Below are 106,922 nucleotides of genomic sequence, written 5' to 3' on the forward strand. Positions count from 1 at the left end.
CGCGCCGATCTGCGGCTCGGGGTATGGCATCCAGAGCCCGTGCCCGTGCTGACTCGTCTCGATCAGCTCGATCCCGAAGAGCGAGATCGACAACAGCTCTCCCCACCACGCCCGCGCCATCGTCTCCGAGGCCCAGGTCATCTGCCCGGCATTCACCATCTCGATGCCGAGCGAGAAGTCGTTGCATCCGGACCGGCCCTGCCAGGTGGATTTTCCCGCATGCCAGGCGGCGCGGTTCGCTGGCACCTGCTGGGTGATCTGCCCGTCGCGTTCCACCACGAAATGCACCGACACCTTGGCGTCGTTCCGGGCGAGGTAGGAGGCGGCGGCACCGGGGGCAAGACGGCTGGCGGTGTCGTGCAGCACCACGATCTCGGGGGCGATCTCGCCGCCCATCCATTGCGCCTCCTGGAAGGGCACGCCCATCAGGCGGTGGTTCTCGATCCGCATCACGTTCTGGCCCCCATGGCTGAAACTCCGGGCGGTCATTGCCCAAGCCGACGGGGCCACAATGGCCGGAGGCGCGACGCGAAAACGCCCGCAAGGATTTGCGGGCGTCAGAAGAGGCGCATCTGCCGGGGATCGGACGGAGGATCGGTCTTACTGCGCTTCAGCCAGGATCTGACCGTCACATCCGTCGCATGCAGTCTGCGGGCGATCTCGGCCACAGGCAAGCCCTGCGACCGGAGCACTGCGGCGATCCACGGCTTGGCCGTCGGCACCCGCCGGGGTAGCAGCTCCTCCGCCAGTGCCAGTGCCTTGTCGCGGCCGACCAAGGCGGCGACCCGGTTGCGCCCCTGCGGCGAGGCGGCGATGTAGATCTCCGCGCCCCCGAAGGTCATGAGGAACTCTACCGCAAGATCGAGGCCGAGGACGCGGACATAGGGCGCGACATGCGCCGGGGGCGAAGGGCTGGGCGCGGCAGTCATGCGATACCACCCGCCACCAGCTCGCGCTGCGACAGCGTCACGGTGAAGAGATCCGCCGGCAGGCCGCTGCCCTCGAGCCTCACCCAGAGGGCCCGGCCGCTGAAGGGCGGCGCCGGATCTCCGAGGCCGATCTCGAGCCGGCCGGACCCGTCCGTGAACAGCCCCTTGAAGACGCCTTCATCGGCGTCGAAATCCAGTTCGCAGCACTCGTCGATGACATGGGAGATCAGCGTGTCCCGCGTCGCCAGATCGAGCGCCCGGCGCAGCTCCTGTTCCCGGGTCATGCGCGCCCCCGCTTGCGGCCGAGCCGGATATCGGGGCTGCCGGTCGAGACGACGGTCACGACGCGTCCCGCTTCGATCCGGTAGTTCCAGCCCTCGATCGTCGTGCCGCAGGCGCCCATCTCCACCGCGCGGTCGACCTTGCGGCCGATCTCGTCCCGGATGCCTTCGACGTCCATGCCGAGCACCCGCTCGAGATAGCGCAGCAGCGCATGATCGGTGATGATGGCGCGAGGCTTCTTCATGCGGCCCTCCGGCAGAGGGCCGCATGATGGTCAGGCATCGGGCGGCACGAAGCCCCGCGGCACGTAGTCGAGCAGCGTCTCGGCGGCAGGGTAGAGCCGGTCGGATATGAGCTCGAGCAGCATCGGAAGCTCGGCATCGCCCGCGAGGATCGCGTGGCGATCTGCGAGGATGGCCTGCAGCCCCCGCAGCGCGAGAGCGGCAGAATAGGCCGCGTCGCGCGGGTCTGAGGAAGAAGAGCACATGTCAGTGGTCCTCTTCGAAGGGGACACCGGCTTCCACAAGCGTCCTGATGATCAGTTCCGACGAGAACGCCTGCGCGGAGTTCAGGATGCCTTGCAGATCCGGGCTGATGCTGGAGAACTTTATGGACAGCAACATCAAGAGCGTCTGGATCGTATCGCCATATCGCGCGTCCAGATCTTCCGCCAGTTTCACTGCCCATTCTGGATTGTACGATTCCATCCCTCAGGCCCCCGCGAAGAGCGAAAGCTGACGGGCATCGCCGCCGTTCAGGGGCGAGCCCTGCGGGGCCTCGGGGATCGCGCCGATCCGCAGCAGGTCGCGGATCGTCTCGATCAGCCGCTTCTGGGTGTAGGAGGTGTTCTGCACCAGCATCGCCCAGGTCCAGCCATTCGCCACCGCATCGCGGACCCTGCCGCGGATCGGCCTGGCCGACACGTAGTCCGACAGGAAGCCCTGCAACTGCGTCACCGCCTCCCGGCTCTCGCCCAGCAGCCGGTCGTGGTAATGCGTGGCCAGCACCAGCTTGATCTCGTCCAGCAGCCGGTTCAGCGGCGCGCGCGCCTCCTCCTTCACCCGGCTCGGGCTGATCGTGGCGAGCCACATCAGGAAGTCCGCATAGGCAATGCAAAGCATCTCGCGCTGCTTCCCGTCCTCGGCAACCGTGGTGATGAACACCACGGTTCCCCGGTAGTTTGGGGCTGTCAGCTTGGCGTGCTGGCTCTTCCAGTCCAGCCCCATGATCTCGCAGATCGGACGCGCGGGAATGAAGGCTTCCCCGTCGCGCCAGAGCCACGCGACCTCGCGGCCGTTGAGTTTCAGATAGTCGATCAGATCGCCCTGAAAGGGCAGCGGGATGACATTGGTCATCTGGTTCTCCGTTGGTTACGCGGGGACGAAGCCCCCGGGTGTTAGAACGACTGCCAACGGACAGCCTCCCCGCGCCTTTAGGCCGAAGCCTTGGACATGCGCACAGGGCACCCGGAGAGGAAATCGCTTCAAGGGAAGCGCCGTCTCGGGGCGTAACCGCCGTTGGTAGCTCGGTCAGGGCGGGTTCTAAACCGCTGGCTGACGGGGCCACGATGCGGCGGTTCGCCGGAATTGTCAAATGTGGGATCATCTCCGCCCCCCGTCGCGATAGGGCACGCCGGCGCGCTGGCACATCGCCTTCAGCGCGTCGAGGATGTCGGCGATCTGGCGATGATCGGTCATCGCGTCGATGTCGATCGGCACCGATCCCCAGACGCTGCCAAAGCGCGAGCGGATGAAGGCGTTGAGGCCGCGCGGCCCCGGCTGCCGCACGACGCCCCGCTCGGCCATCAGCCGCCAGAGCACATGGGCATAGCGGACATCGGCTCGGCGCGCGGGGGGCCGACCCCGACCGCCGCGGGCGGGGGTGCCGAACGGCTTGAAGCCCCGGCTCTTGAGCGCCTCGACCACCGCCTGCAGCTCGGCCTCGCTCATGTCGCGCAGTGAGGCCTTGCCGGTGACGGCCAGCTGCAGGTCGTGGCGGGTATCGGCGTCGAGCCCGAGCTCGCGGCAGCCGACATGGATCATCCGTTGCAGGGATCGATCGGTCACTGGTGCCTCCCAAACATGCGCTGGACCTCTGCCTGCACCGCGTGGCGATGCACCGGGCAGTCCGGCGCGAAGAAAAGGCCGCCGCAGGCGAGCAATATCTCGTGCGCCAGGCTGGATTGATGGTCGGTCCCCGGACAGATGCAGCCCTTCGCGTGAGCGTCCGGCGTGTCGGGAACGACGATGGCGAGCGACAGGGTCATGAGAGCAGCGCCTCCAGCTCGCGAGCGATCTCGTGCAGATCGTGACCGACAGGCTCCCCTTCGCCGTCGCCAGGCATGGGGTGCACCCACACTGCGCGATCGCGGCAGCCGGGGCCGTTGCTGGCAACGATCAGGCTGGAGTCCCTGTCCAGCACCTTGGCCAGCGCCTCTTCGATGATCTCGACGCGCTGCCAGATCGGCATGTCAGCAGTCAGCGTCATTGGAGCCTGCGAAGTAGCTGGGGCGGCGCGCAAACTCGGCCGCGATGAAGTCTTCTGCGAAGAGCGGAAACTTGGCCTCCATCCGGCGCCGAAGGTTGCGCTGGCGCACCCGAGCCTTGGCCGATTGGCTCCAGCGCCTGATCGGCCGCTGTTCGATGCATTCCCATCCGACGGAATACCCGCTTCCCGGAACGAAGCTCTCCATGATCTCGGCCGGGACCGGGTGAGGCGTTTCGCACAAAACCGCGGCCAGTACCTTCGGCCCCGGCGGGGGCTCGTAGGGGTTTCTCCATGCCAGGGTGCAGCGCCATTTTGCGGATCGCTGGGTCATTTCTTCACCACCAGGGACAGCGGGGATTGGGACGGTTTGGGCGGGTCTTCGTTGAAGAGGCGCGCGAGGCGCGCCTGCTCGCCCTGCGCGATGGCCGAGAACATCTCGGGCTCATCCTCGGCGCAGCGCGCGGCCTCGGCGAAGAGCCGGCTCACGTCCGAGTGCCAGCGGTCGCGCGCGGACAGCAGCCTGTTCGACGCCTCCCGCAACAACCGCTGGAACTCGAGCGGGCTCATCATCGCCCACCCAGTGCCAGGCCTGCCGCAAAGAGCAGGATGATCGATGCCGCGAGCCCGGCGGCCGAGAGGATCAGGGCGGCCCGCGCGCCGGTGCTTTCCTTGGTGAGCGACCAGCTGACCGCAACGGCCAGGACGAAGGTCGGGATGAACAGAAAGAGGGCCGCGGCCAGCAATACCCACCCCATCGTCAAGCCCTCGCCAGATCGATGGTGACGGGCTCCCAGGGCGCATCCGAGGCGCTGCGGCGGTAGAAGCGCACGTAGCTCTTCGAGCCGACCACCCGCATCGCGTCGCGGATCGCCTGCATCGCCTGCTTCCAGCGCGGGTCGGAGATCTCCAGCCGCAGCAGATGATAGAGCGCCGCCCGGTTGATCTGGCCTTCCTTGTCGGTGTTGAAGGCGCGGGTGATGACGGCTCGAAGCTCTTCGGCCGCACCTGCGCTCCACTCGGTCAGGCATTCGTCGACGAGCGTCTTCGCGACCTGCAGCTCGGGGCCGAAGACGACGTGGTCCGCGACCTGGACGGTGACCTTGTAGAGCCCGTCATAGCTCATCAGCGTCTTGTTGCCCTTCCGGCCGCCGACGGTGGCGCCGTAGCGCTCCGCGATCAGGTCTTCGAAGGCCCCGAGGTTCTCGAAGAAGTGCCCCAGGAAACGCGACAGCTGCTCGGAGAGCGCCACCGCATGGCCGATCTCCTGCCGCACCAGCTCGTCCTCCATGACGTGCTGGGGCTTGACGATGCCCACCGGCAGCTTGGCGCCGTCGGGGCCTAGGATGTGCTCGACGCCGTCCAGGACCGTTCGGCCGGACGGGATCTGCGCGGGCGGGTAATGGGTCATTGCAAGGCTCCTTTCAGGAGGGGGATCATGTCCTCCGGCGCGTCGGCGCCGGGTCTCACTTCTGGGCGCGGGGGCAGGAGCGGCAGGCCTTGAACATGCGCACCCTTTCGCTGTTTTCGTTCGAGAACGACCGGCTCCGCGCCATCCAGTCGCGGCAGGCGGCCGTGGATATGATGCCGAGCGCGGGACACCGGACCGTGCTGTTCATGAAGACGCCGCGAACCACCTCCTCGACCGCCGACATGTCCCCGGCGTACTTGGCGCGCAGGACGGTCGACACGAGGGCGGGCGAGCGGTTCATCAGCGCGGCAACCTTGGTCTGGCTGCTGGTCGCGCACTCCTTGGCCAGCACCATGACCCAGTCGGGGATGTCGTCGCCCCACGACGCCCGGGCGATCTCGGTGGGAGTAGCGCCGGTCACAGCGAGGCCTCCGCCGGATAGACCGCTCCGGTATTCGGGTCATAGACCTGCCGGACCCGCTGCACCTGCGGCGCCCGAGGCCCTGACGCACGGATCAGCCGGTAGCGCGCGATGCGGGCCTGCGAAGGATCGGCCTTGCTCAGCACCCGCAGATATCCCGCCGCCAGCAGCCGCTTGCAGTAGTCCTTCGCCGTGGCCTCGGGAATGTCGATCGAGGCGTTCTGCATCAGGTCCCGGTAGTCGAAATCCCGCAGGCCGCACATCGCGAGCCAGAGCTGGGCGGTCACCTCGCCCTGGCTGACGCGGCTGCCATCCGCACGGACGCGCGGCGCGTGATGCCCGACATCCCTGATCAGCTTCCAGGTGCCGGCATGCCCAACGGGCGGCTCGGTGAACTCCAGATGCCCGGCCTCGGTCAGGGCCTTGAGGTAGCGGGTGACCGTCGACCGGTTCAGCTTCGTGCGCTGCACCAGCTCGGCCACGGTGATCCGGTCGGGAACCTTCTTCAGCGCCAGCCACATCGCCTGGCGGCCGTCTCCGTTCTGGTCGGCGGGGCGCCGGCCCATGCTTTTCGCGAGCGCGGCCATCAGTGGATCCTCCGGGGCGCCGGCGCCCGGCCGTCCATCCAGCGGATATGCGGGATGTCCTTCTCCCCGATCTCGGTCTTGCCCTCGATCCGGGCGTAGTCCTTGACCTGGTTCAGGTTCGAGACGATCCGCCGGGCGACCGCCTGAGACTCGACCAGTGTCTTTTCCAGGACCGCCTGCGACAGCGTCAGCTCGGGGCATTTGAGCCTGGCGAACACGCTGGTCTCCCGCAGGTCCGCGGGCTGTGCCTGTTCCCAGGCGAGGATGCGGTTATGCACCCGCTCCCACCGCACCAGCGACTGCGGCAGCGACTCCTCGCCGATCAGGATCACCGATGCGCCGTGAGAGCTCTCATAGATATCGTGGACCAGCTTCATCATGCTGTCGGTGCAGAGGATGTGCGCCTCGTCCAGGAGCAGCGGGCGGGCCGATTTCAGCAGTTCCTCCCCGATCTTCTCGACGCTGTCTGCCACCGTGCGGCCGGAGGGGATGCCGAGGTTCTTGCAGATCTTCTCGACCAGGGTTTTCCGGGTCCAGACCGACTTGACCTCGACCCAGCAGGCCCGGGTCGCCTGGGTGTTGTAGAGGGCCGCCTGGGACTTCCCGTAGCCGGAAAATCCGTGAAAGCAGGCCATCCCCGGCATGCCTTCGTCCCGCCCGGTCACCCTGCGGATCAGCGCCCCGAGCAACATGACGTTGCGCAGCGGTGCCACGTTCTTCACCAGGTTGATTTCGTCTCTTCCGTCCAACATGCTCTTCTCCCCTCGTCACGATCCGCCGCCGTGGGCCAGCCCGACCCCGGCGGCGCCTTTATCCGATGGCCTGCGCGCCGTGCCGGTCGAACAGGTCCCGCTGCGCGAGATAGACCGGGTGGGTATGCAGACGGCCCCAGAACTCGGCGTCCTCCGCCGGGATCGCCTCGCCGGCCGCCATCCGGTTCTCGATGTCGAGCAGGCGCCAGAAGCGCGCGACCTCCGGATCCTGCTGCACCGGTTCGGGCTTTGGCGCGAAGTCGACCTGCAGCACCGTCAGCTCCTCGTCCCGCGACGTGTCGGGCACCGGCAATGCCGCCTGGATCAGGCCGCCGCCCTTCTTGCGCAGTTCGATCTGATTGAGCCGGTCGAGCTGAACCACGACAGCCTCGAGCGGCGATGGCTGCGGCTTCGGCAGGGCATCAAGCCGCTTTGCGATCTGGCCGATCGAAAGGGGGCGCAGATCGGACAGCCGCGCGCGGGCCTCTTTGAGGCGGCGGCTGTTTTCCCTGGCAAGGGCACGGGCGGAAGCGATGTCCTTGAAGTGCGACTTCTGGCGGCAGGCGGCGAATCCGAGATATTCCCCGGTCATGCTGTAGAGGTACGCCCCCTCGTGCAGATCCTCGGGATTGAAGCGCGCGGTCACCGTCTGACCCGCGATCTCGCTCATCCATTCCGACCAGTAGCTGTTTTTGTAGAGCGTGATCTGGCCGTTGTTCTGGTGCAACTTGCGCACATACATCGCCATCAGGCACAGCCGCAGCTGCTCTTCCTTGGCCTGCCGGATCGGCGTGCGCTGGTAGCTTTCGGCGAAGGTTTCGTCGAAGCTGCGGCCCTGGGCGGTATGCGACCGGCGGCCGGGGCGGGCGTTGTGCTCGTGGATCCCTTCCTCGACGACATCGACGAAGTAGTTGAGGTCGATGGCCTTCGACATGTAGTTCTCGGGCTTGGCATCGATGTGGTTGCCGACATAGGCCCCGGCGAAACGGGGATCCAAGGCGATGTCCTCGGCAAAGTCCTTGAAGGCCCGCTCGATCGGCTTTGCCTGCCCGTGCGCGACGGTTGCAAAGCTCATGCCGATTCCCAGCATGCCGAGGACGCCGATAGGCTCTTCCTCAGCCAACTTGAAACGGAAGCGGTGCTGCGCGCCGCCCGTCATGTCCTTGTTGGCGAACTCCATCCCGTTGTCGAAAAGGCAATGCTGCGGGATGCCGTAGTCCTTCAGCATCTTCATGAAGGCCTGCATCACAGCGACCTTGTTGGGATTGAGGTCGATGGCCCAGGACAGGATCTTCCCCGAATAGATGTCCTGGAAGACGATCAGCTGGGGGCGCACCGGGTTCTTCACCCCTGGCCACCAGACGAACACATCGATCTTGTGGCAGTCGGCGTTCACCATCTGCAGGGCGGCCATCGTGCTGCGGTCGCGGATTTGGGGCGGGAAGCGCCGACGCAGGCCCGAAAGTCCTTCGCGGGCAAACACCTGGTCAAGCATCGGCACGTTGGCATCGAGCCACCGACGGGCGGTGCGTTCGGTTAGGCCTTCCAGGCCGCTGCCCTTGCAGATCTTCATGGCATCGCGCCAGCAATGGCTGAAGCCTGGTCCTTCGAGCCGCAGGTAGAGCCCTTTGAGCAGGGTATAGAACTCGTCGGAGGCCTGCGCTTTCGCCCGCTTCGGCGCTGCGGCCCGGTGCCGGGGGGCGAGGTAGGGCAGCCGGTCGGCGGCGTCCACGCTCTCGACCATCCCGAACCAGTTCCAGATCGTGCGGGATGCGATCTGCGCCTGCCGCGCCACCGTCTCGACGGCGAGGTTCTTGCCGAGCGGCGGCTCCAGCGCCTCGACCTGCTGGAGGATGGCAAGCCGGCTCCGGGCGGAGGCCTTCGGCTTCTCGGGAAGTCCCTCGAACCAGGCCCAGGCCTCGCCGCGCTCCATGGGGGCCGGTGCCTCGTCCCGGGGCGCCGCAGCCGCCTTCAGCAGCGCAGTCTGCGCGCGCAGGGGCAGCAGGCGCCAGCTGTACTCCCACCCGCCGCCACGGCCGGCTCGCCGACGGGCGAGGTGGGGATCGGTCCGCCAGGCCAGCCGCTTGCACAGCGCATCGACGCCTTGCCGGGTCGAGGGCAGATCGGGCAGGCCGCTCTCGGCCAGCTCCTGGGGGCTCCACCATTGCTGATCGGGGGTGAGGCGGGTCATTCTGCGGCCACCGCCTCTTCCGCGGCTGCCGTCTCGTCCGCCGCCTCGGACCAGTTGTTGAGCGCGGCGCCAGAGTTCTGCGCGTGCCAGATTTCCCGCGCGAATTCGAAGAGGAACCGCTTGCGGGCCGCAGCTCCGGCCCGCGTCCAGGCATCCGACAGGTCGCGGAACTGCGTGTCGACGGGGTCCTTCACCGGGGCTTCAACGCCGGCTTCAACGCGCAGGCTCTTCCGCGCGGCGGCGGCGGACTTGGCATTGCCAGAGGCGAGACGCAGCACCACCGCGGACCGTTCCTCGGGGTCCGCGATCTTCGCCAGCGCCTTCAGGTCTTCCATCGTCACCCGGCCCGGCGCGCTGTCCAGTTGGGCAGCTTCTTCGGGCGTCAGCCGCTCGCCTGCCTGCAATGCGCGCTTAATCGTAGGTTCCGAAACCCCGAAGGCATCGGCGATGGTTCTGGTCAGGGTCAAATTGATCCCGACCAGATTCCCGGTGTGCTGGTTGCCCTTGAAGGTGCCCGGCGCGCGGTCGGGATGCATCGCGTAATAGTCCCGTTTCCAGCTCGCGACGAAGACGGCCGTCTGCAGCGGCGTCATCCGCGCAACGCCCAGGTTGTTGCTCGCCTCCATGGCGCGGGCCTCGTCGGCCCTGCACTCCAGGACCAGGGCCGCGATATCTGCCAGCCCCAGCCGGCGCGACACCTCCAACCGATGCGCGCCGTCGATCAGCACGTAGCGGCCCTGCACCTTTCGGACATGGATCGGCGTGGTGATGCCGGTGTCCTGCGCCATCAGCATCAGGTTCTCGATCGCTTGTTCCCGGACCTCGCGCAGTCGGCCTTCGACTGCGATCTGATCGAGAGGAAGCCGGATCACGTTGCCGCCGTTGAGGAATTTCATGCGACGGCTCCCTTGATGGTGCGGATCGCCAAGCGGGCCTCGGTGATCAGCGACGTCGCCTTGACCAAGACCTCATCAGCCGTGTCGGAAATGATCTCGAGCCGCGCGCTGTCCTTTTCGGACATAATCTGCTCAATGCTCGCGTCGTCGAGATGCGCCTCGGCGCAGAGGCGTTCGACCATCTTGAAAAGGGTCTGAAGATCCCAATCGATGCGGGCGAGGAGTTGATCGATCTGCAGCGGCTGGGGTTTAGTCATGTCGAGGTCGGCTCCTTCGTCATCCGGTAGTAAAATCGGCGGGCGCCGTTCACGATCTGCGCCTGGCAGTCGATCTCGGCGCCGTGCTGGCGCAGCTCCGCGATGCAGGCGTTCACCGCCATCACCCGCGCCCGCCGCACGATGTCGCGCGTCGTATGGGGCCGGCCGTCCTTCAGCAGGGTCAGCACCCGCTGCAGCCGGGGCGAGGCGAGCGGTGCCGCGTTCATCTGAGGCCCGCACGTCCCGAGGAGTGCGCGGCCTTCCGCATCGCCGGCAGGCCGGGCGCCCGCTCGCCCCAGGCCACGGCCTCGCCCCGGCTGCAGATCGGGCAGAGCCGGTCGTGAATACCCTCGCTGGCGAAGACCCGGTCGCACTTGAGGCAGGGCCGGTCCTGTGGCGCCCGGGTGGTCGAGAGGCGGGCTGCAAAGGCCTCTGCCGTCTCCCGCCGGACGAAGACCGGGCTGACCCGCTCTCCGCCGCTCGTCACCGTCCAGCCGAGCGGCCGCTCGGTCACGCGGAACTGCTGCTGATCCGTCATCGATCCCTCCGGTTCAGGAAGTTGAGGAGCGCCGCCAGATCGCCGGTGGCGCGAAGCGCCTTCAGCTCGGCGAGGATGCCGTCGACGGCGCTCACATAGCCGTCGGTCGCCTGGTCCCGGGCCTCGCCGGGCTGCGTGGGATCGGACATCAGGTGATCCGCCGCGATGGCCTCGGTCACCAGCTGGTTGATGCGCGCAAGGCGCTTGGCGGGGCTCATTGCAGCACCCCCGCGGCCACGACGAGCGCGATGCCGGTCAGCCCGAGGCAGAAGGCCCCGAGCAGATCGCCGATCCAGCATTCCTCGATCCGGGCGTTGAGCCGGACGAGCCAGCGCCAGCCGGCGCGCAGGACCTTGCGCCGGCTGGCCGGCTCACGCGCCGCATGCCGAGTGGTGGCAGCCTGCTCGTCGGCGCGGAGAGCGGGTTTCGCGAGGAACATCATGCGAACCTCCCGGCTATGCCGAGCGGGTTCCGCATGCTAAACTGGCGGCTCCAAGGGGTGTTCACAGCGCCCCTCGGAGCCTTCATCCCTGAATGACCACAACATCCAAGGACGATACGATTGCCGAACAACGGAGACTTCACACGCGACCTCCAGGCACTGGAGGCGCGCTTGACGCAGAAGATCATGGCCGAAACCAGCAAGGTGAACGTCGGCCTGATCAGGTACATCGGCGCGCGGTCTTGCGTGATCAAGGCGATGCTCGACGAACTGGACGACGCGCAGGTCGAGCGCATCAAGGCGCGTTCGGAAGCGATCGCAGGCAATGAGGAGGTCAAGGGATACGTGCGGGAGTTCTTCAGGCCATCGGACGAAGGCTGACCCCTGTCCGCGGGAAAGCTGGCGCGTGCGAGGGTCATTTGCGGCCTCGCACCGCTGGTCCCGAGATAGTGGCTGCCAGAAGAACCAATTCGCCGACAAATGCATTGCCATCTTCCGGCAGTCGCCAGACGCCACGGTCCTGGCACTCTTTCAGCCATGCCAGCACTTCGCGCCACGGATTGGCGGCGAAGTAGATCCGGCATTCGAGATTGAACTTCTCCTCGGCAGTCATGAACCTGCTGTGCAGCTCCGGCTCGGGCGGTGCGACTGCCTCGACATCGATGGGGCTCACGTGGAGCTCCGGGCAGATGAACAGCGCCACGCTGCGGCGCAGGCGGGGAAGAAGGACGCGGCCTGAGGCAACGAAGGTCGAGGTATCCGCGGTCATTGCGCACCCCGCCCGAACAGCAGCCAGTCTGCGCTGACGCCGAACCGCTCCGTCAGTGCCCGAAGGAAGTTGCGCGACGGCTCGCTCCGCCCGGCCTCTATGTTGCCGATATATCCTTGGCTGACGCCGAGTGCCGTGGCCAAGGCCCGCTGTGACAGCTCCCGCGATCTCCTGAAGGCGCGCAGGCGATCGGCGGTCGTTTCCCCATCCGGTGTTTCGGCCTTCGATCGCAGTTCCGCGGAGGGCATCTGTCCGTCCGTCACCTCGGCCTTCAGCCGTTCCGCGGAGGGCACCTGTCCCTCGGGAAACGCAGCCTCGACCGCGCGACGCAGACTGGCAAACGCATTGCGCGTGCCGGCAGTCTCGGCAGCTACCCCGCTGCGCAGCAGCGCCCCACCCGGACCAAAATACGGATCCAGATAGGAGCTGGGTGCCAGCTCCGGGCAGATGAACAGCGCCACACTGCGACGCAGGCGGGACAGGCGCATCATGCGGCCTTCTCCTTGGTTTTCTGAGGACGGGGGATGTCGCGCGGCCAGTCCAAGTCGGCGGGCCAGTGGTCCGAGAACCATTGCATCAGGCGCGCGGCGGTCGCCGTACGGCAGTCGCCACCCTCCTTCAGGCCCTTGAAGAAGTCTCCCTTGCCGAAGGCGCGCATCGAGATGGCGAAATGCGTCACGCCATCATGCTGGGCGAGCGTGTCGGCGAGGAGAATAAAGGTGGTTCTCTGATCCATGCACAATTCATAGCCAATTTGAGCCATCAAGATCAAGCCCAATGTGGCTAACTATTGTCGAGTTAGCCAGAATCGGCTAACCGTGCGTCGATGGATGAGGTTCTGGCAGCCATAGATGCCGCACTGGCGGAGAAGGGGCTCTCCGACGCGGCGGCGTCGAAGCTGGCCGTTGGCAACTACTCCCTGATCAAAAACATGCGGTTAGCCCGGGCTAAAAACCCTGAAGACCGGCGGTACAACTACTTCGCCTTGGCCCGCTTGGCGGAGGTGCTGGACCTTGAATGCTACTTTGGTCCTCGTCGACCAGATGAGCCGGTTCAGGCGGCATCACAGACCGAGTTCGCGTTGGTTCCACTGCATCGGGCATCTCTTGCCGCAGGCGCCGGAAGCGAGAACGAATCCGAGCGGGTGATCGCCCATCTCGCGTTCCGTAAGGACTGGCTCAGGCAGCTCCATGTTTCACCTGCCAATGCCGTAATTGCACGGACAGCCGGCGACAGCATGGCGCCGACGATCCACGATCAGGACATGCTGTTAGTTGATCGGGCCCGGGCTCAGCCACCGATTAAAGTGCGAGATCCGCAGGACAAGCGGCCGGCGCCAATCTATGCCCTCCTCGACGACGGCGCCGCGCGCGTGAAGCGCATCGAGCTTGCCTCGCCGGGAAACCTAGCACTTCTATCAGACAATCCAAGTTATCCGCCCGAGTTCAGACCAACCCGATCGGTTTCGATCATCGGTCGGGTGGTTTGGTGGGGGCACACGAATCGGGAGTGAATTTCTATGACTTTTAGGCACTTAGCGTGGGTTACCGTTTTGTTGGTTGGCTGCACCTCGTCCGACGACTTTGAGACCAAGCCGTTTGACCGCGAGGTGGTGGTGAGCGAGAACTACCAGCAGGTGTTTTCGCGGATGAACCGCACCTACTGGCGATGCCAGGGAGAAGGGGGCGGCATTCAGGTCAACAGCCAACTTTATCCTGACCTCGGATATGGCGAAATCGTGCAGTACGCCTCAATGATCGTCCAGGCGCCGCAGGTGCTTATCCGGGTCGAGAAGGTGCCCCAAGGTGCGCGGGTTCGGATTAAGCTCGCAAACATTGGTGCTCAGGGCTTCATGGCAGACGGATTTGCCCGTTGGGCGGAGGGTGACACCCGCTGTGCTCCTTGGCGGCAGCCGTCTTCGAGCGACACCTGACAGTCACCCGCTTGCGGAACCGCTTCGCGGCAGGTTTCCGGCTCATCATGATAAGGGCGTAGAGACAGTCCTCCGTGACGGCCGTCATGGTCTGCTGCCGGCCAAGGGTGTCCACTAGACGGGACACCCTTTCGTCGCCATCAGCGGATAGAGGCCGCTTCGGAGACCAGTGCGGCGTGCGGATTTCCGCGATTTTCGCCTCGAATACCGTCGGCATTGCCGACACGCCTCGGGGGAATACCGTAACTGAAGTTTAGGGTATTCGGGTTGAGGATCTGTCGCTCGTCATCGTCCAGGCTCTCGACGAGCTGCGGCGCGAGGCCCACGCACTCGGTGCCGACGCCGTCGTGGGCGTGGACCTCGACTATTCCGAGATCTCCGGGGGCGGGAAGAGCATGCTGTTCCTGGTCGCCAGCGGCACGGCGGTGACCCTCCACGATGGCAAGACGCCCGCCTAGAGCCCCAAAACCAGTTGCATGTTCGCTGCCGCCGCCGCCGCCCCGGATACGGGTCGAAGTCGCGTCAATTCAATGCCTTGCACGGAACATGCAAATCCCAGACGAACATGCGGCCCCATTTGCATGTTCCGCCAGTCCGCCGACGGCACCCGAGTAGCGCTGAAGGGCCGTTCAAGCCTTGTTTTACTGGCGTTTAACCGCACCTTCATGGCCGGCGCCAGCGAGCCTCCACATGCCCTGGTCAAGCGTCAGAGCGGCCGGTCTGCGCCTCACTGCAAGACATGGCGCCCCGGCTTCCCTTGATGCCCAAACTCCCCGCAAGCCCCTGATTTTCAGGCGTCATTCGGTTTCTTCCGGCTTCATCGGGGTTCTTCCGGCTTCCTGCAAATCTCTCTGTCACACAACAGCTGTAGCGGCGCCCGGAGATGTCGTCGGCCAGCATCGCGAAGTAATCCGCGACGGTCAGGTCGTTCTCTTCATCCGTCCAGGGCCCGTTCGACATTGCGCCAGGCTATGGGCGCGAAGTCTGTTTGTCATCAGAGACTTCCGGCAGTGAATTCGCTGCTGTGGCTGGCCCCATGCACCAGCGCCAAGGCATGCTGATCGGCCGCCACGGAGCCGTCCTTCTGACCGCCCTGCGCCTTCGTGTCCGTCTCCGTCAGCGGATTATCTCACGAACAGGACGAACCCATGAACCCAGCAACCCATTGGAATTTCGAGGATGTTTCGCGCCGTCCCGTCGCCGTCGAGGGGCGTTCAAAGAGAGACGCAGGCCATTCGGAGACCCGTTCTGCGGCAAGCGCTCAGTCTCCGAAGGGCGGATGGCGCAGCCAACACCCTTTGAAACAAAAGAAAAAAGGCCCCAATCGGGGCCCTTGGACGGATTCTGTATCTGAATGTGGCGGACAGAGAGTGCGCCATCACATCGACAGATGTAAGACAAAACAATGGGTTGATGCCCCAACGCGCCGCAATCGGTGCAGCAGACCGTGCAGCAAATATGGACGAGGCGAGACCGCCTCTGCGGGCCATCGCACCCCATGGTTCCCCCTATGACAGGGGCGACGCCGACGCCTATTACGGCCGCCGATTCCGCCCGCACAAATGGCTGGATGACATGGGCGTCGAGGAGGCCACCGATCTGTCCGTTGAGGAGATCGAGGCCTATACCGCCGGCTTCGACGACAACCCCAGCGGCCGGAAGCCTTGGGGGGACGCGGATTGATGGACCGTTCCGAACCCCCTGGCCACATCGAAGATCCTGACCACACCCCCGACGCCGATTGGGAGGCCTATCGCTGGACCCGGTTCGACCTCGCCATGACGATCGGTTCCTGCCTCGCCGCGCTGGCGCTGATGTGCTGGGTGGGTCGATGACATGGTGCTGGCTCCCCGAAACTGCCTCTCCCTCTGTGCAGGCGGCGGCGGACTTGACATGGGTCTTGGCCTTGCCGAGCCGGGCGCTGCCACCGCCTGCTTTGTCGAGATCGACGACTATCCGCGCCAATCCCTTATCGCCGCCCAGCGCGCCGGCTACCTCCATCCCGCCCCGATCTGGGACGATCTCAAGCTGTTCAGCGGACGGCCATGGCGAGGCCACATCGACACCCTGCTCGCCGGCTATCCCTGCCAGCCGTTTTCCCACGCGGGACAGCGTCGGGGCGCCGACGATCCGCGACACCTCTGGCCCCACATCGCCCGCATCATCGACGAGCTTGGCCCCGGCCTCCGCTGGGTCTTCCTCGAAAACGTCGCCGGCCACATCAGCCTTGGCGGTGAAACCGTGCTGCGAGAGGTTCGAGACCTGGGCTTCGCGGTTGCGGCTGGCCTCTTCACGTCGGCTGAAACAGGCGCGGCGCATGAGCGCCCTCGCCTCTTCATCGTGGCCTACCGCGCTGGCGTCCGATCAGGACATTCACGGGACGGCGACGGCGAGCGAACTTGCGAGACGCAGCCCCGGCCTGAGCGCAATAGCAGGTTCGTGGCAGACCCCGCGGGTATCGGTCGGCCCCTATACACGGGACCACGGCAACCCGGAGGCGGAGCGCCTGACGTTGCAGGGGCAGGCGATCCAGTGGGCGACGCCGGCGGCGGGCCTGATGAATTACGACGAGCCCCCGGAGACCTTCGCGGCCCGAGGTCAGGCACTGATGCAGCGCGGATTGCCGCGGCAGGGCATCAATCTCGGACAGCAGGCGCAGACATGGCCGACGCCGGCGGCCCGGGACTGGAAGGGCGAGAATGGTGCCGACCACCTGACGAACGGGACCGGCCGGCTGCATCTGGACCAGCTGCCCAACTTCGTCGCCCACTGCTTCACGCCCCCGGTCCAGCGGAAATGGAGATCTGGCGTCGCACCCTCGATCTGGCGCCCGATCTCGCGCCAGCTCTTTCGCTGGGCGATGTCGTCGGTGTCGCCGACGTTGCGGCGCAGATGGTTGCGGCTGGCCGCATGGAGGCGGCGGCGGCTGAACGCCTGGTTCGTCGAATGGCTGATGGGATGGCCGCCCGGTCACGCGCTCTGCGCCTGCTCGGCAACGGAGTTCACCCGCTGGCAGCAGGATATGCGTGGCGCACTCTCGCGGCTGCCCACGGCCTCCGGCCCGTGGATCTGGGAGCCGCCGGTGGAGCGGGTCGCCCCGGTCCAGATGACCCTTTTTGAGGAGACGCTATGAAGTCGATCGCCCCTTACCCGCTGGCATGGCCGGATCATGTCCCGCGCAGCGCCAAGCCCTCGGCGTCACTGTTCAAGACCGGCTTGCCGGCCGCCATCGCCAATGTCGAGAAGAGCCTTGCCGCCTTCGCCGCGGATAGCGGCCAGCGGCTCGCCGACATGGTCATCACCTCGAACGCCGCCCTGGGCCGGCAGCGCCCCGCAGATCCCGGCATCGCGGTCTGGTTCACCTGGGATGGCGAGTTGCGCTGCATCGCCGTCGATCGCTACGCCAAGATCGAGGACAACCTGCAGGCCGTGCATCATGTCATCGAGGCGCGCAGGACCGAGTTGCGGCACGCCGGCATCGAGATGGCCAGGGCCTCGTTCCGGGGCTTCGCCGCTGCGTTGCCGCCGCCCGCGGATGCCACGCCCGCGTGGTGGACGGTGCTGGGCGTGTCGGCCGGTGCCACCTCCGACGAGATTCAGGAGGCATGGCGGGCGAAGGTCCGCGTCACCCCCGAGGCGGATCGCGGGCCGCTCAACATCGCCCGCGATCAGGGCTTCGCCGCCCGAGGCAGCAAATGATGAAACTGCCCTACCACGCCAAGACGAACTGCGGATGGGATGCCGTGGTCACCTGCATCGACGCGCCGGGCAATTGTCCGATAGTTGGGGATATCATTAAGCCAGACGGTTCGCGCTGGCCGGTTTCCTGGGTGGCAGATGGCCGTTGGATTGACGACGACAAAGCCAGCCCCTTCGACCTGATCGACTTCCCGCCGGTTGACCCCGCGCCCGATCCCGCCGTCAACACGGATAGCGAAGACCGCATTATCGTCATCAACGGTCAGCAGTTCAGGGTGCCGTATGAGGTAGCCGAGCTGATCGACGGCCTCAAAGACGCCGCCCCGCAGGAGACAGCGTGGAAGCCGTATCGCTTTGTCCGCGAAGAACCGTGCGGCTGTTCGCATTTCGCCGAATCCGCGAACTGCATCACAGGCGTTGTCACCTGCCTCTACTGTGGGAAGGTTGTGGCGCGGATAGTGGATAACATCGGCCCGCCCCCCCCCGCCGCTGCGCCCACGGACAACACGGCGCTGGTGGAGGCGCTTCTTGCCGACCATCGGACCACCTGTCGCATCGCCCGTCTTGACCCCGCGACCACCACGACGACCGCAAGCCGTGCTGCCGCCGCCCTCGCCAGCCGCCCCGCCGAGGCGACCAGCAGCGAACCGGTGGGGGCGGATATGCCGGAACGCATCTTCGCCTACCCTGACAAGGAATGGACCTTTCACAGGGGGGTTGGGCGCGGGGTAGAATACATCCGGCCCGCCGAGCGGGACGCGCTGGTCGAGCGCCTGACCGCCGAGCGGGATGCGCTGGTAGTGGCGCTGCAACCGTTCGCCAAGTGCGCTGATGAGTTGGATATTGAAACGAAAGAGCTTGGCCGGGAGTGGGCGGATGACGAATGGGCGAAGTTCCGGCTCCTGGTATCCGATTATCGGCGCGCCCGTGCCGCCCTCGCCAAGCTGGACGAGGAGGCGAACCATGGGTGACATGGGAGATTACTTCAACGACCTGAAAAACGACCGCAAGGAGCGCCGCGCGCGCCTTGGTGTCCCCTGTCCTCGATGTAAGGAGGTGAGGCCGAAAGCGCACCCCTCGATCCTGCTCCCCAACCAGCGCTGCAAGGTGGATGGATACCGCGACCCCCGCCACGACGACAGGCAGGAGGGCAAATGATGCTCGATGAATGCGTTCGGCGATCTCCAATGCAGGAGCGGCACGATGGCTGAGAACAGCACGATCGAATGGACCGACGCGACGTGGAACCCCATCACCGGCTGCACGCTGGTGAGCGAGGGCTGCCGGCACTGCTATGCGGCAGAGCTGGCGACGACGCGCCTTCGGCACCACCCGAGCCGGGCCGGGCTGGCGCGGCGGAATGCGGCAGGCGAGGCGAAGTTCACCGGCGAGGTCCGGTTCAACGAGCAGTGGCTGGATCAGCCTCTGCGCTGGCGCCGGCCGCGGCGCGTTTTCGTCTGCGCGCACGGCGACCTCTTCCACGAGTCCGTGCCCGACGAATGGATCGACCGGGTTTTCGCGGTCATGGCGCTTTGCCCGCAGCACACGTTTCAGGTGCTGACCAAGCGCCCGGAGAGGATGCGGGAGTATCTGTCATACTCCGCGCGATGGGCAACCGTCCTGCCGACGGAGCTTCTGGCGAAAGGAACCGAGGCGGCGCATCGTGATCACTGGCCGCTCCCAAACGTCTGGCTCGGCACGTCGATCGAGGATCAGGCCACAGCAGACGCGCGTATCCCGCACCTGCTGGCCACCCCGGCAGCGGTGCGGTTCCTGAGCGCGGAGCCTCTGCTCGGGCCTGTCGATTTGCGGACCTGGATCGGGTCGCGGCCTTATGTTGGCGCCTCCACCTTTGGCGCCGCAGACGGCTTCCGGCGGTGCGATCTTTCGGGAAATACCGGCCTACTTGACTGGGTCATCGTCGGCGGCGAGAGCGGCCGCCACGCGCGCCCGATGCATCCTGACTGGGCGCGGTCCCTGCGCGACCAGTGCGTCGCGGCGGGCGTCCCGTTCTTCTTCAAGCAGTGGGGCGAGTGGGGGCCGGGGTCTGTCATGACGTCGACCGGCGAACAGGTGTTTCGCACCTTCCCCGACTTCCAGACCTGGATCAACAAGGCGCCGACTTGGGTCAACGGCGGGGTCTGCCTTGATGCGGCTGGCCGTCACTGCACACGCGGGGCCGATTTCATGCGCGCGCGGGACGAAGGCACGTTCCCCGTTACCGTCCTTCACCGCATCGGCAAGGCCCGGGCCGGCCGCCACCTCGACAGCCGCCCTTGGGATCAGATGCCGGGGGTGGTCGGATGCTGATCGCCCCGCTGGTCCACGTTGAGGCAATTGACCGGCTGACCCTGAATAGGTTGTTGGTCGAGTGGAACCACAAGATGGGGCCGCTAGAGCGACCGAAGTTTGCCTTGGAGGCGAACTACGCGCTGTATCATAATGGCGTTTCGGTGGCCGTCATCGCGACCAGTGAGACGGTGCGAGAGGTGGTCGGTCAAACCGGGCTTAGGCGCGACGAGTGCATCGAGTTGGCCCGCCTCTGCGCCTGCCGTCCTCACATTTGCCGCGTCATGCTGCGGGTCTGGCGCGAATTCATCTTTCCGCCCCTCGCAGCGGTGCATCGTCGGCAGGTAGCCGTCAGTTACCAAGACGCTGATTTGCACAACGGCCAAACCTACCGATTTGACGGCTGGACGATGATCGGGCGCGGTGGCGGCGGTGGCCGCGATGCGCGATCCGGTCGGCTCGGGCGGGATCTGCGTATTTGGGCTTGGGCGATAGACGGCCGCACCTGGGATCAGATGCCGGGGACGCAGCCATGACCATCCGCGAAATCGACGTTCTGAGGGAGGCCGCCGAGATCAAGCAGGTGCTGGCCCGGCTCGGCTGGCGCTACGTATACGGCGGGCCATACCCGGAAAACCCAACCCTGCACTTCGTTCAAGACAACCAGCGTCTCCACATCAGCCTGAGCGTAGAGGCGCCTTCTCAGCGGGAAAAAGATGCCTGACCGCATCCAACTCCGCCGCACCAAGGGCTGGCGCATGCCGCCCAACACCGTGAAGGTGGACCGCTCGACGCGATGGGGAAACCCCTATCAGGCCGGTGCCGATGGCGACGGCAGCCGGGACTATCTGGTCGGGCTCTACCGCGACTACCTCGCCCGCCCCGAGCAAGCCGCACTCGTCGATGCGATCCGGCGCGAGCTGCGCGGCAAGAACCTCGCCTGCTGGTGCCCCCACGGCCCCTGTCATGGCGACGTGCTGCTGGAGATCGCAAATGGCTGACCGGCTGCGATGCTGCATCCCGTTCTGCCGGCGAACCCACCACAACCGCGAGGGGTTCGGCGAGTGGATCTGCCAGAAGCATTGGTCAGCGGTCCCCAAGGCCATGCGCCGGGCCTATGCCAGCGCCAAGCGGCGCCGGAAGCCAGGCGAAGCGATCAGCCGCATCTGGGCGCGCTGCCGGCGCGCCGCAGCCGATCAGGCGATGATGTGGCCGAGATGATGGCAGAGGGGAAAACCTGTGGCTGAACAGATCCCGGGAACCCTCTCCGTCGAACAGGCCGCCATCCTCGACCTGCTCGACCGGCTCACCGCGACGCAGCTGGAACTGGACCAGGTCAAGCTGCAGGCCAGCGCCATGGAGGCCCGGCTGACCCGCCTGGAACTGCAGGCCCGCGGAGATCGGCGGCGAGACTCCGCGCGGCGGGCATGTCAGCATGGTAAATCCGCGGCGGGCGCCAACTCTCGCTGCTCGACCGCGACCGAGGTGCAGAAGTGACCGACGCCTTGACCACTACCTACGCCGAGATTTGCCGGTCACAGCTGCGCCCCAGCAGCATCAAGCGGTTGCTCAGGCATGTCGGCAAAACCCCGGCGGAGATGCGTCTCGTTTCGACGCTGCCGCTCCTCGCCGTGCTGGACAGCAACGGCAGCCACGACGCCCTGCAGGTTCTGGATTGCACCGCGGGCCATGGCCACATTCGACGGCTGATCGCATCCGATTTCGTCGAGCGGGCGCTTCCGCATTTTCTCGCCATGCGACCAGAGGACGGCCGCCCGGCCGCCGCGATCCGCGTGGCGCGCGATCGAGACGCCACCGACGAAGATCGGGATCTCGCGCTGGCCGCCCTGGAAGAAGCCGAAGATGACATCATGCCCGTCCGTCTGGTCGCCTCGAAGGACAATGCCCCGGCCACCGCCGCGGTCTCTGTGGTCGATGCAGCCAGATCGGCCGTCATGGCCGACGCGCTGGATGCCTCCGCAGATGCGGCCTGGGCCATCTCCTGGACCGCGCCGGCCGAGGTGCGCCGTGTGAAATGGCAGGCCGAACGCACCGCGCAGGCCGGCCGCCTGCGCCAATACCTGATCCACGGCGAGGCAGCGCAGCACCTGCCTTGGGAGGCGTGACGGCGCCGCAGGGTCACCGCCCACCCGCCGGAGCGGATGGGCGGTCCTGACATCAGACGTCCGTGAACGTGCCGCCTGCGGCGACGAAGGCGCCGCCCCGTCCCTTGTTCGCCAGCCCGTTGTTCCAGTCGCTGGCGGGGCCGGAGAAGAAGCACAGCGGCCTCTTGCCATTGCCGCCCTTGCCCCAGGCGCCGAGCAGCTGCGGGCTCGCGAAGACCGCGCGCTTCGCCGGATCGCTGAAGTCGATATAGCTGTCGTCGAAATAGATGTAGTCGGTCTCGCCCGGCAGTTGGCCGGAGTCGTTGGTCTGTCCCAGCACCCCGATGTTGTGGGTGGTCGAATATTTCAGCGGGGTGTTGTTGACATAGGCGCTGGTGCTGATCCGGCTGACGTCATTGACGTAGAGATGCTTGGCCCCCGTCGCGCCGTCCCAAGCCGACAGGACCAGCATCTCGCCCTTGGCGGTGTTGAAGTCTCCGGCCCCGGCTTGGGTGATCAGCATGGCGACGGCACCCGCAGCATCGGTCATCTGGATCTTGAGACCGTTCATGTTCGAGAATTCCATCTGGATGTGACGGGTGCCCGCGGTATTCGTCACGAACATCTCCCGGAAGGTGCCATCCCCGCCCGTCAGCTTGATCTTGCCGGCGAAGGCGCCGGCGACGCCATCTTCAGCACCCAGCATGCCGCCGAAGCGCTGGATCCGCGGGGTCGCGAAGACGCCCGAACCGGGCGCAGTCTCCACCCGCGCATGCGCGACCCGGGAGAAGGCCAGGGGCGCCGGCGGCTCGACCTCCTCCGGCACCGAGACCGCGGTGGTCGTGTGCGTCGCGGAGTCGGAGGCATTGGTCGCGGTGACCGCGCAGGCGATCGAGGCGCCCCCGTCCGTGGTGCGGTTGGTTACATAGGTCTTCGCGGTCGCCCCAGCGATGGGCGACCCGTTCCTCAGCCACTGATAGGTGTAGTTGGGCGCGGGATAGCCGGTGCAGTAGCCGACACCGGCCGACAGGGTCATCTCGCCGTCGATCATTTCGCCCGGATCGAGCGCGGCACCCGCAGGCGCCCAGACCGGGTAGTCCCAATCGGGATAGATCCGCTTGTGGACAGCGGGGTTCACGACGAAGACGGGGGCCGCAGCCGCTCCCGTGCCGGTGGGGGTGCGCTTGCCTCGGTCCTGGCCCGAGGTGATCGGCGTGTTGTAGGGGTGGCTCTCCGACCAGGCCCCTTCGCCGGCCGCATTGACCAGACGGATCGCGCACCAGTGCGGGGCACCGCGCAACAGCCCGCCCTTGGAGCCCGCGGCGGGCACGTCGATTTCTTCGACATGCTGGACCCCGTCGAGACTGTAGCGCACGTCCACGCGCGTGACGGGCAGCGTCGAATACTGGTAGGCGGACACATCCCAGCCGATGGCGCCATCTGCAGGCGTCGAGAAGAGATCGTCGTTGTAGCTGCCCGAGGTGCCGATCTGCATCAGCTGCATCGGGCGCCCGGTCCATTGCTCATGGCCGGTGATGTTCAGCACCGCCTCATACAGGTCGCGCCAGTCGTCGCCCAGCGGGTAGACGCTGCCGAGGTCGGGGATGAACACATCGGCCTGCGCGAGATAGGCGAGGCTTGCGGCGCGGTCGTTGGTGGTGTCGAAGGGGCCATCAAGGATCGCCTCGATCCCGTCGATCCCGCCCGGGCCGGCCTGCAGCAGCATCACCGGCATGTGTTCCCACGCCGTGATGTTCAGACCGATGGTGGTGTAGCGGGTGAGCGACGAACTGATGACGGTGGGGACCACAAACGGTTGATCCACATGCTCGGGCAGGAAGGTCTGCGCGGAGACGGTATCTCCGAACACGGCCTGGCCGACATTGGCCTCCTTCGCCCAGAACCCGGTATGGACCATGTTCGTCGCGGTGGTGCGGGCGATTTCCAGCAGGTCCGCATCGCCCAAAAGAAACGCGGCGGCATAGAGCCACGGGCTGAGCCCGCCTGACTGGCCTGCACCCTCGCCCACCTTCGCGTCGTCGTTCCAGCCGCGTTCGCGCAACCCTTTCAGGTGGATGCCGAACCTGATGATCGTGTCGACGATCATCTGCCGTTCAGCCGGCGTCGTTGTGACATCATGGGCCAGCGCAATGAACTTGGCATGCCAGTGCGCGAGGCCCGCCGAGTAATTGTCGCTGCCGATCGACAACTCGGTGCGGAACCGCCGCCGCGCCTCGCCGCCGCGTCCCCAGACCGAGATATGCTCCGGGATTCGGCTGAAGACAGCGGCCTTCTGATCGGTGATGCTCGCGGGCAGCGCCACAGAGCGCAGCACCGACATATTGACGTCCGAGCGCCGGACCAGGGTCTTGTCGAGACCGGATGCGGACGGCGGATAGGCGTCGGCCGGGGGGACCGCATCGAGGACATGGACGCGGATGTATTTGCCGATGGTCTGCCACTGGTTGGGGTCGGTGACGCCGGCGAGACGGATCGACTTGACGATGCTCTCGCCCACGGTCAGCGGATAGGGCACCCCCGTGTAGTCCGGGTCCGGATTGAGCGTCATGTCTGCAGGCGTGTGCGCCACCGACAGGCCAGGGCCAGTGTTGACGCCGAGATACCCGTCGAAGGCCTGTTTGCCGCCAATCGTGGCGATCGCCGGGTTGACCATCGCGCCATTGCCGATATGCCCGTCCCCGTTGAGATCGCCGGACGGCGCGGTGCCGCCCGCGACCCACGAAACGGAGCCCTGCGGCACCACCCACCAATCATCGCCCCCGGTCACAAATTGCCCGACCAGCGCGGGCGCGCTCAACGGGAAGACGCCGTCGTCATCCACATAGTTGCGCAAGACGCTGGCGGCGGGACCGGTGCCCGCAGGAATGACTGGCCCCAGCAGGTTCGAGGTTGCCGTGACCGGCCCACCCGCATTGGTGGCGATAACGCGGGCGGTGATGTTGGCGCCGAGATCCGCGCCGGTCACCGTGTAGGTGAGCGCCTTGGCTCCGGGGATCGCTGCACCATTGCGCAGCCACTGAACATCCAGGGTGGCGCCGCCGGAATAGGTGCCCTCGTCGAGATTGAGGGTGTCGCCGACGCGGGCGACACCGCTGATGGTCGGGGGGGAGACGACGGTGGGCGGCGAGGTGCCGATCGCGGCGGAGAGGGTCGCGGTCGCGGTGGCGACGCCATGGTCGTTGCTGGCTTCGAGGCGGACCGAGATCGTGGCGCCGTGATCGGCGCTGACCAGCGTGTAGGTCGACGCCTGGGCACCGGCGATCGCTGCACCATTGCGCAGCCACTGATAGCCGACGCTGATGGGCGCGGCGCCAATCAGCGCCCCCGGCGTCGCGGTGAGGGTGGAGCCGACGATCGGCGTCCCCGTAACCGTCGAAGGCGTGGTGAAGACGGGGGTGACAGGGGTCGTGATGGTGATGGGAGAGGTCGTGGCAACGGCCGAGTCGATCGCGTTCGACGCGCGCACCCGCAGGCTGATCTGCTTGGCAACATCGGCCGCGACCAGAACAAGGCTTTCGCCAACCGCGCCCGGGATCTCGGTCGCATCCCGCAGCCACTGGAACGTGAACTCGAAGGGCGGGGTGCCGCCCCAGTTGCCCGGCACATGGGTGAGGGTGTCGCCGATGAAGGGTTCCGGCAGTTCGGAGGTGATCGAGGGGGCGACCCGGAGGACGGGGGCCGACTGAGGACCGAGCAGATCGCCCAGATCCACGGTTTCCATGTCGGGCACGGTGAGCGACAGCGGCGCGACTCGCCCGTTGATCTCGACGGACCCGGTGTAGGAGCCGGAGAACAGGCTGAACTCGACGCGCCCCTCACCATCTGCGGTGACCAGAACGTCGGCGGGGGCGATGACGGTGGGTTCCGCGGGATCGCCGGCAACCCCCTGCGTCCATTGGAGACGCAGTTTCGCATCGGGGACAGCGGCACCATCGGGGGTCCGGAAGATCCCCTTGATCTGGCAGATAGGCATCAGTGCATTCCTTCTGGGGAGGACCGGAGGATCTGGTCGATGGAAGCGATCTTGTCGTTGGCGCACAGCCTGCCGGCCTTTTCGGCCAGGGCGGCGCGCAGGAGGGCGCCCTGAGTGACCGGCGCGGGGCCGGTCCAGCCGCTGCAGGGCGTCAGCATGTCGGCGGGGACCGCAACAGGCCCGGCGGCCGGATCAGGGCCACAGGCGGCGGGCAGCAGGCAGCAGGCGAGGATCAAGCGGCGCATCGGCCCCCTCCGTCTCTTGGATGTCCCGGTCGAAGGCCGCCGCATCGCTGACGATCCGCTCCAGCCGCTCGATATGGGCGCGGTGGACTTGGGCCGCGGCCTCGAACGCCTCGACACGCGCCTCCGTCTCCCGCAGGGCGACCGTCAGGGCGCCCGCCCGCCGCTGCTGCCAGAGCCCGAAGCCCAGCAGCAGAAGCATGCTGGTCAGAACGGCGCCGACCGCCAGCAAGCGCGCCTTGGCGAGCAGCGCCACGAACATCAGGCCGCCCCCATCTGCTTCAGCCAGCCGGGGACGTAGAACCCGGGGCAGGCCTTGGCCGCGTATTGGTTGTGGCCGCTCACCCGCTCGATGCGGGTGAGGCGCTTGAGGCGCGCGATCTGTTCGAGCAGCGCCTTCGCCTGGGTGTCGGTGAAATGGTCGCCGAAACTGTCCTCGGCCGAAGACGCGCCGCCGCCGATAAGGCAGATCCCGAGCGTGCCGTTGTTGTGGCCGACGACATGGGCGCCGATCTCGGTCAGCCCGCGCCCGGCGGCGACGGTGCCGTCGCGGTCGATGACCAGATGATAGCCGATGTCGCGCCAGCCGTTGTCCTCGACATGCCAGCGGCGGATCTCGGCCACCTTTTCCGAGGTCCGCGCCTTCGCCATCCAGCTGCGCGTCGTTGCGGAGCAATGGACGATGATTTCCTTCACCGGGTAGCGTTTGGAGCCCTGAAAGATCACGTCAATCCTCCTTGACGATGGGGGGGAGAACGCGGTCGATGACGCGATCGGCGACGCGGTCGGATCGCGCCTCGACCAGCCCGGCGACCCGGAGGGCCATCCGAGTGATGCGGCGGGAGAAGAAGCCGGTGATCGCCATGATCGCCTGCACCGGGGCGTTGGGCAGCCAGATCGGGATGGCGATGGCGGCGAGGTGGGAGGCGAGGAACGCGCCCAGCATCACGAGCCACAGCTCGCGCTGGTCCTGTTCCGGGTCGGACCGCATGGCGAAGGCGGCCCCGGCCAGCGCCAGGAACATCCCGCCGATCCACTGATGTGGGGCAAAGGTGATGCCGAGCCCCGCCAAGGCGAGGGTCAGCCAGTCTTTCGCAAAGTCGGCGGCCTGATCCCGCATGGTGGCTCCTCGTTTCTGCCGGAGGCAGGGAACGGAGCGCACTTCCTATGCGTTCACGGGAACAGGTCTACCAGATGTCGCCCCGCCCCGCTAGTTGTAGATGGCGGGGGCGAGGCCTTCACGCAGGCGTCTATCCAGCTTCTGGTTCAGGCTGACGCCGCCCTCGTTCCGTTCGGAGGATCGCTGTCTCGCCTGCACCGACTGCCGGATCGTGTCGGAGGTGATCGGGTATTCGGGCCAGCGGGCATTGAAATCGCGGATCGCATCCAGAACCCCGTCCGGGATCGCGTCGCCCGCCCGGATCGCGTCGCCGGCGCGCCGGTGCAGCCGCTTCCTCTCCTCGATGACCTCGGCCTCCTTGTTCTTGAGACGCGAGTTGATGTCGTAGCGTTCGGCGATGCGCGCGGGGGTGAAGCCGTTGGCCTGCAGGAGCAAGCCCCAGGGGCTGACATCCTCGACGATCAGGTCGCCGTTCCGGGTGGTGACGCCTTCGGCGGCATAGCGCCCGGCCCTGATGACGTCGCGGGCGAATTTCGGAACCAGCGCCTCGATGCCCCGCGCATAGTCGCCATCGGCAACATTCTGGGCGCCGCGGCCCATGCTGAACAGGATCCCGACCGTTGGACCAAGGGCTTCGTTGACATAGTGCTGCACCATGTCCTGCCCCTCAAGATCGCGGTCCGGGGGGCGGAACCAGAGGTTCGGCATGCCGATCCGCTCGGACAGGGCGATCCCGGTGACCTGCCCGGGAACCCCGTTCAGTGCGGCCCCCATGGCGAAGTTCCATGCCGCCGCGCCGGGGGTGTCCTTCTCGGCGAGCAGGGCGTCCTGCAGCCATTCCTCCAGGTCATCGGAGTCGCCGGGGAAGAACAGCGCCAGCAGCCCCATGACCAGGCCATAGCCCCAGGTGCCTGTGATGCCGGCATGCGCCATCATCGACAGGGTGACGCCCACCAGCTGCACCCGGGCTTCCCGCCTCTCCTCGGCACTGGCTCCATGCAGCGATTGGTGGGCGTCGCGGAACAGCCGGTAGAGCGAGTTGACGGTGAACTGCCTGAACTGAAGGAACAGCTTCGGCCAATCCCCCTGCATCATCCTCGGACGATCGCTGTTCTGATAGCTGAAATGGATGCGCCAGGTCAGATCTGCGGCGCGGTCGATGGCGAGATCATGGGGAACACCCTCGCCACGCGCGAGCCGGTAGGCGGCGAGATAGGTGATCTCGCGGTTGAACCTCTCGGCATGATGGAAACCCCAGCCGATCCGGCGCATCCATTTCTCACGCCAGGGATTGAACTCCACCCCCGATTCCGCGACCGCGGCGAGATCATGGGCCTGCGTCTTGTCGATGACGCCGCGCCGGTAGCCCTCCGCCATCGCCGCCTTTTCCGCGTCGCCGATGTCGGCGTTCTCGACGCTCCATTGATCCTTCCAGGAGGCCCCACGGCCGCGCCCGAAGTCCTTCGCGGCTTGGCCAAGCGCACCGACGATGTCGCCCAGAGAGGTGCGCGCGAAGGCCGCCCGCATCATCGCGGGACCGATCACCGTGGTCTGCGTGAGGTTGACGATGGCCGCGGCCGGCGAGACCCCCAGATACCAGACGAAAGCCAGAGAGGATGCGGCAGCCGACCAGCCGGAGCCGGTCGGGTTCATCGTCCACTCCTTCCGCCTGTTCATCTCGTTGACCAGCGCGACCATGCGATTGCGGTCCGCGGAGACCGCGGCTTCGTCGAAGGCATCCTCGACGGCATCCTCGAGGTCGATGCCATGCTTGAGGCGCGCCAGCTGGTGGGCGCCGTGGAACATGTGGTGAGAGAAGGCGCGCAGGGCGTCCCTGTTCCAGCCTTCGCGCCCCTTGCGGTGGATCTTGGAGGTGCGGATCGACTGGTCGGGCAGCGTTTCCAGCCAGCGTTGCCAGATCATGTCCATGACCTCGGCCGACACATCCGCCCCGGCCAGCATCGTTTCGATGTCGGCGACGAAGGTCGGATCGACCTGATCGCGCAGCCCCCCGCGCTTCGCCAGAAGGCCATGCTCCACCCGCCCGGGGTGGGAGGCCTCCATTTCCTTGACATGGGCGGCCTGCTTCGCCTCGGTCTCGAAGCGCGAGAAGCTGATGACCTTGCCCTCGGTGTCCCGCACCGTCACGAAATAGTCGCCGAAGCGCGCCAGCGGGAAATACGGGCCCTTGAGCCGGTTGCTCTCGAACTGTCGGCGCAACTCCTTCATCCGTGCCCCGGAGCCCCAGCCGCCCCGCAGCTTCACCTTGTCCAGTCTCTCCTTCGCCTCGGCCTCGGCCGCGGCCCTCTCCTCGGCTTCAAGGCCCTCGTCGGCGATCCTGCGCATCTCGCGGCGATACTCCTTCTCCGCGCGCTTCATCGCAATCTTCGTCGCCTTCTCGATGTTCTCGACGATGGCGCGCTCGAAGTCGTTGCCCAGCCGGTCGTATTCCCGCATCACCTCGCCGTAGAGGGCACGATGCGCCTCGGGCAGGGCCTGATACATCTCCGAGATGCGGGCGTAGGCGCGGCGGCGGCGGGCGGCATACTCGACCTGATCCTTGGCCCAGAGCGGGGCGTCATCGCCGTAGCGGCTGATCGCATCCCGCGCCCGGTCCAGCCACGCGCTGTTCCAGGTATCGGGTCCGGTGGGATCGACGCCGGCCTGGGTGGAGCGATGCATGAGGTCCATCAGCGCCGCATTCGCGGCGGGATCCTTGGCGGCGAGATCATACCATTTCTCCGCGACGCCGGCGGAGCGGGAATGCCACTGGTTGCGCAGCGCATCCATCTCGTCCTTCACCCGCAGATAGCGGCGCGCCCCGTTCAGATGCTTCCCCATCTCCGCGAACAGTGGTCGCCCCGGCACCAGCGCGAGAAGCGACAGGTTCTCCGCCGCCATCCGGTCGGTGATGATCGAGGAGACCCAGCGGCTCACCGACTGCCGGTCGATCCGGCCCAGCGTCCCGCGGAACCGGTCCCGCGACGGGATCAGCCCCGCCCGTAGCTCGCTGGATCCCGAAGCATCGCCCGTATGATTTCCGCCGCCTCGGCGTCGTCCTTCATCAAGGACTCGAACTCGGACGGCGTCAGCGGATTTATAATTCGCGAGGTATCGGGCCTCGGACTCGGTGAGGGAGTCGAAGCCGTGGCCTGTGGCGGCGATGAAGTCTGGTTCGAGGTCGCCATGCCGCTCGCGCAATCTGGAAAGGGTTTCCGGGGACAACGTCAATGTGGCGCTATACTGCTTCCCGGTCAAGGCGACAGCCCCGATGACCCTTCCGCCGCCGGCTTCGATATGGGCGGCCAGCGTGGCGAAGGTGCCGCCTTGCGTCAGTGTATCGTCCAGCAGCAGGTAGTCCCGGCCAGGTTCCACCGGGCCATTGAAGACGGGTTGCGCGAAGATGCGGTCCAGGCCGCCCAGCGCGGTGCGGTGCGGGGCATTGGTCTGGCCGATCCCCGTCGCGGGCTCAAGGCCCAGCCGGGCGGCCAGAACCTCGGCCGCCGCCCGCGGGATCTTGTTGCGCCCCGTCGCTTCTTCGGCCACGACCGGGACGATCAGGGGCTTTGCATCGCCCAGGGCGGCCCTGACCTGCGCGACCAGATCGTCGGTCACCTTGTCGACGGCCAGGCGCGTCGCGGCGGCAAGATCGCCAGCCTTGGCGGCGGCATAGTCTGGGTGCGAGGAGACCGAGGCGAGTTCGCCGGCGATGATGACCCGGGGGATGGACACCCGCCCGCGCATCTCGGCGCCCATGTCGGCACCCGCGGCGCGCCGGCTGCCGCCCGGCCCCTGCGGCCCGCGTCCCCCGATCTCGCCCCGCGCGATTTGCTCCATCGTCATCGCCGCGGAGACGAAGCCCCGGCCGCGCAGCAGGTTTGCCACGGCCTCGACAAAGGCGCGGATGCGCGCCAGCGCCCGGCCCGCCGGTCCGGTGGCCTCACGGCCCTGCGCCCAGAGCCGATAGAGCTCGGCAACAGCTTCCTCGGCCTGCTTGGCGTCGGTGAGATCGGGATAGCGGGTCCGCACCCAGTCCATGATCTCGGCATCGGCGCGGGCGGCACGTTCCAGCGCCGCCCATTCTTCCGGCCGGAACAGCCCGAGCGGACGGTTCCAGAGCCGTTCGCTGCGCAGCGCATGGATGATTTCGTGGCGCATGACCCCGCGGGCGTCATCCCCGGCGGCAACGTCGATGCGCCCGCCGCCGGCGGTTCTGAAGGTGCCCTTCACCTCGACGCCCGACGCGCCCAGCAGCAGGCGAACCGCGCGGACGGTCACCTTCTGGTCGAGCCCGTGCGCTTTGAGATCGGCGTTGAGATCGCGGGTGATCCCGGCGAGATCGGCCTCGGCGAGTTCGTCGCCTCCCGGGGTGGCGACGACGGGCCGGTCGCGCATCTCCGCGGCGGCTTCCGCCGCCTCATCGCCGCGCCTCATCTTCGACCCTTCGGAGATCTCCGGAGCCTCGAAGGCGCGTTCGTCATAGAGCGGGACGCCGCTTTCGCTCCTGACCTCCATGTAGGGGACGTCGCCTTGTTCGGTGGACACGAACCAGCCGGTGGCGAGCCAGCGATGGCCGGTGACCACCCGCTCCTCCCCATCGACATAGATCAGGGTGTCCAGTGGCGCGCCGGCGCGGAGCCAGCCCGGTGCCGGCACCGGGTTCGCCTCCATGTCGGCGAGGATGGCGTCGCGCTGCGCCTGCTTCTTCGCGAGGTCCCCGGCCTGCTGGAACGGTTCGTCCTGCGCGCGCTCCAGCCGCGCCAGCATCGCCCCGTTCTCGTCGATCAGCCTTTCGCTGTCGGAAACCGCGTCGGCGATCCGGCGGATGGCCGCCTCGATCGACGGCAGGGTCATCTTGCCGACCCGTCGCTCCGACTTGCGGATGATGTCGATCGACACGTCTTCGACGCGATAGGAATAGCTCGGCTTCTCCAGGCGGATGGCGAAGCCGTTCACCTCGACTGGAACGATCTCCGTGGAGCCTTTGCCCATGCGGGTGGCGGCTTTCGCCAAGAATTCCGCGATGGCGACCTCCGCCGGAGCGCGTTCATCGAACCTCTTGCCGTCTACGGTGGCGGAGAAGGTGCCTGCCGCCCGGATCCCGGCGACATGGGCGGCATCGTTGCGCAGCGGCGGCAGCGTCTTTTCGAGCGCCTCGGTCTGGGCGGTGATCTGGCGGATGCGGCGGGTGGCATCGGCGATGCCGGCGACATGGATGCGTTCGCGCGCCTGCAGCCTCTCCACCGCCTTGTTGAGCTTGGAGACCAGCATGAGGCGGGGGTCACCGGCGGCTTCGGACAAGGTGTCGGAGAGCGAGCCACCATCCATTGCCTCGGCATCGTCGGTGGCGTCGCCCTCGATGACCCGCACCCCCTCCTTTGCCCTGAGAAAGGCCTTGATAAAGCGTTCCTTGATCGCCAGAACCTGCCAGCGCCGGCCATCAAGCCCCTCGGTCAGATAGCGGTATTCCTCCACCGTGTTCCAGGTGTTGCCCTGCCGCTCGCCCCGGCCGTTGCGCTGTTCGAGATCGCCCGGCATCCATGGCGCATCGAGGTGGTGCATCGCCCGCAGGTATTTCTGCATGTTGACGCCGACACCCAGGGTCTTGGTCTGGCCGATCACGACGCGGATCTTCAAGGCGTTCATCGCGTCGGCGATGGCCTTCTTCTCCTCGGCGCTGACCCCGCCGGCGACGATGGCGATTTCCTCGCGCCTAACTCCCTTGGCAACCAGTTTCGCGACAATGTCGTCGGCAAGATTGAACTTCCGCTTCTTCGTGCGGGTCTTGTTGCCGTCCGCATCGGTGCGCGTGGACACGGTTTCCGAGGAGTAGCCCTCGTCCATGAACAGCACCTGGGTCGCCATCGGCTGGTCCAGGTAGATCTGCGCGATCCTCCTGACCGCCCGGTTCGCTTTGGACAGCGGGTGGTCCTCGGCGTCGGGCTCCTGCAGGCGCGTATCCATCGAGGCGCGGTTGGGGACGTTGTTGAAGACGATGGGGGAGTCCGGCCCACCGCCGCGCATGATCTCCCGCCGCTGCTTCCCGTTCGCCTGCTTGAAGGCGCGGGCGTAATAGATCACCTCGTCGAGGATGCGACGCTGGTCCCCGCCCATCGGCCCGATGTCGTTGATGATCTTCTTGTAGGGGCGGCCCTGCGGCTTTTCGGTGCGGCCGTTTTCGAGGAAGTCGCGATCAGCGTCGGTCAGATCCTTGCTGCGCATCGTCTTGCCGTCCGCCGTGGCGCGCGGCTTGAACTCCGGCATGTCGGAGGCGAAGACGATGTCCATGAACTGGCCGGCGAGCTGGCGCAGTTCGCTGACGTTGATGAAGGCGGCCAGCCGTTCGACATTCTCGAACTCGCCGGTCGAGGTGAGTTCGACGTCGCTGATCGTGTCCGCGAACGCCTTGAAGAAGCCGTCCCAGGTATCGACCTTGGCCGCCCGCATCACGTCGTCCATGGCGTAGAACATCTGGTGGTAGATTTCCGCCAGGGTGTTCGTGATCGGGGTGCCGGTGAAGACGTGGACCCCGGTGCCATTGCGCTGCGATTTCACATAGGAGGTGAGGAAGCGCAGGGCCAACGACTTGTTGGAGGTGCCGAGGTTGAGCCCCTTGACCTGCATGCGCGTGGCCAGCGGCGGCTTCTTGAACTCGTGGGATTCGTCGACAAGGATCATGTCGACGCCCAGTTTCTCGAAGCTGATGGCACCCTCGCGGCTCGCGCGCTGCGCCTGCTTCTCGATCTGGTTCAGCAGGTTCTTCCGGGCCTTGACCATCTCCTTCGCGGTGACGCCCAGCCGCATCTTCTTGATCTTCTCGGGATCGTCCATGTCCTCGACGCTGAGGCTGAACCCGTCATCGGCCGCGGCGGCGATGGCTTCACGCTCGTAGGCCGCGATTTCCTCCTCGGCCATCACCATCAGCGTGTCGTGGGTCAGCGCCAGCCGATCCAGCAGCGAGTGGGGGATCACGATCAGATCCCAGTCGTCGGTTGCGATGCGCGCGAGTTCGGTGTCGATCGTCGCGGGGGAGAGGTTGTTGATGTAGAGGATCTTCGCGCCGGGATAGGTGTCCTGCGCTTCCGCGGCGACGGCGGCGGAGTTGGCGTTGTGAGCGATCAGCAGCGGCTTCCTCGCCAGCCCGAACCGCCGGCTTTCAACCGCGATCCCGGTCATCGTGATCGTCTTGCCGGTGCCCACCTCATGGCCATAGATGCCGCGCTGGTTCAGGATGCCCCGCCAGATCGCGTTGGCCTGATGCTGGCGCAGATTGAACGGCTCATCCCCTCGCGTCAGGGCCATGCCCGGGAATTCGAGGAAGCTGCCGTCGATCTGCGGCGTCGCCGTGTTGTTCATCGCCTCGTTGTAGGCGCGCTCCGCCTCGACGCGGCGCTCGGGCTCGGACCAGAGCCATGCCCCGAATTTCTGACGGAGATCCGCGGCCTTCTGGTTCGCGGTCTCCGTTGCCCTGGTATCCTTGTAGGTGCCGTCCTGGTCCTCATAGGTGACGGTGATGGTCTGGGTGTTCAGCGTCGCCTCGAAGAACCGGGCCAGCGAAAGCCCGGTGCCTCGCCGACCCGGGAGAGGCGCGCCGGTGATGTCGGAGGCGCCGGGCATATGTGCGACGCGGTCGGAGAATTCGACGCGCCATCCGGTCATCGCCCGGGTCAGCTTCACATCGTTCTCGTCGGGGTTGGCCAGCCCGAGGGTTTCGATGATGAAGGCGCGGTTGATCCCGGCATCGACCCAGTCGGCGCCGAACCGCGCCTCGATCTGGAAATAGGGCACATCCGGCGGCTGCACCGCTTCGAGCGCGGCGACAGAAGCTGCCATGTCCTCGCCGCCGTCCAGCGCCTCGCGCGCCGCCGCCAGCTTCACCCTGACGTTGCCGGCGAGATAGCGGTCGCTGGTCTCGTAGCCGCCGCCCGGCGTCCGGTAGATCGCCTTGCTGTCGAGCAGATCGGCGATGACCGTCTCCGCCGGCTGCTTCGCCAGCTCCGCGACGCGCTCGATGTCGAGAATGGCACTCTCGTTCCGCGCGATCACGAAGGCTTCGCGGATCGACGGGTTGTCCAGCTTCTGTGCAGCCCGGACCACCGCCTTGGTCATGATCGCGGCGGGCGTTCCATCGCCGTTTTCGAGTGCTGCGACGAGGCCTGCGTTCGGATCGCGCAGCTTCTTCAGGACGGATAGGGCGAAGCTGTCGCCGATCGGACCATGCGCCTTGACGAAGCCGTCATAGGCCAGCTTCAGCGTCTTGCGTTTCGCCTCCGCATCGGCGGCGCCGGCCCGGTCGGCTTCCATCACGGCGTCGGCGGCGCGCCGCACCTCGATCAGTCGCCCGATCTCGGCCATCCGCTTCGCGGTCTCCGTCGCGCTCTTGGTGGCGATCTTGGCGACATCCTCGAGCCGGGCCATGTTGTCGCCCTGGACCTGATAGAGATTGCCGTCATCGCCGCGGGTGATGGAGAGGATGCGATCCCGGGTGGTCGTGGCGACGAAGCGGGGTTCCTTTCCGCGCCGCGCCGGCTGATAGGCATCGGCCGGCAGCGCCGATGCGATGGCCTTGAGACGCGCGGCGAGATCCGCCGGCCGGTTCACGATCATGCCGGCCTTGCCATAGGTGGTGCCGTGGCCGGTGGTCAGTTCGCCCAGCACATGCGAGGGGTTGTCCAGGAAATACTGGTTGACGTGGATCTCCTGCCCCGCGGGCGAGGTCCACGGCACCGATTGGACCCACCTCTCGCCTTCGGCGCTCGCCTTCGGTTCCGCGCGCTTGCGCAGGATGATGATGTCGGTGACGACGCGGGTGCCCGCATATTTCTCGAACGCGCCGCTCGGCAGCCGGTAGGCGGCGACCAGCTCCGCATTCTTGGCGAGGTGGTTGCGGATCACCCGGTTCTTCTGGCCGTCCATGGAGAAGGCCGAGGTGATGCCGACGACAAGCCCGCCCGCGCGCACCTGATCCAGCGCCTTGAGGAAGAAATAGTCGTGCAGGCTCGGGGTCAGCCGGTCGTAGCGGCGATCCGGCACCTTGATGTTGGCGAAGGGCCAGTTGCCGATGACCAGATCGTAGAAGCCATCGGCGACGCGGCTCTTTTCATAGCCCATGACGCGGATGTTGGCCCGCGGATAGAGCAGCTTCGCGATGCCGCCGGTGGTCTTCTCCAACTCGATCCCGGTGAGTTGCGAGTTCTGTTCCAGATCCCGCGGCATCATGCCGAAGAAGTTGCCGACACCCATGGCGGGTTCGAGGACGCGGCCGCCCTTGAAGCCCATCGCGCGGACCGCATCCCAGATCGCCTCGACGGTCGGCGGGTCGGTGTAGTGGGCGTTGATGATCGACTCTTGCGCGCTGGCCCAGGCATCCTTGCCCAGATGCTCGCGCAGCCAGGCGTCTTCCTCCTTCCAGCCCTCCTTGGGGCGCGGATAGGCCCATGAGCCTTGAAACAGTTCCTGGCCGAAGCTGCCCCAGCCGATGAAGCCGGCCATGGCATCCATTTCCTCGGGGCTCGGCTCGCGGCCGGCATCGGAGACCGCCTCGAATACCTCCATCGCCCGGCGGTTCTTGGCGAACCGCGCTTTCGGGCCGCCCGCGAACAGCGAATCCGGGTCGGTGATGTGATAGTTCAGGCGCCCGGGGGCAGAGGGCTGGTCGCTTCCGGGTCGAACATCGCCCAGTCCTTCACCGCTTCCTGCCGCGCGTCGGACGGGTTCATCCCGCTTTTCAGGTAGTCCCGCTCCGCGTCCAGCATCCTTTCGACGAGAACGTGCGCGAGGGCGGTCACCGCGCCCCACTCCTTCATCGCCTGATGGAGCCCCGGGTTCTGCGCCTCCCAGGTCTCGATCATCCACTTCTCCAGTGGCGTCCCCGGCCCGATGTTGTGCGGATGGTCCATCAGGGTCCGGCTCTCCACCTTCGCCCACTTCGCCAGTGCCTGCGCCGCTGCCTTCTCCATCGGGGGTCGTTCCAGCTTGAGGTTGCGTCGCAACGGTATCAGGTTCCGCCGGCTCGGGCGAGACGGGGAATTCCCCGGCCGGCGTGTCCAGCGCCTCAAGGTTCTGGATCGCGGCGCGCACCGCCGCGGTGTCATCCATGCCGTCGATGGAGATCTCGTTGTCCTCCATCATGTCCCGCGCACCATTATACCAGGACCGCAGGTAGGGGCGCAGCTTGGTGGGGGTGGTGTCGAGATCGGCGGCGACGGCCCGGGCGAAGTCGGCGAAGCGCCGGGCGCCCGCCTCGATGTGGAACACGGCGAGTTCGGCACCGATGGCGAGGATTTCGGGGTCGATGCCCGAATTGATCTGGCTGCCCAGCTTGGCCTTCAGCCGCTCGCGCAACTCGGCGGCGCGATCCGCGGATACCAGCTTGTTCGAGGCGCCATAGGCCGGCGCCGGTTCGGCTGCGGCCGGCGCGGCCGGCGCGGGCGCGGGCTGATCGGGCGCGGCGGCAGCCGGCACACCGCGCTGCGCGGCACCCTCGGCATAGCCTGCGCGCCAGTCATCGGCGATGGGATCGCCTTCCAGCCATGCCGGCGGCTCGCGCATCGCACCGGCACGGCCAGCTTTCCGGCCGGCCTCGATCGCGTCGCGGCGCTTCTGTTCACGCCGGTCATCCAGCACCGGCGGCGCGGCCGGCGCGGGCGCGGGTGCGGCAGGCTTCGGACGGGCCGGCGCGGGCGCGGGCCGGGCAGGTTTGCCGGCCTCCGCAGCGATGCGGTCCTCCTCGACATAGGCGGCTTGCAACACGGCGTCGGCATGCTTGCGGGCGAAGATGAACCCGCCTTCCTTCTCGTCCCATTTCAGGCTGACGCCCGGCACCTGCGGCGGCCGATCCTTCGGGAGACCGCGCAGCACCGCGGCCTTGGCCCGCACGTTCTCCACCTCGACACCCTCATAGGGATAGGTCGGGGCTTCGCTCGTGGCCGCGGCCTTGCTCGGGCCGCCGCCCGCCAGCCAGGTCTTGAAGCCGGGCACATCCATGGCGGTGATGCCGCCCAGCCGCCGGCGCCCCTTCCCATCGGAGAACCCGCCCAGGTAGGCGATCTCCGCTTCGGACGCGGAGGCGAAGCCCAGCATCACCTTGTGTTCGTCGAAGGCGCCGGTTTCGGCATCCTTCTGGTCGATGATCCAGACCTTATCGCTGGCCTCGTCCGGTCCCATGTAGAAGTCGACGTGGTCGCCATCGGCGCCAGTCGTGCCGCGGATGTAGCCGTAGTCCGCAGGCATGGTGACCTCCCATGCCGCACCATCCGCCCCGACACCGCTGCGCGTCCCGCCCTTCGGGTTTTCGATGGAGAGGTCGAACCCTTTCCAGCGGGCATGCCCCTTGCGGTAGTTGCCGGCCTCCTTCTGCGCCTCGGTCGGGGCTGGATCCGCGGCCTTTGCGGCCTCGGCGACCGCGGACTCACCGCCCCCGGTCAGTGGACCTGCAGGCTCGCCGGTGCCAGCTGCGTCAACCAGACCATCTTGAGGATCGGCGCCACCGGGTCGGTTCCCTGGATCGTCCGCTCCGATCGCAGCGCCTTGCGCGCCAGCCGCGCTTCCTCCGGGGTTATCATCCCCGCGGCGAGCAGCGCCTTGATCGACTGCCGCGCCGTCATCCACATTGGCAGATCGAGCATTTCCTTCCCCCATATCGACCGGTGCGACCCGATCCATTTCCCGCATCGCCCCGCGCGTCGCAGACGCGATTGCATCCCGGTCCAGCCCCTCTGTGTCGATCCGCCTGTCCTGATCGGATGCACCGCGGCCGGCCCGCACGATGACGCGGCCCGGGCGGATCAGAACCTCCCGGCCATCCAACAGCATGTCGTCGGAACTCTTGCCCCCCTCGGCGATGGCGAGGAAGCGACCCCATTCCTTCCGGCGCTTCTCCCGCGACGCCGTCTCGGCCTCGGAAACCTCGCGCCCCCCCAGCATGTCGGGCTGCATCCGCTGCTCGGGCGGAGTCGTGATCGGGGCGACCGGGTTGCGGGCCGCCTTGGCCGGTGCCGCGGGCGGCGCGGGCATGTCCTCCGGAGGCGGCACCTTCGCCGCGAGCCGGGCGCGCAGATCCAGCATGGTCTTCGACGGCTTCTTCGCCCGGCGGATCGCTTCATCGACGGTGGCGAGGCGCGAAGCGGCCTGCTCGGGCGACAGCGCGTCGATGTCGGCGGCTGGATCGCGCGGCGTCTCCGCTCGCCCCTTCGGTGCGGCCTGCTGCGCCAAAGCGCCCGGCGCCGGCACCTGCGGCGCAGGGCCAGGCGCGTCGGCGCCCGGTGCGGGCTTCGCCTTCTTCGCCGCCTCCGCGGCGGCATCGGCACGGCGCGCCGCATTCAGGGAGATGTCGAAGGCCTCCGGGGTCAGATCGACCTCGCGCCCCTCGATCCTGACGATGGCGCTGCCGCCGTCCTCACGCTGGAAGACGCCGTCGACGATCGAGCCTTTCTCGTCCATCAGCCGCACCGCCGCCCCGGGCTTCATGTCGGGGAAGGCCGGAACCGGTTCCACCTCGGGAACGGGGGTCAGATCGGGGGCAACGGTTGCGGCGCGGCCGATCGGGCCGGCCGGAGCGGCATCGGGCGGCAGCGGCGCCGCACCGATGTCGAAGACGTCGGACCCCGCTTCCTGGGGAGGGGCGGAAGCGGGGTCCATCCCGCCGGCGGTCCCGGCGCCTGCAGGATTCGGTGAGGGGCGCTCGCGCAGCGTCGGATCGCTGACCGGGCCAGCGCCGAAAATCGTGCCGCCGCGGTTCGGCGCGGGAAGGGCGAGCCGCGCCGGGGGCGCCTCGGCATCCCGCTGGCGCCCCTGAGCCGCCCCGACAACCGCGCCTGGCCCGGCACCGCCCATGGCGCCGAGGGCGAAGTCGGCGAAGGTGCCTTCGGTCAGAGAGGCGTCGTCTCCGGTGACGGTCTGCGCGCCGGCGCGCGCCGCCATCGACTCCGCCACCTCCTGGGCACCCTCCTCGATCCCCGAAAGACCGCCGATTCCCAAGGCGCGGGCGGCAACCCCGCGCGATGCCAGCGCGGAGACGGGCTTGTTCAGGATGCGCTCGGTGACGGCGCCGCCGATGGCGGCCGGAACCGCCTGAGCCACCCCGCCGGCGGCTTCGGCCATGGTGGTGACCCGCGAGATCGCATCTTCGACGGAGGCGCCCGACGCGATGGCGTCGCGGAAGACCGCGGAGCCTTGTTCCAGTGCGGCGCGGCCCTCGGAGGTGCCCGCAAGCGCCTCGACATGCTCGCGGCCGGCATCCATGCCTTCCCCGGCGCCCATGGCGGCGCCCGCGGCCATAGCCGCAGCCGGGCTCTTGGTGGCCAGCGCCACCGCAACCATGGGCAGGAAGGAACCGGTGGCCTGGGCGGCATGCAGGGCGACCCCGCGCAGCGAGGGGTCTTCGCCCAGCGTCCAGGTGGAGGGCTTGGTAATGTCGCCGTCGATGCCGGTCCCGGCCAGCGCGGCCTTACCCCGATCCGAGACACCTTCGGCCAAGGCGTCGCCGCCGCTCTGCACCCATTCCCCGGCCCGCTTCGCCAGCTCACGCGCCTTGGTCTGATGCGGCAGCAGCTGGCCGCCCGATCCGACGAGTTCGGCCCCCAGCCCGAGTCCCTTGATCGCCGCGCCGGCGCCCTGCAGGGCGCCCCCGGCGACCTGACGGCCCAGATCCCCGACAAGGCTCCCCTCGTCGGTCGCCGGAGGCGCCTCGGATGCGGCGCGCGGGTAGAGTTCGTCGGCGAGATCATAGGCCCGGTTCAGCACCGGCGCCGGAAGGACATCCTCCAGCGTCTCGCCCGCATCCAGCCGCCCCCGCAGCGCCGCGGCTGCGCGTTCAGCATCGACGCCGGCCTCCTCGATCGCCATGAGGACGTTGGCGGGGATTTGCGCCGACGAGGCCAAGGCCTCCACGCGCTGCCGCCTGATCGCCGGGTCGGAGGCTTCAGGAATAGAACCCGCGGGGCCGAAGCCGAACGGAGTGGTGGCCATAGCAAAACCTCACGGGTCTGGACTATGGCTGACACATCCTATGGCAGCCCGTTTCCCCATGAATACCTGATCCGGTGGGGACGCGGCAACAATCAGTTCGGCCGGTAGAGGACCGGGGGGGGCGCGGTTGTGGAGGCGCCACCCCCGCCCGTCAGTGCCTCGCGCACCGCGCCGACACTCCGCTGCGCTTGACCGATGGCTTCCTCCATCGACACGGTCGGCCGCCCGTCGAGTCCCTTGCTGTTTTCGACGATGTCCTGGGCGAGGGACAGGATCTGCTTCTCCTCTGCCGCCCGGGCGCCCTCGGCCTTGTCGCGCGCGCCCATCGCCGCGGAGGCAGCGGCCGACTGGCGTTCATAGTAGATCTCGAAGGCCCGCGACGGTTCCAGCAGGCCAAGCCCCAGTTTCAGCACATCGTCGGCGCCCTGATAGACCTGCTCATAGGTCTGGCCGGTCTTCGTGTTGCGGAACACGAGACGCGCCGCCGCTGGGTTTCCGGCCTTGTCATAGGTCCAGCCGGATTGATCTTCGACCAGCTCGACGCCATCGGGGAAGTATCCGGCGCGGTTGTAGGCGCGGATCACATGCTCGCCGAAGCGTTCGACATCGCCCAGCGTTGCCGCCGCCGCCGCCGCCGCCCAGTCTTTCATGCCCTCGCGCGCCTCGACGGTGTCCATGAACTCCATGAACTTCTGGGCACGGTCGAAATCCCCGCGGCTCAACATCCCCTCGATGATCTTGGGGGCCGAGACGGTCATGTAGTGGTCGAGGGCGAAGGCGCCGGCGCGCTCGTATTGGGCCGGGCCGGCCTTGCCGCCCGGGGCCACACCGGCGGCCTTGATGCCGGCCTGCGCCGCCTCCGCGACCGGCGCAGGGGCGGCGTTGACCTGTTCCACCGCATCCGCGGCCACCTTCTTCACCGTGGCGGGCGCGGCGGCCGGAACCTTCGACCGCAAAGGGGCATGCGCGGGCGGCGCGGGCGGCGTCGCCGGGGCGACGGGCTGCGGTGCGATCCCCAGTGCTTCGCGGGCGATCTCGCGCTGGCGGGCGGGCAGATCGGGGTTGGTGGCCCAGCCGCGCCGCATCCGTTCCTCCTCGGCCGCGATCCGCGCCTCGAATTCGGCGCGGCGCGGATCTGCCTGGGACGGCGCCGCTGCCTCCGGCTTGGGGAGGTATCGCACCCCGGCCGGCCCCTGCAGGCCCAGTTCGTCCGCGATGGCCCGGCTGGGCGCGGGCGCAACCGGGGTGCCGTCAGGCAGATAGCGGATGCCGCCATTGTAGCCGCTGGGGCGCGGTGCCGCCTGGGGCAGCTTTTCCGCGGCGGCGCGGGTGGGTCCGGGCCGGGGCTGGGCCGGACGGAGCGACTCCGCGGGCATCGTGCGCTGCATCACCTGGGCCGCGGCATCCATCTGCGGCCGCGGAACGACGATGCTGGGGTCGATGCCCAGTTCCTGCGCGACCCCGCGGGCTGGCGAGACGGCCGGTTCCCCCCCCTGCGTCGAGGTGGTGGTTTCGCCTGCGCCCGTGCCGCCGCCGGCCTCCGCTGCCGCGTCGGCGAAGAGGTCGCGGTAGAAATCGTCATCTTCACGGGCGCGGGTCCAGTCGGCGTCGTCGCGGTCATAGGCCCGCATCTGGCGATCATGGCGTTCCTGCGCCCGCGCCGCCTCGGCCTCGGTCAGCTTGTCCAGGCGCGCCTGACGCTCCTTGTCGTCCTTCCGGTCCTGCCATGCATGCTTGATCTCGCGGCCCCTGAAAAAGCCGTCCGCGAACCCCGAGATGCCGTAGGCGACACTGGCCATGTCAGTTCTCCATGAAACGCCAGCGCGGCAGCTGGCAGCGTAGCACCGCAGAGCCGCGGAAGGCGCAGGGTTGACGATCGGTGATGCGAGTCACCTTGGGCTCGCCGGTCTTCTCCGTCCACAGAATGGCGCCGCCGATCAGCCGATCGGCCTCGACGAACTCGCAGAAGGTCGCGAAATCCGCGAATTCGGTCTCGATGAACGAGAACGGCGCGCGCCGCGGCGTGGCCTCGCTTTCCGGTTCAAACCAGACCTGAATGATGCAACCCGCCATATCTCGCTCCTATCCCTGCACCCCAAGCGGGCGCGTCGGCATCCCGCCTTTTGCCTCGAACGCGGCGATGGCCTTGTCCAGCGCGGCATCCGAGACATGCCGGAAGCCCTGCCATTCCGCCCGCAGCGCCGCCCGCTTCGCCGCCGGACTTCCAGCGCCGGCCAGACGCCGGCTGGCAAGGTGATCTGCCATCGCGTTCTGCGTGTCCGCATCGAACCGGGTGTCGGGCGACAAGCCCATCTCGGTCGCCGCGGAACGCAGCGTGGTTCCGACAATCTGGTGGCGACCCATGGGTGTGGCGACATGGCCGACATTTCCCTTCACCCACTGGCCATAGGCACCGGATGGGGAGGCGAAGTCGTAGAGTTCGCCCAGAGTCATCTGGGAGACCTTGACCCCGTCGAAAGCGCCTCCGTTCTGGGAGTGGCCGTAGAGGGTGTCGTAGTTTCCAGCCCCCTCGGTCGCGTCGATCAGCCCGAAAAGGGTGCCGTCGCCCGAGGCACCGCCGCCGCTCGCGGCCGTGCCCGTGCCGGTGCTGCCGCCGCCCGCCGCACCGCTGGCTCCACGGTTTTCGAGCGCCGAGATCCAGCGATCCATCTGCGCCGCAGCCTGCTGTCGCTCCTGCCTCGCATCCTTCATCATCTTGCCCTGCGCGAGACCCTGCGCGAGCCCGGCCAGCCCCATTGCGGTCATGCCGCCACCCCCATGGGTTTCGGCTTCGTCTTGCCCGCCTTCTTCTGGGTGAGGGCATCGACCTTCTTGGCCAGCTGCTGGACCGCGCCCATGGTGACGCCCATGGCGGTGATCGGGTCGATGGTGGTGCCGTCGCCGACGCCGGTGGCTGCGGCGAAGTCCTCGGCATAGGGGCCGACATGCTCGCCCTCGTCGGCGACGCCCGCCTTGTAGCGCCATTTCTCCACCGGCATCTTCTCGACCGCGGCCAGGGCATCGAAGGGGCGTTTATCCTCCTTCACCTTTTCCGAGGACATGAAGGCGCCCGCCATCATCCCCAGCGACCCGAACATCTGCATCTGGCTCTGCGCCGCCATCTGGGAGGACTGCAGCTCCTGCTGATACTGGGTGTTCAGCAGGCTTCCGGCCTGGTTGTAGCCCTGCATCGCGCCGTTGGCGCCGGCGCTGACCGCGCCATTGGAGAGCCCCATGGAGGTGGCCGGGTTGACGGCCAGACCCGCCCCCATGTTGATCGCGTTCGCCATTTTGGCGTCGGCTTCGGCTTCGACGGTGCGGCGGGACATATTCGCGGCGCCCGCCGAGGCAAGCGCGGTGTCGGTGGCGCCCTTCTGGGTCTCCGCGGCGTAGCGCCCGGAGGTCGGATCGACCCCCATCGCCATCATCGACCGGCTGCGCTGCCCGGCGGCCAACGCGCTCTGGTTCTGCACATCGGCGACGGCCTGATCGGCGACGCTCTGCTTGCGTTCCGCCGAGTCCCAGCCTTGCGCCTCGGCGATGTATTGGTCCTGCAGGGGCTGGAAAACGGTCTGCTCGCGCTCCCGATCCTCAAGGGCCCAGCTGTTGGTGATCTCGGCCTGCGACTTCATGAAGTCGAGGAATTCGGCGCCGGTTCTCGCCGAGATCATCGCGGCCTGACCGATCTGCGGATCTGCCTCGGGTGCGTCGTAGCTGTTGCCCATCAGTGGCCTCCTTCCAGCCAGGTGCATTCTTCGCGCCTCATCCCGAACAGGATGGCATCCTCGCCGGTGAAATATCCGCCGCGGAGGCGCGCCTCGAACTGAAATCCGGCGCGCAGCGCCGCGATCTGCGCGGGATGGTTGCTCACCGCGGTCAGCGTCGTCATCCGGCGGCACCCGCGATGCAGGAACACATAGGCGCCCACCAGCTTGAGGATGCCGCGATCCGCCCAGCGCCGCGATCCGTTCGAGGCGGTATCGAGGGTGCAGGCGCCGTTCATGAAGCAGCTGGCCGTGATCACCGCGACGATCTGGCCGTCGTCGTCCACGACTCCCATCGGGACCGCGTCGGGCGGCAGCCGGCCGGGGGCGAGCCCAAGGCGTTCCTCCGCCCAGGCGCGCAGCGGCGCGACGAGATCGGCTCCCATGATGAGGTCGAGCGGCATGGACATGCTCCGGGCGTCAAATGGCGGCACGTCCTATCCCGCGGCGGCAGAATAGCAGGTCGGCGCCGCGCTCGCTAGCGCAGCCTCGCCAGCACACCGGAGAGGACAAGCAGAACGATCGTGATGATGCACAGCAGGAAGGCCGGGATATTCCCGACGACGGCCGATGCCGCCGCCCAGGCGCCCAGCGTGACGAACCCGAGATCGGCGAGCCCATCCGAGGGCGATGCGTCGGCTTCACGGACCTGGGCCGCCTCCCAGATGCCGTAGACGATGAAGACGGTGAGGATGGCGATCGCGTCGCCTGCGATTGCGGCCAGTATCGCGGCGGGGGCCATGCCGAAGATGACGGCATGGGCGCATTGGTTGCCCGCCCACGCCTCCGCATCATCGGGATAGGCGGAAGGCGTCTTGAACAAGTGCAGGAACAGGCCGATCAGCTTCTTCATCCCAACGCTCCTGTGATCTGGGAAATTGCGGTGTCCAGCCCGGCGGTGGCTGCGTCGATCTCCGCGCGGGTCGCCGCCGCCGCGATGGCGGCTGCAGCGGCGAAGCAGGCGGCCTCGACCGGCCCGCCCATCTGCCGCCATAGCGCATTCAGGTTGAGAACGACTTGAGCCACCTCCGCCAGCGTCGGTGCCGTGCCCCCGGTTTCGATGGGGCCAACCTCCGAGACCAGCATCGGATAGTCGGCGGGATCGGGGGTTCCGCTCGCGGAGGCGGCGACGAAGGCCTGCGCCTCCATGAGCTTGACCATGTAGTAGAGGCTCTGGAACTTCATGTCGGTCAGGGTGGTCAGTCGCGTCTCCTCGCGCTTGGCGGCGACACGATCCAGCGCCATCCGCCGCATCGCCGGGGTGGCCGCGGTTTCAGGGGCGAGCGCGCCGGCGACGACGCGCCAGCGGAACGGGTCGGACAGATCGGTCTCGTCGGGCACCTCGATATGATCGCCCGGCGGCGGGGTGACGTGGGGGGCGAGCCGCATGACACCCGTGATCGCGCCATTGGCGTCGTAGTAGATCAGCATCAGCCGCCCCCCCAGCTTCCCATCGAATAGAACAGGTATTGGATCGTGCGGATGCTGTTGCTGCCGTTGGAATGATAGACCGGCGTTCCGGCGGAGAAGAAGGAGACGATCCGCTCGTAGGAGAAGTCGATCCAGGCGCCCTCGGCGATGTAGATCCGTCCGGTCCCCATCGAGTTGCCGTCGCCGGTGAACAGCACCCACAACCCCGCGCCCAGATCGGGGAAGGTGATCTCGACGCCATTCTTGAAGATCTGCCCTGAAGCCGTGGGCATCAGGGGCACCACATCGGCCGGGATGTCCGTCTTTTCGGCCAGGGAGTATTCGACCCGGCCCGGCCGGCCGGACGCACCGGAGGCCCGCGCATCGAAGCTGCTTGGTGCCGCCCCCGCGGCGCCGCCCGCCCCGATGGTCACCACCAGTTTCGGCGCCACCATGCCCTCGATGTCGATGTCGCCGCTCGACGTGGTGGTCGCCGCCCCGCCCCCGGTTCCGGCGGTGGTCACGGTAATCAACTTGTCGTTGTCCGAGGTGGTGTAGCCGGAGTCCTGCACGACAGTCGATGCGCCGCCGGCACCGCGTCCGAAGGCGCCGTAATAGCTGGCTTCGCCGGCTTGGCGATTGCTGGCCGCAGAGTCATAGCTGGTTCCGGCCCCATCGCCCCCCTGCGAGATCAGGGTCTTGATAAGGGTGTTGCCGTCATAGACCTGCACCATGGTCGGCTCGCCGTCGCCGCCAGGCGTCGCTACCCTGCTGCTCGATGATCCCTGCGCTGTCGCGGTGAACTCGGCGCCCACCCCCGCGCCACCGCCGCCGCCGCCCGTGGCGCGGATCTTCAGGACATAGGCCCCCGGCGTCAGCATCACCTCCTGCGTGGTGTCGACCGTTTGGTATGGCGCTGGCAGCCCGCCGCGCAGGATGTGCCGCGCATTCTGGAGGACAAGCCCGTCGCCCGGCGTGATGGTCAGCGCCTGCACCGTGTTCTTGACCGGCACCGTCCGGGAGGCGGCGAACGAGAAATGGGCGGCACCATCGACGTCATAGCGGCCCATGTAGACGCCATCGGCGGGATCGTCCGGCCCCACCTTCGTCATCGAGAAGGCGGCGGTGGTCGCGCTCATCTCCAGAAGGGTGGTGACCTCGATATAGTCCGAGGTCAGCTTGCCCGACCCGATGATGGAGGCGTCCATCGAATAGGCCTGGATGTGCTGGCCGGTGACGGTGCCGTTCAGCAGGATCTCGGTGGCGTCGATGCGGGCCACCGAGACCGGGCCATCCGGCCCGTCAGAGGCCACCAGTTCGAGAAGCGCGCCCTCGCTGCCGGCCTGGACGCGGAAGCTGAGGGTCGCCGCCATGTTGCCCTCGATCGTGGCGATGGCATTGGCGGTTTGCGTCACCGAGGCGCTGAGGTCGCCATAATCGGCCTCGACCATCTCGACGCGGGTGGCGAGTGCTTCATCGCCGTCCACACGCGCCGCGGCTTCTTCGGAGACCCGCGCGTCGATGGCGGCCTCGACGATGCCGCCGGCGGTTTCCTCGGCGGTCGCCGGCCGGATCGCGATCCGATGAAGTTCGAGAGTCTTCGCGGCCTTCGTGAATGCGGCGTGGTTGACGAACGCGAACAGGGCGTTCGAGGCGAAGGCGCCGGCGAAGGCCTCGGGCATCGCGAAGATGCCGGAGGCGGTCATGTTGTCGCCCAGCCGGAGCGTCCCCAGCATCATTTCGGACAGGGGTTTCTCCGCGGAGAAGGCCTCTGAGGCATCGTTGATCCAGTCGACGCGCACCCCGGCGCCGGCCAGTGACCCGGAGACAAGGGTGAACTCGATTTCAACCAGATAGGCGGAGGCGCCGGCCATGCCCGTCCATTGGGTGTCGGTGCTTTCGGTGGAGACGCCTTCGTCGGCCCCGGCGGGGGTGATGAAGGACCACGTCTTGCCGGTGGAGAACACCTTGTTGTCGGTCTTGGTCAGCTGGGCTTGCCCCCCCAACCGCTGCCAGTAGCCCGGCTCCTCACGATCAAGAAACGGATCGGTGATCGCCGAGATCGCCCGGGACGTGATCGAGGCCGCCGCGGTGGCGGAGATGCCGGCCATCGCCGCGAAGTTGCCGGCATCGTCGACGGCCTGCGAGACCTGTTCCAGCGCCGTATTGGCGTTCGAGGCGGCGGTTTCGGCATCGGTGACGGCTTGCGCGGCGGCCAGTGCCTCGCGCGCGGCGTCATCGGCCTTGGTCGACGCGGTGTTGGCGAAGCCGGAAGCCGCATCGGCGAAGTCGGAGGCGGCGCCCGAGGCGGAGGCGGCGTCATCTGCGCTTCGTGCCGCCGCGTCCGCCGAGATACCCGCGGCGGCGGAGTGGCCCTCGGCGTCGGTGACCGCCTGTGAAACCTGCTCGATGACGCTGTTCGCGGCGTTCGAGGCCGCGGTTTCCGCAGCTGTCGCCCATTCCCCTGCGGCCGCGGCCTCGCGGGCGGCATCGTCTGCCTTGACAGATGCGGTGTTCGCGAACCCCGCCGCGGCCTCGACAGCATCTTCGGCTGCGGTTTCCGAGGTGATGTCCTGCCATTCGAGATCGGTCCACCAGGCATATTCCGTCGCCGGCCCGGTGGTCCCGTTCATCTGCAGCCAGAGGTTCCAGTCGGTGCAGTCTTCGGTGAAGGTCCGTTCTGCCTCCACTTCGACCCAAGCACCGCCCGCCGCCGGGGCTGTCGCTATCGGGGTGAAGCTGCTGGTGCCGGTGCTGAGGCGGGTGTAGCGGATGCCGATCCGCGCATCGCTGGCGGCGGCGTTGTAGACCCAGCCCCTGACCCGGAAGGTGCGGCCCACCAGGTTCTCATGCCACATCTCGTTGGCGCCGGTGGTGCCGATCCGATAGCCTTGCGTGTCCCTGACCCCAAGGCGCAGCGCCTTCGTTCGTCCGAGCGGATGCGGGGCTGGCACATCGGTGACCTGCGATGTGGTGGAGTAGCCGTCGCGCAGGCCATCCTCGAAGGTGGATCGTGGGGCGAAGTTGCCCCGTGCCGCCTCTCCGGCCTGCAGCGACATGCGCGCGACGACGCTCTGCGTGGATCCCGCGGTGGTGGCGAACCCTTCCGCCGTCTCCACGGCCTCCGCGACCTGATCGAAAAGGCTGGTGGCGCCCCCAAGCGCGGTTTGCGCGTCGATCATGTGCTGTTCTGCCGCCAGCGCATATTGGCCGGCGTCATCGGCCCTGGTCGACGCGGTGTTGGCGAAGCCCGAGGCGGCATCGGCAAAGCCGGAGGCGGCGCCCGAGGCGTCCTGTGCGTCCTGCGCACTGTTGGCCGCCGCCTGCGCCGAGATGCCGGCAGCCGCGGAGTGGCCTTCCGCATCGGTGATCGCCTGTGAAACCTGCTCGATGACGGTGTTGGCGGCGTTGTTGGCGGCAGTCGTGGCCTCCGTGGCGGCCGTCTGTGCCGCCAGTGCTTCCCGGGCCGCATCGTCGGCCTTGGTCGACGCGATGGAGGCGCTGCCGGCCGAGGCGTCGGCAGCATCCCCGGCCGCATTGGCGCTGTTGGCCGCGGCGTCTGCCGAGATTCCGGCGGTGGCGGCATGCCCCTCGGCCGTCTCGACGGCTTCCGCGACCTGACCAAGGGCGGTGGTCGCGGCGCCAGCAGCGGTTTCGGCCAGGGTGACCTGCTCGGATGCGGCAAGCGCGTGTTGACCTGCCTCATCGGCCTTTGCCGCCGCGAAGTCGGCGTGGCCGGATGCCGCATTTGCGAACCCGCTGGCAGCGTCTGCCATCTGCGCGGCGGCGCCCGCGGACGTGCTGGCGTCCGTGGCATAGCCTTGAGCCGCCAGAACCGCCTGGGCGGTGTCATCGTAGGCGATCTGCAGCCCGTCGATCTGCCCTTGGAGGTTGTCGACGCTGGCCGACAGCGACGCACTGATTTGGGCGGCATCGCCGCTGATCCGGTCGACGTCTTCCCGCAACTCATCCGCCCGCGCGGTGAGATCGGTGTTGATCTGGGCTGCCTCCGCCGACACGGCTGCGATGTCACCGCGCAGTTCCGAGGCCTCGGCTTCCAGATCGTCGCGGACCGCCGAGGCGGCGGCGCCGGCGGCGGCGGCATCGGCAAGGGCCTGCTCGATCTGCTGCTGCATCGGTCCAGCGACACTTTCGACGACGCCTTCCACGATCTCGGTGACGCCATCGGTGTCGATGGGGGGCGGGGTGGCGGCCACGGCGGCCTGCAGTTCCGAATGCCTGACCGCGCGCTTCGACCGGTCCCCGCGCTCGCCCGCGAGGATTTCGACGGTCTCGCGGAGCCGCCGCTGCTGCATGGTTTCCGGTGCGACGGCCATGGCTACCTCAGCAGCTCCTCGATCGTCGCGGCGAAGGAGATGCCGCTGATTGTGGCGTCACCTTCAACCTCGACCTCCCAGCGGGTGGCCTTGCCGGCCGGCAGCCGCCCGGGGGTGTCGATCGCGTCGCTGCTGTGGTGCAGGGTGCCGTCCGCATAGAAGCGGGTGACGGTGGCGCCGTCGCGTTCGGTGTCGATCTTGAAGGCGCCGAAACCCTCGCGATGGACGTGGTGGTAGAGGCGGCTGCGCCAGAGATAGGGACGCTTCGCACCCGCCTCCCACAACCGGACCTCGGCGCCCTGCAGCATGAAGACCGCGCCGGTCTGGATTTCGAGATGCAGATCCTCGGCGCTGATGTCGGCGCGCTCGTAGAAGGGCTGCGTTCCGGTCGTGTCGATCGCACCGATCCGGCGCGCCGCCCCATCGAGGTGCGAGAACAGGTATCGGCCGCGATAGGAGGTGGCGATGAAGGTGGACGGTTCCAGAGCCGTCCATTGGTCCGCGGTGAACAGTTCCCGCGAGATGACCTGCGCGCCGGAAAGCGAGATCGAGACGATGCCCTCCGGCGATGGATAGAGCGCCGAATAGCCCATATCCACGATTCCGCGGCGCGCGACGCAGGGCAGGTTCGACTCCACCTTCTCCTGCATCATCGACTCGGGATGGGTGCCCTGGATGATGTAGGGGGTGCCGGTGGTCAGCACGACAAGCGCGGAACCCAGCGCGACCAGCCCGACGACAGGATAGGCGACGGTGAGGACGTATTTCGATGGCCAGGCATGCGGGATGTAGGGCTCGCAGAACAGCACCTCCTTCCCGTCGAAGGCCGCCATCATGCCGTTCGGCATCGGGATGATCCCGCGCATCCCGGCCGGCGGCGCGTCATAGTCGGTGCTAGGCACCGGCTCTTGGATCGGCTCGTCCAGCGGCAGATGGGTGTGGGACAGATCGAAGGCGGAGAACTCGGCGACGAAATGCAGCGCGGTCTCCCCGCTGCTGCCGGTCTGGGAGCGATAGAGGCGGATCAGGGTGATCCCGCGCCCGGCGGGCGGGGTGACGAAGCCCTGCAGGAAGACCTGCAGAGGCGAGTGCCATAGCACCGGCTCCGTCAGAGGCGACGGGGGCGACTCCTCGCCCCACTGGGTGACATAGGTGTAGGCGAACAGCGTCTCCTCGGCGATGGCTACATCCACGGTGCCGAGGATTTCGACCGTGGGCGCGTCGGTCGGGGGCAGCAGGGCCAGCGGGTAGGTCTGGCCGTCGACCCGCATCTTCGGGGCGCCGTCGCCGGTGATGTAGAGCCGCGAGGTGGCCACGGGCCCGGGCGTGGCATCGACATCGGCGTCGAAGCCTAGCCAGGCGCTGTCGTGACGGATGATCCGCTGCACCGGCCCGGGAAACTGGTGGACGGTGACCGGCTCGCGCAACGCCCGGATCGCGCCGTCTTCCAGCACGATGTCACGCGCGGCTTGCGCGTAGTTCTCGGGCAGAAGCCTTGGGTGGAGGCGCGGCATCTCGCCTTTGAAGTTGGCGATCTGGACGCGCATCAGAGCCACCTCGGTTTCGTCCGCACCGGGGCGCGCTGCTGGCCTCTGATCTTGCTGGAAAAGGCGCCCCGCATCGCCTCGTCGAAGACGGCGCGGAAGGCGGTTGCGGCCTTGGCGTCGGTCCAGAGCTGGCCGGGGATCGACAGGATCCGGCTCAGCGCCCCGGCCGCGATGGTCTCCCCATGCTGGGTCAGCAGGAAGTCGGGGGCGCGGTTGTTGGCGTCGTCGAGCGGATCGTCCGGGTCTCCGCCGAAGGACTGCCCGTGGCGCGGCTTCAGGAACAGCGACAGCCGCAGGACGCCCGGCTCGAAGGGGTAGACCGACACGGTGTCGGGGGTCACCTGGGTCAGGTATTTCGCCTGCCCGGTCATCGGGGTCTGGGCGACGCCGTCATGGGCCAGATCGGTGATCTGGGTGGGGTCCAGCGGTCGGCCGTCCAGCGTCGCATCCTCGATCTCATGGATGGCGCTGCCGGGCGGGGCAACAATCGCCTGCCCCTGCTCGTTCAGCGCGGCCTCCACCATATGCCGCCAGCAGCGCGTCCGCTCGCAGAACTCGATGGCGGCGAGGCGGGTTTGGAACAGGGCAACCGGATCGGGGCAGCCCGGGGCGCGGGGCAGGATGTAGGCGAGGAAGGGCGTCAGCTTGATCGTGGTGACCATCTGCGCACCTCAGCGCGACCCCAGCGACATCGCCGCTTCGCCGGTGTTGATCGCGCCAAGCGCCGCGGTGAAGGAACTGTAGTGGGCGGTGGCCCGCGCCGCCGCATTGGCCTCGCCGGAGTCCTTCGACAGCGCCCGGTAGAGGACATAGTCGACCAGCGGGTTGCGGTAGAGGTCGGGGAGATCGACGAAGGAGTCGTAGGCCTCGACGTCGAGCATGGCGCTGCCGGTCGGCCCGGACAGCTCCAGCGGGACGACACCCACGGCGGCCTCGATGCGGCCCTCACCGTTGTTGCCGGGGACGACGTAGAATTGCCGGGGCGTCGTCATGTCATGGACGACATGCAGCACGGCGCGGGCGAAGGGCATCACCGATTTGTCCTGCCAGCCCGGGATCTGGGCATCCAGCACGGACCGGTCGATGGGCCGGATCGCGGCGCCGCCCCGTTCCTCCTGGCCCTGAACGATGTTGCGGATCACCCGGGAGAGGATCGAATACTCGGCGGGCAGTTCCTGCCGGGTGCCCGCGACGAGACTGAGGATGACGATGCGGCTGTTCGCGTTGGGCTTGATCGCGACAACCTCGCGGATCCCGTCCTGCAGGTAGGCGAACAGTTCGGCCGCGAGCCAGTGGACGGCCCCGCTGTCCTGCAGGATCGTTGAGGCGCGGCGCATCACGTCTTTTGCCCGGAAGGCCATCAGGTTCTCCTATCGGCGCTTGCCGAACAGGCGGCGCCAGAACGACGGGCGCCGCGGGGTGCGATCGTGCTTCCAGTAGTCGCCGGGGGCGCCGGGCGTCTTCCGGCGCCCCCGGCGCGCCATCAGGCGCGCTCCGCCCGCGTCGCCTCGATCTGTGCGATCAGCGTCTCGGCCTTGGCCCGGGCGTTCGGCTCACGGCCGACCTCCTTGGCGAAGAGATCGCGCAGCTGGTCCAGCGACATGTCTACCAGCGCCAGCGGGGTTTCCGTCGCGGGTGCGGGCGCGGGCGTGGGCGCGGGCGTGGGCTCGATCACGGTGGCGGTGGCCGCGGGTTCGACGCCGCCGGGTGCCGGGACCGGAGCGGGCGACACCTGCGGGGCCGGCGCGGGCGAGACCGGGGGGACGCCGATCGAGGTGGCGGCGGTGGTGCCGGCGAGGCGGAAGCCCTCGGCGACCCGCAGGAACTGCTGGGCGTGGTCGGCCGAGGCGATGGCGCAGACATGCCGGCCGGTGCCGTCATCGGCGAAATGGTAGGCGGTGCCGTCGCCGACGCGATGATGGCTGCCACCCGGGCGCTTCTGCAGCGCCTCGATGATGAGAATGTTGGACATCAGGTCTCCCCTTTCGGTTTCGCAATTGCCCGCCCCGGCGGTGGGCCGGAGCGGGCGCTTTCAACCGTCCCTCGGACCGCGTCAGGAGACGACGCGGATGCGGCAGTGCAGCTTCTTGGTGGCGCCCGCGACGATGTCGGCCGACGTCTTCAGCCCGACCGAAACCGGGGTGTCGCCGTTCTGCGCCAGCGCGGCCAGCGCGGTCAGCGCGGTGGTCGCCGGGGCGCCGGCGGCACCGGCGTTGACCAGTTCGGAACCCGAGGTGCGCGCGGCGTCCAGCGAGCCGGGGCTGCCGGACATCAGGCCGATGGTCAGGTTGACGGCGCCCAGGTTCTCGGATGCGCAGTCGAAGCCGACGATCCGGCCGTAGGGGAAGATCGGGAACAGGTCGAGGATGTCGGCGGCGGCCACGGTCTCGGCAAACACATGCGTGAACATGTATTCGATCACTTCGCCCTTGCGGTGCGGGTTCGGCACGGGGGTGCGCGAGTTCCCCTTGAAATACGCGCTCTGCTTGATCGCCATGTCTCTTACCTTTGTGCGATGCGGAAAGGGTCAGGGGGCCGTGCGGCCCCCCGATGGATCAGACGATCGCGTTGGGATCGCGGCAGTAGGTATCCAGCGCGCAGCAGCCGAAGTCGCGGCCGTTGAACCGGGTCTTCTTCATGCCCATGATCACGCCGCAGTAGATTTCGACCTGGTTGTCGGCATCCACCAGCTTCTCCACCCACGTCATCCGTGCGCCGTTGCCGGCGCTGCCGTAGGCGACGACACCGGCCTGCCGGCCCAGCAGCAGCCCGCGCGCCGCGGGCAGGTTGCCGCCGACGCCATAGTCGCCGAAGCGGCGCACCGATTCATGCTCATGAAGGACGAGGTTCGAGATCATGCCCAGACCGCCCTTGCAGATCGGGGACTTCCGACCCTCCGAGGTCGCCAGCGACTGCTGGATCTTCGACCAGGAGAGATCGCCGGTCTCCACCCGCATGTCGTAGGCCTGGAACTTCGTCATCAGCACGATGAAGTGCTTGGACCCCTCGACCGTCACCGGGCTCATGCGGATGACGTCGGGGTTGGTCGCGTTCATCATCGTCGGCTTCACCGCGACGCGCTCAAGGAAAGCCACGTTCATCTTGTCGGCGGCGGTGAGCGTCGCCTTCGAGGTGGCGGCACCGGCGTAGAGCAGGTGGTCGGCATCCGGCGCGTGGATCGGGTTGCCGGCGAAGGGCTTGTTGAAGACGGCGTCCTGGTTGATCGCGCTGAAGTTGGCGTCGCCCGAGAGGTAGACGAAATAGCCCTCGTCGATCCACTGCGCCACATATTCCGAGGTGCGGTCCCGGGCGATGCGGCGGAGGTCGTGCAGGAGGCGCTTGCGGCTCATGCGGCCGGCGGCGGAGGCGCCTTTCCGGGCCTGGTCGATCTTCACCTCGTCGGTGTAGAAGGTCAGCGCCTCGGCCGAACCCTCGACGCGGTCATCGCCCAGCGTCATGCCGCCGCGCAGACGCATCGACAGGTCGAACTGGACGGTGTCGCCCGCCTCGTCTTCCAGATCGACCTTGCGCTCGATGATGTTGTTCTCGCCGGTCCCGACGAAGCGCGACCAGTAGCTCTGCTTTTCGGTGTCGGTGGCCAGCGAGGTGGCCCAGCGACGAACCGCTTTGGGGTCATTGACGCCGATCACGGTCTGCATCGGACTCTCCTTCGGTCAATACGGTGTTGACCCAGGCACGTCCTATGCTTGGCGTTGGGCATTCCTACCACATCTTGGGGTATCGGAGCAACGGTCTAGGGATCGCAGCGCGAGACCCGGGTAATGGGCATCTCGCGCGGCGCTTCGATGATGATGGTGGCGGCGCGCTGTCCGATCTGAACGAACTTCAGGACGATGTCATCGCCGATGCGGATTTCCGGCGTGGAGCCGTCATTGGTGGGGACGACTCGGGTTTTCCACGACATCGGCGATGGTCCTTTTCGGGCGTCAGAGTTTGAGGAAGCGTTCGATCTGGTCGGGGGGCAGCCGTGCGAGCGCGGCTTCCATTTCCAGCGGGTTCTTGATGCGGTCGATGGCCGCGAACGCGCTGTCCTCCAGCTCGGCATTGCCGTCCGAATTGAAGCCCGCGAGGGTCGGCGGGGCATCCGGCCGCGGGTCGCGCCGCTGCTCGATCTTGGGACCGGTCTGGCGCTTCGCGGTCACGGTGGCGGCCGAGGGCAGCGCCTGACCGGTCAGCGCCTGATGCCGGGTGGCATAGATGCTGTAGGCCAGCTGGATCTGCTGGTCGCGGGTGAGGCTGACATTGGCGGTGTTGCCGGTGACCTCGCGGAGCGTGGCATCCCAGCTGTCGCGATGGGTGTCGGTCCACAACTCGGGGGCCAGTTCCTGGAAGGCGCCGAGGCGGGCGTTCCAGTGGTCGACCATCTTCTTGTTGTGCTCGTCCATCTGGCGCTGCGCCATCTCGATGGCATGCTGCGCCTTCGCCTGTTCGGCGCTGAGGGCGGCCTGCTGCGCCTGCATTTCGGCGCGGGTCAGGCTGCCATCGTCATAGCGGTCGTAGAGCGCGACCAACTCCTCGTCGATCTTCGTGATGCGCGCCTCGACGGCGGAGAGATCGGGCACCGGGGGTTCGCGGGAGGGTTCTTCCGGCTCCGCCTCCGCCCCGGTCGCGGTTGCCTCCACCGCAGCGGCAGCGGCAGCGGCGGCGGCAGCCGCAGCCGGGGGCGCGGCACCGACTGCGGGCTCTGCGGGCTCTGCGGGCTCGGCAGCAGCGGCTGCGGCGGCTGCGGGAGGTGCGATCACGGGATCATCCCCGGTCGACAGTGCCGCGATCTCGGCATCGGTGAAACCGACATCCTTGAGCGCGGCGGCGTCGAGCTGGTCGGGAGGGAGGTGGTCGTTGTCGGACTGATTGAGGCGCATGTCAGGCTCCTTGGCTCACTGGCGGGACGGTCGCGGGCGGTGCCGCGGTGGGAACGGGCGGCATGGCGCCTTGGGCAGCCATGTCGGGGGGGAGACCGGCGGCGAGCCGGGCATCCCCGAGGATCTGGTCGGCTGCGGCGGCGACTGCCGGGGCGCCGGCGATCTGCAGCGCCGCCTCCATGGCCGCGGTCATCTGCGCGATCAGGTCGGTGGCGGTCGCGGCCTCGGCCTTCGAGGCTTCGGCGGTGATCTTCCGCGCCTTGGCTTCCACTTCGGCCAGCGCCGCCATGGCCTGCCGCTTCTGCATCTCGGCGGCCTGGGCCTTCTGTTCCGCCATCTGCATCTGTTCGGGCGTCGGATTGTTCGGGTCCGCGTCGGGGTCTTCGACGCCGGTGATCTGGCGGATGCGCTTCACCAGTTCGTCGCGCTTCGGCACATCCATGGCCTCGACGATGAGGTCGAGCATCTGGACGACGATCTGCGGGGCCGTCGCGGCGAGGCGTCCACCGAGGTCCAGCAGGGCTTCGGCCTGCGCCTGGCGCACGGTGAGGCGCCATTCCTCCTCGCCCAGCACGAAATCCGCCTTGAAGGCGGCGATGGCGTTCTCGGGGGCGCCGTCGTTGATCGGGACGAAGGCGGGATTGCCGCGGGCGTCGGTGATCCTGATCTCGTCGGCCTCGGTGTAGAACTGCTCGCAGAGGATGATGGTCTTCTCGCCATGGATTTGGCGGGAGCGGCGGAGGTTGTCGAAGAACGTGGAGGTGGCCAGCGCGCCCTGATCCTGGCGCGCGATGATCGCCTTGCCCGACTTCGCGTTGGTGGATCGGCCCATGTTCTCGTCGGTGACACCGCCGATGGACTGGATCATCTGGGCGTCGCGGCTCATCAGGTCGATGTGTGCGGCGGCGATGTTGGTGTCGCTCTGAACCACGGGTGCGGGCTGGCCCGACTTGTATTCGATGACCGCGTCGGGCCGGCCGGCCTCGTCCCGCAGCGTCTCGATGTCGTCGACCGCGCCCTCCTGGACGGTGACCCGGGTGGTGGAGAGGTGATGCAGGGCCTTGGCGGCGCGCCGGTTCAGATCGCGCTGGATGTCGCGCACCCCGCGGATCAGCCCGTAGGGCATGCCGTCGCGGGCGCGGCGGTATCCCCAGATCGGCGTGAAGGGGTAGCGGTTGTGCCGATAGGGACTGCGGCGGATGTCGAGCAGGCCCGCATCGGTGAACAGGGCGACATGCACGATCTGGCGGGGCTGGATCGACAGCGAGGCGAGCCCGGCGTTGAGTTCGCCGACATGGCCCGGGCTCCACGGGTCGAACAACTCGCCGGCGAACTGGCCGCCGCGGATGACGGCGGCATCGCCGACGACGCGCTTGAACCAGCACTCGATCACGCGGACCCGGTCCCGGCTCGCGGACCCAGAGGTGAGGGTGTGACCGCGCGACGCGCCGAAACCGAAATGCTCGGCCTCCGCATGGTCCATGGGCTCGTCGCCGAGTTCGTCGAGCATGAACAGGCCGGCCGAGGCCTGCGAGATGCTGCGTTCCACCAGCCCGCGCCGATCCGGCCACATCCCGTGGGCGATGTCGGCGTCCAGCCATTTCGACCGCATCAGGTAGCGGGCGTCCTGCATGTCATAGGCGGTCGAGGTGGAGTCCCAGAGCATCGAGCGCCACGACTCCGACCGCAGCATCACCGGGCCGGGGGTGTCGGGGCCGGCCTGACCGCCTTCCAGCCAGCCCAGCCCCGCCTTCACGGCCGAGGCGAATGCGTCGGAGGTGACATGATCGAAGCCGTTGGCATCGCTGACATGCTTCAGCAGCTGCGTCTTGCGTTCCGCCGCCTGTGTCCCCGCCTTCTTGCGGCTGAGGACGCGGTAGTCCATCGGGGCGCGCCGCTGGGTGCCCAGCACCCAGTTGACGGAGGTCTGGATCATATTGAAGACCAGCGGGGCTTGTCCGCGGGCGGCGAGGATCTGCAATTCCTCGTCGGTGAACTGGATGTGGTCGTAGAAATCCTCGTCAAGCGCCATTTCGAGCCGGTTTTCGGCCTGGCGGTCCAGCTCGCGGATATAGTGGCCCATGAGATTGACGTGGATGCGCTCGGCCTGCTCGCTGTCGAGGAACGAGGCCTTGGCCCGGCGGGCGGCTTCGGGGCTGCGGGCATCGGCGGGAAGATAGGTGTCCCCGGCAACCCCCTTCCGGCGCCCCGAATAGATCAGGGAGCCGGAAATCTCGTGGCGGGCGCGCTTTTCAGGATCAAACATCGGTGCTGATCTCCGTCTCGATCGTGCGGCCGGAGGCGCGATCCGTCATTGTGACCTCCCCGATGGGCAGAGACTTGCCGAAAATCTCCGGTGGATCGGGTGGCATATGGAACACGTCGCGGATTCCGTCGTTGATGGCGTCGAGGATTGCGACGTGGTCTCGCGCGTGGTGGGCGCTACCAGGAAGGAGCCCCGCCCCCAGCCATTCGTTGATCCTCAGGCCCGCATAGACGGGGTCTCCGACGCTGCGATCCTCCGGCATGGCGAAACGCCAGAGGTCGGACATGAGGATGACTACTGGCGTGGTGCGGCCGCGGGCAATTGGCCGGCCGGGATGCAGCAGGACCAGACATGGTTCGTAGCTGGCCCGGCCGGTTCGCCACCAACTCCCGATCAGGATGATGTTCTTGGTGATCCGCTCGAAGGCGCGGAGGCGGAGATCGAGGGGGGGGAAATCGGTCATGCGGTCAGTCCTGTGGCGCGGCGGCGCGGGCGTTCGGTCAAGCCATTCGCCGCCCGGGCTTTGGCCTCGGCGGCGGCGTTGGTGCGGGAGTAGCCTTGGGGGTGCTGGCGGATCGCGTCGGCGGCGTGGCTATGCTCGTCGTGGCGCGGATGATCGTGCCAGACCTGCAGCCTTGTGTTCCACTCGCGGGAGTAGTTTTCGATGTGGGCGATGCCCTCCTTGCAGGCCTCTTCATCGAAGCGGAAGCGGGGGAAAGCCTGTCGCGTCAGGTCGATGCCGTGCTGGATGTTCTGGACTCGCGGCACCACCTGCCACGTCCATGACGGCCGCATCTCGCGCAGGATCATCACCGGCGAGGCGAGGGCGAAATCGCTGGGCCGGTGCTGGTTCTGCTGACGCTTCTGGTCGGCGTCGTGGGGGAGATAGTGGCGGCCCCAGATGAACCGCTGGCTCTCCATCCACTCGATGAAATGGAGGTAGCCGGCCCCTGCGGCTTCATGGAAGCCTATCCAGTGGTCCCAGCCGTCGACGTCCTGATGCAGCCAGATCGCGGTGTCGTCGGCCGCACCCAGATCCCAGAACGAATTGACGGGGACGTGGCGCAGGACGGGCAGCTTGCAGATCCTGCCCTCGCGCCGGGCGATCAGCATGGCGGTGGCGTAGTATTTGCCCTCGGTCGAGGCCTGCCAGCATTCGGTGGGGGTGGACGGATACTCCCGCCACATCAGGTCGGGGGTGGTTGCGAAGTCGGTGTCGCGTTTCGCGATATACCAGGCGCGCTGGTGCAGGTCGATCTCGCAATCCATCGCCCCTTCGACGGTGTCGAAGTAGAGGTGTTCCTTCGCGCTGATCTTGATCCTGGCGGTCTGCTCGGGCCGCAGCCGGTATTCCGGCGCCTTCCACCATGGGAAAAAATGGAAGCGATATTCGAGGTTGGTCAGCGGTTCAGCGGCTTCGGTCGCGGCGCGACGTTCGGCGCGGGTGCAGATGTCGTAGAAGCTGCCGCTCTGGCCCTCGGCGGTGGACTCGATGAAGACAATCCCGGTTGCGGGGACACCCTGCAGCGAGCCGGTGGTGATCTCGACGGCCTTGTCCGGGTATTTCGCCGCGATCTTGCCCATCTCCGAGATGTGCAGGAAATGCGGGGTGCCGCCCCGGGCCGACGAGGTCACCTCGATGGATGAGCCATTGGCGAACACCATCTGCGTCTGGGTCCGCTCCACGGTGGGGACCAGCGCGCGGACGAACGGGGGGAGGTTGTCGTAGGCGAAGCACACCTTCTTCCGGTAGAGCTTGGTGGCCGCATCCTTGGTGTGAGCGATGACGACGACTTCCTGGTCCCGGTTGAACAGAGCCTGATCGAGGCCGAGGATTTCGATCAGGGTGGAGAAGCCCAGCTGGCGGGCCTTCGGGATCACATTGCGGTAGTGCAGATCGTCGAGGAGTTCGCGCTGCGCCGCATTGGGCCGGAAGGGGGCCGCGATTTCGGGCTCGTCATCGGCGGCGTCATCGCCCTTGGTGGTGATCTTGTAGAGCCGGCCGGAATAGATGCGCCAGCGCCATGAAGCCAGCGCCCGCAGCAGATCGGCATCGGTCTGTGGGTCGAAGTCCTCGTCGACCTCTTCGGGGGTGGGGATGGGGCGCACCTGGCTCAACTCGTGCCCCCGGTGCGGCGCAGGGGCGCCTTCGACCCGCGGTCGACCAGCTGCTTGAACGCATCGGCGAAGGCGTTGGCGAGGCCTTCGTCGCGCTTGCTGAAGGCGCCGGTATGCTCGGCGAGCGCCATCAGGGCCTTGATCTTGTCGTGCAGCTTGATCTTGGTCTTACGGACGTAGATCGGGGCTTCTCCCGGTCCCTCGACGACGGTCTCGGTGCTGACCTCGGCGAGCGCGTCCAGATCGTCCAGCGGTGTGGAGGTGAGGTCGATGGCGGGCTGGCCATTGCCGTCGATGCTGATGAACTGGCGCATCGAGGCGAAACCGATCTTGGCCAGTTCCGCGATGACGCGATCCGCGTCGATTTCGGTTCTCTCCGCCCGGGAGGCCTTGCCGGCCTCGATCTGGGCGAGGACGCGCGGATCGCGCATCAGCTTGGACGCGGTCACGGCTGCGGACTCGGGCGCATATCCTGCGCGGATCGCGGCGGCGGTCTGGTTGAGGTCGAGCAGATACTCCCGGCAGAATGCTTTCTGCCGGTCGGTCATCGGGCGCGACTGATCCTTTGCGCTTGACCGCGGCATCCTGCCATGTCCCTCGCGGCGGTGTATCCGCCATTGCTGCTCAATATGCAGCACCAGAGGGCATTCGCGCAACAGGTGTAGAGGGGCCCAAGCGCCGCCCCCACCAGATGTTGCATGTTATGATTCATTAGCCTGCGACGCCGCCCTCAGATGGGGGGCGAATTGCCGTAGGGCGCGAAAATCCGAGCCGGCTCAAGGCGGATGTCTCCTGCGCTGTTATGGCAGACATACACCGGCTGGGGCGTAGTGAAATGCTCGCTGGACAGCTTGACGAGGCCGGTCCAGTTGATCTTGTCGAAGGTCTTCTTCCTAAGCTCGATCTCGGCAGCCAAGGCGTCGATACGCTCCTGCGGCCAGTAGGGGGTGGCAGCGAGCGCAACGGCGAGGTCATCGAAACTGCCGTATTTGTCCTCGGTGGGTTTGGTGGTCATCTTGTTTCTCCTGATGTGCGAGTCGGCCCCGCGCTGCTGTGGGTCATGCTGGCGCACGGGATGCCGGCCCCGCAAGGCCGGTCACCAGTGGGTCAGCCCGGGGTGTCGGTGCCACGTTCTTCGAGGTAGACCCGATGGGCATCGCGGTCGATTTCGGCCAGCGATAGCCCTGCCAGATCGCAGGCGTGGCGCACATCGGTCAGGAGGTCTTGGATGACGGAGCGGGGGCTGTCGTAGTGCCCGGCCAGCGCCGCCGCGCTGGTGATCAGGCGCGCGCCCAGATGCGCTGCGGTCAGCTCGTCCTCGGCCATGTCCAGCGCCTCCAACGTGAGCGCGTCGATGCGGTCCTCGATGTCGGTCATATCAGGCATCCATTTTGGTGGCGGTGAGGCGGGGCGTGGTGATGCGGAGGTCGATCTTGGAGCGCCCCCGACGCGCCACGGTGGCATGGGCGCGGGCGAATGCGTCGTCCATCGACGCGGCGGTGATCGAGAAATCGGCGCGGCCCATGCGCCCGGTGCGGGTGCAGTAGGTGGCGGTGACGAGATAGATCGCGGTGGCCTCGGTGGGGCCGGGCTCGGCCGGCGACGTGGCGACCCGCAGGTATTCCCGCAGGATCGCCGCGATGTCGTCGGTGGCCATGGACGGACAGTCGGCGCAGGGGCTGTAGCCGATCAGGTCTTCATAGAGGCGATCCAGCGCGGCGCGACGCCATTCCTCGAAGGTGAGGCCTGCCGTGTAGGCGGCGGTGGTGACCTCGAAGCATTTGACCAGATAGGCGTCATCGGAGCCCTCCCCGCAGGGGCTGGTCCGGCTGTAGATCGCGAGGGCCAGCGCCTCGGCGCGGGGATCGTGGTCCGAGGGGTCGAAGTCGGTGATCGGGAGGGACATCCTTGTCTCCTTGTGCTTGCGTTCTCTCTGTAGTTATATGTAGTCATAACCCATAGGTCAACTACAGACTACTACAGGTGACTACATGACCAAGACGTTGCCCCTGTCCTTTCGGCTGGACCCTGCCGACAAGCTGGCGCTGGAGCGCGCAGCTGCTGCCGACGGCCGCTCGGTCTCCAACCTCCTGGTCCTGATCGTCCGCGAGTGGCTGGCCGCTCATCCGACATCGTAGCCGTGGTCGCGCAGGACGCGGCGCAGATGCGATAGCGCCCCCTTCGGATTGCCGCCGGCGCGCGGGGTGCATGCGATCGTGTGACGGAGCATGCCGCCGCAGGGCAGCCGGATCATCAGATAGGGGTGGCCGTGGCCGCTGGGACCATGCGTCTCGAACCGCCAGCCCAGCGCGTCGAGGAAGGCGGCGATGGCGCGGTAGGAGTCACTCTGCCGGAGCTTCTGCTCGATGCGCGATTTGGAGCCCATCACGCCCCTCCTGCGAACAGGCCATCCGCGAATGGCGCGGGTCCGGGTGCGGCCTGATGTGCCGCCTCGAACCGGCTGACCTGATTGCCCCAGACCGACCAGCCGGGCCGCCGCTGACGGCTGAAAAGTTCGACGCGCCTCACACCACCGGGGTAGAGGTGATCGGGCTGCAGCCGCGCCGCCTCGACGAATGCCTCATCCGGTTTGCGGCTATGCTCGCGCACCGGCGCCTCGATCACCGACCGGACGGAGCGTGAGGTTTTCGGGGCGCCGCGGGTGCCGATCAGGAAGGGCTCGCCTGCACAGCGCAGGATGTAGCCGGTGCCGAAAGCCTGCTTGCCGCGGGCAGTCTTCTTCGACCAGTGGCCAGCGGTTTTGAAGCAGAACCCCCACGCCTCCATCACCTCAAGCGCATGGGGTATCATCGGGTTGGTCGCCCAGAGCCAGAGGATGCAGTCCTCGGCGGCGAGGATCTGCACCGGAAGCGCGGCGATCCAATCGAGGCTCTGGCACTGATACTGGCCCGGCGCCCCCTTGATCGTCTTGCCCTTCTCGCTCCACGTCTCCATGCGCCACGGCGGATCGGCGACAATCATCGTGAAGCCGCCCAGCGGCCGCAGCTCCGCCCATTCCTGTGCGATCGACACCATCATTAATGCTCCACGAAGACGATGGGGACGTCGCTGGCCCAGCAGAGCCCGCAGTTGCCGCAGTGCCTGCCCTGCTCCCCCCGCATCGCCGCGGCCTGCTCGGGGCAGACGACGGCGTCGCCCACACGGCGCCTGGCGGTGGGAGCCTCGATCGTGAAGGCGCCCCATCGCCCGGTGCGGCCGGAATGCCGGATGGCGAAGCGGTGACCCAGCGCGGCACGGACCCGGGCGATGCCATCTCCGATGCGGGTGCCGGGCGCCCATGCGGTGAAGCCGAAGACGTGGAGACCGGGATGGGTGTCCAGAAGACGGGTCCACAGGGCGAGATAGTCGAAGCTGTAGAAGTCGCCGAGGACGTGGAGGCGGATCAGCACCAGCGGGTAGGTAGCGCAAAGCGAGGCGATCTCGCGCTCGATGGCGGTCTCCAGGGCCGGTCCGTGCCGCCAGCGGCGAGGATGCGGCATCGCGTTGCCGTAGCAGGTCGCCCAGAGGGCGCAGCTGCGTGGACAGGTCGCCCGCTCCTCCAGCGTCAGCGTGTAGATCCTCGCCCCGCGCAGCGGGCCCTTGAGGACGTCGCCGCCGATCTTCGCGTTGCTCGACCCGTCCTTCAGCACCGGCTCGCCGGCCGAGGCGTCGAGGACGCGGGCGGGATAGATGGTGCCCGTCGCATCGGCCGGCGCGATGCGCGGTGCCCCCATCGGGACGGCGGTGGTCTTGAACCGCCGCCTGTCACGCAGGGTCTCGGCCTTGGCCGCGGCGCGGCGGGCGCGGGCCTCCGAAGCGGTCTCCCCCTCGGGCCGGGTGCGTGGCCGCCCGCGCGTCTTCGGCGCCGCGATCCCGCTGACGCCCGGAGCAACCTTTTCCACCCGCCCCTCGGCGACGGCGCGCTGGATCATCTCGGCCATCTCGGCGCTGATCTTCATCCCGTGCAATCTCCCTCGCTGGCCTGACAGAGCGCGCCCTCGGTCTCGAACGCCCAATCACCCTGACGGGCGATGAACTCGCGCAATTCCGCGCGCGTGTAGCGTTTCGAGAACCAGGCGCCCCGGCCCGGCGTCATCCCGGCTGCGTTCGACAGCTCCGTCGCCAGTGCCTCCATCCGCTCCCACCACGCCGCGCGATCCGGGAAGTCGCGGACAAGAGCGGCGACGTGGGCCTCCGACTTCAGGAAGCAGCCGTCGCAGTTTCCGAGCCAGCAGTTGCCGCGGACGTTGGGCAGCCGCAGGTCGAAGGGCTGGGCGCGCCAGAACTCGGCGACGTCATGGCGGGAGACCCCGGCTGTGGCGAGCGGTGTCCAGACCACCCAGCGGTCCCGCGGCGGCGGCTTGTTCAGCCGGTGCGGCTCATCGGCGCGGATACCGACACAGTTTGTCCATCGGTCCCAGCCCAGCGAGCGCAGCCACCGCTTCGCCGTCCGAACCTTCAACTCCGTCGAACAGAACCTGGCCTGTTGATTTGGCAGGAACTTGCGCTTGCGGATCAGCGCCTCGAACGGAGCGCCGGTCCGATCGGCGCTGTTGTGATTGACGATCTCGAAGAACGGCGCGGTTGCCCGGTATTCGAGCCAGGTGACGCGGACCCCCCAGCGGTGGCCCACCTCCTGCACGAAATCCAGCGTCTGGGGCATCTCGCGGCCGGTGTTCTGGAAGGTGACAACCGCGCGCTCCGGCAGGCCGCCGTTGGCGGCGAGGATCTGATGCAGCATGTAGCCGGAGGTGCGACCGCCGCTGAACGCGATCTGGACGTTGCCATCGGGCAGCGCGTAATGGTTCATCCCCGCCCCCCCATGATCGTGGCCAGCGGAAGAACGTCCTCGAAGTTGCACCAGAAGACTTCGGTCCGCTCGGCGGCGCGATCCGCGTGGGTGTCGATCTCGATGCGGCGCCAACCCGTCAGCGCGTCGTCGTAGAGCGCGGAGGCATAGCCCGACAGGATGACGGCCCCACGCAGCCCCAGCAGGCAGTCCAACAGGGCCACATGGTCCTCCCGGGTCATCTCGTGCCGATAGTCCCGGCCAGCATCCCGCGTCTCCGGCAGGTAAGGCGGATCGACGAAATGCACGGTGTTCGCACCGTCATGGGCCTGCATGACCTGCACTGCAGGGCGCTGCTCGATCACCACCCCGCGCATCCGCTCCGCCGCCTCGCGGATCGTCAGCGGCAGCGTCATCCAGCCATGGACAGGCAGCGTTCCCGACCGCATCCCCGCGGCCCGGAATCCGGTGGCGCGATGAATGCCGGAGGAACCATGCCCGAAATGGCTGCGGATCAGCACCCGCCTCGCGCGTTCCAGATCGCTGGTCGCGGGCTGGTAGCTGATCTGGTGTTCCTCGCGCGCGAACGGTGTCAGCGCCACAGCAGCGGCCAGCGCCTCGGTGTCGTCCCGCAGCACACGGAACAGGGTGACCATGTCGCCGTCGAGATCGTTGTAGACCTCGAGCTTGGACCGAGGCTTCGCCAACAGCACCGCAGCGCCGCCGCCGAACGGCTCGACGTAGCAGTCGTGCGGGGGGCACAGCCCGACGATGTGCCTGGCCATGCGGACCTTGCCGCCGTGGTATCTCACCAGCGCGCCCATCACTCCGCCGCCTCCCGCTTCGGCGGCAGCAGTTTCACCGCCCAGGTCTCGAAATCCGCCTCGACCCGGGGGTAGATGCCGGGATGCTCGCGCCGCAGCTGGGCCGCGGGGAACCCCGGTCCCGCGACCCAGTCCCCCCGCTTTGGACCAGCGGCGAGCCAATGGCCGGTCATCCAGCGGGAGGGATCAATGCCCAGCACCCTGAACTGGGCACGGGTAATCGTGCCCATCCGTTCCACCCAGATGCAGACGCGCATCGCCTTGATCTTCCAGTCGGAGAGGATCATCGGCGACGGCACCCCGGCGGCCACCTCGGGCACATATTCCGGGAGCCGATGGCGCTCGGTCGGGAACTCGTCGAACCACCCCGCGTGATCCCAGCTCGACCACCACGTCGGGATGCGGTCCAATGTCTCGTCCTGCGGCAGGTCCGGCCGGAAGACGGGCAGCAGCGGCCCCTGCGCATCCCACCAGCCTCCCGGCCTGCGACTCTGGCTCATCTCGCGCGGGCTGATGACCGTGAGACCGAGGGCATGGGCGAGGGCGTCATGCTCCGCACTGATCCGCCCGACCAGGACCGCCCGGAAATCGGGACCATCGGGGCCGTTGCGCCGGTTGATCGCCTGCACCAACACCTTGGCGTTGAGCGTCAGCTTCGCCTGGATCCCTATCTGCCATCCTCCGGTTCGGTGAACCAGCAGGATGTCCCATCCGCAGGTCTCCGGATACGCCACCCAGTTGTCGGGGATCGAGACGAGGAAGGCGCGACACAGCGCCGCCTCCGTCTCGAAGGCCCATCGCGTCGTCGTCGTCATCGTCTGCCTTCTTCTGCTGTGGTGGCGGCGAGAGCGCGCAGTTTTTCGACAGCGTCCGCATAAAATCTCGCCCAGGGGCCGGGCTGTCCTTTTTGCCTGGCGCCGCGCCCCCAGAGCGCCTCATAGAACCTTAGCCAGCGCGGAAGTTCGGCGAGATCGTGCCATTCGGAGCGCCATTTTCCGCTGGCCATGATGAAGCGACGCCCGTCTTTGGAGACGATCACCCGGAAGTCGTGCGGATTGGTCATTCCGCACCCTCCGATTGTGGCCGGGGGTCATACCTCCACCCCAGTTTCAGGTGGCCGGTGATGATGCGGCCGCGATCGGCGATGCCAAAATCCTGGAGAAGGGCGAGACCGCCGACGATCTGGCGAAGCAGATCTTGCGGCATGGGCATCGGGGATGCCGGCCAGCCCTTGGCCCGCAGGTTCGGACAATGGGCGGCCGCTATTGTGGCACAGGCGCGATGCAGAGGCGGTTCCTCGGTCATCAGCCCGTGACGGAGATCCATGCGTCCCTCACCCAGGGCGAACCACCAGCGGTCTTCCGGTCCCGTCCTTTCCCCGCAGAGGGAGCATCGCATCTCGGCCATGGCCTTGCGCTGGCGCACCGCATGAGGCTTGGCGAAGCGCGGGACTCCATCGCCCTGCCGCTGGGGTTGCCAGATCGCCAGCCCGCCGGCGTAGCGACAGGGGCGCACCTCGAATTCTTCCTCCCCGCTCCAGCTGACGATCCACGGGACGATCATGCCGCCCGCTCCGGCTCGCCAGCGGCGGGCTCGACAGCTGCGGGATCGACAAAGCACCAATCCGTCCACCCCGCGATCTGGACCCGGAGGTAGACGCTGCGCTCGGTCAGCCCGTGGATGACTCGCCCGGTCTTCAGGTTCATCCCCGCCCATCGACGCGACGAGATCAGGCGGGCCTTGGCGAGGACGGCGACGACAACCTGAAGCGGCGCGTCGATCCGGTGGGCGATCTCGTCTGGCGTCAACACCGCCGCCATCGAGCAGATCGAGCGTTCGTTGAAGTTGAGGGGTTGCGAAAACGCGGTCATCTCAGGCCTCGGTCTGATTGGGACGGGTGTTGGGGACGGTGATGTCGCGAGAGGACCGGGTCTGATCCCCCTTGGCGACGCGCCAGGCGGCGCGATGCTGGGCCTCCATTTCGGCGCGCCAGGCGCTGGCCTTGGCTTCGCCCCAGACAGCGACGCGGGACGCATAGACGGCGTCGCGGTAGCGGGTGACCTCTTCGCGGCTCACCAGCCCGCGCAGCTGCAGCTCCACGGCGAAGCGACCGTAGAGCCAGTTTTCCCCGACCGGCTTCCCCTCCCGGATCAGCCTCGCGGTATTGGCGTGGGCGTCGAAGCGTTGCGGGGCGGGCGCGGGATGGGCTTCGTGCAGGCGACGCGATGCGGGGCCGGCGGCGTCGCGGATCTCGCGTTCGGTGGGCCAGAAGGTCGCCGACCCAGCCTCGCCCAAGGCGGTCTCGAACAGGGGCCACCAAAGCGCCAGGCGCTCGTGGTCGCGCGGCGCATGTCGCTCGATGGCCAGACACAGGGCCCTGATCTCGTCGTTCTGCGCTTCGGGTTTGTCCTCGATGCGCCGGGGGATTTGCCGGCGCTGCAGGAACCGGGTCAGGCGGTTCCTGATGTCGTGGTTGTGCAGGCTCAAAAGTCTTCCTCCGGAAAGGCGCGACGCATGATCTCGGCTGGATCGGTCGTGTCGCGCGGTCGGTAGCGGGGTGACGGGCTCGCCGAGGGGGCGAGCGGCGGCGCCGCCTTCGCGGCGGCGAGGTTTTGCATGGCGCGGTCCAGCGCCTTCGGCCCGTTGGGCGGATCGGCATGACGCTGGCGGCTGGCTCTCACGCATTCGACGATCTCGTCGGGGGTGAGGCTCAGGTCGGTGACCCAGCGGGCGACAGCGATCGCCGCGGCCGGCGGCATCCAGTGGGTCGGGATGTGTCCCGATCCTCCGACTCCGGCGGCTGCCATGACGCGGTCGAGCAGATCGTCGTGCCAGCCCCCCGGGGCGGCGGCGGCGGGTTCGGGAGGGGGATCATCGACCTTGTCGATTTCGCCTCGCGCGCGCTGCTGCTGCTTGCTAAGAGTCTGAGGAGACGAAGTCTCCGAAGATGGAGTATGGAGTATGGAGTATGGGGGGTTAAGGGGGGGGTTGGCATTTCGGTTATCCGACCCGGAATTTTTCCTGTTTTTACCGGGACTTGAGGACAGGCTTGGATTGCCGCCTTTCGAGCCGTTTTTCTTGTTTGTTTTGCGCTGTTTCTCGGCGCGAACCATTTTCCTGCAGTAGATGCGGCCTTTCCGGTCGCGGCTGAAGACGCCGCGGCGCTCCAATTCTTCCAGCAGATCGGCGGCGATAGCCGGGTCGCAGCCGCCGAGCGCGGCGACATCCTCCACGGTGATCGGATCACCGTTGATGAGCATGAAGCCGCGGTCCTGTGATCGCGCGGCGACACACAGCATCCGCATCCACAGCCCCTGTGCGGCCAGCGAACACACCCGCAGCGCAAGATCGCTCTCATAGTCCTTCCAGAAGAAGACGTCGCTGGGGTTGTTGTCGTCCTGGCGCCGCTTGCTCACGTCGCCACCTCGCCGGTGAGGGTGACGATGATCCTGCCAGGGCGCGCCGGGGCGTCGAAGGAATAGGTCGGCCGCAGGTGCCTGTCGTCGATCCCCAGCGCGTCAGCGATGCCGTCTCGCCCATGCTTGAAGGCACCGATCATGCCGTCGTCATCCCGCCGGCGCGCATCTGGCGGGGTGAATGAGACGACCATGGCCGGGGGCGCAGCGAAACGCAGGCGCCCCATTGCGGAGCGGGTGAGGGCGAAGGCGGTGGTCCGGGCATCCCTGATGGCGCCGCGATATGCCGACCAGTGCGACCGACGCTTGGCGTTGGGCATGAGCCGCTTATCCGGCCACGGCAGAGTCACGATGATTACCAGCATCAGGCCGCCGAAGCGCGCCCCCAGCGGCGGCTGCATCCTGCCCTGAGTCGTCCTCCCCACCTCCTTGCCGGCGGGAGCCGGCGGAGGATGTCCTCGGGATGGATGGTCATCGCAATCGCGACGGCAAACCCGCTGGGACCGGTCACCGCTCCCCACCAGCCCCGGGCCGTAGACTCATCGACGCCGAAGGTGACGGCGACATGCGCGGTGGAGACGAAGTTGTCGCGCAGGTAGTCCGACCAGATCGACACGAAGTTGCGTCGGATCGACCGGACAAATGCGGGATCGGGGAATTTCCCGGGAGACATCACCGCGCCTTCCTGCGATTGCGAATGGCATTCGGCGGGTTCGCCTGCATGTATTCCCGGATCTTCCGCATCGTGCGGAGTTCACATTCGCCTTTGGCTTCGAGCCTCTGAAACAGCTTGGAGTTGGAGGCGGCATAGCTCCCGAGCGTCCCGAGAGAGATCCCGCGGCGCTGGCAATAGATGCGGCATTCCGCGACGAAGGCGGCGATGAGCGGTTCAATGAGGACGGTGTCGGACATGCCCGGACGATGGGGCAAAAGCACAATTCTTGCAAGGGGCAACAGCCCCATGTTTTTGGAACCACCAGTGGGGCAAGACTGACCCATGATGCACGATCCCGACGACAACGACCTCGATGATTTCCTGGTGGGCCTCAAGCTCGTGATGGAGCGGAGAGGGCTGAAGCCCGCTCCGCTGGCGATAGAGGCGGGCCTCGGGGTGACCGCGATCCGCGATCTTTACCGGCGGCGGTCCAGCCCCAAGGTCAGCACGGCCGAGGCGATCGCGCGTCAACTCGACATGGGGATCGACGAAATCATCGCCGCCGGCGCGCGGCGCGAGATGCCCAGCCGCCCGACAACGCCGGTGGTGGGCCGGATCGCCGAAGGAGGGTGCGTCAAGGGGTTCGGCCACCAGATCGGACGCATCATGGAGCCCCAGCTGCTGCGGGGCGCTGATATTGCTGCGCTTTTGGTGGCTGCGGACATCGGCCCCCTGCATCCCCATGGGTCGATTTTCGTCTTCGAGGTAGCGGCGGCGCCTGTCTCGGCCTACCCGGGCCGCGCCAGCGTCGTCGTCACCGGGGCGGGCCAAGTCCTGCTGGGGGCACCGCGGCGCGGCTCGAAGGCTGGACTATGGAATATCACCCCTCTGGTCAGCGGCGTGGATGCAGTCTGGGATGAGCGGATCAGGGCGGTGCACCCGATCCGGCTGACCCTGTTCCCGGACCTCGCGGAGATGATGCAATGATCTATGCGGTTGCCTTGGCCACTCTGGTCGCCGGAGGCTATTTCGCCGGGCGCGCCGAGGCGGAGAAGCGGGCCTCGTTCACGAAGCTGGCGGGCGGTCTTCTGATCGTCGGGCTGATCTGCGCGGGAATCGCGGCGCCTGGGGTGTGATCCCCGACTTGTGCAGTTGCACAACTTTTTGCTTGAAATGGGGCTTTTGCCCCAATAAGGTCTGACGCATCTCATCCAGAGGTGCGTCATGCTTTCCCGTATCGCTGCCACCGCGCTTTGCGCGGCGCTTCTTCTCGCCCTCCATGATGCCCCGGCGCGCGTCGCCTCGGCCGCTCATGACGCCGCATCTGCGGGGTGCGGGGCATGCTGACCGAAACCGTCAGCCCGCTTGTTTCACTGTCCGAGCGGGCCAACTCCCCTGCGGAAGCCAAAGGCCCGCAGGGGCTTTCTATTGGCCGCAACGCCGACGCCTTCGCCCGCATGAACCGCGCGCGACTGGCGGCCCGGTGGCGCGCCCTCGCCATCGTCTGGGCCGGGGGCGCGGCGATCTGCCTCACCGTCGCCATCAACGTCGCCGCACGGGTGTTCTGATGGCGCGCTGGCTGATCCCCCTCGCGATTGCCGGCGTCACGATCTGGCTGGTCTGGCTGGCATGATCCGGCAGCCGACGCCCATGGCGGTGCTTTATGCGTGGCACCGCGCCGCGCTGGCCGGGGAGGCGCCGCCCATCCATGAGGGGATGCCCGAAGCGGGCTGGTATCGCTGCAGGCTGACCAAGGGCGGGCCGTGGGTGCCGGTGGAGATCCGCGTCGAACGGGTGATCTGCCCGGACAGCGGCGAACTTCTCGAACCGGAGCGGCTTGTCGCGATCTGCGATGGGGACAGGCGCGATCCGGCCCGGCTCTGGACATACCTGACCCCGATCAGTCGCGCCGAACATGCGGATCTGCTGCGCCGGCGCGACCTGATCCCTTCCATGGCGGCGACCCTCGCCCCCGTCTCAACCTCCACCCTCCACACGATGAGGCCACGATGACAGAGCCTGACGCCCCCGCACCGCAGGGACACAATCGCCCCCCGCCCTTCGACGCCGAAAAACGGGAAGCCGCACTCACCCGGGCAAGGGAGATCGCCGACACCGCCGGGGCCTGGCTGGATCTGAGCCAGATCGAGACCGAGGCGCAGAGCCAGATGCTGACCGACTTCGTCGCCGGCGCCCGCGCCGTCCAGAAGGAGATCGACGCGGAACGGGTGGCACAGAAGCGGCCGCATGATGATGCGGCAAACGCGGTGCAGGAGGCCTATCGACTGCCCCTCGACATCCTGAAACGGGTGCTGGACCGGGCGAAGCAGCTGCAGGGCGACTGGTTGATCCGCGAGCGGCGGAGGCTGGAGGAAGAACAGCGCGCGGCACGGATCGAGGCCGAACGCATCGCCGCCGAGGCGCGGGCGGCGGAAGCGCGGAGCATCGCCGCCAACGACCTTGCCGGCCTCGCCGAGGCCGAGGCGAACCGGGCCGCTGCGGAGAAGGCGGAGAAGGCGGCGGCGCGCGAGGTGAAGGCCAAGGCCGGTTCCTATACCGGCGGCGGCCGAACGATGTCGCTGCGCACCCAGAAGTTCGCCGAGATCGAGAACCCGCGCGCCGTCTTCATGCACTTCCAGAGCGATCCGGCCGTCATCGACCTGCTGCAGCGGCTCGCCACCGCCGCGATCCGGCGCGGGGAGAATGTCCCCGGCGCGAAATCGGTGGACCGTGAGGTGGCGGCATGAGCGGGGCCATCGAACAGGTCAAACAGCAGCCGCTGCGGCAGGTGAAATCGGTGCAGCATCTGCTGTGGAACGATCAGGCCAAGAACCAGCTTGCCTCTGTCGCGGCGAAGCACATGAACCCGGAGCGGATGATGCGGATCGTCGCGAACGCGATCCGCACGACGCCGAAGCTGCAGGCCTGCGACCCGATGAGTTTCCTCGGGGCACTGATGCAGTGTGCGTCTCTTGGGCTGGAGCCCAACTCAGCCCTCGGTCACGCCTACCTGATCCCCTTCGAGAACAAGAAGAAGGGGATTGTCGAGGTGCAGTTGGTCATCGGCTATAAGGGGCTGATCGACCTGGCCCGCCGCAGCGGGCAACTGGCCGCAATCCATGGCGATGTCGTCTATGACGACGACGAGTTGTTCAGCCACGAATATGGCTCCAACCAGCATCTGCGGCACCGCCCCGGCCCGCGCAACGGCAAGATGATCGGTGCCTACTGCTATGCCAAGCTGAACCTTGGCGATGGCTGCACCGCTGAAGGCCACCGCTTCTTGACCCGCGACGAGATCATCCGGCATCGCAACCAGTATTCGCAGGGCTGGAAGACGGCGGTGCGGTTCGGGAAGACCGCTGACAGCCCTTGGGACGAGGCGAACCCGGCCTTCGAGGCGATGGCGATCAAGACCGCGGTTCGCATGATGGCGAACCGCGGCGAGTTGCCGATGTCGATCGAATTCATGGCGGCCGACGCGGTCGATGAGAGTCGCGCCGACTACAGCGCCTTCGCTATGGACCCCACAATCGGTTCAGCGCCGATCGAGGGCGAGATTGTCGAGGAACCGGAGGAGCGCAAGCCGGAAGCGATCTCGCACCGTCAGACCAACGATCAGCCCTTCGACACCCGAGGCGAGGCCCGCCCGGTGCAGGAGACAGCGCCGAAGCCGGCGGCCAAGCCGGCGAAGCGGGAAAGGTCGGGCCAGCCCTACGCAAACGCGACCGCACCGGCGGAGCGGGACGAGGGGCAGGCCCTCATGTTCGACCATGAGACGCAAACGGCCAAGACGGTTGTCGTGAAGCCCGACCACAGCACCAACCCCTTCGCGATGACTGTCCTGCGGGACGTCGCCGACATGGGCTGGGACGAGGCGGTGGGGTTCCACGGCGAAGAACTCGCGCGGCTCGCCGACAGCAAGCCAGATCTGCACCGCTACATCCTCGCCGAGGCGCGCGCCATCGACGACACGGTCCCGCAATAGCCCCTGCCGCCTCCGCAGGGGCTGCCCGCCGGTGTTTGCCACCACTCCGCCGGCGGGCGCCTTCCTTCCACCACCGAACCAAAAGGAGTTTCCATGTTCGGCCTGCTCAAGAAGAAAAGCGAAGAAGCCGTCCGCAAGATGTCGGGACGCACCGACTTCCTCGAAGCGGTCTGCGCCGCCGCCGCGCTTGTCGCCGCGGCTGATGGCGAAATCGAAGACGGGGAGATCGCGGCCACGATCAAGGCGGTCGGCGCCAACAAGGCCCTGTCCAGTGCTTTCGACCAGAAGACCATCGAAAGCACGATGGAGCGAATGCTGCAGCGCGCCGGCGGCGGCCGCGTCGGCCGGTCCGGCCTGTGGACCGAGATCGAGGATGTGCTGAAAGACGCGGACATGGCCAACGCGGTCGTGCTGACCGCGCTCGACGTGGCCGAGGGCGACGGGGAGATCGAGCCGGCCGAAAAGGTCGTGCTGGAACGGCTGGCGAAGATCGCGTCCGTCGATCTGAACCGGCTGATGGCGGCATGAGGGCGGTGACGACAGGCACGATTGCCGCCGTGGTGGCGGCGATCGTGGTCCTGCAGGTCGTTGTGCCCGCCACGCTCGACCTGATGCTGTCGGTCGCGCTGATCGGCGCCAGCGCCTATGCCGGCTACCGCGTTCGCGGCTGACGCATCGCCAGAGCCGCCCCGCGCGGGCGGCTCCCCCATGCGCCAACCGACATTGGAGACTCGACGTGCCCATCAACGACGAAGACATCAAGACTTTGGTCCTGAACAGCAGCGACAAGGACATGCCCCAAGGCTTCTGGCTGACCCGCTACCACGACCACAACGGCGGCTGGCAATGTATCCGCGTCGAGATCCACGGTGGTCCGACCAAGCTGTTCTCGGCCAACTCGGGCAGCGCATACGGTCGCGGCTACCCTTGGCATGTGCCTTTTGACCTCGGCAAGGAAGCCGAGGAGAAGGTCCACAAGCTGATCGCCCGGATCGCGCAGGCGACGCGCGAGCGGATCGCCAGCGAGAAAGCCGACGCAATCGCCATGCTGGACCGGCTCTGACCATGCACGACCTGCCCACCTCCATCAACGACGCCCGTGAGGAACAGATCGAGCTGCGCCGGCCCAACTGGATCGGCGGCGTTCCGACTGCCGCCGATCTGAATGCGGTGGACCGGCACGTCGCCATCGCACTGCGGATCGACTTGGCCACCGTCCTGGCGGTGCCGCGCCGCCGCTGGTTCGAGGTGGTGGGCTGATGTCGCGCCGCAGCCTCAGCAAGGGCCAGCGCATCGACGTTCTCGCCGCGGCAAGCGGGGTCTGCCACATCTGCGGCGACCGCATCAATCCGGTGCGCGAGCGGTGGGAGGTGGAGCATGTGATCCCTCTCGCCCTGGGCGGATCCGACGACGTCGAGAACATGCGGCCCGCACATCGCGCCTGTCACGCCGGGAAGACGCGCCGCGACGTGGGCGTGATCGCCAAGGCGAAACGGGTGGCACAGAAGCATGCGGGCACCTTCCGGCCGGCGCGGCACAAGCTGCCGCCCTCGCGCCCGCTGCCCGGGACCAAGGCCTCCGGCCTGCGCAAGAAACTGAACGGCTCGTTCGAGCCGCATCCCACGAGGACGCGATGACCACTCAAGACACCGACGCCGCCTACAATGTCACCGCCGACGAATTGCGCCAGTTCATCGAGCAGTATGAACAGCTGGAGGCGGAGAAGAAGGACATCACCGAACAGCAGAAGGACGTCATGTCCGAGGCGAAGGCCCGGGGCTATGACACCAAGGTGCTGAAGAAGATCATCGCGCTGCGCGCCCGCGACAAAAACGATGTCGCCGAGGAGGAGGCGATCCTCGACCTCTATAAAGCCGCACTGGGGATGTCGTGATGCGAGGACGCCAGAAGCCCTGCGGGACGTGCGGGATCTGCCCGGCCGCCGCCGCGATCGCATGGAACCAGTTCGATCTGGGCCTCAACGCGGTCGCCGCGTGGGTCGGATCGTCCCGAACCTCTCTGGTGCGCGCCGCCGAGGCCTACGGGTTCCCGGGACGCAGGAAGCCTGTTACCCCCCGGCTCTCCGTTCGCGAGATCAGTCGGCTGTGGGGGGACGAGACGATACCCGTGGCCGAGGCCGCGGCCCGCGCGGGGATTTCGTCGCGCTGCCTCTACGTCCGCGCCAAACGGCTTGGGCTCCCCCCCCGGCGGGGAGGGCCGAAGTCGAAGGTGAGGTGGCCCGACGATTTCGACGCGATGTGGGCCGCAGGAGTCCTGGGCAAGGAGATCGCTGCCGCGGCGATCCCGCCGGCACACACCTCGCAGGTGGCGTCAGAGGTGCGGCGGCGCGGGCTGAAGCGGCGCGGGTGCGGGCCGAACCCGGAGGGGATCACCCTGCTGGCCTATCGGATGCGGCAGGTCGCGGCGGCCGAGCGCGCCGCGTTCAAGGCACTGCAGGAGGCGGCATGAAGCTCACCCCCCCGGCCTCCATCGAGCGCATCGCCCGGGCCCTTCAGGTTGTCGCCTGTCTGGCCGAGAAGGACCACGTCTACGTCCCCATCTTCGAGCGGCTGGATGGCGAGTTGCAGGCGCTTGAGGAGCTGGCGCAGCGGAATGACCCCGTCGCCAGGGTCCGCGCGCGCCTAAAGCGCGATCTTCTTCAATAGGCGGTGGAGATGTTCGAGATTGGCACCGGCGCCATAGCGTTCCCGCTTGAGACTGTGGCCCATCAGGTCGGCCTTGATCCGTTCGTCGAAGCCGGCGGCGAGCATGCGGTCCTCGAAGGAATGCCTCAGACTGTAGAGGCTGTGGTCATCGGTCGGCAGCAGCTTGTTCTCGCGCAGGAACTTGTTCACCGTCGCGGAGAGGGAGGCGCTGTTGGTGCCGTAGCGGGGAAAGCCCTGTGGAAAGGCCTTGAAGGCCTCGAGGCTCACCCCGGTCAGCGGGATCACGCGCCGCGCGTTCGGCGTCTTCAGCTGGCGGCCGTTCGGCTCGATGCGGATATGGGGGACGCGGTCGGCCAACCGGATCTGGTCGGGGCCGAGCGAGGCACCCTCGCTGGGTCGGTAGCCGGTGTTCACCATGCCCAGCAGGATCGCCCGCGCCTCGGGGTTCAGCCCGTCCAGTGCACCCTTCTTCAGCAGGGTCTCCCGCAGGAAGGTCACGCTGAACGGCGGCCGGGTTCCGGGATCGCTGTCCTTGATCATCAGGCGGTCGGTCTTGAACTGCAGCTCGATTTCCTCGGCCGCGGCGACCTCGCGGATCACGGAAAGCAGGTGGATCATGTCCTTGTTGGCGCTGTTCGGGGTCAGACCCTCGGCTGTCATCCGGTCCACCCACCACTGCTTGAACTGGTGGAGATCGCGGGTGGTGATGTCGGCGACGACGGGGTCATGGCCGATCACCTCGACGAAGTTGGCGACCGCCTTCTTGCGCGGGTTCTCCCATCGCCGCACCTGATCCGCGCTTTTTCCGATCCTCTTCTCCGCCGCCACCTTCCAGTATCGTTCGAGCGCCTTGGTGACGGTGAGACGCGGCGGCTTCGCCCCGCCCAGCAGGGCTTCGGCCTCGGCGATGTCGAGCCGGCCCTTCGAGGTCACCACCGCCTCGACCCGGTCCAGCAACTCGGGCAGGGGCAGGCGGGCCACCTCGGCGGCGGAGAGGAAGCGGTAGCCGCGCTTCGCGGCCAGGTTCCGCGCCGCCGCCATCCGGTTCGCGGCGTCGTCGCCGCGCCCCTCCAGTTTCGCTTCCCAGGCCTCGATCATGTCGGTCCAGACCGCGGGGGCCTTCCGTCTGGCGATCTCGGGGGAGTCGGTGTGCAGCGAGATCCAGACATAGTCCCGGTCTTCGACATCGCGATAGCGGCGCGGGACGCGCTTGCGGATGTGATAGGTGCTGCCACGCAGAATTGGATCGCTCATGTGGGATTTGTGCCCCATAAATTGCGCCACGGCAATGGGAGGCAAATTGAGCAGCACGATGAGCAGCAAAACCGCCAGATCGGCGCCCGCCGGCGAGGCGGAAACAAAGGGAATCCAATGATGACAGGGGTTTACGAGGGCGGCGGGGCCGGAAAAATGGCGGACAGAGAGGGATTCGAACCCTCGAGACGGTTCCCCGCCTACACACTTTCCAGGCGTGCGCCTTCGACCACTCGGCCATCTGTCCGTGGGGGGCTGTCTACACGCGGCGGCGGCGGGGGCGCAAGGGGGGAAGCGCGGCGCGGGAGGCTGCCGCGATCCTGCGGTGGGGCGGGTCGGGGGCCAGCCTGCCCCGGCGCCCGGTCCGGCGGGAACGGCGGGCGCTGCCCCCTGCCCCGCCGGTCCTCGCGCCGTCCGTCAGCGGGTGACGGTGACGCTCTCCATCCAGTCGGGATCGTCCACCGCGCCATTGGCCGAGGCCGCGCCCTTGCGGATCGCGTCCACGACCTCCATGCCCGAGATCACCCGGCCGACGACGGTGTACTGGCCGTTCAGGAACTCGCCCGGGGCGAACATGATGAAGAACTGGCTGTTGGCCGAGTCGGGGCTCTGCGACCGCGCCATGCCGACGACGCCGCGGTCGAAGGAGATGTCGGAGAATTCCGCCGGCAGGTCGGGCCGATCCGACCCGCCCATCCCGGCGCGGGCGGTGTCGCCGTCGCGCTTGCCGAACTGCACGTCGCCGGTCTGGGCCATGAAGCCGTCGATCACCCGGTGGAAGACGACGCCGTCATAGGCGCCCGCCTCGGCCAGCGCGGTCAGCTGTTCCACATGCTTCGGCGCCACATCGGGCAGCAGGTCGATGACGATCTCCCCCGTGACGCCGCCGCCCGTCTCGATCACGAGGTTCGGGCCGGGGCCGTCCTCCTGCGCGAGCGCGGGCATGGCGACTGCGGCGAGGCCCGCCGCGAGGATCAGCTTACGCGACATCGGCGGCCACCTTCACCGACAGCATCTGGTCCGGGTTCGCCGGCGGCTCGCCGCGGGCGATGCGGTCCACATGTTCCATCCCCGCGATGACGCGGCCATAGACCGTGTACTGGCGGTTCAGGAAGTGGTTGTCCTTGAAGTTGATGAAGAACTGGCTGTTGGCCGAATCCGGGTTCTGCGACCGCGCCGCGCCCAGCGTGCCCCGGTCATGCGGGATGTTGGAGAATTCCGCCGGCAGGTCCGGCAGCTCCGATCCGCCGGTGCCGGCGCGGCGGGTGTTCTGGCCCTTGCCGGAATTGCCGTGTTCGACATCCCCGGTCTGGGCCATGAAGCCTTCGATGACACGGTGGAAGATCACGCCGTCATAGGCGCCGGCGCGGGCCAGCTCCTTCATGCGCTCGACATGTTTCGGGGCGATCTCGGGCAAGAGCTCGATCGTGACGGTGCCATCCTTCAGTTCGACCAGGATGGTGTTCTCGGGATCCTTGATATCGGCCATGTGCGCCTCCCTCTTCAGGTTCGTGCCGCGATTGGGCGCGACCCTACGGGCGCGGGCGGGGGAAGGAAAGGCCGAAGCGGGCGGCCGCGGTTGACGAAGAGGGGAGGATCGGCTTCCGTAGCGCCGCAGCCGCGATGCGGCGGACCGGAAGCCCGCCGCGGGGACGCGGCGCAGAAGTCAGCCGCGGCAGGCGGCGGGAAGGGATCGGATGGCCTGGAAGACGCTCGACGACATGGACATGGCAGGCAAGACGGTCCTGCTGCGCGTCGACATCAACGTGCCGGTCGAGGAGGGCCGCGTCACCGACGCGACACGGATCGACAAGATCGTGCCCACCGTCCGCGACATCCTGGCCAAGGGCGGCAAGCCGGTGCTGCTGGCGCATTTCGGCCGGCCGAAGGGCAAGCCCGACCCGGCGATGAGCCTTGCCGTCACCCTGCCCGCGCTGGAGGCCGCGCTCGGCCAGCCCGTCCGCTTCGCCGGGGACTGCGTGGGCGAGACGGCGGCGGCGGCGGTCGCGGCCCTGGCCCCGGGCGAGGTGCTGCTGCTGGAAAACACCCGTTTCCACGCGGGAGAGGAGAAGAACGATCCGGCGCTGGCCCAGGCGATGGCCGATCTGGGCGATGTCTATGTGAACGACGCCTTTTCCGCCGCGCATCGCGCCCATGCCTCGACCGAGGGCCTCGCCCGGCTGCTGCCCGCCTGCGCGGGCCGGCTGATGGAGGCAGAGCTGAAGGCGCTGGAGGCGGCGCTCGGCACCCCGGAACGGCCGGTGGTGGCGGTGGTGGGCGGCGCGAAGGTGTCCACCAAGCTCGACCTGCTGGGCAATCTTCTGGGCAAGGTCGATCATCTGGTGATCGGCGGCGGCATGGCCAACACCTTCCTCGTGGCGCAGGGGATCGAGGTCGGCAAGAGCCTTGCGGAACGCGACATGGCCGACACGGCGCGGGCGATCCTCGACAAGGCCGGGGCGGCGGGCTGCACCATCCACCTGCCGCTCGACATCGTGGTGGCGCGCGAGTTCAAGGCAGGCGCCCCCTGCGAGACGGTGGCGGCGGGCGCCTGCCCGCCCGATGCGATGATCCTGGATGCCGGGCCGGAAACCGTGGCCGCGATCACCCGCACCTTCGCCGCCTGCCGCACCCTGATCTGGAACGGGCCGCTCGGCGCCTTCGAGATCGCGCCCTTCGACACCGCCACCAATGCCGCCGCCAAGGCCGCGGCGGACCTGACGGCCGAGGGCCGGCTCGTTTCGGTCGCGGGCGGGGGCGACACGGTCGCGGCGCTGAACAAGTCCGGCGCGGCGGCCAGCTTCACCTTCATCTCCACCGCCGGGGGCGCCTTCCTCGAATGGATGGAGGGCAAGGATCTGCCCGGCGTGGCCGCGCTGATGACCTGAGACGCGGCTGTTAGCGTCACCAGAATTGCAGCCCTCCGGCCAAGCCGCTATCGGCTGGATCGAGGGGCACGATCCACAGCGAGCACGAGGACATCACATGCCGAACGCGACCCAGGCCGACCAGATGCGCAAGGGCCAAGGCTTCATTGCCGCGCTGGACCAGAGCGGCGGCTCGACGCCCAAGGCGCTGCGCCTCTATGGCGTCGAGGAAAGCGCCTATGGCTCGGAAGCCGAGATGTTCGACCTGATCCACGCGATGCGCGCCCGGATCATCAAGTCGCCCGCCTTCACCGGCGACAAGGTCATCGGCGCGATCCTCTTCGAACAGACCATGGACCGCGACATCGACGGCACCCCCACCGCCACCTATCTGTGGGACCAGCGCCGGGTGGTGCCCTTCCTGAAGATCGACAAGGGGCTGGAGGCCGAGGCCGACGGCGTGCAGCTGATGAAGCCGATCCCCGGGCTGGACGCGCTGCTGGACCGCGCGGTCGCGGCCGGCATCTTCGGCACCAAGGAACGCTCGGTGGTCAACGCCGCCAATCCCGCCGGGATCGAGGCCATCGTCGCCCAGCAGTTCGATCTGGGGCGGCAGGTTCTGGCCCACGGGCTGGTGCCGATCCTCGAACCCGAGGTCACGATCTCGATCCCCGACAAGGCCGAGGCCGAGACGCTGCTGCAGGACGCGATCCTGAAGCATCTCGACACCCTGCCCGAGGGCACCGAGGTGATGCTGAAGCTGACGCTGCCGACCGATCCGGGCCATTACCGGCCGCTGGTCGACCATCCCAAGGTGATGAAGGTCGTGGCGCTGTCGGGCGGCTACAGCCGCGACGAGGCCAATGCCAAGCTGGCCGAGAACCCGGGCATCATCGCCAGCTTCAGCCGCGCGCTGACCGAGGGCCTGACCGCCCAGCAGACCGATGCCGATTTCGACACGGCGCTGGCCAGCGCGATCACCAGCATCCACGCGGCCTCCGTAGCCGGCTGACGTCGCCGGCCGATCCCGGCCCCGGCCGACGGGCGCCCGCCGGCCTGTCGCGTCACCGCCAAGATGTGATCCCCGCCCCATCGGGCGGGGATTCCCTTTTCCCGGCCGCTATGCCATGATTCGCCCAAGGCCGCACGACAGAGGCGGCAGGCTGGGATCCAACGCCCCGCCGGATAGACGGGCAGAACCATGATGCGATCCAGACCACGGCCCCCGACGCGGCCCCCCATCGGCACCCTCTTCCTGTGTGCGCTGGCGATGGCGCTGGCGGCCTATTTCACCTTCGCCGCCGTGCAGGGCGATTTTGGCGTCCTGCGGCGGATGCAGCTGTCGGCCGAGGCCGAAAGCCTGACCGCCGAACGCGACCGGCTGACGATCGAGGTGGCGCGCATGGAAAACCTGACGCACCGGCTGTCCGACGACTATCTGGACCTCGACCTGCTGGACGAACGCACCCGCGACACCCTGGGCTTCATGCGCGCGGACGAGATCGCGATCCGCTGACCCCCCGGAAGCAGAACCGCTGACTGAGACCGCAGCCCCGGGCCATCCTCTCCCGGCACCGGCAGGCACCCGCGCGTCCGCATCATCGGCTCTGGCCCTTCGCGCGCCGATGCGCTATGGATCGTTTAACGTTGAACTATCTGGCGCACACGACTGACGGGAGGACTGCCGCATGGCCGCGCGCAAAGCACCGGATCTGCCGAACGTATCCAAGGACGAGCTGCTGAAATACTACCGCGAGATGCTGCTGATCCGGCGTTTCGAGGAGAAGGCCGGCCAGCTCTACGGGATGGGTCTCATCGGCGGCTTCTGCCACCTCTATATCGGGCAGGAAGCCGTCGTCGTCGGGCTGGAGGCCGCCGCCTCCGAAGGCGACAAGCGCGTCACCTCCTACCGCGATCACGGCCACATGCTGGCCTGCGGCATGGACCCCAAGGGCGTGATGGCCGAGCTCACGGGCCGCGAGGGCGGCTATTCCAAGGGCAAGGGCGGCTCGATGCACATGTTCTCGAAAGAGAAGCATTTCTACGGCGGCCACGGCATCGTCGGCGCGCAGGTGCCGATCGGTGCCGGGCTCGCCTTCTCGGACATGTACAAGGGCACCGACCGCGTCACCTTCACCTATTTCGGCGACGGCGCGGCGAACCAGGGCCAGGTCTACGAGACCTATAACATGGCCGAACTCTGGAACCTGCCGGTGGTCTTCGTGATCGAGAACAACCAGTATGCGATGGGCACCAGTGTCAAGCGGTCCACCAAGTCGCCGACCCTGTGGCAGCGCGGCGCGGCCTACGGGATCGAGGGCGAGGCGGTGGACGGCATGGACGTGCTGGCGGTCAAGGCCGCGGGCGAACGCGCCGTGGCCCACTGCCGCGCCGGCAACGGCCCCTATATCCTCGAGGTGATGACCTATCGCTATCGCGGCCACTCGATGTCGGACCCGGCCAAGTACCGCACGCGCGAGGAAGTGCAGAAGATGCGGGACGAACGCGACCCGATCGAACATGTGCGCGACCTGCTGCTGACCGGCAACCACGCGACGGATGACGACCTGAAGGCCATCGACCGCGACATCAAGGCCGTGGTCAACGAGGCCGCCGAATTCTCGAAGGAAAGCCCCGAGCCCGATCTTTCGGAACTCTGGACCGACATCTACGCCGACGTGGCGCCGCAGGACGCCTGAGGGGGAAGACGCATGGCAACCGAAATCCTGATGCCCGCCCTGTCTCCGACGATGGAAGAGGGCACGCTGGCGAAATGGCTGGTGAAAGAGGGCGACGCCGTCAAGTCCGGCCAGATCCTCGCCGAGATCGAGACCGACAAGGCCACGATGGAATTCGAGGCGGTGGACGAGGGCACCATCGGCAAGCTGCTGGTGGCCGAGGGCACGCAGGGCGTGAAGGTCAACGCCCCCATCGCGCTGCTGCTGGCCGAGGGCGAGGACGCCTCCGCCGCCGCGGCGCCCGCCAGCGGCCCGGCCAGCGTCCCGGCCCAACCCAAGGCCGAGGAAACCGCGCAGAAGACCGACGCGCCCCGAACCGAAGGCAAGCCCACCTCCGCCGTCGAACAGGCGCCGCACCCGGCCAAGGCCGCGGACACGACGCCCGACTGGCCCGAAGGCACGCAGATGAAGTCCATGACCGTGCGGGAAGCCCTGCGCGAGGCCATGGCCGAGGAAATGACCCGGGATGACAGCGTCTTCCTGATGGGCGAGGAAGTCGGCGAATACCAGGGCGCCTACAAGATCAGCCAGGGCCTGCTGGACCAGTTCGGGCCCAAACGCGTCATCGACACGCCGATCACCGAACACGGCTTCGCGGGCATCGCCGTCGGCGCGGCCTTCGGCGGGCTGCGTCCCATCGTCGAGTTCATGACCTTCAACTTCGCCATGCAGGCCATCGACCAGATCATCAACTCGGCGGCCAAGACGCTCTACATGTCCGGCGGGCAGATGGGCGCGCCGATGGTGTTCCGCGGCCCGAACGGCGCCGCCGCCCGCGTGGGGGCGCAGCACAGCCAGGACTACGCCGCCTGGTATGCGCAGATCCCCGGCCTGAAGGTGGCGATGCCCTATTCCGCCGCCGATGCGAAAGGCCTGCTGAAAACGGCGATCCGCGACCCGAACCCGGTGATCTTCCTGGAAAACGAGATCCTCTACGGCCGCAGCTTCGACGTGCCGGTGCTGGAGGACTTCACCGTCCCCTTCGGCAAGGCGAAGATCTGGCGCGAAGGCAGCGACGTGACGCTGGTCAGCTTCGGCATCGGCATGGCCCATGCGCTGGAAGCGGCCGACAAGCTCGCCGCCGAGGGCATCTCGGCCGAGGTGATCGACCTGCGCACCCTGCGCCCCATCGACTATGACACGGTCATCGCCTCGGTGCAGAAGACCAACCGCTGCGTGACGGTCGAAGAGGGCTTCCCCGTGGGCTCGATCGGCAACCACCTGTCGGCCTACATCATGGAAAACGCCTTCGACTGGCTCGACGCCCCGGTGATCAACTGCGCCGGCAAGGACGTGCCCATGCCCTATGCCGCCAATCTGGAAAAGCTGGCGCTGGTGACCTCGGACGAGGTCGTGGCGGCGGTCAAGAAAGTCACCTACCGCTGAGGGGGAAGAAATGGCGACCGAAATCCTGATGCCCGCCCTGTCCCCGACGATGGAGGAAGGGACGCTGGCGAAATGGCTGGTCAAGGAGGGGGATGCCGTCAAGTCCGGCCAGATCCTCGCCGAGATCGAGACCGACAAGGCCACGATGGAATTCGAGGCGGTGGACGAAGGCGTGATGGGCAGGATCCTGATCGCCGAGGGCACATCCGGCGTGAAGGTCAACCAGCCCATCGCCATCCTCGTCGAGGAAGGCGAGGAGGTGCCCGCCGCCGGCGCCGCGCCCGCCCCGGCCCGCGGCACCGACGCCGCCGAGAAAGAGGCCGACGCCGCCAAGGGCTATGGCGCGGGTCAGGCCCCGCCCGCGGGCAAGGCCGACCCGGCCGGCGCCCCCGCGGCAATGCCCGCCGCACCGGCGCCCGCCGCCGGGGGCCAGCGCGTCTTCGCCTCGCCCCTCGCCCGCCGCATCGCGGCCGAGAAGGGGCTGGACCTCGCCGGGATCAGCGGCTCCGGCCCGCGCGGCCGCATCGTGAAGGCCGATGTCGAAGGCGCCAGCGCCGCGCCCAAGGCGGCCCCCGCCGCCGCCCCTGCTGCTGCGGCCGAAGCGCCGAAGCCCGCCCCCGGCCCCGCCGCCATGCCCGCCGGCATGGGCGCGGATACCGTGCGCAAGATGTACGAGGGCCGCCCCTTCGAGGAGATCACCCTCGACGGGATGCGCCGCACCATCGCCGCCCGCCTGACCGAGGCCAAGCAGACCATCCCGCATTTCTACCTGCGTCGCGAGGTGCGGCTCGATGCGCTGATGGCCTTCCGCGAGACGCTGAACAAGCAGCTGGAATCGCGCGGGGTGAAGCTGTCGGTCAACGACTTCATCATCAAGGCCTGCGCCATCGCGCTGCAGCAGGTGCCCGCCGCCAATGCCGTCTGGGCCGGCGACCGCATCCTGAAGCTCAAGCCCTCGGACGTGGCCGTGGCGGTCGCCATCGAGGGCGGCCTCTTCACCCCGGTGCTGAAGGACGCGCATCAGAAGACGCTGTCGGCGCTCTCGGCCGAGATGAAGGATCTGGCCGCCCGCGCCCGCACGAAGAAGCTCGCGCCCCATGAATATCAGGGCGGCAGCTTCGCGATCTCGAATCTCGGCATGTTCGGGATCGAGAATTTCGACGCCGTCATCAACCTGCCCCACGGCGCGATCCTCGCTGTCGGCGCCGGGCTGAAGAAGCCGGTGGTGGCGAAGTCGGGCGAGATCGAGGTCGCCACGATGATGTCGATGACCCTGTCGGTGGATCACCGCGTGATCGACGGCGCGCTCGGGGCCGAGCTGATGAAGGCCATCGTCGAGAACCTGGAAAACCCGGTGGCGATGCTGGCGTAACTCCGCCCGCTATCGCCCCACGACCTCGAGGAGGCCGCCCCGTGCGGCCTCTTCCCGTTTCCGCAGCCCGAATTCGGCCAGTACCCGCGCCTCCCGCTCCGGGTCGTCGATGCCGCGGCGGCGCAGGTTCACCAGCTTGTCGTTGCCCTTGCGGATCTGCACGTTGTCGCCGTGATTGACCATGTAGATCATCGCCGGAAAGGGCACCGGGTCCAGCGGCCGCCCCAGCCGCGCGCCGCGGTCGAGATAGCTCTTGTGGCCCTTGCCGATCAGCCGCAGATACAGGCCCGGCCAGCGCTGCCGCCCCAGATCGACGGCGAAATAGCCGCAGGACCCGCATTGCATCCAGAAGGGCTGGCCCTCGCCCTGCCCCAGCGGCGCCAGCCGGCCGCTTTGCCAGTCGGCCATGTAGCCCTGCGTGACGATATAGCCGCGCCCGTTGTCATCCGCCGCGATCCAGCCCGGCAGGTCCGGGTGCATCAGGTCGTCGGCATCCAGATGCGACACATAGGCCGGGCCGGTGAAGCTGCGGGCGACATATTCGGTCATCCGCCGCACCTTTTCGGAATGGTCGGACACGCCCTTGGCCAGCGGCAGGTCGGGGACCTGCAGGAAATGGATGCGCGGATCGTCGGGCAGGTCCGGCGGGCGCTGCTGGCAGCACAGGACCAGCGCCCAGTTCCGGTACGGCGCTGCCAGGATCGAGGCCAGCGTCTGCCCGAAGATCGCGCAGGCCTTCTCCCAGTCCTGCGACACGCCCGGCCCGATCAGCGGCACCATCCAGACGATCAGCGGCTGTCCCGTCCGGCGCATCGGGCGCTGGAACAGCCGCCGGTAGGCCGCCGCCAGCAGGTCTTTCGGTTGCATCGGCAGGGCATCCTTCAGGCGCGGGCAGGAACGGCGGCGTGATAGGCCCGCCCGCCCCACCCGTCAATCGGCCTCGGGCCGCGTCAGTCGTTCAGCAGCAGATGGTCCATCGTCACCGAGGGCTGGGGGCAGCCCGCCTCGCCCACCACCCGCGCGGGCACGCCCGCCACGGTGGAACAGGGCGGCACGTCCTGCAGCACGACCGACCCGGCCGCGATCCGCGAACAGCGCCCGACGCGGATATTGCCCAGCACCTTCGCCCCGGCGCCGATCAGCACCCCGTCGCCGATCTTCGGATGCCGGTCGCCGTCTTCCTTGCCGGTGCCGCCCAGCGTCACCGAATGCAGCATCGACACGTTGTCGCCCACCACAGCCGTCTCGCCGATGACGATGGAATGGGCGTGGTCGATCATGATCCCCTGCCCCAGCCGCGCGCCGGGATGGATGTCGACGCCGAAGACCTCGGACACCCGCATCTGCACGAAATAGGCCATGTCCTGGCGGTCATGCGTCCACAGCCAGTGACCGATCCGGTAGGACTGGATCGCCTGATAGCCCTTGAAGAACAGCACCGGCTGCAGGAAGCGGTGGCAGGCCGGGTCGCGGTCATAGACCGCCATCACGTCGGCCCGCGCCGCCTGCCCGATCGCCGGTTCCTCGGCCAGCGCCTCGTCCGCGATCTCGCGCAGGATCTGCTCGCTCATCTCGCCCGAGGCCAGCTTCAGCGAAAAGCGGTAGGCCAGCGCCCGTTCCATCGTCGGATGGTGCAGCAGCCCCGAATGGATCAGCCCGCCCAGCAGGGGTTCGTCCCGCACCGCATCGCGGGCCTCGGTGCAGATCCGGTCCCAGACGGGATCGACGGTTGCCAGTCTCGGTTTCGTCTCGGCCATCGCGCGCCCTCCGCTCGTCCCGGGACTCTAGCAGATAGGGCAGGCCGCGCATCGGGAAAAGTCCTCAATCGGCGGGCAGCGCCAGTTCGGCGAAATGCGCGGCAATCCGCACCCTGCCGCCGGCGAAGACACCCCCCGTCGCCGTCAGCAGCAGCGGCAACGGCTCGTAGACCCCCATCGGCGCCGACAGCACCCCCCGCGCCCAGGACCCCTGTTCGACGCCGAGCCCGCTGCCGAACCGGTCCGGCGCGCCCGGATTGCCCAGCTGCCAGCCGGTCGCGCCGCCGGTGATCGCCTCCGTCACCCGCGCGGTCACCCCGAACAGGATCGCGCCCGGGGGGATCAGCGGCAGCGTGGCGGAGGTGGTCCCCGCCGTCACCTCGTGCAGCAGTTCCGCGACGGCCAGCCCCAGGCCCGCGCCATGCGGCGTCAGGGTCGCGGCCCCCGCGCGCCAGTCCGCGCCGTCATGCAGGACCGCCATACCCTCGTCCAGCAGGAAACCGCGCCAGCCGCGGGCGGGCGTGGCAAAGGCCCAGCCCCCGTTGACCCGCACCGCCACCTCGCCCGCATGCCCCGCCCAGTCGTTCACCGCCCCCTGCGGCACGGCATAGCAGCTGCCATCCGCCGCCGCGGGCGGCGTGGCCAGGCTGCGCGAGATCAGCACCATCGGCACCAGCCCGTCCAACCGCGCCAGCGCCTCGTTCATCGTCACATGCTTCTGCGCCTGCGAGGCCCGCAGCAGCGGCAACGACAGCTGGTTCGTCTCATCCATCGATCTCGATCCTTCCGAAATGTCCCGGCCCGAAGGTCTCGGACAGCTGCGCCACCTCCAGCGTCAGACCGCCCGTCGCGCCATCCTCTGCCCGCACCGCCGCGCCATAGTCGAAGGCCGGCGCCGTCACCTCTGCCTCGCGCCGGATCTGGCCGCCCACCAGCACCCGCACCAGATAGGCCTCGCGCGCCTCGGCCAGCGGCACCTCGACCGACTCCCAGCTGTCGCCGCCGATCCGCGTCCGCCGCACCCAGGTCAGCCGCCCGCCGCCCGCGCCGTCCGCCTGCCAGCGCAGGTGACAGGGCGCATAGGGGCGCAGCCCGATCCCCGCGAAGGCCTCCACCCGGTGCACCGCCAGCCCGTCGCCATAGCCGCGCTGCGCATCGCCGATCCGGTAATGCCGCGCGAGGTTGCGGGCCGAGGCTGCCAGCGCGATCTGCTCTGCCGCCGCGTCCAGCCGCACGACATAGCTGCCGACCGGCCATTCCCCGGGCATGTCGCCCTCGCTGCCCGCCTGCCCGCGCAGCCGCAGCGACAGCTCATAGACCCCGGGCGCCACCAGTTCGGCCCGCGCCGCCTGGAACACCTCCCAGCCGGCCGAGCCGCCCGGACCGATGGCAAACACATTGGCACCGTTCAGCACCGCCTCGGGCTCGGCCGAAGCCAGCACCCCCGCCGCCAGCCGCAGCCGCAGCGCCGGCCCCTGATCCCACAGGTCCGGCGCCGCCCGGGGCAGCACCGTCTCCGTCACCCCCACCACCGCCCGCTGCGCCAGCGTGGTGTTCAGCGCATAGCCCGCATCCGTGGCCGAAGACCAGCAGGCCACCGTGCCCGGCCAGGGCGTGGCCGTCACCGCCAGATGGGGGGCGTGGGGCACCTCCTCGCCGGTCAGCAGCGGCAGGTCGAGGAACAGCGGAAATACCGGCACCGGCGGCACGAAGGCCGTCGCCGTCACCCGCTGTTCCGCCTCGTCCGAGGCGACATAGACCCCCGGCTCCACCCGCACCGCCTCCACCGCGACGCGGCCCGCCGCCTCGGTCCGGTCGATACGATAGCGGCCAAGGTCCGCTCCGTCCGCCGCCGCCAGCTGCAGCAGGTCGCCCGGCCCCAGATGCGACAGCGACGGCGGCAGCGACAGCCGCGCCCCGTCCCGCGCCACCCGCGCCTCCGCCAGCCAGCGCTCGGCGATGGCCTGCGCCTCGGCCCCGGTCAGCGCCATCGCCAGTTCCGACTGGCTCAGCCCCGCCGCCGCGCCCTCGTCCGGCAGGATCGCCTCGACCGTCCGCGTCTCGAAGGCCCCCTGCGCCTCGGTGAAGGTCAGCCGCACCCGGCCCGCCGTCTCGGCCTCCGCGCCGCGCAGCAGGTCGAGCACCCCCTCCGCCTCGTCATCCACCGCAAGGCCAGGCACCGCGACCTCGGCATCGGCGCGCAGATGCGCCCGCATCCGGAACCGCAGCGCGCCGTCCCGTTCCAGCGCATCGAACCCGTGGGCCAGCATCAGCGGCTGCAGCGCCGCCCGCCCGGTGCCGCCGTCCGACACCGCATAGCCGCGCACCACGCCCCGCAGCCCCGAACAATCATGCGCCGCGACCCCGGCCGCCGCGCAGATCTCGGCCACCACCAGATCCAGCGGCTGCGAGGCCGCGCGCCCCGTCAGCCAGTGCCCCCGCGCCCAGTTGGCCCCGTCCGCCCAGGTCTCCTGATCGTTGGGGAAGACCGGGAAGGGCCGCGCATCCCAGGCCCAGACATGCGCCCGGCCCAGGTCGATCATCCGCCCGCCATAGACATCCGACAGCGGGTTGCGCGCCGGGTCGTCCCAATGGGCCAGCACCGCACGCAGATACTGCATCTGCATCAGGTCGTCCCGCCGCCCGTTCGAGCCATAGGGCAACCCGGATTCCCACGACAGCGCGTCGAGGAAGCGGTTGGGCTGGTTCGCGCCCTTGTCGATGGCCGCGCAGCCGAGTTCGGTGAACCAGACCGGCTTCGACCGCGGCACCCAGGGGCTCGGGCTGTCGACCCGCACCCCGCCGATCCGGTCGTGATGCGGGTTTTCCCACCAGCCGCGAATGTCCTTCACCCGCCAGACCCAGGGCTCGCCCATGCCATCGGTGATCGGCGTGCGGATCTGCGCGGCCCGGTGCTCCTCGGCGGCGTAATACCAGTCGTATCCCTCGCCGCCCTCGACATTGGCGCGCAGGTAGCCGAGGTCGTGGATCGAGCCCCAGCCCGCATCGGCATGGTCCGCGCCGTCACGCCAGTCGGCCAGCGGCATGTAGTTGTCGATGCCGATGAAGTCGATCTCCTCATCCGCCCACAGCGGGTCGAGGTGGAAATAGCGGTCGCCCCCGCCGGCATCGTAACCCGCATATTCCGACCAGTCGGCGGCATAGCCGATCTTCGTGCCCGGCCCCAGGATCGCCCGCACCTCCCGCGCCAGCGCCCGCATCTGGCTGACGGCCGGAAAGCCGTCGCCGGCGCCGCGGATCTGCGTCAGCCCCCGCATCTCGGACCCGATGCAGAAGGCATCGACGCCCCCCGCCGCATGGCACAGCCAGGCGTAATGCAGGATGAAGCGGCGATAGCTCCAGCCATCCGCGCCCTGATAGCTCACCCGCGGATCGGCGGCGCTGCCCGTCACCGCGAACTCGCCGGCCGCCGCCGTGCCGAAGAAGGCCGCCACCTCCGCCGCCGCCTGCGCGCTGCGGTCGGGGCTGCCCGCGACCCCCGGCGCCCGGCTGGCGGTGATCCGCCCGCGCCAGGGCAGAGCCGGCTGGCCCGGCGCCCCCGTCCACGGGTCCGGCAGCGCGTTGCCCGCCATCTGCTCCATCAGCAGGAACGGATAGAACATCACCGACTGCCCCGCCGCCTTCAGCGCCGCGATGGCCTCGGCCACCGACCGGTCGGCGGGGGTGCCGCCATAGACCGGCCGCCCGTCCTGCTGCGGCACCAGCCCCGCCGTCCCCCGCACCTCGCCCGACACGCGCCAGGGATAGCCCTCGCCGTCGCTGGCCTTCTGCTCGACCTTCGGGCGGATCGTGCAGGCGCCGCAACGCAGGTCGTCGCCGAACCACGACACGATCAGGCTGACCGACCGGCAGGCCGGCAGCTCCGCCTGCAACTGGTCGAGCGAGCGCAACAGGTCCGTCCGTTCCCCCGGCATGTGCTGGTTCACCGTCACCGCCGCCCCGGGCCCGGTGGAAAACCGCACCGGCGTGGTGGCCAGCGCATATTCCCCGGTCCCCGGCATCAGCGCCACGCCCCGCACCAGGGTCGAGGGCGCGGGCGTCAGATCGGCCACGCTCCCCGCATCGCCTTCCGCCGCGCGCACCACCTCGAAGCTGAACTGCGGCACCCGGTTGCCCCAGGGCGCCAGCTGCAGATCCTCGAAGACGACATAGGCCGTGCCGCGATAGGCGGGTGCCATCCCCGCGCCCTCCACCGCCTCGATGGCCGGATCGGGCAGCTGGTCCTCGCCGCCGTCATAGACCCGCAGCGTCAGCCCGTCGGTCGAGATCTCCTCGCCATCGGCCCAGACCCGGCCGATGCCGCCGATCCGGCCCGCACAGATCGCCACCGCCACCGTCACCGCATAGCTGTAGGCCGTGACCGTGGACGAGGGCGCGCCCTTGCCGCCCACCTCGTCGGTATCCTTGCTCTCGACGAACGGCCCCGACCAGATCACCTGCCCGCCAAGGCGCATCCGGCCCCAGACCTGCGTCACCGGCGCGCCCTCGCTGGCGCCGGTCAGGCGAAAGCGGTCCACCCGCCCGGTCTCGACCGCGCCCGACCCCTGCCCCAGCAGCGTCTGGTCGATGACCCGGCCCAGCGTCGCACCGATGGCCCGGCCCATCACCGCGCTCGACAGCCCGAGGATCGACCCGCCAAAGCCGGCGCCGACGGCAGCCCCCGCCGCCGCAAACAGGATCGTCGCCATCACACCGTCCTTTCGGGAAAGTCGAACCGCGCCGCGATCCGGCGCGCCCAGGGGGCGGACAGCGGGCTTTCCACCACGCCATGCCCCGAATAGGCATGCACGAAACTCGCGCGCGCCCCGGTTTCCGCCTGCAGGCCCAGATGCTTGGCCACCGCCCCCGCCCGCAGGCGGAACAGGATCAGCTGCCCCGGCACGGGCGGCGCCCCGCACGGCACCTCGCGCAGATGCGCCGCCGCCGCCCGCCACAGCAGCTCCTCCGCGCCCGTCTCGCCCCAGTCGGGCGTATAGGCGGGCACCGGCGCGGGCTCCGTCCCATAGACCTCGCGCCAGACCCCGCGCACCAGCCCCAGGCAATCCGCCCCCGCCCCGCGGACCGAGGCCTGATGCCGGTACGGCGTGCCGATCCAGCCCCGCGCCGCCGCCAGAACCGCCCCGCTCATCCCGCCACCTTCACCGGCGCCACGGTCAGCCAGTCCTCGCCCGGCACATGCGGGAAGCCGCGAAAATTGACCAGGTTGTCGAATTTCAGCCGGCAGGTCTCGGCCCGCCGGTCGCAGCCCGCCCTGAGCTCGACGCGGTCGCCCGGCCGCAGATCGGCGCGCAACGCGACCCACAGCTCCACCTCGCGCCCCGCCACCGTCGCGCGGTCGTTCTTCACCGCGCCCCACAGCCCCGCCGCCGGCCCGTCCAGCACCGTCAGCCGCCCCTTCTCGAACCAGCGGTCGGCATGGTCGGGCAGCGGGTCGAGCCGCAGCAGACCCTCCGCCCCCGCCCCGCGCACCGCCGCCTCCGCCCGGTAGCCCGGCGCCGACAGGTCCACCCGGCAGCGCCCGTCGCCCAGGACCGCATCGCAGGAGGCCATGAAGACCCGGCCCCCGCCGCGGTTCAGCGCCGCGCTCAGGCCCCGCAGCTCGGCCGAAAAGGCCCCGCCCGCCCGCCGCAACTCGCCCAGCGTGCCGCGCATCTGCAGGTGCCGGGCCGAGACATCGGCCCAGTTCACCAGCCAGGCCCGCAGCTCGGCCCCGTCATAGCGCCCCGCCATCACATCGGCCTCGGTGATCGCCGCGGCGCTCAGCGCGCCGCCCGCCTCGCCGGTATCGACGGCCAGCCCCGTGCCCTGCGCCAGCGCCCGCGCCGCCAGGCCGCTGCCGGCGGCGAAGACGATCCCCTCGAAGACCAGGTCGCGGTCATGGTCGGTGAAGCCCAACACCAGCCCGTCCGCCCGGGTCAGCGCCCAGGCCCGGCAGACAGTCGTGCTGCCCCCCGCCAGATGCGCGAACAGCGCCGCCGATCCCGCATCGCTCACAGCCGCACCTCCACCACCGGCACCTGCGGCGCCTCGCCCGCCCGGAAATTCGCCACCGACACCGCGATCCGGTCGGTATCGAACCGCACCGGCACGTCGAACTCGAACCCCGCGGTCACCCGCTCTCCGGGGCCGGGCGGCACGGCGAACTGCACCATGCCCGTCGCGGCATCCACGGTGAAATCGGCCGTCTCCACCACCGCCGCCCGGCCCAGGCCCACCCGCACCGTCCCCGCCACCGGCTTGGCGATCTCGCGCAGATGCGCCACCCCGCCCGAGGCATAGCGCTTGACCAGCCGGAACGCGGTCCGCGCCCCGTCGCCGATGCCGATCTCCTGATCCTCGTGGCCGATCGCCCGGCTGGCGGGGGCCGACCGGAAATCTGCCCAGTCCTTCCAGCGGAACCCGTGCAGCTGCCCCGACCGCGCCTCGAAAAAGGCCACTAGGGCCTCGAGGTCGTCGAGGCTGCGCAGCCCCAGCCCCGCGTCATAGCGCCGGCGCGATTGCGACCAGGGCGCGTTGCGCTCCTCGAACCCGTTGTCCAGCGTCACGATCTCCGTGCGCCGCTCCGGCCCGCCGATCGAGCCGAAGCTCAGGCTCGCGGGAAACCGCACCTCGTGAAAGGCCATGCCTCGTCTCCTGCCCCGCAAGACCCGCGCCGCGGGTCTTCTTGTCGGCTCAAATATCCTCAGGGGGGTCCGGGGGGCAGAATGCCCCCCGCCTGCCGCGCGGCGCCCCGGCCGTCAGCGCAGCCGCTCGCCCCGCGCCATCGCCCGCGCCAGCTGCGCCGCGATCTGCCCCTGGCTGCGGCGAAAGCCTGCGACATCGGGCGTCGTCACCTGCATCGTCACGTTGACCGCGCGCCCGCCGCCGCCCGGGCTCGCAACCCCCAGCCGACCGTCCGCCCCCCGCGACAGCGGCAGGATCGCCTCCGGCCCCGCCTCGCCCATCAGCCCGGTGCCCCCGCGCATGGGGAAATAGGTGGGGCGCGCGACGATCCCGCCCTCGGCGAAGGGCATCACCCGGCCCTGGGTGAACCCTGCCCCGTCGGCAAAGGCGAACAGGCCGCCGGTCAGGGCATTCACCCCCTCGGCCAGCGCCGTCCCCGCCGCCTGGGTCACCGGCTTCATCGCGATCGCATAGACGGCATCGGCCATGCTGCGCGCCACCGTCTCCAGCGCGTCGGACAGCTTGATCCCGTCGAAAACCAGCCCGTCGAAGGCCGAGCGCAGCCCCCGCCCGATCCCCGAGGACAAGAGCGACACCTCGCGCGACGTCAGCAGCAGGCTGTCCTGCATCCGCGCCAGTTCCGCCGCGAAGGCCGCAACCATCGTGCCTGCGCCGTCCAGCGCGCGGTCCAGATCGTCAAACTCCTCGCTCGTCATCCGGCCCCTCCCGCTTCGGCAGGCCCGGCCCGTCGGGCCAGAGCCGCGCCAGTTCCTCCAGCCGCGCCCGGGTGAAGGGCGCGGGCCCCGCCTCGGCCCCGGTCATCAGCGCCAGTTCCGCGGGCGTCAGCGCCCAGAACTCGCGCGGCAACAGCCCCAGCCCGCGCATCCCCGCCCGCATCAGCCCGGGCCAGTCCAGCCGCACCGCTGCCGGTCGCGTCATCCGCCCGCCCGCCGGAACACCGGGGCGGGCGCCTGCACCGGCGCGAAGGCGCGCGCCAGCAGTTCCGCCGCCGCCCGCGCCGCGCCGACCGGCCCGCCCGCCACATCCGCCCGCGCCAGGTCGGCCGCCGTCCCCTGCCAGCCGCCGCCGCGCAGGCCCGCCGCCAGCAGGTCCAGCACGTCGCGCGCGGAAAAGCGGTTGCCCTCGAACCGTTCGGCCAGCGCCACCAGCCCCTCGGCCTGCAGCGCCGCCTCCAGTTCCGCCAGCGCCCCCAGCGTCAGCTTGGCCACATGCGCCACGCCATCCACCACCACCTCGACCTCTCCGGCCAGCGGGTTCGCCATCGGCCGCTCCCTCACAGCGCCACGAAGCTCATCTCGCCCGCCGAGGCGAGCGTCAGCTCATAGGTGGCCTCGCCGTTATGGCTGCCGGCATAGTCGATGGCGGTGATGCGGAACGGCCCCTGCACCACGCCGAAATCCGGCACGATCACCTGGAACTGCGGCGCCTCGCCGTCGAAGAAGATCTGCCGCGCCCGCTCGTCGGTCGCCGCGTCGCGGAACACGCCCGAGCCCGAGATCGTCGCCGACTTCACCCCCGCCCCGGCCAGCAGCTCGCGCCAGCCGCCCGCGCTTTCGAGGCTCGTCACCTCGACCGTCTCGGCATTGAAGCTCAGCCGCGTGGCCCTCAGCCCCGCGACCGTCTCGAACTGCCGATCGCCCGTCAGGTCGAGCTTGATCAGCAGATCCTTGCCGTTCTGTACCGCCATCGCCCATCTCCAGTTGCTGGGGGTGCGGACCGGGGGCCAGCCCCCCGGTCCCCCCGGGATATTCGGATCAGTTGCAGGGGGCGCGGGCCTTCCGGACGCCCGGTCCCGTCTCAGTCCTCGATCCGGGCGCGGAAGGTCAGGTCGATGCGCCGCATCCGCCCGTCCTCGACCCGCCGCGCCCGCGCCCGGCGGAACCACAGCCCCGCGATCCGGCCCTCGGCCAGCGCCAGCGGCGCCGACAGCAGCGCGGCCGAGACCGCAGCCGCGACGGCCTTGGCGGCGGCAAAACCCGCCTGATCCGTCACCACGGCCACCGCGAAATCGTGCAGCGCCCCCGCCCCGGTCGCGTCCGAGGCGTCGCGCACCTCCTCCGGCCCGTGGCCGGCCCCGGCGGCGCTGCATCGTGGATGGCCACCCCGGCGAGCCCCGGATCGGTCGTCAGCCGCTGCCAGACGGCCGCCTGCAGCGCCGCCGCGCGCGCATAGCTCATGGCGTCACCTCCTCGCGCGCATGGCAGGTCAGCCAGCGCCCGGCCGCATCCGCCTCGGCCACCGCCAAGATGCGGAACACCCGCACCCCCTCGCGCAGCCGCTGGCCCGGCTTCGGCCGCGAGGCCGCGCCGAAGGGCGCCGCGCGCAGCGTGATCCGCCAGGCGGTCGCGGCGATGGCGGCCGATCCCGTCTCGCGTTCGTCGGCCGTGCCGGGAGTGAAGCCCGCCCAGACCACGCCCAGGGCCAGCCAGACGGTGGCAAAGCCGCCCGCCCCGTCGGCCACCCGCGACGGCTCCTCGAGGATCAGGCGGCGGTTCAGCAGCGGGCGGCTCATCGCCCGCTCTCCCGCCGCGCCCGGGCGGCCGGGCCGCGCCCGCCCAGCACCCGGACCGTGCGCCAGCGTTCGATCAGCGCCGTCACCCCGAAGGGCATCCCGCCGGGGGCATGGCCCGCCTCGTTCCGCGCCTCGTGATACTGCGCCGCCAGCAGCAGCACCGCCTGCCGCAGGTCGGCGGGCAGATCGCCCCAGCCGGGGCCGAAGCCGGCGGTGAAGGCGATCTCGACCCCGCCGCCCAGGGGCACCGCCGGCAGCGCCGCGCCCGCCGCCACCAGCCGCGGCCGGTGACTGTCGCGCACCAGCCGCCACTGCCCCGGATCGGCCGCGGTCGCCCCGCCGCCCGCGTCCAGCAACGTCACCGAGGCCACCGCCGCCACCGGCGCCACCGGCAGCGCCTGTTCGCCCGGATCGCGCCAATCCTCGATCCGCCACAGGAAATCCCGCGCGATCAGCGCCTTGGCCGTCCGCGCCTCGATCGCCGCAAGGGCCGCGCGCGGGTGGCTGTCGAGGATCGCCTCCTGCGCCGCATCGTCGGCAAAGCCGGTCCCCAGCCGCAGATGGTCGCGGAACTCGGCCAGCGGCAGCGCGGCCAGCGGCACCGCCGTCGTCTCTGTCAGGATCATGCCCGCCCCTCCTCGCCCCGAAAGCCGCCGGGCAGGACCATTCCCGCCCGGCACCGTCCCGGCGTCACGCGACGGCGAATTTCAGCAGCCGGATCGCGGCGAAGTCCGACACGTCGCCGCCCACCCGCTTGCTGGCGTAGAACAGCACATGCGGCTTGGCCGAGAACGGGTCGCGCAGCACCCGCAGGTCGGGGCGCTCGGCCACGGTATAGCCGTTGCGGAAATCGCCGAAGGCGATGGCATAGGCATCGGCGGCGATGTCGGGCATGTCCTCGGCCACCAGCACCGGATAGCCCATCAGCCGCGCGGGCTCGCCCGCCGCCAGCCCGTCCGACCACAGGAACCGCCCGTCGGCATCCTTCATCTTCCTGACCGCGCCGGCGGTCTTGGAATTCATCACGAAGGTCGCGTTGGCGCGATATTCCGCATCCAGCGCATAAACCAGATCGACGATCGCGTCGCTGGCATTGGTCTGGGCGAAGTCGCCCGCCGCCCCCGTCGCGACATAGCCGAGCGATCCCCAGCTCCAGCCCGACAGCGCCACCTTCGGATGGGTGAGAAAGCCCTTCGGCTTGTCCAGCCCGTCGCCGCCGATGAAGGCCGCGGCCTCGGCGCGGGCGAACTTGTCCGCGATCCGCCGCGCCAGCCAGTCCTCGATGTCGAAGGCGCTGTCGTCCAGCAGGCGCTGGCTGGCCTTCGGCATCGCCGACAGCTCGTGCAGCGGGATCGAGATGCGGTCGATCTGCGGCGTCGCCGTCTCGGTCAGCGCCGCCGTCTCGCTCGCCCAGCCCGAACCCAGCTCGGAATGATCCACCAGCACGTCGAAGCTGGTGGCCTCCACGTTCACCACGCTCGCGATCTGCCGCAGCGAGGCGGTGGCGCGCAGCACCCCCCGGATCGTGTCCGAGGTCTGGGGGTCCACCAGATAGCCGCCCTCCGCCGCAACGGCGGTGTTCAGCGCCTTGCCCTCGGGCGGCAGATGGCGCAGCCCGGCATCGTCGCCCGACCGCAGATAGGCGGCGAAGGCCTTGCGATGCGGCGGTTCGGCCTCGGCGGCGGCGGCCAGCGCCGGACGCTCCCAGGCGGTGCGGGCGGAAAGGGTCTTGCGGTCCAGCATGGTCAGTCGCTCTTCCTGTTGGGTCAGCCGGGTCTTGATCTCGTCGCGGAAGCCGCCGAAGGCCTCCAGAAAGCCGCTCATCGCATCGCTGGCGGATCGGGCGGCGGACAAGGCTCCGCCGTCCCGGGGCCCGCGTTCGGTCTCGGTCATCTCGTGTCTCCGTTGATGTGTCGGATCTCAGCCGGCCGACAGTTCGGCCCGGGCCCGGTCCAGCGCCGCGGCCAGCCGCGACCAGTCGCCGCCGTCCTCATCTGCCGCCGCGGCCTTCGCCGCCGGCGCCAGCCGCGCGGTGGCCAGCATCGGGAAGGTCACCAGCGACACTTCCCACAGGTCGACGTCCAGAAGCCGCCGCCCGCCCGCGGCCTTGGCCGCGCTGACGGTGCGATAGCCGATCGACAGCCCGTCGATCGCCCCCGCCGCCACCAGCGCCGCCGCCTCGCGCGCCCGCGCCACCTCGGGCAGCAGCCGGCCCTTCACCCACAGCCCGCGCCCGTCCTCGCGCACCTCGTCCCAGATGCCGATGGGCTGGCCGGGGTCGTGCTGCCACAGCATCCTGACCCGCCCGCCCCGCGCCGCCAGCCGCGCCAGCCCGCCCGCATAGGCGCCCGGCTCCACCACGTCGCCGCCCTGGTCAGTCTCGCCGAACAGCGAGGCATAGCCCGCCACCACCGCGCCCTCCTGCAGGGACAGCCCGCCCTCGGGCCGGCAGAACTTCACCTCCAGCCCCGGATAGCCCGGCGCCCCTTCCGTCAGGTCCATCTCGCTCTCCTCATGCCGGCCGCCAGTCGATCAGCGACTGCACCGCCTCGGTCAGGATCACCCCCGCCACGCCGAAGACCGTCATCCACAGCCGCCGCTCCAGCCCCTCGATCAGCGCCTCGATCCGCTCCAGCCGCTTTTCCACCGCGCTGAACTGCAGCGCCATGATCCGCTCGGTCGCCTCGAAGCGTTGTTCATGCACCTCGAAGGGCGCCTTCAGATAGCGCGAGCCGCCCTCCATCCGCTCACTCCCCCTCGGGGCGCGGCGGCAGGCCCAGCAGGCGGCGCTTCTCGGCCTCGGTCAGGAACTCCGCCGCCGCCACCCGCGCCCAATGCGCCTCGCGCTCCACCGCCAGCGCCGGCACCTGGTCGAGGTCGGGGCGCAGCGCCACCTCCGCGCCCAGGAAAGCCGACAGCCACCAGGCCAGCGCCGCCGCCACCCGCGTCGCCAGCGGTAGCACCGTCAGCCGGTAGAAGGCCCGGTTCGCCTCGGCATAGTTGGCATAGGTCGCGTCCCCCGGGATCCCCAGCAGCATCGGCGGCACCCCGAAGGCCAGCGCGATCTCGCGCGCCGCCGCCATCTTCGTCTCGTGGAACTCCATGTCCGAGGGCGAAAATCCCATCGGCTTCCAGTCGAGCCCGCCCTCCAGCAGCATTGGCCGGCCTGCGTTGCGCGCGCCCTGATGATGCGCCTCCATCTCGTTCACCAGCCGGTCGTACTGGTCGGGCGACAGCGCCCCCTGCCCGTCCGAGCCGCGATAGACGATCGCACCCGAGGGCCGCGCCGCATTGTCGAGCAGCGCCTTCGACCAGGCCGAGGCGGCATTGTGCACATCCACCGCCACCGCCGCCGCCTGCAGGGGCGCCAGCCCGTAATGGTCGTCCTGCGGATGGAAACCCTTGATATGGCAGATCGGGTCCGGCGTCCCCGTCATCGCGAAGCGATGCGTCCGCCCGCCTGCGGTATAGTCATAGGCGGCGGGCCAGCCATCGGGCCCGGGGATCAGGCTCACCCGGTCCGAGCGCAGCACATGCAGCTCCTCCGGCAGCAGCCCCGCCGCACCCCCCACCGCCTCGACATAGGCGTTGCCCGACAGCAGCAGCTGCGCCACCAGCGCCTCCAGCAGCTCCGCCCGGCCCTGCGCCGGGTTCGGCCGCTGGATCAGCGCCAGCAGCGGATGCGTCTCATAGCGCCGCGCCGCGTCGGAACAGACCAGCGGCAGCGCCGCCGCCGCCTCCGCCACCAGCTTCACGCAGCGAAAGCCGATAGGATTGCCGGTGAACCCGGCCCGCGTCAGGCTCGCCACGTCGCGCGGCGACCAGACCGCTCGCCCCGGCCCCCCCAGCACCCGCGCCACCACCCGCCCGGTGGCCGAGGCCTTGGCCTCCGGCGCGGGAACCGGCGCGGCGGCGGCCGGCGCCGCCGCATCGCCCCGGCGAAAGAACTGCATCATCCCGATCTCCTCGCGTCTCGTCCGGCATGCCCCGCCGACGGGGCCGCGCCCGGCCCGTCGTCCGGCCCGTCGTCCTGCCCGTCGTCCGGCCCATCTTCTGTTCGGAAATATCCCGGGGTGAATTGGCGCCCCGGCGCCAAGAGGGGCAGCGCCCCTCCCCCGGCCTCACAACCCGCGCACCCGGGGCCGCGTCCAGCCCGCCGCCGGGCCGATCATCAGCTCCTGCGCCGCCCAGACCAGCGCATCCAGCCGGTCGGGGCTGCCGCGCCCCTCATAGCCGCGGACCGACATCCGGCACATCTGGTCCTCCAGCGCGCCCAGCCCCCGCAGGTGATGCGCCCGCCCCTGTTCGTACAGCGCCGCCACCGGCTCAGCCCGCGCGGCCTTGCCCCGGCTCGCCCGCACCTGCCGCACCGGCGCCAGCGGATCGACCTGCCGGATCACCTCGGCCACCAGATCGCCGCCCTGGTTGACCTCGGCCACCAGCCGGTCGGCCCCGTGCCGCGCCATCGCCGCCAGCGCCGCCTCGGCCCATTGCCGGGGCGAGGCGGCGGCGAGGCTGCAATCCTCCAGCACCCACAGCCGCCACTGGCCGGGATCGCCCCGCATCTCGACCCCCGCCACCACGATCCCGCAGGCATCCGACCCGGCATGGCCCGTCACCGGCGGATCGACCGCCACCACCACCCGGTCCAGCGCCGGCGGCGCCGCGCGCCGACAGGCCTCGATCGTGGCCGTGGTCCAGAGCGCCCCCTCGACCTCCTCCAGCAGGATCCCCTCCAGCTCCTGCCGCCCCAGCCGGGTGCCGGCATAGCGCGCCTGCACCTCCTGCAGGAAACTCGACGCCAGATAGGCCCGGTTCGCCTCGGTCGGCGCATGGGTCGTCACCGTGGACGGGTTGGCGAGGATCGCCTTCAGCACCCCCACATTGCGCGGCGTCGTCGTCACCACCTGCCGCGGATGCTCGCCCAGCCGCAGCGCGAATTGCAGCATGTCCCAGACCTCGCCGCCCTTCTTCCACTTCGCCAGCTCGTCGGCCCAGGCCGCGTCGAACTGCGGCCCGCGCAGCGCCTCGGGCTCCTGTGCCGAATAGGCGGTCGCCGTCGCGCCGTTGGGCCAGACCAGCCGCCGCCGCCCCGCCTCCCAGTCCGGGCGACGGTCGGGGGGCGAACAGGCGAGGATGCCGCTCTCGCCGAAGATCATCACCTCGCGCACCTGATCGTGGGTCTCGCCCACCAGCGCCACGCGCCGCGCCCGCCCCGGATCGTCCGGCCGCGCGCCCTCGACCTGCGCGCGTACCCATTCCGCCCCGGCCCGGGTCTTGCCCGCCCCGCGCCCGCCCATGATCGCCCATGTGGTCCAGGCCCCGTCCGGGGGCAGCTGATGCGGCAGGGCCCAGAACTCGAAAATCCACGGCAGCGCCAGCAGCGCCCCCTCGCTCAATCCCCCGAGAAAGCCGTCGATCTCAGCCTGCGTCGCGCAGGCAAGCCAGGCGGCGCCCGATCTCAGCCCGGGCCGCGTCGAAATCGAGTCCGGCGGCTCCGACAGCCCCGGCAGCCTGCTTGCGGAGTTTTTCAACGCGGTTCCTTTCGTCGATATACAGCTGCAGCGCCGCCCGCAGCGTCTTGACCTGGTGTTCCTGGTCGCGGATCTGCGGGAACTCGCCCCGCTTCACCGCCTGCACCGTCAGGGCGATCCCCTGCGCGGCCTCCAGCAGCCAGTCCTCGGCCACGGCCAGCACGGCCTCCGGCGGGTCGTCCCCGGGGGTTATGTTCAGCGTCATCTGTCTGTGGTCGCTCCCTCATGCCCGCCGCACGAGCCCGAAACGGAAAAGCGGCCCCGGGTCGCCCCGTGCCGCTTGCCCACCTGTTCCAGCTTGCCTGAAGTCCTACATCGGACCGGGCGCAGAGTCAATAGAAAAATGTAGGCACGTCAAAGGCTTGCCGAACGCCCCTTTAATCTTTCGTCAAGGTTTGCGCATCGGCAGCCGCAGCGCCGCGGGCGCGGTGGATACCAGCCTCTGCCGCGGCAGCGCCCAGCCCAGCGGCAGCGAATAGACCAGATCCGCGCCCTCGCCCAGGGCCTTGGCCGGGGTGCCCGCCTCCACCTCGGCATAGCCCAGCGTCAGCGTCACCGCCGTCACCTCCTCCGCCGGCGGCAGCGGCGGCGCCTGATCGTAGGGCAGCATCTGGTCCAGCGGCAGCGGCAGCAGCACCGTCCCCTCCAGCGCCGATTGCGGCGGCAGGAGGCGCGCATAGGGCAGGTCCGGGCTTTCCACCCGCCGGTCCGACGGCACCGGCGGCACGGTCTTGGCCACCCGGTAGCTGCCGTCCCGGTCCAGCCAGCGCCAGGCATGGTCCGGATCGACCGTCCGCGCCCCGGTGACCGCCGTGTGATACAGCCGGTCGAAGACCAGCAACTGCGCCGCGCCGTCGTTGCGCAGCCGGTAGCGGCCCTGCAGGAACCCCTTGCCCGGCGTCCAGGTCACTTCCAGCACGACATCGCCTTCCTTCAGCGCACCCGCCACCGCGATCTCCTCTGTCCGTCCCGGCCCCGTCAGCGACAGGGCCAGCATCAGTCCGGCGGCAAGGCGGCGCAGCCGGCGCATCAGTAATAGGTCCGCGCCGGCTCGCCCAGCTCGTCGCGCATCTTGTTCTCGGTATGGTCGTTGTTCTCATAGGGCGGCAGCCCCACCGCCGCCAGTTCGTCGTTCAGCGTGCCGCCGGTGGCGTCGTTGCTCCAGCTGCCGTCCTGCGCCTGTTCGCAATGCACCAGTTCATGCCCCAGCGCCACCGCCGGCGGCCGGGTCATCCACGGCTCCGACCCGTCACCGATCTGGGTCCGGTTCGGGTTGTAGCTCAGCGTGCTGCCCGATCCGGTGCCGTTCGACCCGTCCGCCTGCTTCCAGCCCTGCGGCCCGACGCCCGAAACCTCGTTGCCGCCCGTGGTCTCGACGATCTTCACCGGCCCGCGCCCCGGCCCGTTCAGCGTGTCGATCAGGTCCCGCCCGGTCGGCGTGGCATAGAGCTTGGCCATGTCGTTGACCACCGCCGCCTGAAATTCGGGGGTGCCCTCGACGGTGATGTTCGGGCCGATCTGCGTCACCACGCTGCCATCGGGCAGAACGGCCACCTGCACCGGCAGCCCGCCGATGGCCACCACCGCCGGCATCGGCGCCATCCCGATCAGCACGTTGACGCAGCAGGGCGGCAGCAGCGCCCCGCCCTTCGCCGTGGGCGCCGTCATGAAGGTGGCGGGCAGGCCCCCGATCAGCACGACCGGCGAGCCCAGGACGATCGCATCCACCGGCACCGGCACCGGCGCCACGCAGGCGCAAAGATCCGTCTGCCGCGCCGCGGGCATGCCGCCCACCAGCACGTTCAGCGCGCAGATGCCGACAATGGGCAGCGGCGCGCCGGCGCACATCGGGCAGGTATGCATGTCGCCCATGCGGGCCGCGGGCAATCCGGGCATCTGAAACCGGCCAAAATTCAATGGCTGCACGCTAGTGCCGCCCGCGCCCGTAAGTCAACGCCCGCCGCGTCCGCGATCCGGCACGGGGTCAGTTGCCCTGCACGCCGCCCTCGTCCGCCTGCCCGCGTTCCGCCTCGATCGCGCGCCAGCGGGCGACGTTCTCGTTGTGCTCGGCCAGCGTCCGGGCAAAGGCATGGCCACCCGACCCGTCGGCCACGAAGAACAGATAGTCCGAACGGTCCGGGTTCAGCGCCGCCGCGATGCTGTCGCGCCCCGGATTGGCGATGGGCGTCGGCGGCAGCCCGTCGATGACATAGGTGTTCCACGGCGTCTCGCGGCGCAACTCGCTCTGCCGCAGGCCACGGCCGAGCGGCGCCTTGCCCTCGGTCACGCCATAGATCACCGCAGGGTCGGTCTGCAGCCGCATCCCCTGCTGCAGGCGGTTGACGAAGACCGCCGCCACCTGCCCGCGCTCGTCCGGCACGCCCGTCTCCTTCTCGACCAGCGAAGCCATGACCAGCGCCTCTTCCGGCGTCTCGTAGGGCAGGCCATTGGCGCGCCCGGTCCACAGTTCCGCCAGGGTGGCCTCCTGCCGGCGCCGCATCTCGGCCAGCAGCGTGTCGCGCCCGGTGCCGCGCGTCACCTCATAGCTGTCGGGCGCCAGCATCCCCTCGGGCGGCACCTCGGCCACCTCGCCCGACAGAAATTCTGCCCGCTTCAGCGCCTCGGCCACCTGCCAGCTGGTCGCGCCCTCGGCCAGCGTCACCCGGAACCGCACGTCATCGGTCTCGGCCACGTCCAGATAGCCCTGCGGCGCGGCCTCGGTCGCGGGGTCGAACTTCACCACCTCGACATAGCGGTTGGTCGCGGGATCGAGCTCGCGCACCACCATCTCGGCCAGCACCACGCCGATGCGATAGTTGATCTCG

At 68.5% G+C, this 106,922-nt stretch carries 133 protein-coding genes, 1 tRNA gene and 3 pseudogenes (1 of these 137 running past the window's edge); 39 read left to right on the forward strand and 98 right to left on the reverse strand.

Annotation, left to right across the window (positions count from 1 at the left end):
• The 24 genes from EEY80_RS05145 to EEY80_RS05260 all read right to left on the reverse strand — a co-directional run.
• The coding region (locus EEY80_RS05145) for an N-acetylmuramoyl-L-alanine amidase (RefSeq protein WP_235829720.1) at positions 1-489 on the reverse strand (489 nt) is incomplete at its 3' end.
• Between the two features lie 68 nt (positions 490-557).
• On the reverse strand, positions 558-929 hold the full coding sequence (locus tag EEY80_RS05150) for a helix-turn-helix domain-containing protein (protein WP_126975520.1): 372 nt from the start codon (positions 927-929) through the stop codon (positions 558-560).
• Positions 926-1,213 (reverse strand): hypothetical protein, encoded by a 288-nt coding sequence (locus tag EEY80_RS05155; RefSeq protein WP_126975521.1) that lies wholly within the window; start codon positions 1,211-1,213, stop codon positions 926-928. The genes EEY80_RS05150 and EEY80_RS05155 overlap by 4 nt, the downstream gene beginning before the upstream one ends.
• On the reverse strand, positions 1,210-1,455 hold the full coding sequence (locus EEY80_RS05160) for a hypothetical protein (protein ID WP_126975522.1): 246 nt from the start codon (positions 1,453-1,455) through the stop codon (positions 1,210-1,212). The genes EEY80_RS05155 and EEY80_RS05160 overlap by 4 nt, the downstream gene beginning before the upstream one ends.
• Before the next feature lie 30 nt (positions 1,456-1,485).
• A complete protein-coding gene (locus EEY80_RS05165; protein WP_126975523.1) occupies positions 1,486-1,698 on the reverse strand; it encodes a hypothetical protein in 213 nt (70 codons plus the stop codon).
• Position 1,699: 1 nt separating this feature from the next.
• A complete protein-coding gene (locus tag EEY80_RS05170; protein WP_126975524.1) occupies positions 1,700-1,891 on the reverse strand; it encodes a hypothetical protein in 192 nt (63 codons plus the stop codon).
• 30 nt (positions 1,892-1,921) lie between these two features.
• Positions 1,922-2,566: a phage antirepressor N-terminal domain-containing protein gene (locus tag EEY80_RS05175; RefSeq protein WP_126975525.1), complete on the reverse strand. Its 645-nt coding sequence runs from the start codon at positions 2,564-2,566 to the stop codon at positions 1,922-1,924.
• Positions 2,567-2,812: 246 nt separating this feature from the next.
• Positions 2,813-3,277 carry a gp16 family protein gene (locus EEY80_RS05180; RefSeq protein WP_235829721.1) on the reverse strand — a complete coding sequence of 155 codons (465 nt, stop codon included), beginning with the start codon at positions 3,275-3,277 and terminating at the stop codon, positions 2,813-2,815.
• On the reverse strand, positions 3,274-3,477 hold the full coding sequence (locus tag EEY80_RS05185; protein ID WP_126975526.1) for a hypothetical protein: 204 nt from the start codon (positions 3,475-3,477) through the stop codon (positions 3,274-3,276). Before EEY80_RS05185 ends, EEY80_RS05180 begins: the two co-directional genes overlap by 4 nt.
• Positions 3,474-3,698 carry a hypothetical protein gene (locus tag EEY80_RS05190; RefSeq protein WP_126975527.1) on the reverse strand — a complete coding sequence of 75 codons (225 nt, stop codon included), beginning with the start codon at positions 3,696-3,698 and terminating at the stop codon, positions 3,474-3,476. Before EEY80_RS05190 ends, EEY80_RS05185 begins: the two co-directional genes overlap by 4 nt.
• Positions 3,682-3,903: a hypothetical protein gene (locus tag EEY80_RS20360; RefSeq protein WP_235829722.1), complete on the reverse strand. Its 222-nt coding sequence runs from the start codon at positions 3,901-3,903 to the stop codon at positions 3,682-3,684. The genes EEY80_RS05190 and EEY80_RS20360 overlap by 17 nt, the downstream gene beginning before the upstream one ends.
• Positions 3,904-4,025: 122 nt before the next feature.
• Entirely contained in the window at positions 4,026-4,265 is a 240-nt protein-coding gene (locus tag EEY80_RS05200) for a hypothetical protein (protein WP_126975529.1), read from the reverse strand.
• Complete coding sequence (locus tag EEY80_RS05205) at positions 4,265-4,459, reverse strand: hypothetical protein (RefSeq protein ID WP_126975530.1); 195 nt, start codon at positions 4,457-4,459, stop codon at positions 4,265-4,267. The genes EEY80_RS05200 and EEY80_RS05205 overlap by 1 nt, the downstream gene beginning before the upstream one ends.
• Positions 4,456-5,106: a DUF3164 family protein gene (locus EEY80_RS05210; RefSeq protein ID WP_126975531.1), complete on the reverse strand. Its 651-nt coding sequence runs from the start codon at positions 5,104-5,106 to the stop codon at positions 4,456-4,458. The genes EEY80_RS05205 and EEY80_RS05210 overlap by 4 nt, the downstream gene beginning before the upstream one ends.
• A 55-nt stretch (positions 5,107-5,161) precedes the next feature.
• A complete protein-coding gene (locus tag EEY80_RS05215; protein ID WP_235829723.1) occupies positions 5,162-5,527 on the reverse strand; it encodes a hypothetical protein in 366 nt (121 codons plus the stop codon).
• A complete protein-coding gene (locus EEY80_RS05220) occupies positions 5,524-6,114 on the reverse strand; it encodes a MarR family transcriptional regulator (protein WP_164738150.1) in 591 nt (196 codons plus the stop codon). Before EEY80_RS05220 ends, EEY80_RS05215 begins: the two co-directional genes overlap by 4 nt.
• Complete coding sequence (locus EEY80_RS05225; protein WP_126975533.1) at positions 6,114-6,866, reverse strand: AAA family ATPase; 753 nt, start codon at positions 6,864-6,866, stop codon at positions 6,114-6,116. Before EEY80_RS05225 ends, EEY80_RS05220 begins: the two co-directional genes overlap by 1 nt.
• 58 nt (positions 6,867-6,924) lie before the next feature.
• Positions 6,925-9,057, reverse strand: coding sequence for a transposase domain-containing protein (locus tag EEY80_RS05230; protein ID WP_126975534.1), 2,133 nt, complete (start codon positions 9,055-9,057; stop codon positions 6,925-6,927).
• Positions 9,054-9,953, reverse strand: a complete 900-nt coding sequence (locus EEY80_RS05235; protein WP_126975535.1) for a ParB/RepB/Spo0J family partition protein — start codon at positions 9,951-9,953, stop codon at positions 9,054-9,056. Before EEY80_RS05235 ends, EEY80_RS05230 begins: the two co-directional genes overlap by 4 nt.
• Positions 9,950-10,210: a hypothetical protein gene (locus tag EEY80_RS05240; protein WP_126975536.1), complete on the reverse strand. Its 261-nt coding sequence runs from the start codon at positions 10,208-10,210 to the stop codon at positions 9,950-9,952. Before EEY80_RS05240 ends, EEY80_RS05235 begins: the two co-directional genes overlap by 4 nt.
• Positions 10,207-10,437 (reverse strand): hypothetical protein, encoded by a 231-nt coding sequence (locus tag EEY80_RS05245; RefSeq protein WP_126975537.1) that lies wholly within the window; start codon positions 10,435-10,437, stop codon positions 10,207-10,209. Before EEY80_RS05245 ends, EEY80_RS05240 begins: the two co-directional genes overlap by 4 nt.
• A complete protein-coding gene (locus EEY80_RS05250; protein ID WP_126975538.1) occupies positions 10,434-10,748 on the reverse strand; it encodes a hypothetical protein in 315 nt (104 codons plus the stop codon). The genes EEY80_RS05245 and EEY80_RS05250 overlap by 4 nt, the downstream gene beginning before the upstream one ends.
• Positions 10,745-10,966 carry a hypothetical protein gene (locus EEY80_RS05255; protein WP_126975539.1) on the reverse strand — a complete coding sequence of 74 codons (222 nt, stop codon included), beginning with the start codon at positions 10,964-10,966 and terminating at the stop codon, positions 10,745-10,747. The genes EEY80_RS05250 and EEY80_RS05255 overlap by 4 nt, the downstream gene beginning before the upstream one ends.
• Complete coding sequence (locus EEY80_RS05260) at positions 10,963-11,190, reverse strand: hypothetical protein (protein ID WP_126975540.1); 228 nt, start codon at positions 11,188-11,190, stop codon at positions 10,963-10,965. The genes EEY80_RS05255 and EEY80_RS05260 overlap by 4 nt, the downstream gene beginning before the upstream one ends.
• A 171-nt stretch (positions 11,191-11,361) precedes the next feature.
• On the opposite strand from EEY80_RS05260, the gene EEY80_RS05265 reads away from it, so the two are divergent.
• The gene (locus EEY80_RS05265) at positions 11,362-11,571 is read left to right on the forward strand and encodes a hypothetical protein (protein ID WP_126975541.1); all 210 of its coding nucleotides are present in this window, start codon (positions 11,362-11,364) and stop codon (positions 11,569-11,571) included.
• A 34-nt stretch (positions 11,572-11,605) separates the two neighbouring features.
• Here EEY80_RS05265 and EEY80_RS05270 read toward each other — a convergent pair whose 3' ends face one another.
• The 3 genes from EEY80_RS05270 to EEY80_RS05280 are packed head-to-tail and all read right to left on the reverse strand — an operon-like array spanning position 11,606 to position 12,695.
• Positions 11,606-11,959 carry a hypothetical protein gene (locus tag EEY80_RS05270; protein ID WP_126975542.1) on the reverse strand — a complete coding sequence of 118 codons (354 nt, stop codon included), beginning with the start codon at positions 11,957-11,959 and terminating at the stop codon, positions 11,606-11,608.
• Entirely contained in the window at positions 11,956-12,450 is a 495-nt protein-coding gene (locus tag EEY80_RS05275) for a helix-turn-helix domain-containing protein (RefSeq protein WP_164738151.1), read from the reverse strand. Before EEY80_RS05275 ends, EEY80_RS05270 begins: the two co-directional genes overlap by 4 nt.
• Positions 12,447-12,695 carry a hypothetical protein gene (locus tag EEY80_RS05280; protein WP_126975544.1) on the reverse strand — a complete coding sequence of 83 codons (249 nt, stop codon included), beginning with the start codon at positions 12,693-12,695 and terminating at the stop codon, positions 12,447-12,449. Before EEY80_RS05280 ends, EEY80_RS05275 begins: the two co-directional genes overlap by 4 nt.
• Before the next feature lie 90 nt (positions 12,696-12,785).
• On the opposite strand from EEY80_RS05280, the gene EEY80_RS05285 reads away from it, so the two are divergent.
• Together EEY80_RS05285 and EEY80_RS20005 are read left to right on the forward strand one after the other, a co-directional pair.
• A complete protein-coding gene (locus EEY80_RS05285; RefSeq protein ID WP_126975545.1) occupies positions 12,786-13,472 on the forward strand; it encodes a S24 family peptidase in 687 nt (228 codons plus the stop codon).
• A 102-nt stretch (positions 13,473-13,574) separates the two neighbouring features.
• Complete coding sequence (locus EEY80_RS20005) at positions 13,575-13,892, forward strand: hypothetical protein (RefSeq protein ID WP_164738149.1); 318 nt, start codon at positions 13,575-13,577, stop codon at positions 13,890-13,892.
• Here EEY80_RS20005 and EEY80_RS20695 read toward each other — a convergent pair.
• A complete protein-coding gene (locus EEY80_RS20695; protein ID WP_126975546.1) occupies positions 13,810-14,109 on the reverse strand; it encodes a BRO-N domain-containing protein in 300 nt (99 codons plus the stop codon). The genes EEY80_RS20005 and EEY80_RS20695 overlap by 83 nt on opposite strands.
• Positions 14,110-14,179: 70 nt before the next feature.
• Here EEY80_RS20695 and EEY80_RS20570 point away from each other — a divergent pair, with 70 nt between their 5' ends.
• On the forward strand, positions 14,180-14,350 hold the full coding sequence (locus EEY80_RS20570) for a YbjQ family protein (RefSeq protein WP_268885646.1): 171 nt from the start codon (positions 14,180-14,182) through the stop codon (positions 14,348-14,350).
• A 408-nt stretch (positions 14,351-14,758) separates the two neighbouring features.
• Here the strand turns inward: EEY80_RS20570 and EEY80_RS20750 are convergent.
• Positions 14,759-14,852, reverse strand: a pseudogene (locus EEY80_RS20750) (DUF3883 domain-containing protein); the annotation flags it as partial.
• Positions 14,853-15,350: 498 nt separating this feature from the next.
• Between EEY80_RS20750 and EEY80_RS05305 the strand changes: the two are divergent.
• The 14 genes and pseudogenes from EEY80_RS05305 to EEY80_RS05360 all read left to right on the forward strand — a co-directional run bounded on the left by EEY80_RS05305 (position 15,351) and on the right by EEY80_RS05360 (position 22,006).
• Complete coding sequence (locus EEY80_RS05305) at positions 15,351-15,575, forward strand: hypothetical protein (protein ID WP_126975548.1); 225 nt, start codon at positions 15,351-15,353, stop codon at positions 15,573-15,575.
• On the forward strand, positions 15,575-15,727 hold the full coding sequence (locus tag EEY80_RS20010; RefSeq protein ID WP_164738152.1) for a hypothetical protein: 153 nt from the start codon (positions 15,575-15,577) through the stop codon (positions 15,725-15,727). The genes EEY80_RS05305 and EEY80_RS20010 overlap by 1 nt, the downstream gene beginning before the upstream one ends.
• A 58-nt stretch (positions 15,728-15,785) precedes the next feature.
• Positions 15,786-16,193, forward strand: a pseudogene (locus EEY80_RS20700) (DNA cytosine methyltransferase); the annotation flags it as partial.
• 16 nt (positions 16,194-16,209) lie between these two features.
• Complete coding sequence (locus tag EEY80_RS05310; RefSeq protein ID WP_235829725.1) at positions 16,210-17,025, forward strand: DNA methyltransferase; 816 nt, start codon at positions 16,210-16,212, stop codon at positions 17,023-17,025.
• Positions 17,022-17,591 carry a J domain-containing protein gene (locus EEY80_RS05315; protein ID WP_126975550.1) on the forward strand — a complete coding sequence of 190 codons (570 nt, stop codon included), beginning with the start codon at positions 17,022-17,024 and terminating at the stop codon, positions 17,589-17,591. The genes EEY80_RS05310 and EEY80_RS05315 overlap by 4 nt, the downstream gene beginning before the upstream one ends.
• Entirely contained in the window at positions 17,591-18,562 is a 972-nt protein-coding gene (locus tag EEY80_RS05320; protein WP_126975551.1) for a hypothetical protein, read from the forward strand. Before EEY80_RS05315 ends, EEY80_RS05320 begins: the two co-directional genes overlap by 1 nt.
• The gene (locus EEY80_RS05325; RefSeq protein ID WP_126975552.1) at positions 18,555-18,749 is read left to right on the forward strand and encodes a hypothetical protein; all 195 of its coding nucleotides are present in this window, start codon (positions 18,555-18,557) and stop codon (positions 18,747-18,749) included. Before EEY80_RS05320 ends, EEY80_RS05325 begins: the two co-directional genes overlap by 8 nt.
• A 45-nt stretch (positions 18,750-18,794) precedes the next feature.
• The gene (locus EEY80_RS05330) at positions 18,795-19,901 is read left to right on the forward strand and encodes a phage Gp37/Gp68 family protein (RefSeq protein WP_126975553.1); all 1,107 of its coding nucleotides are present in this window, start codon (positions 18,795-18,797) and stop codon (positions 19,899-19,901) included.
• Positions 19,895-20,416, forward strand: a complete 522-nt coding sequence (locus tag EEY80_RS05335) for a hypothetical protein (protein ID WP_126975554.1) — start codon at positions 19,895-19,897, stop codon at positions 20,414-20,416. The genes EEY80_RS05330 and EEY80_RS05335 overlap by 7 nt, the downstream gene beginning before the upstream one ends.
• Positions 20,413-20,604, forward strand: coding sequence for a hypothetical protein (locus tag EEY80_RS05340; RefSeq protein ID WP_126975555.1), 192 nt, complete (start codon positions 20,413-20,415; stop codon positions 20,602-20,604). Before EEY80_RS05335 ends, EEY80_RS05340 begins: the two co-directional genes overlap by 4 nt.
• Entirely contained in the window at positions 20,597-20,881 is a 285-nt protein-coding gene (locus EEY80_RS05345) for a DUF4326 domain-containing protein (protein WP_126975556.1), read from the forward strand. Before EEY80_RS05340 ends, EEY80_RS05345 begins: the two co-directional genes overlap by 8 nt.
• The gene (locus EEY80_RS05350) at positions 20,874-21,101 is read left to right on the forward strand and encodes a hypothetical protein (RefSeq protein WP_126975557.1); all 228 of its coding nucleotides are present in this window, start codon (positions 20,874-20,876) and stop codon (positions 21,099-21,101) included. The genes EEY80_RS05345 and EEY80_RS05350 overlap by 8 nt, the downstream gene beginning before the upstream one ends.
• Positions 21,102-21,119: 18 nt before the next feature.
• Positions 21,120-21,377, forward strand: coding sequence for a hypothetical protein (locus EEY80_RS05355; protein ID WP_126975558.1), 258 nt, complete (start codon positions 21,120-21,122; stop codon positions 21,375-21,377).
• The gene (locus EEY80_RS05360) at positions 21,374-22,006 is read left to right on the forward strand and encodes a hypothetical protein (protein ID WP_126975559.1); all 633 of its coding nucleotides are present in this window, start codon (positions 21,374-21,376) and stop codon (positions 22,004-22,006) included. The genes EEY80_RS05355 and EEY80_RS05360 overlap by 4 nt, the downstream gene beginning before the upstream one ends.
• Before the next feature lie 52 nt (positions 22,007-22,058).
• Here the strand turns inward: EEY80_RS05360 and EEY80_RS05365 are convergent, their stop codons facing one another.
• The 29 genes from EEY80_RS05365 to EEY80_RS05500 form a co-directional block, all read right to left on the reverse strand.
• Complete coding sequence (locus EEY80_RS05365; RefSeq protein WP_126975560.1) at positions 22,059-25,979, reverse strand: hypothetical protein; 3,921 nt, start codon at positions 25,977-25,979, stop codon at positions 22,059-22,061.
• Positions 25,979-26,224: a hypothetical protein gene (locus EEY80_RS05370; RefSeq protein ID WP_126975561.1), complete on the reverse strand. Its 246-nt coding sequence runs from the start codon at positions 26,222-26,224 to the stop codon at positions 25,979-25,981. The genes EEY80_RS05365 and EEY80_RS05370 overlap by 1 nt, the downstream gene beginning before the upstream one ends.
• Entirely contained in the window at positions 26,172-26,483 is a 312-nt protein-coding gene (locus EEY80_RS05375) for a hypothetical protein (RefSeq protein ID WP_126975562.1), read from the reverse strand. The genes EEY80_RS05370 and EEY80_RS05375 overlap by 53 nt, the downstream gene beginning before the upstream one ends.
• Entirely contained in the window at positions 26,483-26,947 is a 465-nt protein-coding gene (locus EEY80_RS05380) for an N-acetylmuramoyl-L-alanine amidase (protein ID WP_205749031.1), read from the reverse strand. The genes EEY80_RS05375 and EEY80_RS05380 overlap by 1 nt, the downstream gene beginning before the upstream one ends.
• 1 nt (position 26,948) lies before the next feature.
• Complete coding sequence (locus EEY80_RS05385) at positions 26,949-27,341, reverse strand: hypothetical protein (RefSeq protein WP_126975563.1); 393 nt, start codon at positions 27,339-27,341, stop codon at positions 26,949-26,951.
• Positions 27,342-27,431: 90 nt separating this feature from the next.
• Complete coding sequence (locus EEY80_RS05390) at positions 27,432-41,309, reverse strand: PLxRFG domain-containing protein (RefSeq protein WP_126975564.1); 13,878 nt, start codon at positions 41,307-41,309, stop codon at positions 27,432-27,434.
• Between the two features lie 92 nt (positions 41,310-41,401).
• On the reverse strand, positions 41,402-43,108 hold the full coding sequence (locus EEY80_RS05395) for a hypothetical protein (RefSeq protein WP_126975565.1): 1,707 nt from the start codon (positions 43,106-43,108) through the stop codon (positions 41,402-41,404).
• 1 nt (position 43,109) lies between these two features.
• Positions 43,110-43,382, reverse strand: coding sequence for a hypothetical protein (locus tag EEY80_RS05400; RefSeq protein ID WP_126975566.1), 273 nt, complete (start codon positions 43,380-43,382; stop codon positions 43,110-43,112).
• 9 nt (positions 43,383-43,391) lie between these two features.
• Positions 43,392-44,075, reverse strand: coding sequence for a hypothetical protein (locus tag EEY80_RS05405; RefSeq protein WP_126975567.1), 684 nt, complete (start codon positions 44,073-44,075; stop codon positions 43,392-43,394).
• A complete protein-coding gene (locus tag EEY80_RS05410; RefSeq protein WP_126975568.1) occupies positions 44,072-45,034 on the reverse strand; it encodes a tail fiber domain-containing protein in 963 nt (320 codons plus the stop codon). The genes EEY80_RS05405 and EEY80_RS05410 overlap by 4 nt, the downstream gene beginning before the upstream one ends.
• Complete coding sequence (locus EEY80_RS05415; protein ID WP_126975569.1) at positions 45,034-45,477, reverse strand: GNAT family N-acetyltransferase; 444 nt, start codon at positions 45,475-45,477, stop codon at positions 45,034-45,036. Before EEY80_RS05415 ends, EEY80_RS05410 begins: the two co-directional genes overlap by 1 nt.
• Positions 45,478-45,551: 74 nt before the next feature.
• Positions 45,552-45,926 carry a hypothetical protein gene (locus EEY80_RS05420; RefSeq protein WP_126975570.1) on the reverse strand — a complete coding sequence of 125 codons (375 nt, stop codon included), beginning with the start codon at positions 45,924-45,926 and terminating at the stop codon, positions 45,552-45,554.
• Positions 45,923-46,504: a hypothetical protein gene (locus EEY80_RS05425; RefSeq protein ID WP_126975571.1), complete on the reverse strand. Its 582-nt coding sequence runs from the start codon at positions 46,502-46,504 to the stop codon at positions 45,923-45,925. Before EEY80_RS05425 ends, EEY80_RS05420 begins: the two co-directional genes overlap by 4 nt.
• Positions 46,504-50,820: a hypothetical protein gene (locus EEY80_RS05430; RefSeq protein ID WP_126975572.1), complete on the reverse strand. Its 4,317-nt coding sequence runs from the start codon at positions 50,818-50,820 to the stop codon at positions 46,504-46,506. Before EEY80_RS05430 ends, EEY80_RS05425 begins: the two co-directional genes overlap by 1 nt.
• 2 nt (positions 50,821-50,822) lie before the next feature.
• Complete coding sequence (locus EEY80_RS05435) at positions 50,823-52,367, reverse strand: hypothetical protein (protein ID WP_126975573.1); 1,545 nt, start codon at positions 52,365-52,367, stop codon at positions 50,823-50,825.
• The gene (locus EEY80_RS05440; protein WP_126975574.1) at positions 52,367-53,029 is read right to left on the reverse strand and encodes a hypothetical protein; all 663 of its coding nucleotides are present in this window, start codon (positions 53,027-53,029) and stop codon (positions 52,367-52,369) included. Before EEY80_RS05440 ends, EEY80_RS05435 begins: the two co-directional genes overlap by 1 nt.
• A gap of 9 nt (positions 53,030-53,038) precedes the next feature.
• Complete coding sequence (locus EEY80_RS05445; RefSeq protein ID WP_126975575.1) at positions 53,039-53,728, reverse strand: phage adaptor protein; 690 nt, start codon at positions 53,726-53,728, stop codon at positions 53,039-53,041.
• 122 nt (positions 53,729-53,850) lie between these two features.
• Positions 53,851-54,339, reverse strand: coding sequence for a hypothetical protein (locus EEY80_RS05450; RefSeq protein ID WP_126975576.1), 489 nt, complete (start codon positions 54,337-54,339; stop codon positions 53,851-53,853).
• A gap of 81 nt (positions 54,340-54,420) precedes the next feature.
• Positions 54,421-54,864 carry a hypothetical protein gene (locus EEY80_RS05455; RefSeq protein ID WP_126975577.1) on the reverse strand — a complete coding sequence of 148 codons (444 nt, stop codon included), beginning with the start codon at positions 54,862-54,864 and terminating at the stop codon, positions 54,421-54,423.
• A gap of 58 nt (positions 54,865-54,922) precedes the next feature.
• A complete protein-coding gene (locus EEY80_RS05460; protein ID WP_126975578.1) occupies positions 54,923-56,026 on the reverse strand; it encodes a N4-gp56 family major capsid protein in 1,104 nt (367 codons plus the stop codon).
• 95 nt (positions 56,027-56,121) lie between these two features.
• Positions 56,122-56,292 (reverse strand): carbon storage regulator, encoded by a 171-nt coding sequence (locus EEY80_RS20015; RefSeq protein WP_164738155.1) that lies wholly within the window; start codon positions 56,290-56,292, stop codon positions 56,122-56,124.
• Between the two features lie 22 nt (positions 56,293-56,314).
• On the reverse strand, positions 56,315-57,250 hold the full coding sequence (locus tag EEY80_RS20020) for a hypothetical protein (protein WP_164738156.1): 936 nt from the start codon (positions 57,248-57,250) through the stop codon (positions 56,315-56,317).
• A gap of 1 nt (position 57,251) precedes the next feature.
• Complete coding sequence (locus tag EEY80_RS05470; RefSeq protein WP_126975580.1) at positions 57,252-59,516, reverse strand: portal protein; 2,265 nt, start codon at positions 59,514-59,516, stop codon at positions 57,252-57,254.
• Positions 59,509-59,979, reverse strand: coding sequence for a hypothetical protein (locus EEY80_RS05475; RefSeq protein ID WP_126975581.1), 471 nt, complete (start codon positions 59,977-59,979; stop codon positions 59,509-59,511). Before EEY80_RS05475 ends, EEY80_RS05470 begins: the two co-directional genes overlap by 8 nt.
• The gene (locus EEY80_RS05480; protein WP_126975582.1) at positions 59,976-61,634 is read right to left on the reverse strand and encodes a terminase; all 1,659 of its coding nucleotides are present in this window, start codon (positions 61,632-61,634) and stop codon (positions 59,976-59,978) included. Before EEY80_RS05480 ends, EEY80_RS05475 begins: the two co-directional genes overlap by 4 nt.
• Positions 61,631-62,182: a terminase small subunit gene (locus EEY80_RS05485; protein WP_164738157.1), complete on the reverse strand. Its 552-nt coding sequence runs from the start codon at positions 62,180-62,182 to the stop codon at positions 61,631-61,633. The genes EEY80_RS05480 and EEY80_RS05485 overlap by 4 nt, the downstream gene beginning before the upstream one ends.
• 182 nt (positions 62,183-62,364) lie before the next feature.
• Positions 62,365-62,649, reverse strand: a complete 285-nt coding sequence (locus EEY80_RS05490) for a hypothetical protein (protein ID WP_126975584.1) — start codon at positions 62,647-62,649, stop codon at positions 62,365-62,367.
• 92 nt (positions 62,650-62,741) lie between these two features.
• The gene (locus tag EEY80_RS05495) at positions 62,742-63,011 is read right to left on the reverse strand and encodes a hypothetical protein (protein WP_126975585.1); all 270 of its coding nucleotides are present in this window, start codon (positions 63,009-63,011) and stop codon (positions 62,742-62,744) included.
• A 1-nt stretch (position 63,012) separates the two neighbouring features.
• Entirely contained in the window at positions 63,013-63,540 is a 528-nt protein-coding gene (locus EEY80_RS05500) for a hypothetical protein (protein ID WP_126975586.1), read from the reverse strand.
• An 85-nt stretch (positions 63,541-63,625) separates the two neighbouring features.
• On the opposite strand from EEY80_RS05500, the gene EEY80_RS20025 reads away from it, so the two are divergent.
• Positions 63,626-63,772, forward strand: coding sequence for a ribbon-helix-helix domain-containing protein (locus tag EEY80_RS20025; protein ID WP_164738158.1), 147 nt, complete (start codon positions 63,626-63,628; stop codon positions 63,770-63,772).
• Here the strand turns inward: EEY80_RS20025 and EEY80_RS05505 are convergent.
• The 13 genes from EEY80_RS05505 to EEY80_RS05570 form a co-directional block, all read right to left on the reverse strand.
• Positions 63,757-64,020, reverse strand: a complete 264-nt coding sequence (locus EEY80_RS05505; protein ID WP_126975587.1) for a hypothetical protein — start codon at positions 64,018-64,020, stop codon at positions 63,757-63,759. The two genes, EEY80_RS20025 and EEY80_RS05505, sit on opposite strands and share 16 nt — an antisense overlap.
• On the reverse strand, positions 64,020-64,673 hold the full coding sequence (locus EEY80_RS05510; RefSeq protein WP_205749032.1) for an MT-A70 family methyltransferase: 654 nt from the start codon (positions 64,671-64,673) through the stop codon (positions 64,020-64,022). Before EEY80_RS05510 ends, EEY80_RS05505 begins: the two co-directional genes overlap by 1 nt.
• Entirely contained in the window at positions 64,673-65,593 is a 921-nt protein-coding gene (locus tag EEY80_RS05515) for a GP88 family protein (RefSeq protein WP_126975588.1), read from the reverse strand. The genes EEY80_RS05510 and EEY80_RS05515 overlap by 1 nt, the downstream gene beginning before the upstream one ends.
• Positions 65,590-66,444 (reverse strand): phosphoadenosine phosphosulfate reductase domain-containing protein, encoded by an 855-nt coding sequence (locus tag EEY80_RS05520; protein ID WP_126975589.1) that lies wholly within the window; start codon positions 66,442-66,444, stop codon positions 65,590-65,592. Before EEY80_RS05520 ends, EEY80_RS05515 begins: the two co-directional genes overlap by 4 nt.
• A complete protein-coding gene (locus EEY80_RS05525; protein ID WP_126975590.1) occupies positions 66,441-67,247 on the reverse strand; it encodes a DNA adenine methylase in 807 nt (268 codons plus the stop codon). The genes EEY80_RS05520 and EEY80_RS05525 overlap by 4 nt, the downstream gene beginning before the upstream one ends.
• Positions 67,247-68,062 (reverse strand): hypothetical protein, encoded by an 816-nt coding sequence (locus tag EEY80_RS05530; RefSeq protein WP_126975591.1) that lies wholly within the window; start codon positions 68,060-68,062, stop codon positions 67,247-67,249. The genes EEY80_RS05525 and EEY80_RS05530 overlap by 1 nt, the downstream gene beginning before the upstream one ends.
• A complete protein-coding gene (locus EEY80_RS05535) occupies positions 68,059-68,310 on the reverse strand; it encodes a hypothetical protein (RefSeq protein ID WP_126975592.1) in 252 nt (83 codons plus the stop codon). The genes EEY80_RS05530 and EEY80_RS05535 overlap by 4 nt, the downstream gene beginning before the upstream one ends.
• Positions 68,307-68,810, reverse strand: a complete 504-nt coding sequence (locus tag EEY80_RS05540; protein ID WP_126975593.1) for a hypothetical protein — start codon at positions 68,808-68,810, stop codon at positions 68,307-68,309. The genes EEY80_RS05535 and EEY80_RS05540 overlap by 4 nt, the downstream gene beginning before the upstream one ends.
• Positions 68,807-69,118, reverse strand: a complete 312-nt coding sequence (locus EEY80_RS05545; protein ID WP_126975594.1) for a hypothetical protein — start codon at positions 69,116-69,118, stop codon at positions 68,807-68,809. The genes EEY80_RS05540 and EEY80_RS05545 overlap by 4 nt, the downstream gene beginning before the upstream one ends.
• Position 69,119: 1 nt before the next feature.
• Positions 69,120-69,734, reverse strand: coding sequence for a hypothetical protein (locus EEY80_RS05550; protein ID WP_126975595.1), 615 nt, complete (start codon positions 69,732-69,734; stop codon positions 69,120-69,122).
• Positions 69,731-70,663, reverse strand: a complete 933-nt coding sequence (locus EEY80_RS05555) for a hypothetical protein (RefSeq protein ID WP_126975596.1) — start codon at positions 70,661-70,663, stop codon at positions 69,731-69,733. The genes EEY80_RS05550 and EEY80_RS05555 overlap by 4 nt, the downstream gene beginning before the upstream one ends.
• Entirely contained in the window at positions 70,660-71,064 is a 405-nt protein-coding gene (locus EEY80_RS05560; RefSeq protein WP_164738159.1) for an endodeoxyribonuclease RusA, read from the reverse strand. Before EEY80_RS05560 ends, EEY80_RS05555 begins: the two co-directional genes overlap by 4 nt.
• Positions 71,065-71,335: 271 nt before the next feature.
• Complete coding sequence (locus tag EEY80_RS05570) at positions 71,336-71,575, reverse strand: hypothetical protein (RefSeq protein WP_126975598.1); 240 nt, start codon at positions 71,573-71,575, stop codon at positions 71,336-71,338.
• Positions 71,576-71,660: 85 nt separating this feature from the next.
• Here EEY80_RS05570 and EEY80_RS05575 point away from each other — a divergent pair, with 85 nt between their 5' ends.
• The 14 genes from EEY80_RS05575 (at position 71,661) to EEY80_RS05630 (ending at position 77,972) form a co-directional block, all read left to right on the forward strand.
• Complete coding sequence (locus tag EEY80_RS05575) at positions 71,661-72,305, forward strand: helix-turn-helix domain-containing protein (RefSeq protein WP_126975599.1); 645 nt, start codon at positions 71,661-71,663, stop codon at positions 72,303-72,305.
• Positions 72,302-72,454, forward strand: coding sequence for a hypothetical protein (locus EEY80_RS20030; RefSeq protein ID WP_164738160.1), 153 nt, complete (start codon positions 72,302-72,304; stop codon positions 72,452-72,454). The genes EEY80_RS05575 and EEY80_RS20030 overlap by 4 nt, the downstream gene beginning before the upstream one ends.
• 204 nt (positions 72,455-72,658) lie before the next feature.
• Entirely contained in the window at positions 72,659-72,886 is a 228-nt protein-coding gene (locus tag EEY80_RS05580; RefSeq protein WP_126975600.1) for a hypothetical protein, read from the forward strand.
• Positions 72,887-72,947: 61 nt separating this feature from the next.
• The gene (locus EEY80_RS05585; RefSeq protein WP_205749033.1) at positions 72,948-73,331 is read left to right on the forward strand and encodes a hypothetical protein; all 384 of its coding nucleotides are present in this window, start codon (positions 72,948-72,950) and stop codon (positions 73,329-73,331) included.
• The gene (locus tag EEY80_RS05590; RefSeq protein ID WP_126975602.1) at positions 73,328-74,065 is read left to right on the forward strand and encodes a hypothetical protein; all 738 of its coding nucleotides are present in this window, start codon (positions 73,328-73,330) and stop codon (positions 74,063-74,065) included. The genes EEY80_RS05585 and EEY80_RS05590 overlap by 4 nt, the downstream gene beginning before the upstream one ends.
• Positions 74,062-75,306, forward strand: a complete 1,245-nt coding sequence (locus EEY80_RS05595; RefSeq protein WP_126975603.1) for a recombinase RecT — start codon at positions 74,062-74,064, stop codon at positions 75,304-75,306. The genes EEY80_RS05590 and EEY80_RS05595 overlap by 4 nt, the downstream gene beginning before the upstream one ends.
• 93 nt (positions 75,307-75,399) lie before the next feature.
• Entirely contained in the window at positions 75,400-75,834 is a 435-nt protein-coding gene (locus EEY80_RS05600) for a TerB family tellurite resistance protein (RefSeq protein ID WP_126975604.1), read from the forward strand.
• Entirely contained in the window at positions 75,831-75,977 is a 147-nt protein-coding gene (locus EEY80_RS20035) for a hypothetical protein (protein WP_164738161.1), read from the forward strand. The genes EEY80_RS05600 and EEY80_RS20035 overlap by 4 nt, the downstream gene beginning before the upstream one ends.
• A gap of 65 nt (positions 75,978-76,042) precedes the next feature.
• Positions 76,043-76,369, forward strand: a complete 327-nt coding sequence (locus tag EEY80_RS05605) for a hypothetical protein (protein WP_126975605.1) — start codon at positions 76,043-76,045, stop codon at positions 76,367-76,369.
• Between the two features lie 2 nt (positions 76,370-76,371).
• Positions 76,372-76,566 (forward strand): hypothetical protein, encoded by a 195-nt coding sequence (locus EEY80_RS05610; protein WP_126975606.1) that lies wholly within the window; start codon positions 76,372-76,374, stop codon positions 76,564-76,566.
• A complete protein-coding gene (locus tag EEY80_RS05615; protein WP_126975607.1) occupies positions 76,566-76,943 on the forward strand; it encodes an HNH endonuclease in 378 nt (125 codons plus the stop codon). Before EEY80_RS05610 ends, EEY80_RS05615 begins: the two co-directional genes overlap by 1 nt.
• Positions 76,940-77,200, forward strand: coding sequence for a DUF2312 domain-containing protein (locus EEY80_RS05620; RefSeq protein ID WP_126975608.1), 261 nt, complete (start codon positions 76,940-76,942; stop codon positions 77,198-77,200). Before EEY80_RS05615 ends, EEY80_RS05620 begins: the two co-directional genes overlap by 4 nt.
• Positions 77,200-77,775 carry a hypothetical protein gene (locus EEY80_RS05625; protein ID WP_126975609.1) on the forward strand — a complete coding sequence of 192 codons (576 nt, stop codon included), beginning with the start codon at positions 77,200-77,202 and terminating at the stop codon, positions 77,773-77,775. Before EEY80_RS05620 ends, EEY80_RS05625 begins: the two co-directional genes overlap by 1 nt.
• The gene (locus tag EEY80_RS05630; protein WP_126975610.1) at positions 77,772-77,972 is read left to right on the forward strand and encodes a hypothetical protein; all 201 of its coding nucleotides are present in this window, start codon (positions 77,772-77,774) and stop codon (positions 77,970-77,972) included. The genes EEY80_RS05625 and EEY80_RS05630 overlap by 4 nt, the downstream gene beginning before the upstream one ends.
• Here EEY80_RS05630 and EEY80_RS05635 read toward each other — a convergent pair.
• From EEY80_RS05635 to EEY80_RS05650, 4 genes are all read right to left on the reverse strand, one after another.
• Complete coding sequence (locus EEY80_RS05635; RefSeq protein WP_126975611.1) at positions 77,949-79,226, reverse strand: DUF6538 domain-containing protein; 1,278 nt, start codon at positions 79,224-79,226, stop codon at positions 77,949-77,951. The genes EEY80_RS05630 and EEY80_RS05635 overlap by 24 nt on opposite strands.
• A 157-nt stretch (positions 79,227-79,383) precedes the next feature.
• Positions 79,384-79,473, reverse strand: a tRNA-Ser gene (locus EEY80_RS05640).
• Positions 79,474-79,643: 170 nt separating this feature from the next.
• Entirely contained in the window at positions 79,644-80,216 is a 573-nt protein-coding gene (locus tag EEY80_RS05645) for a peptidylprolyl isomerase (RefSeq protein ID WP_126975612.1), read from the reverse strand.
• On the reverse strand, positions 80,206-80,715 hold the full coding sequence (locus EEY80_RS05650; protein WP_126975613.1) for a peptidylprolyl isomerase: 510 nt from the start codon (positions 80,713-80,715) through the stop codon (positions 80,206-80,208). Before EEY80_RS05650 ends, EEY80_RS05645 begins: the two co-directional genes overlap by 11 nt.
• 208 nt (positions 80,716-80,923) lie before the next feature.
• Here EEY80_RS05650 and EEY80_RS05655 point away from each other — a divergent pair, with 208 nt between their 5' ends.
• From EEY80_RS05655 to EEY80_RS05680, 6 genes are all read left to right on the forward strand, one after another.
• Complete coding sequence (locus tag EEY80_RS05655; protein WP_126975614.1) at positions 80,924-82,114, forward strand: phosphoglycerate kinase; 1,191 nt, start codon at positions 80,924-80,926, stop codon at positions 82,112-82,114.
• A gap of 97 nt (positions 82,115-82,211) precedes the next feature.
• Positions 82,212-83,105 carry a fructose bisphosphate aldolase gene (locus EEY80_RS05660; protein WP_126975615.1) on the forward strand — a complete coding sequence of 298 codons (894 nt, stop codon included), beginning with the start codon at positions 82,212-82,214 and terminating at the stop codon, positions 83,103-83,105.
• A gap of 189 nt (positions 83,106-83,294) precedes the next feature.
• Positions 83,295-83,609, forward strand: a complete 315-nt coding sequence (locus EEY80_RS05665) for a septum formation initiator family protein (protein WP_407920718.1) — start codon at positions 83,295-83,297, stop codon at positions 83,607-83,609.
• Positions 83,610-83,781: 172 nt separating this feature from the next.
• Positions 83,782-84,792 (forward strand): pyruvate dehydrogenase (acetyl-transferring) E1 component subunit alpha, encoded by a 1,011-nt coding sequence (pdhA, locus tag EEY80_RS05670; protein ID WP_126975616.1) that lies wholly within the window; start codon positions 83,782-83,784, stop codon positions 84,790-84,792.
• A 12-nt stretch (positions 84,793-84,804) separates the two neighbouring features.
• On the forward strand, positions 84,805-86,217 hold the full coding sequence (locus EEY80_RS05675; protein WP_126975617.1) for a pyruvate dehydrogenase complex E1 component subunit beta: 1,413 nt from the start codon (positions 84,805-84,807) through the stop codon (positions 86,215-86,217).
• 10 nt (positions 86,218-86,227) lie between these two features.
• Positions 86,228-87,589 carry a pyruvate dehydrogenase complex dihydrolipoamide acetyltransferase gene (locus EEY80_RS05680; protein ID WP_126975618.1) on the forward strand — a complete coding sequence of 454 codons (1,362 nt, stop codon included), beginning with the start codon at positions 86,228-86,230 and terminating at the stop codon, positions 87,587-87,589.
• Between the two features lie 9 nt (positions 87,590-87,598).
• Here the strand turns inward: EEY80_RS05680 and EEY80_RS05685 are convergent, their stop codons facing one another.
• From EEY80_RS05685 to mltG, 23 genes and pseudogenes are all read right to left on the reverse strand, one after another.
• Entirely contained in the window at positions 87,599-88,456 is an 858-nt protein-coding gene (locus tag EEY80_RS05685; RefSeq protein WP_126975619.1) for a hypothetical protein, read from the reverse strand.
• 83 nt (positions 88,457-88,539) lie between these two features.
• Positions 88,540-89,346, reverse strand: a complete 807-nt coding sequence (gene cysE, locus EEY80_RS05690) for a serine O-acetyltransferase (protein ID WP_126975620.1) — start codon at positions 89,344-89,346, stop codon at positions 88,540-88,542.
• 64 nt (positions 89,347-89,410) lie between these two features.
• On the reverse strand, positions 89,411-90,118 hold the full coding sequence (locus EEY80_RS05695) for a DUF2793 domain-containing protein (RefSeq protein WP_126975621.1): 708 nt from the start codon (positions 90,116-90,118) through the stop codon (positions 89,411-89,413).
• Positions 90,111-94,055, reverse strand: a complete 3,945-nt coding sequence (locus EEY80_RS05700) for a baseplate multidomain protein megatron (RefSeq protein WP_126975622.1) — start codon at positions 94,053-94,055, stop codon at positions 90,111-90,113. The genes EEY80_RS05695 and EEY80_RS05700 overlap by 8 nt, the downstream gene beginning before the upstream one ends.
• The gene (locus tag EEY80_RS05705) at positions 94,055-94,495 is read right to left on the reverse strand and encodes a C40 family peptidase (RefSeq protein ID WP_126975623.1); all 441 of its coding nucleotides are present in this window, start codon (positions 94,493-94,495) and stop codon (positions 94,055-94,057) included. Before EEY80_RS05705 ends, EEY80_RS05700 begins: the two co-directional genes overlap by 1 nt.
• On the reverse strand, positions 94,492-95,361 hold the full coding sequence (locus EEY80_RS05710; protein ID WP_126975624.1) for a DUF2163 domain-containing protein: 870 nt from the start codon (positions 95,359-95,361) through the stop codon (positions 94,492-94,494). Before EEY80_RS05710 ends, EEY80_RS05705 begins: the two co-directional genes overlap by 4 nt.
• Positions 95,358-95,990, reverse strand: a complete 633-nt coding sequence (locus EEY80_RS05715; protein ID WP_126975625.1) for a DUF2460 domain-containing protein — start codon at positions 95,988-95,990, stop codon at positions 95,358-95,360. Before EEY80_RS05715 ends, EEY80_RS05710 begins: the two co-directional genes overlap by 4 nt.
• 114 nt (positions 95,991-96,104) lie before the next feature.
• A complete protein-coding gene (locus EEY80_RS05720; RefSeq protein WP_126975626.1) occupies positions 96,105-96,746 on the reverse strand; it encodes a phage tail tape measure protein in 642 nt (213 codons plus the stop codon).
• Complete coding sequence (locus EEY80_RS05725) at positions 96,727-96,969, reverse strand: rcc01693 family protein (RefSeq protein ID WP_126975627.1); 243 nt, start codon at positions 96,967-96,969, stop codon at positions 96,727-96,729. Before EEY80_RS05725 ends, EEY80_RS05720 begins: the two co-directional genes overlap by 20 nt.
• Positions 96,966-97,313, reverse strand: coding sequence for a gene transfer agent family protein (locus EEY80_RS05730; protein WP_126975628.1), 348 nt, complete (start codon positions 97,311-97,313; stop codon positions 96,966-96,968). The genes EEY80_RS05725 and EEY80_RS05730 overlap by 4 nt, the downstream gene beginning before the upstream one ends.
• A gap of 11 nt (positions 97,314-97,324) precedes the next feature.
• Positions 97,325-97,738: a phage major tail protein, TP901-1 family gene (locus tag EEY80_RS05735; protein WP_126975629.1), complete on the reverse strand. Its 414-nt coding sequence runs from the start codon at positions 97,736-97,738 to the stop codon at positions 97,325-97,327.
• A gap of 110 nt (positions 97,739-97,848) precedes the next feature.
• Positions 97,849-98,228 (reverse strand): annotated as a pseudogene (gene gp17, locus EEY80_RS05740) (tail completion protein gp17).
• On the reverse strand, positions 98,225-98,563 hold the full coding sequence (locus EEY80_RS05745; protein WP_126975630.1) for a head-tail adaptor protein: 339 nt from the start codon (positions 98,561-98,563) through the stop codon (positions 98,225-98,227). The pseudogene gp17 and the gene EEY80_RS05745 overlap by 4 nt, the downstream one beginning before the upstream one ends.
• Positions 98,560-99,189 (reverse strand): head-tail connector protein, encoded by a 630-nt coding sequence (locus tag EEY80_RS05750; protein WP_126975631.1) that lies wholly within the window; start codon positions 99,187-99,189, stop codon positions 98,560-98,562. Before EEY80_RS05750 ends, EEY80_RS05745 begins: the two co-directional genes overlap by 4 nt.
• A 64-nt stretch (positions 99,190-99,253) precedes the next feature.
• Positions 99,254-100,456 carry a phage major capsid protein gene (locus EEY80_RS05755; RefSeq protein WP_126975632.1) on the reverse strand — a complete coding sequence of 401 codons (1,203 nt, stop codon included), beginning with the start codon at positions 100,454-100,456 and terminating at the stop codon, positions 99,254-99,256.
• Positions 100,457-100,483: 27 nt separating this feature from the next.
• Positions 100,484-101,065 carry an HK97 family phage prohead protease gene (locus EEY80_RS05760; RefSeq protein WP_126975633.1) on the reverse strand — a complete coding sequence of 194 codons (582 nt, stop codon included), beginning with the start codon at positions 101,063-101,065 and terminating at the stop codon, positions 100,484-100,486.
• 10 nt (positions 101,066-101,075) lie between these two features.
• Entirely contained in the window at positions 101,076-101,306 is a 231-nt protein-coding gene (locus EEY80_RS05765; RefSeq protein ID WP_126975634.1) for a GTA head formation protein, RCAP_rcc01685 family, read from the reverse strand.
• A 4-nt stretch (positions 101,307-101,310) separates the two neighbouring features.
• Positions 101,311-102,519 carry a phage portal protein gene (locus EEY80_RS05770; protein WP_407920719.1) on the reverse strand — a complete coding sequence of 403 codons (1,209 nt, stop codon included), beginning with the start codon at positions 102,517-102,519 and terminating at the stop codon, positions 101,311-101,313.
• Between the two features lie 165 nt (positions 102,520-102,684).
• Positions 102,685-104,028 (reverse strand): DNA-packaging protein, encoded by a 1,344-nt coding sequence (locus EEY80_RS05775; RefSeq protein ID WP_456236423.1) that lies wholly within the window; start codon positions 104,026-104,028, stop codon positions 102,685-102,687.
• Positions 103,985-104,302, reverse strand: coding sequence for a hypothetical protein (locus EEY80_RS05780; RefSeq protein WP_126975635.1), 318 nt, complete (start codon positions 104,300-104,302; stop codon positions 103,985-103,987). Before EEY80_RS05780 ends, EEY80_RS05775 begins: the two co-directional genes overlap by 44 nt.
• Positions 104,303-104,485: 183 nt before the next feature.
• Complete coding sequence (locus tag EEY80_RS05785) at positions 104,486-105,127, reverse strand: hypothetical protein (RefSeq protein ID WP_126975636.1); 642 nt, start codon at positions 105,125-105,127, stop codon at positions 104,486-104,488.
• On the reverse strand, positions 105,127-105,993 hold the full coding sequence (locus EEY80_RS05790) for a M91 family zinc metallopeptidase (RefSeq protein ID WP_126975637.1): 867 nt from the start codon (positions 105,991-105,993) through the stop codon (positions 105,127-105,129). The genes EEY80_RS05785 and EEY80_RS05790 overlap by 1 nt, the downstream gene beginning before the upstream one ends.
• A gap of 88 nt (positions 105,994-106,081) precedes the next feature.
• Positions 106,082-106,922, reverse strand: the 3' portion of a protein-coding gene (gene mltG / locus EEY80_RS05795; RefSeq protein WP_126975638.1) for an endolytic transglycosylase MltG. Its footprint extends 338 nt past the window's final position; the window shows 841 of its 1,179 coding nt (coding positions 339-1,179); the start codon falls outside the window, past its right edge; it ends in the stop codon at positions 106,082-106,084.

This window comes from Frigidibacter oleivorans, assembly GCF_003993775.1.
Taxonomy (GTDB): domain Bacteria; phylum Pseudomonadota; class Alphaproteobacteria; order Rhodobacterales; family Rhodobacteraceae; genus Frigidibacter; species Frigidibacter oleivorans.

Coding starts and splice junctions, on each gene's coding strand:
- EEY80_RS05285 (WP_126975545.1), top strand. CDS start 12,786: ATGGATGAGGTTCTGGCAGCCATAGATGCCGCACTGGCGGAGAAGGGG.
- EEY80_RS20360 (WP_235829722.1), bottom strand. CDS start 3,903: ATGGAGAGCTTCGTTCCGGGAAGCGGGTATTCCGTCGGATGGGAATGC.
- EEY80_RS05390 (WP_126975564.1), bottom strand. CDS start 41,309: ATGGCCACCACTCCGTTCGGCTTCGGCCCCGCGGGTTCTATTCCTGAA.
- EEY80_RS05415 (WP_126975569.1), bottom strand. CDS start 45,477: ATGCCGCTCGACCTCATCATGGGAGCCGATCTCGTCGCGCCGCTGCGC.
- EEY80_RS05450 (WP_126975576.1), bottom strand. CDS start 54,339: ATGTCCAACATTCTCATCATCGAGGCGCTGCAGAAGCGCCCGGGTGGC.
- EEY80_RS05445 (WP_126975575.1), bottom strand. CDS start 53,728: ATGGCCTTCCGGGCAAAAGACGTGATGCGCCGCGCCTCAACGATCCTG.
- EEY80_RS05165 (WP_126975523.1), bottom strand. CDS start 1,698: ATGTGCTCTTCTTCCTCAGACCCGCGCGACGCGGCCTATTCTGCCGCT.
- EEY80_RS05750 (WP_126975631.1), bottom strand. CDS start 99,189: ATGATCCTGACAGAGACGACGGCGGTGCCGCTGGCCGCGCTGCCGCTG.
- EEY80_RS20015 (WP_164738155.1), bottom strand. CDS start 56,292: ATGTCGTGGAAAACCCGAGTCGTCCCCACCAATGACGGCTCCACGCCG.
- EEY80_RS05725 (WP_126975627.1), bottom strand. CDS start 96,969: ATGACGCGACCGGCAGCGGTGCGGCTGGACTGGCCCGGGCTGATGCGG.
- EEY80_RS05755 (WP_126975632.1), bottom strand. CDS start 100,456: ATGACCGAGACCGAACGCGGGCCCCGGGACGGCGGAGCCTTGTCCGCC.
- EEY80_RS20035 (WP_164738161.1), top strand. CDS start 75,831: ATGAGGGCGGTGACGACAGGCACGATTGCCGCCGTGGTGGCGGCGATC.
- EEY80_RS05790 (WP_126975637.1), bottom strand. CDS start 105,993: ATGCCCGGATTGCCCGCGGCCCGCATGGGCGACATGCATACCTGCCCG.
- EEY80_RS05485 (WP_164738157.1), bottom strand. CDS start 62,182: ATGACCGACCGGCAGAAAGCATTCTGCCGGGAGTATCTGCTCGACCTC.
- EEY80_RS05245 (WP_126975537.1), bottom strand. CDS start 10,437: ATGAACGCGGCACCGCTCGCCTCGCCCCGGCTGCAGCGGGTGCTGACC.
- EEY80_RS05765 (WP_126975634.1), bottom strand. CDS start 101,306: ATGGAGGGCGGCTCGCGCTATCTGAAGGCGCCCTTCGAGGTGCATGAA.
- EEY80_RS05155 (WP_126975521.1), bottom strand. CDS start 1,213: ATGACCCGGGAACAGGAGCTGCGCCGGGCGCTCGATCTGGCGACGCGG.
- EEY80_RS05430 (WP_126975572.1), bottom strand. CDS start 50,820: ATGGCCGTCGCACCGGAAACCATGCAGCAGCGGCGGCTCCGCGAGACC.
- EEY80_RS05545 (WP_126975594.1), bottom strand. CDS start 69,118: ATGACCGCGTTTTCGCAACCCCTCAACTTCAACGAACGCTCGATCTGC.
- EEY80_RS05275 (WP_164738151.1), bottom strand. CDS start 12,450: ATGATGCGCCTGTCCCGCCTGCGTCGCAGTGTGGCGCTGTTCATCTGC.
- EEY80_RS05570 (WP_126975598.1), bottom strand. CDS start 71,575: ATGTCCGACACCGTCCTCATTGAACCGCTCATCGCCGCCTTCGTCGCG.
- EEY80_RS05420 (WP_126975570.1), bottom strand. CDS start 45,926: ATGAAGAAGCTGATCGGCCTGTTCCTGCACTTGTTCAAGACGCCTTCC.
- EEY80_RS05600 (WP_126975604.1), top strand. CDS start 75,400: ATGTTCGGCCTGCTCAAGAAGAAAAGCGAAGAAGCCGTCCGCAAGATG.
- EEY80_RS05255 (WP_126975539.1), bottom strand. CDS start 10,966: ATGAGCCCCGCCAAGCGCCTTGCGCGCATCAACCAGCTGGTGACCGAG.
- EEY80_RS05320 (WP_126975551.1), top strand. CDS start 17,591: ATGAAACTGCCCTACCACGCCAAGACGAACTGCGGATGGGATGCCGTG.
- EEY80_RS05665 (WP_407920718.1), top strand. CDS start 83,295: ATGATGCGATCCAGACCACGGCCCCCGACGCGGCCCCCCATCGGCACC.
- EEY80_RS05405 (WP_126975567.1), bottom strand. CDS start 44,075: ATGACCGCAATGGGGCTGGCCGGGCTCGCGCAGGGTCTCGCGCAGGGC.
- EEY80_RS05370 (WP_126975561.1), bottom strand. CDS start 26,224: ATGCGCCGCTTGATCCTCGCCTGCTGCCTGCTGCCCGCCGCCTGTGGC.
- EEY80_RS05625 (WP_126975609.1), top strand. CDS start 77,200: ATGCGAGGACGCCAGAAGCCCTGCGGGACGTGCGGGATCTGCCCGGCC.
- EEY80_RS05610 (WP_126975606.1), top strand. CDS start 76,372: ATGCACGACCTGCCCACCTCCATCAACGACGCCCGTGAGGAACAGATC.
- EEY80_RS05495 (WP_126975585.1), bottom strand. CDS start 63,011: ATGACCGACATCGAGGACCGCATCGACGCGCTCACGTTGGAGGCGCTG.
- EEY80_RS05230 (WP_126975534.1), bottom strand. CDS start 9,057: ATGACCCGCCTCACCCCCGATCAGCAATGGTGGAGCCCCCAGGAGCTG.
- EEY80_RS05705 (WP_126975623.1), bottom strand. CDS start 94,495: ATGAGCGGGGCGGTTCTGGCGGCGGCGCGGGGCTGGATCGGCACGCCG.
- EEY80_RS05220 (WP_164738150.1), bottom strand. CDS start 6,114: ATGGCCGCGCTCGCGAAAAGCATGGGCCGGCGCCCCGCCGACCAGAAC.
- EEY80_RS05385 (WP_126975563.1), bottom strand. CDS start 27,341: ATGCGGGATCAGGCCGCCGACTTTGCGAAAGACTGGCTGACCCTCGCC.
- EEY80_RS05305 (WP_126975548.1), top strand. CDS start 15,351: ATGGACGAGGCGAGACCGCCTCTGCGGGCCATCGCACCCCATGGTTCC.
- EEY80_RS20695 (WP_126975546.1), bottom strand. CDS start 14,109: ATGCCGACGGTATTCGAGGCGAAAATCGCGGAAATCCGCACGCCGCAC.
- EEY80_RS05730 (WP_126975628.1), bottom strand. CDS start 97,313: ATGGCGAACCCGCTGGCCGGAGAGGTCGAGGTGGTGGTGGATGGCGTG.
- pdhA (WP_126975616.1), top strand. CDS start 83,782: ATGGCCGCGCGCAAAGCACCGGATCTGCCGAACGTATCCAAGGACGAG.
- EEY80_RS05225 (WP_126975533.1), bottom strand. CDS start 6,866: ATGTTGGACGGAAGAGACGAAATCAACCTGGTGAAGAACGTGGCACCG.
- EEY80_RS05185 (WP_126975526.1), bottom strand. CDS start 3,477: ATGACCCTGTCGCTCGCCATCGTCGTTCCCGACACGCCGGACGCTCAC.
- EEY80_RS05510 (WP_205749032.1), bottom strand. CDS start 64,673: ATGATGGTGTCGATCGCACAGGAATGGGCGGAGCTGCGGCCGCTGGGC.
- EEY80_RS05315 (WP_126975550.1), top strand. CDS start 17,022: ATGAAGTCGATCGCCCCTTACCCGCTGGCATGGCCGGATCATGTCCCG.
- EEY80_RS05630 (WP_126975610.1), top strand. CDS start 77,772: ATGAAGCTCACCCCCCCGGCCTCCATCGAGCGCATCGCCCGGGCCCTT.
- EEY80_RS05515 (WP_126975588.1), bottom strand. CDS start 65,593: ATGAAGATCAGCGCCGAGATGGCCGAGATGATCCAGCGCGCCGTCGCC.
- EEY80_RS05675 (WP_126975617.1), top strand. CDS start 84,805: ATGGCAACCGAAATCCTGATGCCCGCCCTGTCTCCGACGATGGAAGAG.
- EEY80_RS05250 (WP_126975538.1), bottom strand. CDS start 10,748: ATGACGGATCAGCAGCAGTTCCGCGTGACCGAGCGGCCGCTCGGCTGG.
- EEY80_RS05620 (WP_126975608.1), top strand. CDS start 76,940: ATGACCACTCAAGACACCGACGCCGCCTACAATGTCACCGCCGACGAA.
- EEY80_RS05400 (WP_126975566.1), bottom strand. CDS start 43,382: ATGGCGGGTTGCATCATTCAGGTCTGGTTTGAACCGGAAAGCGAGGCC.
- EEY80_RS05660 (WP_126975615.1), top strand. CDS start 82,212: ATGCCGAACGCGACCCAGGCCGACCAGATGCGCAAGGGCCAAGGCTTC.
- EEY80_RS05715 (WP_126975625.1), bottom strand. CDS start 95,990: ATGGCCTTTCACGAGGTGCGGTTTCCCGCGAGCCTGAGCTTCGGCTCG.
- EEY80_RS05475 (WP_126975581.1), bottom strand. CDS start 59,979: ATGACCGATTTCCCCCCCCTCGATCTCCGCCTCCGCGCCTTCGAGCGG.
- EEY80_RS05540 (WP_126975593.1), bottom strand. CDS start 68,810: ATGATCGTCCCGTGGATCGTCAGCTGGAGCGGGGAGGAAGAATTCGAG.
- EEY80_RS05150 (WP_126975520.1), bottom strand. CDS start 929: ATGACTGCCGCGCCCAGCCCTTCGCCCCCGGCGCATGTCGCGCCCTAT.
- cysE (WP_126975620.1), bottom strand. CDS start 89,346: ATGGCCGAGACGAAACCGAGACTGGCAACCGTCGATCCCGTCTGGGAC.
- EEY80_RS05590 (WP_126975602.1), top strand. CDS start 73,328: ATGACAGAGCCTGACGCCCCCGCACCGCAGGGACACAATCGCCCCCCG.
- EEY80_RS05585 (WP_205749033.1), top strand. CDS start 72,948: ATGATCCGGCAGCCGACGCCCATGGCGGTGCTTTATGCGTGGCACCGC.
- EEY80_RS05365 (WP_126975560.1), bottom strand. CDS start 25,979: ATGCCTATCTGCCAGATCAAGGGGATCTTCCGGACCCCCGATGGTGCC.
- EEY80_RS05330 (WP_126975553.1), top strand. CDS start 18,795: ATGGCTGAGAACAGCACGATCGAATGGACCGACGCGACGTGGAACCCC.
- EEY80_RS05595 (WP_126975603.1), top strand. CDS start 74,062: ATGAGCGGGGCCATCGAACAGGTCAAACAGCAGCCGCTGCGGCAGGTG.
- EEY80_RS05645 (WP_126975612.1), bottom strand. CDS start 80,216: ATGTCGCGTAAGCTGATCCTCGCGGCGGGCCTCGCCGCAGTCGCCATG.
- EEY80_RS05345 (WP_126975556.1), top strand. CDS start 20,597: ATGCCTGACCGCATCCAACTCCGCCGCACCAAGGGCTGGCGCATGCCG.
- EEY80_RS05500 (WP_126975586.1), bottom strand. CDS start 63,540: ATGTCCCTCCCGATCACCGACTTCGACCCCTCGGACCACGATCCCCGC.
- EEY80_RS05240 (WP_126975536.1), bottom strand. CDS start 10,210: ATGACTAAACCCCAGCCGCTGCAGATCGATCAACTCCTCGCCCGCATC.
- EEY80_RS05535 (WP_126975592.1), bottom strand. CDS start 68,310: ATGACCAATCCGCACGACTTCCGGGTGATCGTCTCCAAAGACGGGCGT.
- EEY80_RS05760 (WP_126975633.1), bottom strand. CDS start 101,065: ATGGACCTGACGGAAGGGGCGCCGGGCTATCCGGGGCTGGAGGTGAAG.
- EEY80_RS05235 (WP_126975535.1), bottom strand. CDS start 9,953: ATGAAATTCCTCAACGGCGGCAACGTGATCCGGCTTCCTCTCGATCAG.
- EEY80_RS05335 (WP_126975554.1), top strand. CDS start 19,895: ATGCTGATCGCCCCGCTGGTCCACGTTGAGGCAATTGACCGGCTGACC.
- EEY80_RS20010 (WP_164738152.1), top strand. CDS start 15,575: ATGGACCGTTCCGAACCCCCTGGCCACATCGAAGATCCTGACCACACC.
- EEY80_RS05280 (WP_126975544.1), bottom strand. CDS start 12,695: ATGGATCAGAGAACCACCTTTATTCTCCTCGCCGACACGCTCGCCCAG.
- EEY80_RS05505 (WP_126975587.1), bottom strand. CDS start 64,020: ATGGGCTCCAAATCGCGCATCGAGCAGAAGCTCCGGCAGAGTGACTCC.
- EEY80_RS05270 (WP_126975542.1), bottom strand. CDS start 11,959: ATGACCGCGGATACCTCGACCTTCGTTGCCTCAGGCCGCGTCCTTCTT.
- EEY80_RS05580 (WP_126975600.1), top strand. CDS start 72,659: ATGCTGACCGAAACCGTCAGCCCGCTTGTTTCACTGTCCGAGCGGGCC.
- EEY80_RS05520 (WP_126975589.1), bottom strand. CDS start 66,444: ATGAACCATTACGCGCTGCCCGATGGCAACGTCCAGATCGCGTTCAGC.
- EEY80_RS05780 (WP_126975635.1), bottom strand. CDS start 104,302: ATGACGCTGAACATAACCCCCGGGGACGACCCGCCGGAGGCCGTGCTG.
- EEY80_RS05470 (WP_126975580.1), bottom strand. CDS start 59,516: ATGTTTGATCCTGAAAAGCGCGCCCGCCACGAGATTTCCGGCTCCCTG.
- EEY80_RS05655 (WP_126975614.1), top strand. CDS start 80,924: ATGGCCTGGAAGACGCTCGACGACATGGACATGGCAGGCAAGACGGTC.
- EEY80_RS05735 (WP_126975629.1), bottom strand. CDS start 97,738: ATGGCGGTACAGAACGGCAAGGATCTGCTGATCAAGCTCGACCTGACG.
- EEY80_RS05650 (WP_126975613.1), bottom strand. CDS start 80,715: ATGGCCGATATCAAGGATCCCGAGAACACCATCCTGGTCGAACTGAAG.
- EEY80_RS05425 (WP_126975571.1), bottom strand. CDS start 46,504: ATGCTGATCTACTACGACGCCAATGGCGCGATCACGGGTGTCATGCGG.
- EEY80_RS05560 (WP_164738159.1), bottom strand. CDS start 71,064: ATGCAGCCGCCGCTGGGGGCGCGCTTCGGCGGCCTGATGCTGGTAATC.
- EEY80_RS05490 (WP_126975584.1), bottom strand. CDS start 62,649: ATGACCACCAAACCCACCGAGGACAAATACGGCAGTTTCGATGACCTC.
- EEY80_RS05340 (WP_126975555.1), top strand. CDS start 20,413: ATGACCATCCGCGAAATCGACGTTCTGAGGGAGGCCGCCGAGATCAAG.
- EEY80_RS20025 (WP_164738158.1), top strand. CDS start 63,626: ATGACCAAGACGTTGCCCCTGTCCTTTCGGCTGGACCCTGCCGACAAG.
- EEY80_RS05700 (WP_126975622.1), bottom strand. CDS start 94,055: ATGGCGACGATCCTGTTTGCGGCGGCGGGGGCTGCCGTCGGCGCCGGC.
- EEY80_RS05440 (WP_126975574.1), bottom strand. CDS start 53,029: ATGGTCACCACGATCAAGCTGACGCCCTTCCTCGCCTACATCCTGCCC.
- EEY80_RS05210 (WP_126975531.1), bottom strand. CDS start 5,106: ATGACCCATTACCCGCCCGCGCAGATCCCGTCCGGCCGAACGGTCCTG.
- EEY80_RS05395 (WP_126975565.1), bottom strand. CDS start 43,108: ATGGCCAGTGTCGCCTACGGCATCTCGGGGTTCGCGGACGGCTTTTTC.
- EEY80_RS05680 (WP_126975618.1), top strand. CDS start 86,228: ATGGCGACCGAAATCCTGATGCCCGCCCTGTCCCCGACGATGGAGGAA.
- EEY80_RS05695 (WP_126975621.1), bottom strand. CDS start 90,118: ATGGATGAGACGAACCAGCTGTCGTTGCCGCTGCTGCGGGCCTCGCAG.
- EEY80_RS05770 (WP_407920719.1), bottom strand. CDS start 102,519: ATGATGCAGTTCTTTCGCCGGGGCGATGCGGCGGCGCCGGCCGCCGCC.
- EEY80_RS05685 (WP_126975619.1), bottom strand. CDS start 88,456: ATGCAACCGAAAGACCTGCTGGCGGCGGCCTACCGGCGGCTGTTCCAG.
- EEY80_RS05460 (WP_126975578.1), bottom strand. CDS start 56,026: ATGCAGACCGTGATCGGCGTCAATGACCCCAAAGCGGTTCGTCGCTGG.
- EEY80_RS05530 (WP_126975591.1), bottom strand. CDS start 68,062: ATGACGACGACGACGCGATGGGCCTTCGAGACGGAGGCGGCGCTGTGT.
- EEY80_RS20020 (WP_164738156.1), bottom strand. CDS start 57,250: ATGCGCCTCAATCAGTCCGACAACGACCACCTCCCTCCCGACCAGCTC.
- EEY80_RS05190 (WP_126975527.1), bottom strand. CDS start 3,698: ATGACGCTGACTGCTGACATGCCGATCTGGCAGCGCGTCGAGATCATC.
- EEY80_RS05435 (WP_126975573.1), bottom strand. CDS start 52,367: ATGCGCGTCCAGATCGCCAACTTCAAAGGCGAGATGCCGCGCCTCCAC.
- EEY80_RS05375 (WP_126975562.1), bottom strand. CDS start 26,483: ATGTTCGTGGCGCTGCTCGCCAAGGCGCGCTTGCTGGCGGTCGGCGCC.
- EEY80_RS05260 (WP_126975540.1), bottom strand. CDS start 11,190: ATGATGTTCCTCGCGAAACCCGCTCTCCGCGCCGACGAGCAGGCTGCC.
- EEY80_RS05720 (WP_126975626.1), bottom strand. CDS start 96,746: ATGACGAGCGAGGAGTTTGACGATCTGGACCGCGCGCTGGACGGCGCA.
- EEY80_RS05575 (WP_126975599.1), top strand. CDS start 71,661: ATGATGCACGATCCCGACGACAACGACCTCGATGATTTCCTGGTGGGC.
- EEY80_RS20030 (WP_164738160.1), top strand. CDS start 72,302: ATGATCTATGCGGTTGCCTTGGCCACTCTGGTCGCCGGAGGCTATTTC.
- EEY80_RS05745 (WP_126975630.1), bottom strand. CDS start 98,563: ATGAGCCGCCCGCTGCTGAACCGCCGCCTGATCCTCGAGGAGCCGTCG.
- EEY80_RS05350 (WP_126975557.1), top strand. CDS start 20,874: ATGGCTGACCGGCTGCGATGCTGCATCCCGTTCTGCCGGCGAACCCAC.
- EEY80_RS05455 (WP_126975577.1), bottom strand. CDS start 54,864: ATGGCGATCAAGCAGAGCGCGTATTTCAAGGGGAACTCGCGCACCCCC.
- EEY80_RS05525 (WP_126975590.1), bottom strand. CDS start 67,247: ATGGGCGCGCTGGTGAGATACCACGGCGGCAAGGTCCGCATGGCCAGG.
- EEY80_RS05310 (WP_235829725.1), top strand. CDS start 16,210: ATGAGCGCCCTCGCCTCTTCATCGTGGCCTACCGCGCTGGCGTCCGAT.
- EEY80_RS05785 (WP_126975636.1), bottom strand. CDS start 105,127: ATGCGCCGGCTGCGCCGCCTTGCCGCCGGACTGATGCTGGCCCTGTCG.
- EEY80_RS05615 (WP_126975607.1), top strand. CDS start 76,566: ATGTCGCGCCGCAGCCTCAGCAAGGGCCAGCGCATCGACGTTCTCGCC.
- EEY80_RS05410 (WP_126975568.1), bottom strand. CDS start 45,034: ATGGGCAACAGCTACGACGCACCCGAGGCAGATCCGCAGATCGGTCAG.
- EEY80_RS05325 (WP_126975552.1), top strand. CDS start 18,555: ATGGGTGACATGGGAGATTACTTCAACGACCTGAAAAACGACCGCAAG.
- EEY80_RS05635 (WP_126975611.1), bottom strand. CDS start 79,226: ATGAGCGATCCAATTCTGCGTGGCAGCACCTATCACATCCGCAAGCGC.
- EEY80_RS05175 (WP_126975525.1), bottom strand. CDS start 2,566: ATGACCAATGTCATCCCGCTGCCCTTTCAGGGCGATCTGATCGACTAT.
- EEY80_RS05160 (WP_126975522.1), bottom strand. CDS start 1,455: ATGAAGAAGCCTCGCGCCATCATCACCGATCATGCGCTGCTGCGCTAT.
- EEY80_RS05200 (WP_126975529.1), bottom strand. CDS start 4,265: ATGAGCCCGCTCGAGTTCCAGCGGTTGTTGCGGGAGGCGTCGAACAGG.